Raw genomic sequence first — 115,343 nt, 5'->3', positions numbered from 1 at the left:
AATCCCGATATTCCAACGCCTGGGTCTTCCTGGCTGGCTGTTCGTCATTAAACAACGCCTTGACCAGAGAAGACTTGCCTGCTTCGATGGCGCCGATTATCATTACACGCCCGGTCATGATTTCGTCACCAAAGCCGGAGTAAAGCGTAATTTTTCACTCAAGACCGTGTTGACTGCCTCTACAGCCATCTCCACTGCGGACACGTCGCCTACAACAATCAGAGATCCTGTAAACCGGTCAAGAAAGCCGAGCTCGACACCTGCTGCCTTGGTCGCGATATCAGCCGCGATAATGGCTGTCTCTGTTGGGGTCAGGGTCAGAATTCCGATTGCCCCGGCTTCCTTGATTCCGAGCTTGGTGTAGAGCATTTGGTCAGGGTTGGCAATCACATGAGCCAATGTTACCTGTTTGCCCGGAACAAATTCCTGTATGACTCGTGAACGTTCCTGTTCCATCTTTATCCCTCTCCTCCTGCAGCTCCCGGCACCTCAAACGAATCCACAATTCCTACGATGATCGCGTCTATTGGTACGCTATTTCCGGTGAAAAGGATACGGGCAGGTGTTCCTCGGGAGACAATAACCTGCTCGCCAATTCCTGCCCCAATCCGGTCTGCTGCGATAACAGTTTGTCCGCCTTCCTCACCACGCCAGTCAATCGGCTGGACAACCATTAATTTCAGATTTTCCATGCCTGTTTCCTTTTGTGTAGCCCACACGCTGCCGATCACTTTTCCCAAAAACATGCGATCACCCTTTTCCCATATAGCTGACGGTAATGCGGCGTTCTCTCATGCTGTCAAAAGCCAGTGGAGAGACGATCGCTCCTTTTTTCACGTGCAGGATCGTATCTTTAAGCTCTGGCTGCGATTTAATCCAATCTGCAGTCAACAGCTTCCCGGAAAAGACTGCTTCCGCCTCATCAAGAGCGGTCAGAGCTGGCTGCTCTGGCTTGGTCTCATCCTTTTGCAGCTGTGCTTTCAGCTTGGAAACAACGCGATCTGCCAGACGTCTTTGTTCTGCGAACTCTACGCCCAGCTCTTTCATCGCTTCGACATGACGTTGGAACAGCTTTTCGTAAGCTGGTGGCAGCGTCAATGTTTGCAGCGTACGACGGTCTGCGCGCTTGATACCAGGAACATCGGAGCCTGCAATGACGAATTTGCCTGTCACCAGGGCAGCAAAAACGATCTCCGCTTTAATTGTTCCCTTTAGCCCAGCAGCGATTCGGCCTGCATTGTCCAGATCAATCTCTGGAATGACGATACCGACATAATCTTTCGGCACTTCAAGCGGAGCCGGAGCGTATTCATCAGCAGTGATGATTTTGCCTGCTCCTCCACATTCGATCTTGTGCATCCCCAGCCAGGAAGAGGTTTCCCCGTCCAGGAAGAGGATGTCGTGGCAGATGCCGTGATTTTTCAGTTGGATGAAATGATCGGTATACGCCTCATGTGCCTGGCTGTCGCAAAAGACATACAGGACACGAGGCGCGTCTTTTTTCTTCTCTGTATTCATCGATAGCAGAATCTCTTTTGTAATAGATGCCACCATTTCTCTGATGTCCATCAAGCTCTACCTCCGTTAGCCGGAGTAAAACTGGCCGTTTTTGCCGATCACTTTTACCCGGTCGCCCGTTTTCAAATTAGCGGCATTCCCTTCATCCAAATCCACATGGAAATCGAGCGCAAATCGCGGATGAACGCGAACGACCACATCCGGATAGATAATAGGGCGGTCGCTCTGTGTCGCGAGGATCAGCGTATCGCCATCATTTACTTGAAAGCTTTGTGCTTCCTCTGGGGACATATGAACGTGCCGCTTGGCTACAATTACGCCTTTGTCCAGCATGACTGTGCCTTTTGCCGTGACGAGTACCAGACCCGGTGTACCTTCGATATCTCCAGACATCCGTACAGGTGCATGAACACCCAGTGCAAAGCCGTCTGTGCGAGAGATTTCTACTTGTGTCGCTCCACGCGCCGGACCGAGGATACGAACCCCGTGGATGCTGCCTTTTGGTCCTACAATCGTAACGGTCTCCTGGCAAGCAAACTGACCTGGTTGGGACAGATCGCGCATAGGCGTCAGTTCATGTCCTGCTCCAAACAGTTTTTCCACATCTTCCGGTGACAAATGGACGTGACGATTGGATACGCCCAGGGGAATTTCACGTACTGCCTCGGCAGCTTGATTGGTGGAAGGCTGCTGATGTTCTTCAAACGATTTCACTTCAATCCCTCTTCCTTTCAAGAAATCTGCCGCTGCGGGTGTTATTTTATCCCCTTTCTCTAAGAGAAAGGGGTTTGGTATGCCTGTTTTGTGCATCGCTCTAAGGGATGCTTCTGTAATGACTGCCATCGAGGATTACCCTTCGAGCTTAGGCAAGATCAGTTCAATGTCGCCATGAGGGCGTGGGATGACGTGTACAGATACGAGTTCGCCCACTTTTTCGGCAGCAGCGGCACCTGCGTCCGTGGAAGCTTTTACTGCACCTACATCACCGCGAACCATTACTGTGACGAGACCGCCACCTACGTGTACTTTACCAATCAGTTTAACGTTTGCTGCTTTAACCATTGCGTCAGCAGCTTCTACTGCTCCTACCAAACCTTTTGTTTCTACCATTCCCAATGCGGACATTTCTCCAGCCATGATTCATTTCCTCCTTAAATGTATGGACATATTTTTAGTAGTTAATGCTGTTATTAAGAAAACCTCTATCGCTGCCTCCTCAAAGAGGAGCGACCGCGTTTAGCGGAAAGTTTCACCGAAATAATGCCGGGAGCGAACGCTGAGGTACCTTGCCATTCGCTCCGGAATTCATAAGCTTCACGCTTATAAATTCCTATACGTTCAAAAGTCCGCCATATTTCGCGGGCTTTTTGAAATCTGTTTGTTAAGACGTCATTTCAGTCAAAACAGATTTGATAATATTTTTGATCTCATCACGGCTCAGACCGACATTCATCGACGAGACAGCCTGCAGAACCGCTTCTTCCGCTGGGGAAGCCGCTTGTGTCTGTACTGGCTGGGACTCTGGCATCTCTCTTACGCCAAACGCAATGCGCTTGATGTTGAACAGGTGCTTAGGTCCGATGTTGTCTGAAGTGATGTTGCCTCCAAACGAACCGCAACCAAGTGTAAAGGATGGCTGAATGCCGGTTGTGGCGCCAATTCCTCCGAAGGTCGTACCGGTATTAACCGGGATGCGGGATGCTGGCATTGCTTGGCCATAGGACGCAATGACGTTTTCGTCTGTAGCGTGGATACCCGCTGTATGTCCCAGACCACCATGCTCCAATAGCTCGCGGCAACGTGCAAATGCCTCTGTCCCATCCTGAACGGTATACAATGCGAGGATCGGAGCCAGCTTTTCTACGGACAGCGGATACGCCTTTCCAACGCAGCTTTCCTCAGCGATCAGCACGCGTGTATCAGCCGGGATGGAAATGCCAGCCATCTGCGCAATCACATGCGGAGAGCGACCTACAATTTTTGCATTAAGCGAGCCGTTGACCATGATAATAGCAGCTACGCGCTCTTTTTCATGCTCATCGAGGAAATATGCTCCTTCTCGCTTCAATGCTGCGATCATTTGGTGCTTGATCGTTTCTTCAATCACCAGCGCCTGTTCCGAAGCACAAATCGTACCGTAGTCAAACGTTTTGCTCCGTACGATTCGTTTGGCAGCTGCCGCCAAGTCTGCACTGTGGTGGATGTAAACCGGTACGTTGCCCGGTCCCACGCCATAAGCTGGCTTACCGGAGCTGTAAGCAGCCCGTACCATTGCTGATCCACCTGTAGCCAGGATGACGTTCGTCAGCTTGTGCTTTATCAGCTCGTTGGTAGCCGGGAGCGTTGGCTTGCTCACGCAATGGATCAAGCCTTCTGGTGCTCCAGCCTGCACGGCTGCCTTCGCCATCAGCTGCGCTGCTTCCAGCGTACATTTGGCTGCGGACGGGTGTGGACTGAAGACGATCGCATTGCGTGCCTTGAGGGCAATCATCGATTTGAAAATAACAGTGGACGTAGGGTTCGTGGATGGTACGATACCCGCGACAACCCCGAACGGCTGTGCCACTTCCCATACTTTGTTTTCCTCGTCCTTGCCTACGATGCCGACCGTTTTTTGATCTTTGATCCAAGCGTAAACGTCCTGGGAAGCAAACAGGTTTTTCATCCGTTTGTCGGGGATGTTACCAAAGCCTGTCTCTTCCACTGCCATTGCGGCCAGTCGTTCTGCTGCCTCGACGCCCGCTTTGGACATCGCCGCTACGATCGCATCGATTTGTTCCTGCGTGTAAGAAGCGAGCTTGGCTTGTGCCTCCTTGGCCTGAGCCAAATAGGTGCGCACTTCCTGTATGGAGTATAAATCAGCATCCAGTGTCATTAGACTTGCTCACCTCCGCCTTGTTGCTTTTCCTCGAGCAGGCGAACGAGATCTTCTTTTTTCGCTGTATTGATTTCATTTGTGGTAAGAGGGAAATCTGCATACGAACGCGCCAGCTTGCGCAGATCGTTGATCGATTGTTCAGCAAGAGCGGATGCAGATTGTGCTTGTGCCGGCTCTGGCTTTACCTCTTCCTGTACGGGTGGTTTCAACAGGTTCTTGATCATTTTCGGTACACTTTCATCCGGGCGCGGGATGACGTGAGAGTGGAGCAATCGTCCGACACGTCTCGCTGCGTCCGCTCCGGCATCGACAGCCGCTTGTACCGAGGATACATCACCGATTACATACACGGTGACGATTCCGCCATCCGCTCCTTCATATGTCGCTACCTTGACATCTGCGGCCTTGGCGGCAGCATCTGCGGCAGCGATAAGAGCGGGCAGGCCCAATGTTTCAATCATGCCAAGTGAGTATGCATGAGCGCGCATTTATATGTCCTCCCCTTTTAGAAAACCTCTATCGAGGCCTGATCACGGAGGAACGACCGCGTTTTAGAGGTAGGTTGTTCTTGCAATATCGGGAAGAACAGCATGACGTCTATCCTCTCCGATACTGTTGGAAAAACTTAGCTTATCGCCAACTCCAATAGCGAAAGCCTTCGTTTTACTATACTTGCATCCTTTATCGCGTTAGCGAAAGTAAACTACCCGAAAGTACACGAGGGAAGATCCCTTTAAAGTTTTACAGGTTGCTCCGCGACACTTCTAACGGCAGTGGCAAATGCATCTGCCGCTGCTGTGCAAGCAGACTGGCTACCTGTTAAAAGCGCTCCCCCGAAGTTGGTTTCCGTAGGCGGTCCAAAAAACTGCACCATTTGCACGTCTGCTGCCTTGAGAGCTGCATCAATGCCGTACATGGCTTCCAATGGTGGAGCGATCAAATAGGCGAGCGGCTCCCCTTCTGGAATTCCCGCCAACTGGGATAAATAGCTTCCAGTCCGCGACACGACATGGGCGTAATACGCATGTGTTCCTTCTTCATTTAGAGAATAAAAGCATGCTCCGCTTTCCATGAATGCAACGGCTGCATCCAGACCGCTCTGTACCTCCGATGGCGTCGCTCCTCCAATCATCCCGATGAACTCGCCGGATAACGGACCAGAAGCGTGACCGGAGCCCGCATAAAACGACTTGGCATAAACAACTTCCACAGCTGCCTTTTTCGTCGCCTCATCGATCGCTGTATATCCCACATCATCAATCGTAGAAGTCAAAAGACCCAGGCTTCGAATATGCGAAGGCAGGTTCAGCTTCTCCGCGAATTGAGGATCGACATTGGGAATCAGCCGGATCGCAAGCGGCGTCGCTCGAATTGGTTTTTCCATGCGTGTCACTCCTTTCAAACAACTACTTCCCTTTTCAAAACACAAAAAAAGGTGTCAAGAACATAGGAAAAACTCCTCATGTTCATGGCACCTTCGCCTTTTGTTTGTTCACTTGTTGAATAAGAAACAAAACAAAATGTTGTATTCTTATCCGTGTCTCTAATGTAAGACAATGGCGGGAAAATTGCAAGCGTTTTCGCTTACCTGTCACTTTCCAAATTCCGCATCTTTTGATTTTACCAAATGAATCGACAACTATAAAATGGACCTATTCTAACGATAAAACACAGGGAGGAATGTTCACGATGAATGACTGGATGATGCTCGTTTCGATCGTCCTGTTTGCGGCATTGTTACAAACAAGTACAGGCTATGGCTTTTCCATTATTGGGACTCCTTTTTTATTTCTGCTCTACCCGGCCCATAGTGCCATCCAAATCAATATTATCCTGTCTCTTTGCATTTCTGTTTTCATGATTTACAAGATCAGGCATGAGATAGACACGATCCTGCTCGGCAGATTGATTCGCGGTAGCCTGATCGGGCTGATTCCCGGGATCATGATCTATTTGTACGTCGATGTCGCTTTACTCAAAATGGTTGTCGGTGCCCTTATTTGCATCTCCACGATTCTTTTAATCCTTAAGATGACAATCGCTCAAACGAAAAAGAAAGATTACGCTACAGGAGCAATCTCGGGTTTACTCACAACAAGCATCGGGATACCAGGACCACCACTGCTGCTTTATTTTGCAGGAGTTGGTACCAAAAAGGAAACACTTCGCAGTACGACACTTGCCTACTATTTGTTTATTTATTTGATCAGCCTGATCATGCAAGTCTGTTTTGCCGGTACAAATAAAGAGATTTGGCTTTCTTCCCTCATCGCGCTGCCTGCCCTTTTTGCCGGAATTCTCCTTGGACAGCTTCTATTTAAAAAGATCAGCCAGCGAATATTCCAAATTCTCACCTACGTTATTCTGCTGTTTACAGGCTTGTATTTACTAACGACGAGTCTGTAATTTCCTTTTTGTCTGTCATTTGGCCAGAATCAATCCGTTCCATCACTTTTTCTAAACTCGGCCATTTAACGGACACATGCGCGGATTATCTTTGTTGTGTAGCCGGGACGGGCAAGACCGAAAGCTGGCTCAACACCATACAGGATGGAATCCCAAGGAGGAAACTCACATGAAAAAGAAAATCGCAATGACAGTAATGGCTCTCGCAGTATCCGCAATGGCAGGCTCCGCATTCGCTGCTGAAAAAGCACCTGAAAAAATCGAAGGCACTGCCCAAATGAAGATGCTAAACCTTACAACAGCGGCACCTGCCATCAGCCTGGAGCAAATGGCGAAAGAAAAGGGCATCACGGTAGAGGAACTGATTGCTCAGCTTGAAAAAGAAGGAAAAATCGTTAAAGGATTAGCTGTAGTTGACGCAAAAATCGATCCAGCTAATGGTGAAAACAATGTAGCGATGACCGCAATCTTCAATATGAATGATGAGCAAGGAAATGCTTCCTTCTCTCTCACAAAAGCGATTAGTTTGGAAGAAATGGCAAAAGAAAAAGGGATCACTGTGGAAGAGCTGATCACGGAGCTCGAAAAAGAAGGAAAGATCATAAAGGCTCTCCCAACGACAGAAGCTGCGCAGAATACGGAGGGCGACTCTTCTAAAGCAGTAATGATGGAAAGAATCGAACTGAATGGTGAGGCCGGTGACCTCTCAACTGCTGTCCCATTTGCAACAGTTATCGATTTGAATCAACTCGCAAAGGAAAAAGGCATCACGGTTGAAGAACTAATTGCTCAGCTCGAAAAGGAAGGCAAAATCACCAAAATGGTACCAACAACTCCTGCAACCAAGAAATAATCAACCAGAGAAAACCAGCGCCGCCCCTGGCGATACGGGCTTTGTATAAATAACAAAATGCCTTTGACACAAAAACTTGTCAAAGGCATTTTGCTTGCAAGCGGTAGAATTACAGGGTAAGACCGCCATCAATCGTCACAATGGAACCAGTCATATAGCTGGAGCCAGGCGAAGCCAGGAAGGCTACTACATTCGCTACTTCATCCGCTTCGGCCATGCGACCAATGCGTGGGAATTGGATGTCAGGCACATTGCCTGTTTCTTTGATCGTTTGTTCCAGACCTGCTACGAGGCTGGTTGTTACACCACCAGGGCAGACGGCGTTGATGCGCACGCCCGTTTTGGCATACTCCAATGCAGCTCCCTTGGTAATGCCGACAACCGCATGCTTGCTAGCAGAGTAAACAGACATGCTGTGCTCGCTTTTCAAGCCTGCTGTGGACGCCGTATTGATAATCGAACCAGAGCCCTGCTTCACCATTACCGGAATGACGTATTTCAAGCCCATGAACACTCCTTTAAGATTCACCGCCAAGATGCGGTCAAACTCGGATTCCGGGATATCCGCGAGCAAATATGGCTTTTGAATAATTCCCGCATTATTAAAAAATACGTCGATCTGGCCGTATGCTTCCAACGCCTTGTTTACATAGTTTTGTACGTCAGCGGATTCTGCTACATTTGCTTGAACAAAAATGCCTTCTCCGCCTTTTTCCTTAATCAAAGCGAGTGTTTCTTCACCAGTTTGCTGATTGAAATCGACCAGCACCAGCTTCATACCCATTTCAGACAGCTTCAGGCTTGTAGCACGTCCCATTCCGCTTCCTGCACCTGTTACTACAGCAACTTGTCCTTGTTGATTGGTCATGTCATGTCACTCCTTATGTTTTTGATGTTCCTCGAGGTTTGCTACCATCTTCTTATAGGATTGGAGCAGCTCACCTAGCTCTTCATCGGAAAAATTGGCCCATAGTGCATCTGTCAACGTTGCATAACGATTGTTGATCATGTCGAGAATTTCCTGGCCCAAGGGAGTTATGGCAAGTAGCGTAACACGTCGATCTGTTTCTGGAATTTGTCGTTCGATATATCCTTTTTTCACTAGTTTATTAGCTAGATTTGTGACGGCAGGCAAGCTGATGAACAGTCTTTCAGCGAGCTCCGAGCTTTTCACAGCACCTTCCTCTGCCAAAATTTCCAGGATATACACCTGAGAACCCGACATGTCACTGTCCAAAATCTTTCCATACGAAATGATAAACTTGTGAACCATGCTTGATAGTAATTTGGATAGTTCGTCCCGCTCTCTCATCTTGGCTGGGTCGACACCTCTTTTCACAAATAACTTAAGACTACTAATAGTTAAAAGCATTAACTATTAGCCATCTATAGTCTACCTCTTCCTTCTTAATCTTGTCAACGAACCACACAATCGAACAGCTTCGCCATATTTCAGACACACAGACCACGTACAATAGAACATCCATGTTTGTATGGTTGATAAATTCACTCCTTAACAAATGATGGTAGACCCAATTCCTCCATTGCCTTGCTATGATGATATCAATCCAATATGGTCCGGTTAGAAAAGAGGTCGTGAACGCGTGAAACGAATTTATATCATTGAAGATGAAATGCCGATTGCTCGCTTGATGCAGGTCTATCTGCAACGAGCCGGCTATGAAGTTAATTGGAATGACGGAAATCAGGACCCTGTCCAGACCTTTCTTTCCTGGAGACCCGATCTGGTTTTGCTTGATCTCATGCTCCCGGACCACGACGGCTTGGACATTCTGGAGCAAATTCGTCAATACAACAGCTGCCCCGTGATCATTATAACGGCCCGCGGGACGGTGCCTGACAAGCTCCAAGGCTTGGCCCAAGGCGCAGATGACTATATTGCCAAGCCTTTTGATCCCGAAGAGGTTCTTGCCAGAGTACAAGCAGTGCTGCGGCGTTCCTCCTACCTCGCTGAAGCCGACACCATAAGACTTGGCACGCTGACCATTGACTTCTCTGCACAGAACGTACTCCTCGGAAAAGAACCTGTTTCCTTGATGCCACGTGACTGGCAGCTGCTTGCTTTTATGGCACGCCATCCCAACCAATGCTTCAGTCGGGATCAACTCTTGGACCAGGTATGGGGAATGGATTTTGATGGGGGAGATCGCGCTGTGGATACTGCTGTCAAACGCTTGCGCAAGAGCTTGCAGCAGTGGCCCGGCACCGAGGGTGAAATCACTACAATCAGAGGAATGGGGTACAGTCTACGTGTTTATTAAACGAGGCTCTAAGCCCAAGTCGCCAGTGCCTCTCTTGCGCTACTGGACCTGGCGCTATGCGATGATTTTGTCGATCATGCTGCTCGGGATTGGCTTTTTCGGCATTTACTGGATTAATAAAAATGCCACAGAGCAGCAGTTTGCTGTATTGGAAGCGAGAACGCAGCTATTAGCAGATTCCTATTCCAAGGTGGCTTTCGCAAAAACAATCACGATTTCACCTATAGCAACACTGCAACCCTCGATTTCGATGGTCCAATCAGGTCAAGCGGTTCCAACAACATCAACTGCTTTTGCTGCGACGGCCATGCCCGACATTCCAATGGATCATGTGGTTCAAATCTCTAATCGATTCAACTTGCTGACCACTCAACCGATAACTCAAAATATGACTGCAGTGACTCCTGCAGCAAAGGTTGTGCTGCCCACACCGATTACCCCAGCCAATAAAAAAATGGAAACACGCGAAATCATCCCTACAGATGACGCAACCTGGCTGCGTGTAGGTGTACCCTACTATCAGCGAAACGAAGTAGCCGGAACGTATTATGTAAGCACGCGGCTCAACAATGATCTCGTTCATACGTATATCACTATCATGATCTCCATCGGAATCATTACGTTGTGTGGCTGGGGCATCGTTTATGTGCTCTCGCGCTCACTGACCCATCCGCTACGACAACTGGCACTGGCTGCTGAGCAGATTTCTGCTGGCAACTATGAACCTGCTTTGCCTGATGCTTCGCGAATCAAGGAGTCAGAAATCAGTCAGTTGATCGTCTCGTTCGATGAGATGGCCAATCGCCTGGGACAGCTGGAACGGATGCGCACGGATTTGCTCGCAGGAGTCTCACATGAGCTGCGGACCCCGGTCACATCTATACGTGGCATGATACAGGCAGTGAAAGACGGCGTTGTAAGCGGACCAGATGCGGATGAATTCATGCAAATCAGCATGGACGAAGCCAAGCGCCTGCAAACGATGGTAAACGACCTGCTCGACTTCTCCTCGATGGAGGCAGGAGCCGTCCATGTCGAGCATAAGGAAATGAATGTATCCGAGCTATTGAATCAGATGATTTCTCAGATGAACACGCTGCCTGCCTTTGCAGAAATAGAAATCAACGCTTCGCTACAACCATCCAGTCTCACCTGGATCGGGGATGAATCACACTTTAAGCAAATCTTGCTCAATTTGGTTGGGAACAGCGCCGCCGCCAAAGCGTCGACAATTCAAATCCTCGGGGAACAGCAGGGGAATCAGCTTATTATCGATGTGATAGACAATGGCAAGGGTATCTCTGATTCAGAAGCGCCGTTCATTTTCGAACGGTATTATCGCGGGGATAGCAAACGAAAGAAGAAGCATGGGTTAGGTTTGGGACTGACGATTTCCAGACTGCTCGCTAAAGCCCATCACGGCAACGTGGAACTTTTGCAAAGCTCTCCAGACGGAACGACTTTCCGCCTTACTCTTGGGCGATCTACGCCAACTACATGACAGCACGAAAAGAAGCCGTATGCAACGACGCGTACGGCTTCTTTATTACATATAAGTCCCTTCCGGCAAATGAGTGCGTATGAGATCCATAAAAATGTCTAATGCTTTTGTATGAAACTCTTTCGTTTTCGTCACCAAGGAAAAATCCCGCGTGACTGGTGTACCCGCTACCTTTAGTGTGCAAAGCGTACCCAGCTTGCGTTCTTTGCGGATCGCCCAATACGATAGCAAGCTAATGCCGAGACCAGCTTCTACAGCTTCTTTAATGACTTGGGTACTCCCGAATTCCATCTGTTTTTTGGGCTGAATCTGCAGCATGCGAAACATTTTTTCCGCAGCTTCTCTCGTTCCTGACCCTTCTTCGCGAACAATCCATGTTTCATCCAGCAACTCAGAGACGTTAACCTCTTCTTTTTTTGCCAAAGGGTGCGCCGGAGAAACAATCAGGTACATGCGATCATCGGCAAATGGCTCGACACACATTTTTTCTTGTAAAAACTCTCCCTCTACAATACCTACATCCAATTGCCGGTTCGCGACCAGCTCGGTGATCACAGTGGAATTGTGGATCGTTATCGTAGGCGTGATCAGTGGATAGTGCTGCCGCATACGCGCAATGACATGAGGCAGCACGTATTCGCCATAGGTGTAACTGGCACCAATAGTCAAATGACCGCTTGGCGTGTTCATCAGATCGTCCACCAGACTCTGCATGCGTGTGTACAGCCCGAGAATCTCCCGTGCGTGATGGTAGACGATCTCTCCTGCCTTATTCAGCCGAACATACTTGTTGCTGCGCTCCAAAAGCTTCGTTCCCACCGCGCGCTCCAAAGAAAGTATGTACTGGCTGACAGCAGGCTGGGTCATATGCAGTTCTTCTGCTGCTCGTGAAAAGTTTTGTCTGTCTGCCACTGTCACAAAAACGAGTAACTGCTGATCCATACTGCATCACCCCGTTCATTTTTATAATAGGCAATTACTTATCGTGATTATTGTAATGATTTATTTTTCTTATTATAACAATTGTTTTATTCTGAGGTTGTAAATCTTTTCAAGGAGTGATGACAGTGGCCACCCAGTTCAAAGACAGCGTGCCATTGAACAGCAGCAATGCAGCTGCACAGCCCGAAAAACCCCAGGGAAGCAAAGCCTCTCCCCTCTCCTTATGGATCGGCGGCATCGCCTTTACTTTTGTAGTTGCCCTGCTTGGTTATGGTTTATCGCGTGTTCCTGGCTTTGACCGTGTCGGTCCTTTGGCTTGTGCGATCCTGATTGCGGTCGCCTACCGGCAGTTTTGGGGATATCCCGAGGCATTGCGATCAGGGATTCAATTCTCCGCCAAACGTTTATTGCGTCTCGCCATTATTCTGTACGGTCTTAAGCTGAATATTGACGTCGTGCTTCATCAAGGTCTCGGTTTACTCGTCTATGACGTAGGTGTGATTGTTTTCGCCATCGCTCTGACAATGCTGCTCGCGAAATGGCTGAAGGCCGAGCCATCCCTCTCCCTCATGCTCGGAGTGGGTACCGGAGTGTGCGGGGCAGCAGCTATCGCCGCCGTTTCCCCTATCATTCAGGCAAAGGACGAGGACACCGCAATCGGCGTTGGGATCATCGCTTTAGTCGGAACGGTGTTTGCAGTCGGCTATACCATCCTGCGCCCGTTTTTACCCATCTCTGCGCTAGATTACGGGATGTGGTCCGGAATTAGTCTGCATGAGATTGCTCATGTCGCTCTTGCTGCTGCACCTGCTGGACAGGATGGCCTGGCAATCGGGCTTTTGGCAAAATTGGGCCGCGTCCTGCTGCTGGTTCCACTCTGCTTTATCTTGATGTTCTGGATGAAACGAACCGGAAAAATTCAAAGCGGTACCAAAATTGAATTTCCTTGGTTTTTGATCGGGTTTCTTGTGATGAGTCTTTTCGGCAGCTATGTTCTCGGCAAACAGATTCCGGTTTCCGAAGCATTTAATACGGGCGTAGCCAATGTAACGACTTTTGTTTTGACGATGGCTATGGTTGGACTTGGTCTGAACGTGAATTTACGTGCACTTCGCACAAAAGCGGCACGTCCACTGATTGCCATGTCAATCACGTCAGTTCTGCTCTCCATCTTGTCGTATATTTTAATCTAGAAAATTTCTCCAGCTCTTCGCCTGATATTTGCTTGGGCGAAGATTTTTTCTGTGAAAAACGTCTCGACGTTCTGTTTTGTGGATAAGGACAAAGGTTATCCCCATATGTTGATAAAGATGTGATTATCTTTTCACGGGGGCATCCACATGTTGAAAAAACCGTTTTTTTCGCGACCCAATATTTTGTTCATCATGGTGGATGAGGAACGTTATCCACCTGTGTATGAAGAACCGGAGATTACCGCATGGAGACAGGAAACGCTCCACGCCCATTCCTTTTTACGCAAGCACGGACTTGAATTCACCAATCATTACGTCGGAGCTACTGCCTGCTCCCCAAGCAGAGCGACATTATTCACAGGGCAATACCCTTCCTTGCACGGGGTTTCCCAGACCACTGGAGCGGCCAAGCGCTCGGCAGACAGTGATATGTTCTGGTTAGACAGAAATACCGTTCCTACCATGGGTGACTATTTCCGGGCAGCAGGCTACCGAACGTACTACAAAGGGAAGTGGCATTTTTCTGATCCCGACATTTGGATACCCGGCACCCATACATCTGTTCTCAGCTATACACCCGGCACCGGAGTGCCTGACCCGGAAAAAGAGCGCCTGTATTTGCTGGCTAACCGGCTGGACGGGTATGGGTTTTCCGGCTGGATCGGTCCGGAGCCACACGGAAGGGCACCTCACAACTCAGGATCATCCGCAGGGATTGGAGTCAACGGCAGAGATATCATTTATCGCATGGAGGTCGTTCGACTCATCCAGCAGCTTGATCAGGAAAAACAAATGCTGGATCGTTCTGACTCGTACCAGCCCTGGCTGCTTGTTGCCTCTTTTGTCAATCCACACGACATTGTCTTGTATGGCGATGTAACTGCTCATCTCCCCTTTTTTCGGTTTCACGTTGATGATTCCATACCAGATATCCCTCCACCGCCTACTCATTATGAGTCACTTGTCACGAAGCCTCGCTGTCAGGCAAGCTATCGCGATGTTTTTCCACAGGCTTTTCAGCCGATCTCTGACAACGAGTTTTATCGCCGCCTGTATTTTCAGCTTCAACAAAACGCCGATCAAGAAATGATGCATGTGCTTGAGGCGATTTCCCGCTCTTCCTTGTACAACGAAACGATCATTATTTTTACATCCGATCACGGTGATCTTTTGGGAGCGCACGGCAATCTCCATCAAAAATTTTATTGCGCGTACGAGGAGAGCATCCATGTTCCGTTTATTATCCACAGTCCCATGCTTTTTCCACAGCACTTTTACACAGACCAACTGACAAGCCATATAGATATCCTCCCCACCCTATTAGGTCTGATTGGCGCAAATACTCCCGCAATCACCGAACAGCTCAAGCAAACCCATAGCGAATCCCGACCTCTCGTTGGCCGCGATCTTGCCCCCCTGGTTCTCGGTGAAGACTCCGCTAGTCCACCCGAGCCGGAGTGTCTCTATTACATGACCGATGACGATGTGACCAAAGGCCAGCATCAGGTCAGCATATTTTTACAGCCGTATCACGCTGTTATACCGCCAAACCGTATAGAAACGGTGATCGCCCGGCTCTATCACGACGGAAGAGAAGGCTTGTGGAAATATTCCCGGTATTACGCATGTGAAAATGCACTCGGGCAAACAAACGAAGACATCCCCGACGAATATGAATTGTACGATCTGACAACTGACCCTTTGGAAGCACGTAATTTGGTATATCCAGCCTACGTGACACCCTATACCAAACAAGTCCGCAAGCAAATGGCAGCATTGTTGGAAGAGCAGCGCAACCTGAAACGAATTACACCGGGCTAAGTGTTTGTGGATAACCTCAACTGTGGACAACGCAAAAAAGCAGCCCCTTCCTCTTGAAGGCGGCTGCCTGAATCATTTTGTCTTATTCTTGCTCCAAAAGCACCTTTTCAAGTGCGCTGATGGCTTCCTGCTCGTCTGCTCCATCGGCAATCAGTGTAATTTCTTCACCTTTTGCAATTGCGGAGGCCATGATGCCCATGATGCTCTTTCCATTGACGGTCTTTTCTTTTTTCACGATTTTGATTTCACTTGAAAACGAAGCAGCCACTTTTACAAACGTAGCAGCAGGTCGTGCATGCAGACCATGCGATAACTGAACTACAATTTTCTTTTCAACCATCGTGGTGTACCTCCTTAGATGTCTTTCTTATCGAGCACACTCTTAACGAACGCTTCCACTTGCTCTGACGTGCTCATGGATAAAATCGCTTCCGTATGCTTCGTCACTTCCTCTAGGGAAAGACGGCTTACTTGCTGACGTGCTGGCAAAATACTTCCCGCACTCATGCTGAATTCATCAAGTCCAAAGCCCAGCAGGATCGGTATTGCAATCGAATCTCCTGCCATCTCTCCGCACATTCCCACCCACTTGCCGTTGGCGTGTGCTGCCTTGATGACGTTGTAAATCAAGCGCAGAACAGCAGGGTGGTACGGCTGATAGAGATAGGAGACGCGCTCATTCATGCGATCCGCAGCCATCGTATATTGAATCAAATCATTGGTGCCGATGCTGAAAAAGTCTACTTCCCGCGCAAACTGATCTGCCATCATTGCTGCCGCAGGGATCTCAATCATAATACCCGCTTCATAGCGATCAGATACAGCGACACCTTTCTCTTGCAAACCTTTTTTCTCTTCCTCAAGAATTTGCTTGGCCTGTCGGAATTCCTCCAGCGTCGCAATCATTGGGAACATGATCTTCAGGTTGCCATAAACACTGGCGCGCAATAACGCCCGTAGCTGGGTACGGAATAACTCCTGATTGTCCAGACACAGACGGATCGCACGGAATCCGAGGAACGGGTTCATTTCCTCTGGCATCGGTAAATAGGAGAGCTGCTTATCTCCACCGATATCGAGTGTACGAATGACGACCGGCTTTTCGCCCATTTGCTCCAGCACTTGTTTATAAGCAAGAAACTGCTCTTCTTCTGTTGGGAAGTTCTCGCGACCCATATAGAGAAATTCGGTACGGAAAAGTCCGACCCCTTCTGCACCGTTGGCAAGTACACCAGCCAAATCATTTGGACTTCCGATATTCGCTGCCAGCTCAACGTGATGGTTGTCAGCTGTCACCGTCTTCTCATGCACCAGCTTTGCCAGCTCTGTCCTTTGCCCAGCATGCTCGGCTTGCTTGCATTTATAGGCAGCCAATTCTTCCGCGGTTGGATCGATGATGGCAATCCCTTCATCTCCGTCCAAAATCATCATCACGCCCGATTCGACTGTGCTTGTAATGACACGCGTGCCTACAACTGCAGGAATCTCCAGCGAACGCGCCATAATCGCGGAATGCGACGTACGTCCGCCAATATCTGTCACAAAGCCTTTGGCAAATCGACGATCGAGCTGCGCCGTATCAGAGGGAGTCAAATCCTCCGCTACCACAATGACTTCTTCTGTAAGCTCTCCCGGACCAGAAAATGCAATTCCGAGCAAATGGGACACGATACGCTTGGTCACATCACGAATATCGGCTGCTCGCTCACGCATGTATTCATCATCCATTTGTTCGAACAGACCGATAAAGACCTGGGCTACGTCGCTTACAGCACTCTCAGCGTTGACCTTTTCCTGTTCAATCTTGCCCTTCACCGTATCGAGCAGCTCTGGGTCTTCGAGTACGAGGAGATGAGCCTTGAAAATATCCGCATGGTCAGCACCCATTTCTCGCTCAACACGTTCTACGATGCCTTCCAAATCATGTTTTGCCTTCTCCAATGCCTCTTCGAAACGTTTGATCTCACGAGCAGTGTCGGAGGTGGCAACCATTTTGATGTGAAAATCAGGAGCCGCCAGCAAAAATGCCTTGCCGATTGCGATTCCAGCAGAAGCCTTTACCCCTATGATTTTTTGCGACATACCATCACTCACCTCTCCTAAGGTGCGTACTCGTCCATTCCTGTAACAGACGAGCCTGCTTACGTACCACTTCTTCTAGCGAATGACCTGCCGGAATACCTGTACAATTGTGTAATGCTTGTTCCCAGCCAAACTCATTCTTGTCTGATTGTATACGCACCGCTTCTGCATCTTCTGGATAGTCGAACTCAAGTGCGGCTGCGATAGCCAAGCCTAAATAATCGGGAGTAATCCCATGCCTGGTACATTGAAGCGCTGGACCGACCAGACGATCTTGCGCAGAAAGCTTGCGGATTGGTGAGCGCCCCACGCGGGTAACCTCATCGGACAGCATTGGATTCGTAAACCGCTCGAGTATTTTTTCTACGTAGCGCTGATGCTCTTGTTCGTCAAAGCCGTGCTTGATTACTAGCAAGGCACTCGTCTCGCCCAATGCTCCTCGTGTCGCTTTAGCAATCTCAGCATTTTGGATAGCTGCGTCGATTGTTGCATAGCCCATTTGATAGCCCAAATAAGCAATGACTGCATGCCCGGTATTTACCGTGAACAGTTTTCGTTCAATATAAGGTGCCAGATCATCGACATACGTGAGTCCCGCTACCTGCGGCTTTTCCCCGACAACCTGCGATTGATCTACCGCCCATTCAAAAAACGGCTCCACCATAACCAACAGTTTGTCATCGTGCTGCTGCAAAGGTACAATCCTGTCTACAGCGGCATTGGGAAAACCGATTTTCGCTGCGGCCAACGCCCGATCTGCCTCTGGTAAAAATCCGTAAACATGCTCCCGCAGCGCTGCACTGCCCCCGATCATATTCTCGCAGGCAATGACATTCAGTGGTCGCTCAGAAGTTGCTAGCCTTTTCGAAATTCCTGCTGCGATCGCACTCGCGATATGAGGGAGAATATGCGGACCTACTGCAGTCGTAACGAGATCCGCGTTAGCGATTGCCTGGGCAACAGCTTCCACATCAGCACCTTGGAGTGCACTGACATTTTCTACTACTGACTCAGGTTTTCCTGCAGCAGCCAGCTGTACCCGATACGCTTTTCGCTGATTCAGCTCATCGACCAGAGCTGTGTTAACGTCGACGAACACGACCTCATAGCCAGCCTGATACAGCAATTGACCAATAAAACCTCGACCGATGTTTCCTGCTCCAAAATGGACAGCTAGCATACGCGATCACACCTCCTCGGAGAACAGGTCGATAATCTCGGCAGCAGACGTCGCTTGCACAACTCGTTTGACGTTTTCCTCCTCGGAGCAAATGATCGCGATATTGGAGAGTACCTCCAAATGCTCATCCCCAACTGCCGCAATTCCCACCAGCAAGTAAGCGATATTTCCTTCTCCGAAATCAACCCCTTCAGGAACCTGGACAATCGAAATTCCTGTAGATTGGATTTCCTGCTTCGACTCGTTCGTGCCGTGCGGAATGGCAACGCCGCTTCCAATATAGGTTGTAGCGAGCTGCTCGCGCTCCTGCATTTTCTCTACATAAGCGGAAGTCACATGACCAGCCTTCACGAGCAAATCGCCCGCCAGTCGGATCGCCTCTTCTTTGGTTGCTACCTTTGCATTCAACATGATTTTCTCAGCTGTCAGTATGTTTTTCATTTTGTTCTCTCCCATCCTATCTTTTTCAAGCAAAACGAATACAATTGATCTGCTATATAATCAGCAATTTGCTGTGTTTCTCCTATCTCCAATACGCTTTGCAATTCTTCTTCAATGAGTAGCGAGCTGAGCTCACTCAATACTTCAAGGCCCTCTTGTGGTACATCCCGCGGGCCGAGCATCAGCAGCAGCAAATGAATGGACATTTCTTCGTCATCCATCGATTTGAGCAGCAGTGGTTCCTGTAGCCTGTGAATGGTAAACGATACTTTTTTGACGTGGTCATTTCTACCGTGAAACAATGCCATCGAAGTACCCGGGATACCTAATCCCCCGAGCTTTTGCCGATCAAGCAGCTGCTGCACGACTGGATCAACTGCCTGTATTGCTTGGCTCTCCAGTAAATCCTGAGTCATTTTTCCTAAAAGCGTACGTAAATCCAGCTCGCGGTTATCCCATTCTCTCACCCACAAGCCCTCCACGATATCGCTTGCGTAGCGGGAGTAATTTTGCATCTCCAGCAGCAGTCCAACCGGATTTTTCCTGGCGGATGCTACGGTCATTTCCTTTGATACAGGCTGTCTCTCTCCCGTGCTATGAAGATGAAATTTGATTTTCTGAATGTCATCCGGCGGCAGCAACGGGCTGACCACCACATATTCCATCGGCGTGAGTGGCAACGGGATGGTCGAGATGATGAGATCGTACTCACTTGCCGGGATGTCCCCCAAATCAAACATGGAAAGATTTTGGAGGCTGACAATCTCGGGAATTTCCTTTTTGATGCGAGTGGCTAAAATCTTGGAGGACCCAATCCCACTCGAGCAAACGACGAGTGCCCGGTAACGCTGCTGTTCTTGCCGCGTTCTTTCCAGAGCCGCTCCCAAATGCATTACGAGATAACCGATTTCCTCCTCAGGAACCTCAAACTGCGGGAAGACTACTGCCACAGCCTCTTGTACGACCATAAACAGCTCATCGTAATTGCTCTTGATTTGATCCAGAATCGGATTGCGTATCTCCATCTTTCGCTTCAGTCTGTACAAGGCAGGCTCCAGATGTGTCAGCAGTCCATGAAACAGCGATGAGTCCTCTTTCAAGGGTACTCCCAAACGCTCTTCGCATAGCTGGATCAAACGGTAGGTCGTAGTCATCAGCTCTGTATTTTCCGGCCAAAAAGACTCCTCTTGCGAATGGCGCAGCTTGGCTCCACGTAAATGCATCGTGATATAGCCGATCTCGGCAGTAGGAATCTCCATCTGAAACATGAGCTGGAGCCTTTCGATAATGCGCTCTGCTGCCTTGTACTCTGCTGTGTCAGTCAACTCGCTCAAGGTTTTTTCGTCAAAGTGGATATTCTCTCCCTTTTCTACCCGCTCGACAGCCAGTGCCAAATGGGTAACGAGGCCAATGTAGGCACTGTCCGCCAAATGATAGGGGAGATCGTCTTCCAAATTGTTTAAAGCATTTTCGACTTTGATCAGTTTTTCCCGGTCAATAAGACCGAGCAAACGCTCCGAGATTGAGTCAATGTTGCGAAGCGCCTTGTTCTGAATGTTTTCTTTGATTACGCCAATCATTTCATGGTCGTCCAAATGCTCGGAGATCAACCGGCTGATCATTCTCCGCTTCGAGGACTCGGTGCCGAGCAGCTCTACACCGTAGCCTCGTTTTCGCAAGAGGGATAGCTCATACCGGGCAAGCAAGACCTCCAGATCGTCCAGATCATGGCTGATGGTGGCTGTCGTTACCTTCAAATCAATTGCCAGGGATATGAGCTTGACAGGCTCAGATGCCTCCAGCAACGAGCAGAGAATGATGACCTTTCGCTCCTGGGCAGGAAACTGGGTCGTCGTCTGATGCAGGACAGAAGTCCGCAAGCTCTGCTTCTGCTCCTCTGTCCCTACGATTTCTACACCGGCTCCTGCTTTTCGCTTCAGCTTCATTCCATATTCCGCGAGCAGCTCTTCTACTGCTTCGAGCTCCCTGTGGATCGTTCGGGCACTCACGCCGATATGCTCGGCAATGTACCCAACCGTTGCTCCTTTTTGTTCCTGCATCAAAACTTCTACGATGGATCGTTGTCGCGAGGATATCTGCATGCTCTGTCCCCCTCCTAACGCAAAGAGGGAAGACGCTAGCTCTCACTAGCGTTGATTCCCTTAACCGAGGCGTTTGACCAACTTGTCATACTCCGGACTATTCAAGAAGTTATCAATTGAAATATGCTCAGCATCAGGAGCTTTTACTTGTGCTCGTTCGGTCAAAGATTTGTGCGTAATAACGATGTCAGCATCAAGTGGAATATCGTTGATCGCGGTGTTGATCACCGTAATATGCTCCAGCCCTGCACTTTTGAATTTCTTGCGCAAGGATGCAGCTCCCATCGCACTTGATCCCATCCCTGCATCGCACGAGAATACGACCTTTTTCACGTCTGTGGCAAGCACAGCTTCCGTTGCTGCTATTGCTGTAGGCGCTGCTGTTGCTGCAATTTCTTCCTCTTCTACTTTTTCCTGCTTTTTCCCTTTCAGCTCCTGCATTTTTTCCGTTGCTTTCTCGATATCATCTTCCTCATTCTTGCTGCTCATTTTCAGGAACGCAGAGGCAATGATGAACGAAACGACAGTCGCTGCTACGACGCCAGCCAGTACGGGCAGCAATCCCCCGCGTGGTGCCATCGCACTCAAGGCAAAAATACTGCCTGGAGAAGGTGGCGCTACCAAGCCCGCACCCAGTAAAGTGAAGGTGAATACACCAGCCATTCCACCGCCGATTACCGCAAGAATCAAGCGTGGATTCATCAGGATGTACGGGAAGTAAATCTCGTGGATACCGCCAAAGAAGTGAATAATGATGGCACCTGGAGCAGATTGTTTCGCATTTCCTCTGCCAGCCAGCCAGTATGCCAATAAGATTCCCAAACCTGGGCCAGGATTTGTCTCCAACAGGAAGAAAATCGACTGACCAATTTTTGAAGCTTCATCCAGACCAATCGGGCTCAGGATGCCATGATTAATGGCGTTATTTAAGAACAAGATCTTCGCCGGTTCAATCAAAATACTTGCGAGCGGCAAGAGTCCAGCATTTACGATCACCTGTACACCAGCTGCAAGTGCCTTGCTTAAACCGACTACAACCGGTCCGATTGCATTGAAAGCAAGTAATGTGAGCAAACCTCCGAAAATCCCTGCTGAAAAGTTGTTTACGAGCATTTCAAACCCGGCAGGTATTTTTCCTTCCAGCATCTGGTCCACCTTTTTGATGACCCATCCGCCGAGTGGTCCCATAATCATTGCACCCAAGAACATCGGGATATCGGCACCAACCACTACCCCCATCGTGGCAACAGCACCCACGACACCGCCTCGAACGTCATGAACCATTTTACCGCCCGTATAACCAATCAGAAGCGGCAATAAAAACGTAATCATTGGCCCAACCAGCTTGGCCATGTCCTCATTAGGCAACCAGCCTGTCGGAATGAACAGTGCAGTAATCAATCCCCATGCAATGAACGCCCCGATATTTGGCATCACCATCGCACTTAAGAATCGACCAAACTTTTGTACCGAGACGCGCAATCCTCCCGAGGCTTGGTCCTTTGTAGCCACGTTAGCCATACGTTGACCCTCCTTTTACAAAATGATCATATGTTGACAGGATTCAATAGAAGTAGTTCATGCCTCAAATATAAAGCGTTTACATACGTGTCACAACAAAATCAAAAGGCGAATTTGTCGGTTTCGCTGTTGCCAAAACTTAATAACCCACTGGCATATACCTGTAATCCCTTGTCATAAGTAGCTTCTCCAACACTGCCTAGATCATCTATGAGCTAGGAGAAAAGAGCAGTTACCAGGCTTCGGAAAACATCCGAGTGATAATCACAAAAAAAAGACCGATGCGTTTGAGATCGCATCGGCCTTGTCTTTTTCGATTAGCGTTGTTTGTTATATGGTCTGCTGCCAGATTCGGAGCTACGCGGACGAGAGTCACCGCTGCGTGGACGAGAATCGCCACTGCGAGGGCGGGATTCTCCACTGCGCGGACGGGATTCACCGCTACGTGGGCGAGACGGACGCTTGCCGCCAAAGCCGGAACCAAATCCGCCTCTGCCTTTTGGTGGCAGCTTTTTCTTGCCAACACGAAGAGGTGCTTCTTCTGTCAGACGAATTGGTGTCATATCTGGCTCTTTGGTTAACAGCTTGAGTGCTGCAGATACGAGTGTAACGGAATCCACATCCTCAAGCAATTGCTCTGCAAGAGTTTTGTAAGCGGACAGATTGTCTAGTCCAGAAGCCTCCAAAATCTTGTCCACAGCCATGCGCTGTTGCCCTTCCAATGCTTCCGCCATGCTTGGCACAGTGCGGCGCTCCATGCGGCGATTGGTCGCACGCTCGATCAGGCGCAGATGGTCAATTTCGCGAGAGGTCACAAAAGTGATGGCCAAACCAGTTTTACCCGCACGTCCTGTACGACCGATACGGTGTACGTAGCTCTCGGAGTCTTGTGGAATATCAAAGTTAAATACGTGGGTAACCCCGCTGATATCCAGTCCGCGTGCAGCTACGTCTGTTGCGACGAGTACTTCGATAGTACCCTCTTTAAACTTGCGCAGGACGCTGTCGCGCTTTGCCTGATTCAAATCACCATGAATACCTTCCGCACCATAGCCGCGCTTAGTCAGCGCTTCAGACAGCTCATCTACACGACGTTTGGTTCTACCGAAGATGATAGCCAGCTCAGGGGAGTGAATGTCCAGCAAACGGCACAGCACATCAAACTTTTGCTTTTCTGCTACTTCCATATATTGCTGCTCGATGTTAGGAACAGTTACTTCTTTTGCTTTCACCGAGATCAGTGTAGGTTCCGTCATAAATTGCTGAGCAATCTCTTGAATGGCTCTTGGCATTGTTGCTGAGAACAACAAGGTCTGACGGTTATCCGGCACTTCCTGCAAAATTTCTTTAATGTCGTCAATAAAGCCCATGTTCAGCATTTCGTCGGCTTCATCCAAAACCACAATCTCAATGGAATCGAGTCGAATGGTCTTTCTTCTCATATGGTCCATGAAGCGACCCGGTGTCGCAACGATGATTTGAGGACGTTTTTTCAAGGCCTTGATTTGCCGAGTAATGTCTTGACCACCGTAAATAGGCAGAGCAGAGATGTTTTTAAATTGGGCAATCTTATTGATCTCTTCTGCTACCTGAACTGCCAACTCGCGGGTTGGAGTCAATACAACACCCTGGATATTTCCGCTTTTCTCATCCAATCTTTCGATGAGGGGAATACCAAATGCTGCTGTCTTACCCGTCCCCGTTTGTGCCTGACCAATCAAGTCCCGGCCTTGCAGGGCTACTGGAACGGTTTGAACTTGAATGGCAGTTGCCTCTTCAAATCCCATATTGCTTAATGCGCGAACAAGTGAGTCGCTTAATCCAAATTCATAAAAAGTTGCCAATGCACTTCAGTCTCCTTTTTCTATACCTTCTTCTATAAAATTCTCACTAAAAAAGGGCACTATTCCTTACGATCCGGAACATGCCCCTTTATCCCCGATTGTACAAATGCACCCCACAAAGAACATAGCTGTAATCGTACCATGCATTTCTTCAAAATGCAAATGGCTGCGCACCTAAAAACGTTCGACAATGCTCGTTTTTCCGACCGGAAAAAAGCCCCAATTTTTGCACAAAATCGACCAGCTTCTCCCTATCTTAGCACATAGTCAGCCAGCACACTTTGCACCTCATAGATGTTGAGATTCTTGTTAAACTGCTTTTGGATCGGCATCTGGCTCCCGGAAATGTAAATTTTCAACTCGGCATCCCAGTCAAAATTTCCCGCTGTTTCAATGCTGAAATGCGTAATACTTTTATACGGAATGGAATGAAACTCCACCTTTTTTCCTGTAAGTCCCTGCTTATCAATCAAGATCAGGCGCTTATCTGTGAATACAAACATATCGCGAATCAGTTTGTATGCTTTTTCCAGCCTTTCATTTTTCGCCAAAATTGGCCCCAGCTCATTTTGGATTTCAACGATGTTGACCTCTGAAGCGTTGCCCATCAGACCATCAAATAGTCCCATTGCGCTCTCCTCCATTCTCTTTTCCCAATCCAATACTCTTACGTATGTATACGCGCTGATTCGAAAAAAAAAGCTGACACCCATTGCAAAAGGTGTCAGCTCTGATTCGTTTTTCATACTCTTAACTCAGTCCGTTAATTACGCCATCCTCATCGACATAGAGCAATTCCGCTGCCGGCTTTTTCGGTAGACCTGGCATCGTAACCAAGCTGCCTGTCAGAGCAACGATAAAGCCCGCTCCCGCAGAGACACGAATTTCACTCACTTGGATGGTAAAGTCAGTAGGGGCGCCCAGAATATCAGGACGATCCGTAAAGGAGTACGGTGTTTTCGCCATGCAGACTGGCAAATGGGACATGCCCATTTCTTCTACCTTCTGAATGGTTTTCAGTGCGCCTGGAGAAAAAACGACTCCCGATCCACGGTACACCTCTTTGACAATCGTTTCGATCTTCTCCTTCACCGTCAGCTCCTCTTCATAGAGGAGACGGAATTGCGATGGTCTTTCTGCGGCTCGCGATACTTTTTCAGCCAGCTCAGTTCCACCCGCTCCGCCCTCTGCCCATACGTTTGAGAGTGCTGCCTCTGCCCCGGCCTCTTGGCAAAGCGCGATTACTTTTTCTACCTCTGCTTGGGTATCGGTCGCAAAATGATTAATAGCAACCACTGCCGGCACCCCGAACTTTTCGAGGTTTTCCAAATGCCGCTTCACGTTAGCGAAGCCTTTTTCCAAAGCATCAAGGTTCTCTGCTGCCAGATCGGCAACCTTTACCCCTGCGTTGTATTTCAGTGAACGGACCGTGATGACGACAACTGCCGCCGCAGGAGTAAGACCCGCTTTTCGACATTTGATGTCAAAAAACTTCTCCGCGCCGAGATCAGCGCCAAATCCAGCCTCTGTCACAACGTAGTCAGCCAGCTTCAGCGCCGTTTTAGTTGCGATGACACTACTGCAACCATGGGCAATATTTGCAAACGGCCCGCCATGAATGATGACTGGCGTACCCTCGATCGTTTGTACGAGATTTGGTTTGATCGCTTCCTTCAGCAGCACCACCATAGCTTCGACAGCATTGACTTCCTCTGCCCGGACAGGCTGGTCGTCAAAGTCATAGCCGATGATGATATGTGCCAAGCGGTCTCGCAAATCCGCCAAGCTTTCACTCAGGCAAAGAATCGCCATGATTTCTGAAGCCGTAGTAATCATAAACCCATCTTCCCGCGTCATTCCGTTGCTGTCACCGAGCCCGATGACAATATTACGCAAAGCGCGGTCGTTCATATCCATCGCCCGTTTCCAAACGATTTTCTTTGGATTCAGGCCACGCGGGTTGCCTTGAAATATATGGTTGTCAATCATGGCTGCCAATAGATTATGAGCTGCCGTAATCGCATGAATGTCGCCTGTAAAATGAAGGTTGATCTCGTCGGCAGGAAGTATTTGCGCTTTTCCGCTGCCTGTAGCTCCTCCTTTAATGCCCATGCACGGTCCTAGCGAAGGCTCGCGAAGTGCGGCAATCGTCTTTTTCCCCAATAGATTGAGGGCTTGTGATAAACCAATCGTGGTGAGAGTCTTGCCTGCTCCTGCTGGATTGGGATTCATTGCTGTAACGAGGATTAGCTTGCCATCCTGACGGTCCTTCACCTTTTCCCACAGATCGTTAGATAGTTTCGCTTTAAACTTTCCGTAAAGCTCCAGATCATTTTCATCGATACCTGCTGTCTTGGCAATCTCAACAATCGGCTTCATGCTTGCCTCCCTACATTCCATGAATTTCTTGTTTATTTACCAATGATCTACATTCCACATTGTAGTCGTTTCTCCTTTCCTTGGATACGAAAATGCTTGCTGGAGTGGATGAGAGGAAAAAGGAGAAAAAGCTCCAGCTTCTTGGGTCAACTGGTGCGGGTCATGCCTGGCCGTCTCCATGAAAAAAGAAAAAACGCGTCCAAAGTAGCTTTTTCATGAAGCTTCTCAGAGATGGACGCTGAGATCGTGTTTCTCTTTTTTCATTGCGCCTGGGCTGTTGCCCCAAAGAGCTTCGCTTTTTCTCCTTTTTCCTCTCGACAACTTTTATCTTCGCTCGGCTTATTTGGGGATTCTCATGGAAGTCTTCATAAAAAACTGCACCCTGTTAATTAACAGAATGCAGTTCACCTCTACGCCCCAAAAATCTTGCCCGGATTGAGAATCCCCGTAGGGTCCAGTACATTTTTTAAAGACTGCATCACGTCCAGCGCTTCGCCGTGCTCGATGCGCTGGTATTTTGCCTTTCCTACACCGACTCCGTGTTCTCCGGTGCACGTGCCTCCGCGGCTGAGAGCGTATTCTACCAAATGTGCATTGAGCTGTTCTGCGCGAGCTACTTCATCTGAATCGTCCAAATCGATCATCAAAATGACATGGTAGTTCCCGTCTCCGACATGGCCAAGAATGGCGCCGTCCAAGCCCGATTGATCAATGGCTTGTCTGGCATCGACGACAGCCCCAGCCAGCTCGGAAAACGGCAAGCACACATCCGTCACCATCATCTTTTTACCAGGAGATTTGTGCAGGAACGCATAGGCCATGTTATGACGCACATCCCAGAGCTGGGCACGGGCCTTGGAATCTGTCTCAAACAAAAATTCCTGGCAACCATGTTCGGCAGCAATATTTTGAGCAAATTCGATATCGTGAGCCAGGCTCTGCTCGCTGCCATGAAATTCAATAAACAGCATAGGACTTTCCGGGTAGCTCGTTTCCTTATATAGATTGACCTGACGAATGGACCGCTCATCAATCAGCTCAATTCGCGCCACTTGTATCCCTGCTGACAATATATCGACTACTGTATCCACTGCATCCTGAACGGACGGGAAGCAAGCTCTGGCAGCTGTTGTTGCCTCGGGAATCCCGTACACACGCAGCGTCAATTCCGTGAAGACTCCAAGCGTACCCTCGGACCCGACGAACAAGCCTGTCAAATGGTAGCCAGACGATGATTTGGCAGTCATGCTGCCCGTATGAATGATTCGTCCGTCAGCCAGTACAACCTCCAAATCGCGCACTTGATCCCGCATGACTCCGTAACGGACGGAGGTAGTTCCACTTGCGTTCGTCGCTGCCATACCGCCAAGTGTTGCATCTGCTCCCGGATCTACCGAAAAGAACAGGCCGTGCTTTTTCAATTCCTTGTTCAGCTGTGTACGTGTTACCCCCGGCTGGACTCGAACGAGAAAATCATGGGGACGGACCTCCAAAACCTGATTCATCTGGGAAAAGTCCATGCTAATGCCACCTTCATAAGGAATGGCATGACCTTCCAGACTGGTTCCCAATCCAAAAGGCGTGACCGCAATATGGCGAGCATAGGCAAGCTTCATAATTTGGCTAACCTCTTCTACCGTTTGCGGAAATACAACAACATCCGGCAGCCTTGGCGTGTGGTAGGATTCATCATGACTATGGTGCTCCAAAACCGTTTGATTCGTCGTAACCCTCTCGTCTCCAAGCAGTTCAATCAGCTCTTGCATGTAGTCCATGTTCTCTTACCCTCCGTTATTCGCTCATATCCACCAGCAATCGACTGTTTTTTGCGAAAATTCAGGTGGTGAGGATCAAATCAAAGATCATGAGGAACGAAAATAGCAGACTTCTCTATTTCCGTATTCGAGAACGTGGCCCTTTTACCTGCCTACGAAAAAGGAAACACCGCCCGAAGCGGTGCTGAATGAGCCATCTCTTTTGACTAGATTCCTCTTCCACCGTCCACATTCATCACTTCTCCAGTGACAATTTTCGATAAATCAGAAGCCAAGTACAGGGCAGCCTCTGCAATATCTTCCGGCTGAATCAGAGCACCCAGTGGCACACTGCTAATGAAAATGTCTCTTTTTCCAGCTTCGACCTCCGCCTCATCCCCGTTGATAAACTTGCCCAGCATCGGGGTTTCGGCTGGCCCGGGATTGATCACATTGACCCGGATTTGAAAAGGAGCCAGCTCAATAGCCAAAGCCTTGCTCAGCATGATGGCCGCTCCTTTGGACGCGCAGTAAGCGTTCAAGCCTGGTCTTGCGCGAATGCCAGCAATTGATGCTATGTTAATCATGCTTCCTTTTCCACCCGCCTTCATATGAGGTACCGCATGTCGCGTGGTCAAGTAAATCGATTTCGTATTTACCGACATAATCTTATCCCACTGCTCAAGCGACAATTCTTCAATCGGTGTAAAGGCTTGCGGTACACCTGCACAATTAACCAGCACATCGATCGAACCAAACGTGGTGATCGTCTCATGAATCATAGCTGCAACACTTTGATCATCAGCTACATCGGTTTGTACGGCATGCCCCCTCCCTTCCGGAAGCTCCTGTACTGCTTGTTCTGCGGCTGCTTTGTTCAGGTCAGCCAATACGACCTTTGCCCCTTGATTAGCAAATAACCGAGCGATGGCTTTCCCCATGCCTGACGCTGCGCCCGTTACAATCGCTGTTTTTCCTTGCAACAGTTGTCCGTTCATAGATTAATCACCACCATCCGCTCTTCGGTCATCTCCTCGACTGCATAGCGTGGGCCTTCTTTGCCAAGTCCACTGTTTTTGACTCCGCCATACGGCATGACGTCGTTGCGATATGTCGATACATCATTGATCACGACACCTCCATATTCGAGTATGCGTGCTGCCTTCATGGCAACATTCAAATCCCGCGTAAAAATGCCCGCCTGCAAGCCATACTCAGAATCATTTGCCTGAGCAAACGCTTCATCAAGATCATCGTAGGGAATAATCGTTACTACCGGAGCAAAAACCTCTCGGCACACAACCTTCATATCAGGTGTTGTATTGACCAGCACAGCGGGATAAAACAGGGCTCCCTCACGTTTTACAGGCAGCAACGCTTTCGCTCCCTGACTGATCGCTTCATGGACCCACTCTTCGGTACGGATCGCTTCTTTTTCACTTATCATGGGCCCGACATCGGTATCCGGGTCTTCCGGGTTGCCTACCTTCAGATGATTGACGTGGGAAATGTACAGATCGCAGAACTCCTGCATAACCGCTTCATGAACGTAAATGCGTTGAACAGCGATGCATGCCTGCCCTGCATTATGAAAGCTGCGCGCTGCCGTCTGACGTGCAGCCAGCTCCAAATCTGCATCTACGTGAACGATATTGGGAGAGTTGTTCCCCAGCTCCAGGGCTACTGGACGCATGCCACTGCGCTCCTTTATATGACGACCTACCTCTCCTGACCCGGTAAAGGTAAACATGGCGATCCGCTCTTCATCCAACAACCATTCCCCTACCTCACTGCCCGCTCCTGTAACGATATTGATATAGCCCTTTGGCAAGCCCGCAGCTTCCAAAACCTCAAGCAGGAGAAATGTCGCGATCGGTGTAACGGTAGCCGGCTTGACCACCAACGTATTCCCCGCAGCAATAGCAGGCGCAATTTTGTGAGTGCTGAGCAAAAGCGGATAGTTAAATGGCGTGATCGCCCCAATCACCCCTTTTGGCACGCGAATGGTGAACCCAAGACGATTTTCTGAGCCCTCCGTTGACTGCAAAGGAACCATTTCACCGTGTATCTTTTTCGCTTCCTCCGCAGACAACAGCAGCGTATTGATCGTTCGATCCAGCTCGTTCATCGCATCCTTACGAGTTTTCCCCACCTCGCGAATGAGGGACAGCTCCATCTCATCTCTGCGTTCTTCCATTAATTGCGATGCTTTCAACAGGATTTTGTAGCGCTGAAAAGGCGTCAGCTTATCCTGCTTGAAGGTTTTCTGTGCCTCATCTACCGCTTTTGTCACATGCTGCTGCTGCGCGCGGGCGATGTACGCGATACATTCGCCATTGTATTTGTGGAAAACGGGAATGGAGCTCTCCGTTTTTACCCACTCACCACCGATGTACAGGTCGTACGATTTCGCTTCCATTCTCCTCATCCTCCTCGTTTTTTAGCGGGTAGCGGTGTAAATATGGCGCACGATTTCGTCTCCTACTTCTTTGGTCGATGCCACTCCACCCAGATCAGGGGTCAGTATTTTTCTATCAACCAATACCTGCTCGATTGCGTTCATAATTACTGCACTGATCTCTGGCAAATCGAGATGATCCATCATCATGGCTAGGCTCCATATCTGTGCAATCGGGTTGGCTATGCCCTTTCCTGCTATATCTGGTGCGGAACCGTGAATCGGCTCAAACATGGATGGATATTTTCGCTCCGGATTGATATTGGCAGAAGGGGCGAGTCCTAAGCCCCCAACAGTTGCAGCGCCCAAGTCTGTCAAAATGTCTCCGAACAAATTACTGGCGACGACCACATCAAATGTCTCCGGACGCGTAATAAAATAGGCGGCGAGTGCGTCGATATGGTAGAGATTCGTTTCGACTCCGGGGTGCTCACGGGCAATTTCCTTGACGATTTCATCCCAGAAAGGCATGGAGTGATTGATTCCATTCGATTTCGTAGCAGCAGTCAGTCTCTTTCCCGGCCGCTTTTCCGCCAGAGAGAATGCATATTTGAGGATGCGCTCCGTGCCAAATCGTGTAAAAACATTGTTCTGCACAGCCATTTCGTACGGTGTCCCCTGATGCATGCGCCCGCCCATGTTGGAATATTCGCCTTCTGTATTCTCCCTGACAACCACGAAGTCAAGATCAGCATGCCCCTTGTAGCGCAGCGGGCTCTCCAATCCCCGAAGCAGCTTTACCGGGCGCAGGTTGACATACTGCTGGAATTCGCGGCGAATGGGCAAAATCAATTCCCATACAGAAACATGATCAGGCACCTCGGGAGCACCCACAGCGCCAAGCAGGATCAAATCGTAATCCTTTAATGTATCCAATCCATTTTCCGGCATCATCCGGCCGTGTGTGAGGTAATAGTTACAGTTCCATTCCATCACATCACTGGCAAAACGAATTCCTCCATGGCTTTCTTCCAGTGCCTTTAATACTTTTAATCCCTCTTGCATTACCTCGGGACCGATTCCGTCTCCGGGAATCACGGCGATCGAATAATGAAGCAATCGACTCCCCCCTAAACAATCGAAATAATTTGACAATTTTATGTATTACACTTGCACATTCGATGCCAATCACTAGCGTAAGAAAAGAAGTCTGCTAGAATGCTTTCCCCTGCTCGATATGCTTGTGAATAACAACGAAGCGCTGCAACAAAACGTTGCAACACTTCTCTCATTCGATCTGATATTGTTTCATTTTTCTCCACAGCGTTGTGCGGTCCATCCCCAGCATTTTTGCAGCTAATGTTTTATTATGCTTCACCTGCCGCAATACCGCTTCAATTCGCTTTGCTTCGGGATCAAAACGGTCTGCTGTGGCAGCGGTTAGACTATGGACAGGACCTCGCTTTTTCTTGGCAAATAAAAAAGCAGCGTCTGATATACCGAGCTTGCCGCCCTTTGCCAGCAGTACCATACGCTCTACTACATTGCGCAGCTCTCTCACATTCCCTGGCCAATGATACGCTTGAAACAGGGAATAGAGCTCTTCGTCTACTTCCTCTACTTTCTGCTCGTGCTGCTCATTCATTTCCTGAATCATGCTCGCAACGAGAAGTGGTATATCTGACAAGCGATCGCGCAAGGGAGGAACCTCCAGATTGAGCATATGAATGCGGTAATACAAATCGGCGCGAAAATGCTCTTTTTCAATCTCTTCCTCCAGATCACGGTTCGTTGCCGCTACAATCCGCACATCAACAGGGATGATTCGTTCCCCGCCCACCCGGCGGACACGCCTCTCCTGCAACACCCTCAGCAAAAGAACCTGAATCCGCAGCGGCATTTCTCCGATTTCATCCAAAAACAGCGTTCCACCATGTGCCAGCTCGAACAACCCAGGCTTTCCGCCCTTTTTGGCACCCGTAAAGGCCCCATCCTCATAGCCAAACAATTCGCTTTCCAGCAGGCTTTCCGGCAATGCTGCACAGTTGACAGCCAGGAAAGGTCCCAAGGCTCGCGGGCTTTCTAAATGAATCCCTTGTGCAAACAGCTCCTTGCCTGTACCTGATTCTCCGGTAATGAGCACAGTCGCATTCGTTTTCGCGAACAACGCGGCTTGCTCTCTCGTCTCCACAAGCATGGCTGATGTCCCGATGATGCTGTCGAGCCGATACCTGGCTTCCAAACCATTGTCATGCAGCTTTTTTCGAAGCGACATCTCCATCTTTTGAATATCGCTGATCTCTTTAAAATTCGAAACCGCCCCTACGATCTGATCCTTGACGATGACCGGAATACGGTTAATCACAATGGAGCGATCCAAAACCGTTGCCACATCTCCCAGCTCCTGACGCCCCGTCTTCAGCACTCGCAGCATGTCTGAATGAGGAATATAGTCAGCGATGGGCTTCCCCAACACCTCACCAGTAAGTCCCAAAAGGATTTTGGCGTGTTCATTGACGAGTGTAATATTTCCCAGGCGATCAACGGCGATTACCGCATCATGCGCAGAATTGACGACGGCCTCCATGAGATGCTTTTCGCGCAGCCGATCCTTGGTGTAAGTGACCAGAGATGCGGCCTGCTGTACTGCCCTGCGTAGCATCGCAAGAGAAGGCTCGATGATGTACCGCTCTCCTCCTGCCAGTGCACCAGACCAAAAAGCAGCCTCCCAGGCGGGAATCAGGTATACCCTATGGGCGTGATCATGATTCGCGTGAATTTCGTCATCGCACCAGAATTGCCAATCCCGTTCCGCGGTATGATCCAGAGCGTGCTCCAGCTTTAGCCAGTCTCTTTCTTTTGCTGTTGCACATACAACGACAGGCTCTTGTCCCGATCGCTCTGCTCCCTGCTGCTTCTCCCATACTCTCTTCGCGTCACTGATATCGATGGAAATCGTGACTACGGGCAACGAGAGCGACTCCAGCTCTTCACAGTAGCGTTCGGTTGTGATCACGATAAAAGGATTCATCATCTGATCCAAAATCGATTTAATCGAGTAAAAATAACCTACACTCTGCCCGCTCTGCGCAAGCAAGGCAGCCATTCCCTTCTCCAGCTCTTTATCCAGCCTGTACAAGGCAATCATAGATCCCCCTGATTCATTGGCGATGTAATGTGATATTCCGCCATTTTGCGATACAAGGTGTTTCTCCCGATCTGAAGCAGCTTGGCCGCCTGACTTACATTTCCTCCGCTCATATACAACGCATTTTTAATCGCGTGCAGTTCGGTTTCACGCAGAGAAGGAACCACTTGCTCAGCCTCCTGATAGAGAGCGGCCTCCACAAGTCCTTCTAACTGTATATGCTCTGCTGCGATTTCGTAGGTCTCCGATAAAAAGCATGCCTGCATCAATACCCCTTGCAGCTCACGAACATTGCCCGGCCAAGAATGGGATTGCAGCTTGAGCTTCGCTTCATTCGATAGGAAAAGCGGCTCGCCGCCCGCAATCTTTTGAATGAGATGCTCTGCCAGCTGGATTAAATCAGTTCGCTTGTGCAATGGCGGAACCTGGATAGAAACTCCCTTCAGCCGATAGTACAAGTCCGCTCGAAAACGACCAGCCTTGATTTCTTCCGGTAAATTGCGATGAGTCGCTGCAATAACCCTGGCATGAATGGGACGGGACTGATTGCTTCCCACAGGCGTAACGACTTTTTCCTGCAAAACGCGCAGGAGTGCCGCTTGCGCCCGCAATGACATGTCCCCAATCTCATCTAAAAAAATCGTTCCGTGCTTCGCTGCCTCGAATTTACCGACTCTGCCCTCGCGATTCGCTCCCGTAAAAGCTCCGCCTTCATAGCCAAATAATTCACTCTCGATCAAATTTTCCGATATTGAACTGCAGTTCACTGCGATAAAGGGCTCCCCTGATCGCGGGCCTGTCTCATGAATCATTTGAGCGAACAGTTCTTTTCCTGTGCCGCTCTCTCCGTTCAACAGCACGGGAAAATCTACATGCGCTGCCTTTTGTCCGAGCTTTTTCGCCTGTAGAAAGATCGGGCAGGAGCCTGCAAGCCGCGGATAAGGCATTGCCTGGGAGCTGGCAGACATCGACCAGACCCGCTTCCTGCGATCCTGTATGTTGTTTGCTCCCGTACGCTCTACTTCTGGCTGCAAGGTAGTCCCCAGCGCCCCCATCACCAGCTGTTTCTTCGCCATTTCGTTGAGACTGACAATCCGATCATCCCGATCGAGCCCGACCAGTGGCAAGCTAAGCCCTGCACTACCTGGCGACAACGGCCTGGGAAGAGCAATCACACGCTCTGCTTCTGCCAGCATCAAACGATTTTGCACAGCTTCTGCAATCATGCAAGCGATGGTCAGCGCAAACGGATGCGAATATTCTTTTCGCGTACTAATATCGATAACACCCAGCAATTCTCCCGTCGGCGAGAAAATAGGTGCCGCTGAGCAAGTCAAAAAACGATTTTCCAAAAAGTAGTGCTGTTCACCTTGAATTTGGATCGGCTGCTGGGCAATCAGAGCCGTACCAATCGCATTCGTTCCTTTATTGTTCTCGGTCCAGTTGGCCCCAATCTGCAGCTGTACCTTCTGTGCCTGATTGGCAAACACGGGATCTCCTACTGTATGAATGATGTTGCCATCCTGGTCGGACAACAAGGCGATATGCTCTGTCGACAATAAAAACGGCGCCAATTTCGTAAAAAGGGGGAAGCTTTCACGGATCAGAGGATGATTTTCCTGAATGATTTCTTTGATCCTTCTGCTAGAAATGATTTGATCATTAGCTTTTTCCGTGGCTTTGAGGCTAGATTCCTGACAGCGTTTCCAAGATTGTTGAACAATCGTCGACAACACTCTTCCCCTCCCTCAAAATCATTCCCTTCCAGTATAGCATGAACTGGAATTTTTTCACTGCTCGCTGCTTGAAATCGTATTGATCGTTCTACTTCGGAACACTTTCTGTTCCATTTCAGAACACATTTCCTTTTCTCTATTCGAGGAAGCGTTGTCATTTCCCCCTTTTTCGACTTGGTACGATATTTGCTTTTAGAAAAGGACGTACAGAAACAAGTGATAATAGAGGAGGCGCTCGCATGATCTATGCTCAGCCCGGCCAGGCCGGTTCCAAGGTGACTTTCAAAAATCGCTACGAAAACTACATTGGGGGGAATTGGGTCCCACCAGTGAAGGGTGAATACTTTGAAAATGTCTCTCCCGTCACAGGTAAGGTGTTTTGCGAGGTAGCTCGCTCCACTGCCGATGACATTGAGCTGGCACTCGATGCCGCTCACGAAGCCAAAAACGCGTGGGGTCGCACTTCTGCTACGACGCGCTCCAACATCCTCTTAAAAATCGCGGACCGCATGGAAGCCAATCTCGAGCTTCTGGCTGTTGCGGAAACGTGGGAAAACGGCAAACCTGTACGTGAAACGCTAAATGCCGACATTCCTCTTGCGATTGATCACTTCCGTTATTTCGCTGGTGCCGTTCGCGCTCAGGACAGCTCCCTGGCTGAAATTGACAACGACACGGTTGCTTACCACTTCCATGAGCCGCTAGGTGTAGTGGGACAAATCATTCCGTGGAACTTCCCGCTACTGATGGCTACTTGGAAGCTGGCTCCTGCTCTCGCTGCCGGAAACTGCGTTGTTCTCAAGCCTGCCGAGCAAACTCCTGCATCGATCATGGTGCTCATGGAGCTGATTGGCGATCTGCTGCCTCCAGGCGTTGTGAACGTAGTCAACGGCTTTGGTCTGGAAGCAGGTAAGCCGCTCGCATCCAGCAACCGCATCGCTAAAATTGCCTTTACGGGTGAGACGACAACAGGTCGACTCATCATGCAATACGCTTCCCAAAACATCATTCCGGTTACATTGGAGCTGGGTGGTAAATCACCTAACATCTTCTTCCCTGATGTGTGTGCCCAAGACGATGCCTTCCTCAACAAAGCCATCGAAGGATTTGTCCTTTTCGCACTCAACCAGGGCGAGGTTTGCACATGCCCATCACGCGCGTTGATTCACGAGAGCATTTACGATCAATTCATGGAGCGTGCATTGAAACGGGTAGCAAGCATCAAGCAAGGAAACCCGCTCGATACAGAAACAATGATTGGCGCGCAGGCTTCTCTGGAGCAGGTAGAGAAAATTCTCTCCTACCTCGACATCGGCAAACAGGAAGGTGCAGATTGCTTGATCGGTGGCGCGCGTGCACAGCTCACAGGTGATCTTGAGGGCGGCTACTACATCCAGCCTACGGTCTTCAAAGGCCACAACAAAATGCGCATTTTCCAAGAAGAAATTTTCGGACCTGTCGTATCCGTTACTACCTTTAAGGATGCGGAGGAGGCTCTCTCCATTGCCAACGATACTTTGTACGGCTTGGGCTCCGGTGTATGGACTCGCGACGTGAACACAGCCTATCGCTTCGGACGTGAAATTCAGGCTGGTCGCGTATGGACCAACTGCTACCATGCCTACCCTGCTCACGCAGCATTTGGCGGATACAAAATGTCGGGTATCGGCCGTGAAAACCACAAAATGATGCTCGCTCACTACCAACAAACCAAAAACCTGCTGGTTAGCTACAGCGATCAGGCTCTCGGTTTCTTTTAATCATATGGAACAAACGGAAAAAGTGCTCGCAACAGATGCTGCGCTGCAACTGATTGAGCGGTTACGAGCGAAGCACGGTGATTTGATGTTTCACCAGTCGGGAGGCTGCTGCGACGGCAGCTCCCCGATGTGTTACCCGCTCGGTGAGTTTCTTGTAGGGGATCAGGATGTGCTGCTCGGCGAGATTGGCGGCTGTCCGTTTTATATGGGGAAAGCTCAGTACGAATACTGGAAGCATACCCAGCTCATCATTGATGTAGTCGAAGGACGCGGTGGCATGTTCTCGCTGGAGGGCCCCGAAGGACTCCGCTTCCTCACTCGTTCCCGCATGTTTCCTGACACTTAAATCAAACAGGACCGTCCCATCACCTATCTAGGTGGGAACGGTCCTGTGTTTCTTACTCCAAGTAGAGAACGTGGCCACGATGGTTTTATCGCTGCCTTGGCTTCTTTCTCGTTGTACGTTGGGCAGATGTTGTGCCTGCCCGCTTCGGTGCTTTTGCGTCAAAACGGTCAGCACTTTTCTGCGGTTTGGCAGGCCTGCTGCTCGCACTGTTTGGCTTCCCGGTGTTCCCCTTCGACTTGCGTCCGAATTCAGCCGGCTTGCGTGTCTCCTGTTTATTATGGCGCTTTTGCCCATCTGATCGGCGATCATTCTCTTTGCCTCTACGGTCATTTCCCCGTGTTTCACTGCTACGTGACTGATCACGACCGCCTCGCGCTTTATCGTTTGCCTTGCCCTCACCATTATTTCTACGGTCGTCACTCTGACGCTTCCGTCCAAATCCACGTTCATTGCGCTCCGATTCTGTTCCTTTGGAGCGATTTTTTGGTTCTCCTCTGCGCTCTCGTCCTCCGTCAGAATAGGTCGTCCCTGCCCTTTGCTGTCGTGCTCCAGCTTTTGGCTCGCGCGACTCCTTTTCCATCCCGATTCGTTCGAGAGGCAGCTTAATCCCTTTTTCGATCATCTCCAAAAGCATGCGGTCCTTTGCAGCTACCAAGGTATAAGCAATCCCTTGCTCTCCTGCACGCCCTGTCCTCCCGATCCGATGAATATAGCTGTCCACATCTTCAGGAATGTCATAGTTAAATACGTGGGTAATCCCCTCAACATCCAGACCACGCGCTGCTACGTCGGTTGCAACGAGGTATTGAATCCTAGCCTCACGGAATCGCTTCATCACATCTTCGCGTTTTGCCTGTGACAAATCTCCGTGTAATTCGTCTGAAACATAGCCATACCCTTGCAGGGCTGCATTCAAGGTACTCGCTCGGCGCTTCGTACGGCAGAAAATGACTGCCAGAAAAGGTCGCGCTTCATCCAGCAAGCCACGAAGAGTTGCTTGCTTCTGCCGATCAGTCGTTTCCACCACAATCTGCTTGATGTCATCCAGTGTAATCCGTTTACCCTGTACGTGGATATCCTCCGGCTGCCTCAGAAAGCGTTTGGCAAGGGAACGTACTTGTGCGGGCATCGTTGCGGAGAAAAGCAGAGTTTGGCGATCTGGTGAGGTCGTCGCGATGATTTCCTCCACCTCAGGCAAAAAGCCCATATGCAGCATCTGGTCTGCCTCGTCGAGTACAAACGTCGAAATGCTGGAGAGCTCAATCGTGCCGCGTCTCAAATGATCGAGCAGACGACCGGGAGTCGCAATCACAATCTGCTTCTTGCCTGCCAGCTTTCTCATTTGCTGGGCGACGTCTTGTCCTCCGTAAACAGCCAGCACATGGATATCGTCTAGCCTTGCTGTCAGCTTTTTCACTTCTGCCGTAATTTGCAGGGCGAGCTCTCGGGTCGGCGTCAAAATCAATGCCTGCACATGTGTTGCCTGTGGATCAGCCTGCTCCAAAATGGGCAGTACAAAGGCAAGGGTCTTTCCTGTACCCGTCTGTGCTTGAGAAATGACGTCTTTTCCTGCAAAAATGACAGGTATGGATTGTTCCTGAATCGGAGTAGGTTCGGTTATCCCGTTTTCTTGCAATGTATATACGAGTTCTTTGCGTATGCCCAATCTAAAAAAGTCAGCCAGTTTCGCCATCTCCATTCTATGTGTATCGGATACGCGCTTATTTCGTACAGACAGCGACTCCGATAAAATAACGTACGTCTTCGCGCGGCTTTTCAAAGGTAGGACCTCGCTGATAGTAAATCTCTACCTTGGAAAATCGGACAAACAGCTCTTCAAATTCCTCCGGGGTCAGCTGGTGGATATGAAACGGCTCACTCGTCTGCTTGCCTCTTCCTCTCCCAAACGGACTGGAGAGGACCAACGTTCCACCAGGCTTTAGCATCCGGTACAGATTGTCCATAAAGAGCAAGTCGTCCTCGACATGTTCAATCGTTTCAAAGCTGAGAATCGTATCGAATTGTCCAAGCTTTTCAGGTAGCTCAGGATCAATCGCATTTCCGGTTTGATACGTAATTTTTTGATGATTGTACTCCCGATTGGCGTAGTAGATCGTCTCAGCGTCGATATCCACGCCTACGAGATGGGTCAGCTCCCTCTTGCGTTCCTTGGAAACCATATGACAGCCATAACCGGTCCCACAAGCGATGTCCAGGACTCTTCCCCTGATATAAGGAGTAGCAAAATAGTATCTGGCAATATGCTCCAGAAGCATGCCATTCGTAGGTTTTAGCAGCTTGGGAATGATTCGCTCCCCAGTCCATTCTAGCAATCCAATCACCATTTTTCTTGTTTCTTCTTGATCACATCTTACCTCATTCCTATGATGGATCATACCTATTCTCCGATTATAGGAGAAGGGACTCATACCTTAATAAATTTGTAAGAGTTTTTTATGCTGTTTTGTTAAAGCTGACCGTTAAGATAGTAACATGAATGCATTCATAAGGTGGGAAAAAGTATGACGAATTATCATGTCCTCGTAGTCGACGACGAGGCTGAGATTAGAGACGCGATCGAAATTTATTTACAAAATGAATCCATGATCGTCCACAAAGCAGGCGATGGGCTAGAGGCGTTAGCCATTTTGGAAAAAGAAGAAATCCACCTCATCCTATTAGACATCATGATGCCCAAAATGGACGGAATCACGGCCACATTCAAGATTCGGCAGGAAAAAAACATTCCGATCATCATGCTATCAGCAAAATCTGAGGACACCGATAAAATCCTCGGACTGAATATCGGAGCAGATGACTATGTCACCAAGCCCTTTCATCCTCTCGAGCTGCTGGCACGGGTCAAATCCCAGCTCCGTCGTTATACCAATCTGGGCACCTACAAGGTCACGGAGGACGAAATCCAGGTACGTGGGCTGACCTTGAACAAGAACACCAAAACAGTCTCCGTAGACGGTAATGAGATCAGACTGACCGCGACTGAGTACAAAATTTTGGAGCTGTTGATGGACAACAAGGGTCGTGTCTTTTCTATCGAGGAAATTTACGAGCGCGTCTGGAAGGAGCCGTATTTAAATGCTGAAAATACGGTTGCGGTACACGTCAGACGCATACGCGAAAAGATCGAAATCAACCCGAAAGAACCGAAATACTTAAAGGTGGTATGGGGAATTGGATACAAAATCGAAAAATAGCCGCACACCGTTTCTGGCGATGATCGCCTTGGTTGTGAGCATTTCGCTCGCTTTATTGACTGCGGCTGATCTCTACCACAATCGTGAATACTTGCAAAAGGACAATTACTTTCAAAGCTCAAGCTTTCGTTGGGAGATGCAGAATTTTGTCGAACTGGTAAAAACCGTTCATGTGGATTATGCCGGTTATGAAACGAAGACTCCTCAAGAAAAGCTGGGGAAAGAAGGACTCCAGCAATATACCCAGCAACGGGAGGATACACTGCAACGAGTAGCGGAGAGTATTTCCCAAGAATACATGCCGCAAATCGAGGACGCCAAAAACGCTGGTAAGCCGGAAGAAGTGACAAGACTTTCGGCCGAAATGGAACAACGCAAAAAGGCCCAATACGACAAGGAGGTCGTTTTTTGGGATAAGCAGTTTAGCGATATGGTAACGAATAAGGATCAGGAGTACGAGGAAAGCAAAAACAGCTTGGCTCTCCGAAGCGGATCGATCAACTATTACGTAAATGACAAAAAAAATCACAAAGTATTTACTAATCTTGATCATGAGCCTACAGAAACCGAGATGAGAAATGCTCGTTTCTCGATCTCCTTCCCGCAGAACACTTATCAAAAGTACAGTGAATTCTCAGACATTAGTCGCACGTATCAGATCAACCAATGGAATGGCGTTTTCTTTATTCCGGTAAATTCCGTAGGATACAGCCAGATTCAAGCCGACGCTGTCTATTTTGATTCCATTCGAAATCGGCTGTTAAAGGAATTCGCACTACTTACCATCACACTCTTGATCGCAGCTATGCTTTGGTGGTATTTGAGCATGATGAACGCAATCAGACTTCCGGTCATCACAAAAAGCTTGGCGCTATTCAGACTCATTCCACTGGACATTCGCATGATTCTATTACTGCCGCTTGGCATTACGTATCTGCTCATGATATCAAATATGCGGTTTTTCTATTTCCCGATAGATATTGAGCATTTCTTTACCCTCGGCTTCATTTCCGTTTTTACTGCCTACTGGCTCCTGCAGCTATTGGAGGGCTGGCACATGTACAAACAACCTGAGCTTTTCAAAGAGCAATGGCAGCAAAGCTTGTTGACGAGACAACGCATCCTGTTCCAAGAGAGCTTCGCGAATAAAGGAGTATTCTTTAAAGTTGCCATGTTGTTCATCCTAACCATCGGTCTTGGAATGAGCATGGCAATAGGGCTCGTTTCCCTGATCAAAGGTGAGGGTGCCATCTTGATTCTCTGCTTTTTGTACGGAATGTTTTATATGGTTGTTGTGTTTCCATATGTCTTGCGGCGTATTGGATTAATGAATCGCATCCTGCTGGGAGCAGCCGAAATGGCATCCGGGAATATGAACGCCTCCATCGAGAAAATTCGAAAAGGCAAGCTTTCGGAGCTCGCTCACTCGCTCAACAACATACGTCAGGGCCTCAAGCACGCAATGGAGGAACAGGTGAAAAGCGAAAGACTCAAATCGGAGCTGATCACCAACGTTTCGCACGATTTAAAAACGCCGCTTACTTCTATCGTCAACTATGTGGACTTGCTTAAGCGCGAGAATCTGTCCCCAGAAGAAGTGAAAAGCTATGTAGAAATATTAGAGCGTAAAACAGACCGACTGCGCATCCTGATTGACGATTTGTTTGATGCTGCGAAAATGGCAAGCGGCTCGGTTGAACTGAACATCGAGCAGGTAAACGTAGCAGCCTTACTTAATCAGGCGATCGCTGAATTCAGCGACAAGATCGAACAATCACCTCTCACCTTCCGCGTCACTACGGAGCAGTCCAAAATCTACGCTCCGCTCGACGGCAAAAAAACATGGCGCGTCTTTGAGAATCTGATCGGCAATGCATTAAAGTATTCGATGCCGAAAACGCGAGTCTTGATTGATTTGTTTGAGCGTGACCACGAGGTTATTCTCACCATCAAAAACGTCTCTGCTTATGAAATTGACTTTGATGCAGAAGAGCTGTTTGAACGCTTCAAGCGAGCGGATCAATCGCGAAATACTGAGGGCTCTGGCCTCGGGCTCGCCATTGCAAAGAGCATCGTCGAGCTGCAAGGTGGGAAGCTATCTATTGAGATTGATGGTGATTACTTTAAGGTGACGGTTGTGTTTCGCAAGTGGGCTCGGGCGGGCAGTTAGTGGAAGAGAGAAAACAGGAGAAAAGGCTCCAGGTTCTTGGGACCCTTGCAGGGGGATTCACTGGCCGGTTCCTTTCCAAAAACGAAACCGCGTCCAAAGTAGCGGATTCACAAGTTGTTTCACAAAGGTGGACGCTTAAAACCGTGTTTCGTTTTTTCCACTCCTCCTTGGTAAGGGTCCCAAAGACCTTCGCTAATTTCTCCTGTTTCCTCTCACCAGCTGTATTCCTTTCTCGCTGGCATAAAAAACAAAAGATCTTTACTGAAAGCAAAGATGCTTGATTTTAAGTACAGAATTGCCCCTACATAAGAAAGTCGATGCCCCGTATACAAGGCATCGGCTTTGTTGCTGTATTTTCTCTCTCTAGATCGCGAAATTTCGTTCAAACAATGCTCGCACATCTGCAACGGCTTGCTTCTCGTCTTCCCCGTCTATCTCAAAGGTTAGCTCATCACCGGTCTTTACGCCCAGCGCCATGACGCTAAGGATGCTTTTGCCATTTGCCTGCTTGTTGTTGTAAATCATTTTGGCTGTAGAGCGGTATCCATTTAGCAAATTGACCAGGACCGAAGCAGGGCGGGCATGGAGACCACCGCTTACGGTTACTTCCACGGTAAATCGAATCATTTCACTCCTCCCTTCCTGTTTTAACCCTGATGGAAAAACCTTTGGATAACAGCAGCAACTCCGTGCTGATCGTTCGTATCGGTTACTTGACGCGCCAGTTTTTTGACCGCATCAGGTGCGTTTCCCATGGCTACTCCCATTCCCGCAAATTGGAGCATTTCCACGTCATTGTAATTGTCGCCTACTGCTACCATTTGCTCTGGTATGATGTCCAGCTTCTCGCCGAGTACAGCAAGGCCAGTCGCCTTGGAGATGCCCTCTGGCAAAATTTCCAAATTGCGATCTCCAGACGCGGTTACTCTGATCTCCTTGAATTTAGCCTTTGCCAACTCTCTTCTGGCAGCAGCTAAACGCTCTGGCTCTCCCATCACGAATATTTTTGGGACACTCACATTCTTTTCACGTACGTACTCTGCCACCCGGCAGGATGCCATAATTTTGAGGGGGTATAGATTTTTCCACAGCTGGCGCAGCGTCGATGGATTCAATAGTGGAAACAGGTCTCTCCACTTCCAGCTTCTATTCGTCACGGCGTAAGATTCATGCAACAGCATGACGTCCAATCCATACTCGACGAGTATCTCCGTAATCCTGGTGACGACCTCGGTCGGAATGCGTTTCACGAACAATACCTCGTCTGTAAGTGGATCAGCCACATACGCTCCGTCATGGGAGATGAGCGGTACACGAATCTGAAACTGTTTTGCCATCGTCTTTGCCGAAGGATAGGCCCTTCCTGTCGCAAGCGTGACGTATATCCCTCTTGTCGTAAGCTCTGTGATCGCTTGCAGTGTCACCTTGGACAACGTATGGTTGGACATCAAGATCGTCCCGTCCACATCGAGTGCAAGCAGCTTATAGTTCATGATACCGGTTTGAAAAACTGCGGGAGGTAATCCTTATGGGCCTCCAGCATTTCATCAAGAATTTTCTTGGCAACAACATCAGAGTGTACTAACGGATTGATGTTCATTGCCAGCAGCGCCTTATGATAATCCCCCGTCACAGCTGCCTCAGCTGCCACACGCTCGAATGACTTGATTTGCTGGACCAGCCCACGTACAGATACGGGCAGATCACCGACAGACAGTGGAATCGGGCCTTCTCGTGTGATGACGCAATTGACTTCAACTGCCGAATCGTCCGGAATGCTCGCGATTGCTCCGTTGTTTCGCACGTTTACAGGCTGGATGTCGCGCTTGTCGTTGTATATGGAGTGAATCAAGTTGCAGGCAGCCTCGCTGTAAAACGCACCTCCGCGCTTCTCCAGCTGAGGCGGCTTGATATTCAGGTCCGGATCTTCATAAAGCTTGAACAGCTCCGCTTCCACCTGCTTCACCACTTCGGCGCGCGTACCGTTCTTCTTCGCCTCTTCCTGTTCATGCGCCAGCATCGCACTGGTCTGATAATAGTACCGATGGTAGGGGCATGGCAAAAGCCCTAGGGCCTTGATAAAATCGGGGTCCCATCCCAGATCCAGAATGTTTTGCATGGTGATGCCGGACTGCTCGCCTGTCAGCTTGTCGATCACCTGGGAAATGACATTTTCCCCGTCCACATAAACAGCAAGACCAAATACCATGTGATTCAAGCCAGCAAAATCAATATGGACTCGTGATTGATCGACACCTAGGATCGTTGCCACACCCATTTGCATGCCAATCGGAACATTACACAGTCCGATTACCTTCTTCCTGGTGGTATAGCGCAGTACTGCTTCTGTCACCATGCCTGCGGGATTGGTAAAATTAATCAGCCACGCATCCGGGCACAACTCTTCCATGTCGCGGCAAATGTCCAGAATCACCGGAATGGTGCGCAGTCCTTTAAACAAGCCGCCTGGACCGTTCGTTTCCTGACCGATCACGTCGTACTTCAGAGGGATCGTTTCATCCTTGATCCGTGCGTCCAGCAAACCGACACGCATCTGTGTCGTAACGAAATCGGCACCCTCCAGCGCTTTACGCCGATCGAGCGTCAGATGAACCTCCATGGGCACACCCGCTTTTTCCACCATTCGCTTGGCCAAAGCTCCTACGATCTGCAGCTTTTTCTCACCTTCAGGGATATCCACCAGCCATAGCTCGCGTACAGGAAGCTCGTCATAGCGCTTAATAAAGCCCTCTACCAGCTCTGGCGTATAGCTAGACCCCCCACCTATTGTGACGATTTTGATTCCGCTCACACTCCAGCCTCCTTGCCTGCATGGATATGACCGTACAGCTCTACAAACTCTGTGGCCAAATCCTTAATAGTCATGGCATTCATCAAATGATCCTGCGCATGGATTAACAGCATGCTGATCTCTGTCTTTTCACCAGATACTTCTTTTTGGATCAAAGCCGTCTGGTTTTGGTGGGCGAGGCTCAGCTCCTCTCCTGCACGGTTTAAAGCATCTTGCGCGCCTTGCAAATCTTTGCTTTTCGCTTGGGCAATTGCCTCCATTGCCAGACTTCTGGCATTGCCTCCGTGCAGAATCAATTGAAAAATTACGTCTGTCTGGTCCAAATAGATCTCCACCTATCCGAGTTGGTTGAAATTCACCAGCTGTATCCCCTGTTTCTGGACATATTCTTTTATCTGTGGCGCAGTCAAAATCTTCAGCTCTCTGGTACGCTGATGGTTATAGGAGCTGCCTGTCAGCACTTCCTCATCGAGAAATGCAGGATGAGTCATGATTTCTGTCGTCAAATATCCGGCCTTTTCAATCTCTTTCAAAATGCTCATCAGCGTATCTACACTCAAATCATCACCGTAAAAGCGATGGGAAAAGCCCTCTGTTGTCCTGATTTGCGGCCAGTCTGCCTGTTCTCCCGGATTGAGCGTCCACGGACTACGTACAGGCAGTCGATACTCCTCTGCCAATTGAAGCACGATAGGCAAAACGGCTTTATGCGCGTGAACGTGATGGTGACTGTCAATATGGGTCAGCTTGAGCCCTGCCCCCAGGAAAGTCTCAAGCTGTGCTGTCAATTCACGCTGGAGCTCATCACTACTTGCCGAGGATAAATACTCCTGCCCTCGCCGAAAACGCCCCTGCTCGTCGGTTAACGATGGCACATCCTGGCTCACCGGGAAGCCGCAGTCGAGCACCAGATGAATGCCTACGCCAAGCTTCGGATTCTCTTTTGCCAGCTCTACAGCATGCGCAAATCCGCCCATATTGACCATCATAGTGGCAGACGTGACGATTCCTTCGCGATGCGCCTCAATAATCCCGAGGTTCACCCCTTTGGAATAACCAAAATCGTCTGCATTCACAATCAGTTTCATAAACAGCCCCATCTCCTACCCCTTTTTACATCGATACGGCTTTATCTGTACCTGCTGGCGAATTGCTGGCTTGTTCTTCGTTTAGCTTTTGTTTGTCCCACAGACGGAAGAATGGATAGTAGATCAACAGGGACACGATTAGGTTTACAAGTTGGAGGATGCTACCTGAAATTTTCCCGCCCGTCGCCAAATAACCACTAATAATTAACGGTGTGGTCCAAGGAACCGCGACCCCGCTAGGTTTTGCCACCCACCCGAAGGACATCGCCAAATAGCTGATAATGACCAGCACGACCGGGGCCAAAATAAACGGAATGATCAAAAGCGGGTTCATCACGATCGGCATACCGAATGTCACAGGCTCGTTAATGTTAAACAAACCGGGACCAATCGAGAGTCTGCCAATGTTTTTCATTTGCTCACTGCGCGCCCTAAGCAGCATCAGGATGACGAGAGCAAGTGTTGCCCCTGAGCCCCCGGCATAAATCCACAGGTCAAAAAACTGCGTAGTGACAACGTTTGGCAGCTCTGCATTCGGATTTGCCTGGAAGGCCGCCCTGTTTTGGTCCATGAGCGACAGCCAAATGGGGCTCATGACACCGCCAACAATCGCCGCTCCGTGCAGTCCCAGCGACCATAGCAATTGAACCAGCAGCACGCAGACAATCGCGCCAATCATACTGCTGCCAAGGGCATTCAGTGGTCCTACAAGCAGATCTTTAACAATGTTGTGGATGCTTTCAAAGGTGGTGTTTTCAATCACAATGCGGAGAAGCCAAACGACGATCAGTACAATTGATGCAGGAATCAAAGCAACAAACGAGCGGGAAACAGCGGGGGGGACACCATCTGGCATGGTGATCACAATCTTCTTCTGAATGATCTTACGGTAAATCTCTGTCGACAATACAGCCAGCAGCATCGCGACAAAGAGCCCTTGGCTACCCATCAGCGTGACCGGAATCACGCCGCCTACTTCTACTGCTGCACTGGCACCCTCTGGTGTAAACATGGTTTTATAGGGTGTAGCCAGCAGGAAGGACGCAACAGAAATAGCTCCTGCCGATAACGGGTCTACCTTGTATTTTTCTGCTAGCCTGTAGGCGACGCCAAAACTGACGATTAACGCCATGATGTCAAAGGTAGCATTTACGGGATACAATAGCTTCGTTAACCATTTATCACCAAAAATCCCGCTCATGAATTCGTTATAACCAGGTATGGGTATAAAGCCAATGATGAGGAACAATGAGCCGATAATTAACAAAGGCATGGTTAAAATGATCCCGTCACGAATCGCCTGCAAATGCTTTTGCTCAGCAATTCGACCGGCTACTGGCATGACGCGGTTTTCCAGGAATGAAATAAATCCCGCCATACGCACCCTCCTCTACTTTTTTAACCGCAGAGCAAACTCCAGTACATTTTTTCCATTCAGCGTTCCGTAATCGATCGTACTGATTACATCGACGGGAATCCCTCTTGCATCCCCTTCCTTTTTCATTTCTGCTAGCTTGTAACGAACCTGGGGACCTATCAGCAGCACATCAGCCTGATCAATGTTCTTCTTTACTTCATCTGCGGAAACGGCCCAGATCCGTGCGGCAATTCCTTTGTCTTTTGCAGCCTGCTCCATTTTCTGAACCAGCAGACTGGTGGACATCCCTGCAGCGCAGCAAAGCAAAATGTTCAATCCATCTCCCCCCTTTCACACGCTTGATGCCGTATAGATATAGCAAGCGGCGTGCCAAAACACCCATTTTGTATGCGCTTTCAAAACAAAGTGCATTACGCCGCGGTTTTCTGTTCAGGTATACAATAGCTCTGCTTTAGTGTTTCGCTGACAATCCGCCAGTGTATTGCGCTCACATTCCGTTTTCCAAAAAATAAAACACTATTTACGCTAGTGTTTTATTGTGTAGAAAGAAATTCATGATAAAGCACACATCGTCGTCCGTGATGGATATTGCGTACTTGTCTTGGAGCGGCTGCAGCTCATGGCGGAGCATACTGTAAAGCAGGCGGTTTTCCTTAAGAAAAGACTCTTTGTCCTGATACGTAACCATGTGGGCATTTGTTTTCAACCGATCTACGAGGCAGCAAATATGCAGGTATGTGCCAATTCTTGTATCGAATATCAGTGTCATGTTCAAGCGCTCCTCCATGCGGCTGACACATGTCCTGACATCGCGAAGAACCTCTTTTCCCTCTACCTGGCTCAAGTGCTCCTTCAGCGTATCCTCCATCTTCACATAAGCCTCTTCCAAATCGATGGTCTGCTGAATATCGTGCAGGGCTTCTCCGTTCAACACGTCATCCATGCCGTAGCAGCGCAGGTCCTTATCCAGCAAATAGTTGCTCACCACACAAAGCACTTCCCGCTCTGTCTTCATCACTTTCAACTGCTTGCGTGCCTGTGCTTTGTCAATGAGCTGCAAAGGAACAAACTCAAGAAGCTGTTCATCATAGCGCAAACGGGATTCCAGCAGCTTCTTCAAAAAAAGTGCGCTCCCCTCTCCCGTCAGGCAAGCCGCTACAATCGCCATTTTCGGTGCCACGGAACACGCTATTTCCTTTGGAGGCTCATCCCGCTGCTGTTGAAAGATAGACATACTCACTACATCGCGATACACATCCTCCAGGGGAGCACCAAGCATCGCCTTTCGCGTCGCCTCAATCACATGCGGGGTACTCACCATCGGAATAACTCTCACGGGGATGCCCAGCTCTTTCTCGATCAACTCGCCAAAGCCGAGCAGGGACCCCATATCAACCAGTAGAAGCAAACCTGCCGTTCCACTAATCTTCCTGGCAACCTTCACTGCTTGCTCCAGCACAGTCATGGAATCTACCTCAAGCGGCAAATCAAGCGCTTTGGCATAATCCGTAACCAGCAGTCGATTTGTCACATCGACCATCGCCGTCGCTCCGCCACTGCCGTGTGTAATAACCAGGACGCCAATTGTTTCCCGCTCCTCCTGCATACTCTCGTCATCCAGCACAAAAAACATGGTGAGGTAACCCGCTTCCGCAATCGGTAAATCCATAAGGATCGCTTCCTCGATCATCCGAACGCATTCGAGTGCCACAGCAAATTCCTTTTTGTACTTGAGCCGTACGCCATTGATATGCGGATTTACGATCTGCTTTCCCTGTGCCAGCCTCTCCTTTGAGGTTTGAATGTGCAGCGCCAGGCCAAAGATCACTTTTTGGCTCAAAATCTTCCCCAATTTCGCTTCCGCATACTCCACGATCTCTTCTACCAAATGAATGATAATCGGGTCAATAATCCGTGCCATATCATCCTTGTTAATCCGTTGATGGACGCCTTTAATGAACGGGGTAAAGTAATTTTCAATATCAAACTCCAGCTCTTCTTCGCTGATTCCCTGGTTTTGTAATTCGTAAATTTTTTGCTCAATCTTTTCATAGACGCTATTTGACGTCACTTCTGGCTCTCTGCCGACCATCAGCCCTTCCTCTGTCGGCAGGACCACAAAGCATTCGTTGTTCGATCCGATCAATTCGTCCAGAGCAGATTTTTGTTCTTTTGCCAACAGCAGACCCTGCTTCACATGATGGGGCATATCTTGAACAGTTACATGTAGCTGTTTTTTCTTCATGGAAATGAATTCTGCATACGCACTGGCACACGTCAGCTGAATATCCGTTTTTAACTGACCGATATTATTGGGGCAATGATAGGACAAGAACGCTTGAATGGCACTGGCTGAAATCGTAATTTCCCGTCCTAGCCGGAACGCCTCTTCCCGAAAAAGCTTGATGACCAGCCCAAATCTTTCTTCCACGCGCCATTCCCTCAGCGAGGGAAGCCTGATAATCATCGGAATCCGTCTAATAAACGTCTTAAGCAGACTCGATTCGGGATTTTCTGTCGTCGCCGAAATGATTTGTACTTGTGCCGTTCTCTCGATCTCCGTTTCGCCAACACGCCGGAACGTCCCCTTGTCCATGAAGGTGAAAAAAATCTCCTGCCCCTCTGCAGGAAGCCGGTGGACCTCATCGAGAAACAGAATACCGCCATCCGCTTTTTCCACGAGTCCCTTTCGATCATTTTCCGCTCCGGTATAGGCTCCTTTTTTCACACCGAACAGCTGACTGATCAATAATTGAGGGTTGTTCGCGTAATCCGCGCAATTAAACACAACGAATGGCGCATTTTTGTCCAAGCGTCCGATATCTACCGCGAACTCATGGATCAGGACGGCAAATCCCGACTTCCCTACGCCTGTCTCCCCCAAAATCAGGCAGTGCATGCCTCGCGGAGGATACAGAACCGCTGCCTTGGCCTGCTCGACCGGTGTCAAAAGGCTCTTGTTTGTTTTGGTCAGCCTGTCCAGACTCGTTTGCTCCAGCACCAAGGAGTTTTTGGCTTCTTTTGCGTAAAAAAGCGTCGGCCGTCCTTCTTCCTTCTCGACCTTGCCTTCCTTCCATAAACGGTTCAGATCGCTGCTGACGTTCGCCCGGCTGAGGTCCAGCAGCTCTGCCAGCTCTCCTGCACTTACCTTTTTATCCAAACCAACCTCTACTAATTTTTGGAAAACGAGATCCAAACGTTTCATCCTATCACCTGCCATTGATTAGATAGAAAGATCGTCGCATCATTTGGGTAGTTCGTTTTCAATTCAACAAGCCATTTGGAAAAACCTTCCTACTAAATCATATGACGAGAATTCATAGGTAATCACGAAAAGCATGGGAAGCTGCGAAGCATTTTGCACAGACAGATCAAAAAAGCCAGTACCCTTTTTGGAAAAGAGTCTGGCTTCTTGTGAGAAATGGAGCTGCTGCCCTATACGTTTACTTGCTGGATGGCCAGCCGCATATCAATGGTATTAGCACTTAAAACAGCAGAGGCCTCATGTACCTGCTTCATCATATCCAGCTGCTGGCTCGTCATGGTCCGTATCTGTTGCGTCTGCTCGGTAACACCGCTTGCTACCTGGGCGATACTGCCAAACTGAGCGACAACCTCTTCAGAGCCTGCAGAGAGCTGCTCAGTCGTAGCCGAAACCTCCAAGATTTGCTCACTGACCAGACGAAACGCTTTAACCGCGTGCAGGAAGGATTGCTCTGCCTCGTGGGACAGCTCAACACCTGCCATGATTTCCTTTGTAACAACTTCCATTTCCCCGCTGATTTTTCCCGATTCCGTTCCGATGTTTTCAAGCAGGGCCGTAATCTGCCCCACAGATATCGCTGAGGCGTCTGCCAGCTTGCTGACCTCCTTGGCGACCACCGTAAAGCCCAGACCATGCTCCCCTGCTCTTGCTGCTTCAATCGAAGCGTTCAGCGCGAGAATTTTGGTCTGTTCAGTGAAGCTGCGAATGGATGCGAGTACATTTTCAATCTCATCTGAATACGCCTTCAGCTGAGTCGCCATGCTCAAGGTATGCGCCGCAGAAGAGGAGATCTCACGCATTTGTTTATTCATTCGTTTCATCGCTGTGTCGCCCGTTTGCGCGATGTCTACAGCCTGGATAGCCGCATCCGATACCGTAGCCGAAGAGCCTGCGATTCGTGATATGCCTTGTGCAATTTCCTCCATGGCAGCGACACTGTCATCCGCACTCTTCTTTTGGGAGTTGGCACCTTCATAAATGACTTTTACTGTATCATTGATGTTCTGCCCCATCACCAGCATATGATCTGCATTTGTGGCGAACTCTTTGGACGATACAACCAGCTGATCTGAGGTCTTGTCCATATTGACGACCAAACCGCGCACGCGCGTATGCAAATTCTCAGACATCAGCAGCATCGCTTTGTATACCGTGCCAATCTCATCCTCCGAGCGAACAGGTTGAGCACGCAAAATCACGCCAGCCTCTGCCAAATCACCTTCAGCCAGCTTCTCTGCACTTGCTTGAACCGTACGCAACGGTCGCAATGCCCGCTGGACAAACCAAATAATGACGCCAATAGCCACGAGTGTGATCACGAGCAGCATCACGTAAAATGGAAGGCTCTTTTTGATAACATTGGCTGCAAGCTGCTCAAATACAGCGGCATCCGTATCAATTCCAAGTGCGCCCATGACTGTTCCACTCGCATCCTTCACGGGAACATAGGCTGACAAATAGGTTCCATACTCAGGATTTTCGATGATAGGGGAGCTTGCCTTATGTCCAGCCAATACAGATTGCACAGCGGCAGGTGGCATGTCTGTCACTTCATTGATCGGAGAAGCGTCAGGGTCCTTCGGCGGACGGCCATCAATCATGATTCTCGGTTCCTTACTCTCGTCAAATCGCACAAAATACACGTAGCGCGCTCCAATTTGTGTGCGGAAAACGTCCAGCTCTTGTCGTAGCGACCAGTACAGCTCCGTTTCCTGTGGCTCTTTCAAAAATTGAGCGTAGCGATCTGTCTGCATTCCAGCGGCGTAGCTCTCAGCAATACGCATATTATAGCTGTTGATTCCGTCCTCGACTGCTGACCGGGTCTGAATGACTTGTGTCGCGATATTACCGACAGCAATTAACACCAGCACGGCAATAATCACACATAAAATCCGAACAATCAGGTGTTTTTTCATGAATCCCTTCATTCACTCGCTTCTCCTTTACGCCTGTCCCAAATCAGTTCAATGAAATACCAATGATTTCTTCTAACCCAACTACAATCATAGGTGATTTTTGTCAGCGAGAATAGATATGACTATTCAGAATATACACTACTCAAACATATTTCTCGGCTTTCGTTCACATTTTGTTTTTTGTAAAGAATTGACGTTTTTCATTGGCAGTTGACGAAATATCCGTTTCTACCAGCCTGCGTACGGTATAATAGATCTATCATGTTCGACGGGAGAATAGACAGCCATGATGGTTTTTATACTGTTCACCATATGGGCACTGGGTCTTTTGGTCTTGTTTACTGATCCCAAACGAACCTCGATCCGCTGGGCATGTGCGACTGCCTTTGTGGGAGGTGGGGGCTTTCTCTCTGGAGTCATCGATGAGACGCTCATTCCTTTGTGGAAAGACACCCTTGCCCTGTATCCAGGCTCTGAGCAGTTTTTACTGTTTCTGAGCTATAGTGCATCATTTGTTTGCCAAACGGGACTGCCCTATACATTTTTCATGTTTGCTGTTCATTCATCAGAGTGGTTATCACGTAGAGTGAAACAAAGCATACAGTACGCAGCCTTGCTGCTGCCACTTTTGATGCTTGTAATTACGCCGATTTATCCCGTGCTTTCTTTTAACTACTGGATCATGGTCGCGTGGGTCATCCCCTTTTTTCTGGTCTCATGCACGCTGCTCATCGTCCAATATCGACGCGAAAAGGACCCTCTTGTTAAGAAGAACAGCTTTTTTACCAATGTTCTGATCATCATTCCTCTTTTTTTCGTGTTTATTTTTATTTACGTCATGCGCATCCAGAATGACTACGAAGCGTGGCGCTACAACATGCTTGTCGTTGCCATCCAGTTCATTCTGATTGTTGCCATTAGTTTGAAATACGGATTTCTCGGCGTACGTCTCCGCGTGGAAAAAAAGCGTCTCGACAGTACGCTGCGCGCGCTGACATCCGGGGCGCAAATCATCAATCATACGATCAAAAACGAAGCAGGTAAAATCTCGCTGTACGCAGATCGCATCGAATCGTTTGCCGAAGAAACGAATCAGCCTTCGCTCAAAGAAGATGCTCTTGTCCTCTCGCAATCGTCCCAGCACATGCTGGATATGATGAATCGTATTCAAGGACAGCTGCGCGAGGTAGAGCTGCGGGAGGCGGATTGCTTTCCGAGCCAAATCATCTCGCAGGTCATCTCGACGCTCACCCCGTACTCGGAAAAAAATCAGGTAAACGTGGAAAAAGAGCTGGACGAGACACTACAGCTGCATTGTGATCCGGTACAGCTGCGGGAGATCATCACCAATCTGTGCATGAACGCGATGGAGGCTATGAAAAACGGCGGCACTCTGCGCTTGCAGCTATTTCGCTCGAATAAACACCTTGTTATCGCTGCCGCAGATACGGGAACAGGAATTTCCAAAGAGAACCTGCCACATGTACTCGATCCTTTCTTTTCTACCAAAAGGACAGGGCAAAACTTTGGATTAGGACTCTCTTACTGTTACAATGTCATGCAAAAGCATCAAGGGCAGCTCGAGATCTACAGCGAGCCCGGGAAAGGGACTACCGTATTTCTGTTCTTCCCGAAAAAGCGTGTCGTACAAACGTAAATAAAGAATGGAAGAGGTGGCTATACTTATGGACACCATTACTGTTTTTCTCGTAGAAGACGATCCTGATTGGCGAAAGGGGCTCGTCGATTTTCTCAATAAGGAGCCCCATATTACGGTTGTTGGCGAAGCTGGCACGAAAGACGAAGCGATCGAACGGTTTGCTCCCGGCAAGGCCGATGTCGTGCTCATGGATATCAATCTGACGGAGAACAATTTGGACGGCATCGAAACCGCTGTTGCCTTCATGGAGCTACAAGCCGACTGTAAAATCATCATGCTCACCTCGCTGACCGCTGAGGACGTCATCGTGGAGTCCTTTTCAGCCGGAGCTGTCAATTACATCAGCAAAAGTAGCTTCAAGGAAATACCGGATGCGATCCGAGCCGCCTATAACCGCGTGTCTGCGATCCACCCCACCGCTGCCGCTGCCCTGCGCAACGAGTTTTTGCGGATGAAAAAAGAGGAGGACCAGAAGCTGTTGTCCCCTGCTGAAAAGGACATCCTGCAGCTCATCCACCAAGGGCAGACTCAGACACAGATTGAGCAATCGCTGCACATCACCAAGCGCACGATCAAGAACCATATCAATCGCATCCTGAAAAAAATGGGCGTCAAAACGAGCAAGGAAGCAGCCGCAAAAGCCAATCAAAAAAAGCTGTTCTAGGTCTTATTACAAGGTACCAATGAATGTTGGTACTTTTTTTACTTCCTGCACTCTTTACAATGAGAGCTATAGAGCAACACCATTATCTTTTGTAAAGGTGTGGTACACATGGTACTCATTCATACCTTCCTGAAAATGATCCTGATGCTTTGGTTCCGCCCCCGCATCAACGGATTGCACAAACTCGATCTTTCGCAGCCATCGCTGATTATCCCCAATCACGTCTCGCTCATGGATGCGGTTCTCTTGTCTTTTTGCTTGCCAAAAGGCGCGACGTTTGTAGTCAATACGACGATCGCCAAGCGGTTTGCCTTTTTCCTCCGCTTCCGCAAGCACATCGCTATTGACCCGATGAATCCGTATTCGATTCGCCACATGCTGCGTGTCATCAGAAGCGGTGAGACACTGGTGATTTTCCCAGAGGGACGCATCACCACTACTGGCAGCATGATGAAAATCTACAGCGGCGTCGGTTATTTGGCCCTGCGAACAGGCGTAAATGTATATCCGGTAGCCATCCAGGGCTTGGAGCGCTCCATCTTTTCGTACATGAAAGGAAAGCTCCTCCTCTCCTGGTTTCCCGATGTAACCATGACAATCGGTAATCCTTTTACAATGGAACGCGATCCAAACCTGTCGATGCGTGCTCAAAAGGCAACAGCCAATGATCAGATTCTGCAAACCTTGCAAAACGAGCTGTTCCAAAGCCGCATGAAGCAAAACGTCAATCTGTTCGATGAAGTACTGGAGGCTGCCCGTCTCAACGGCGCAAAGCTCGAAATCGCCAAGGATTTGACCAGCGCTATCAATTACCGGACGCTTTTGATTGGCAGCTACCTGCTCGGTAACAAATTGCAGTCCAGCCTTTTAGGTAAGCCTGTAGTCGGCGTATTTCTGCCTAACTCAGTCGGTCATCTCGTGACGTTATTATCCTTGTTCCGCATCGGCAAAACGCCAGCGATCCTCAACTTTTCGCTCGGAATTCGTTCCCTGCTGGATTGCTGTGAGACGGCCCAGATCGATACGATTCTGACATCACGGGTATTTATCGAAAAAGGAAAGCTGGAGCATATTATCGCTGGTCTAGAACCACATCTGAAAATCATCTATCTGGAAGATTTGAAAGCCTCCGCTACTGGCTTCGACAAGCTCGCGGCACTCACTCGCTACCTGCTCAAGCAAAAGGCTTCTCCTGCAAGCGACAACGAGCTGATTCTGTTTACATCAGGCAGTGAAAGCAAGCCAAAGGGTGTCGTTTTGACTCATACGAATCTGTACGCAAATATCCAACAGGTGACTACTGTCATCGATATTACGACACGCGACAAGTTTTTCAACGCTCTGCCGATGTTTCACAGCTTCGGCCTGACAGCGGGTACGCTTTTGCCAGTTGTAAAAGGTGTTCCTGTCTATCTCTACCCAAGCCCGCTGCACTACAAAGCGATTTCGGAGCTGGTATACGATCAAAACGCAACCATTCTTTTCGGTACCTCGACCTTCATGGCGGGCTACGGTCGGATGGCGCATCCTTACAATTTTTACTCCTTGCGCTATGTTTTCGCAGGTGCCGAAAAGCTCAAGGACGATGTACGCAAGCTGTGGATGGAAAAGTTCGGGGTACGGATTTTTGAAGGCTACGGAGCAACTGAAACGGCTCCGATCCTGTCACTGAACACCCCACTTGCCAATAAGCCAGGAACAGTCGGACGCCTGATGCCAGGTATGTCCTACAAGCTCGATGCAGTAAGCGGCATCGAGGAAGGTGGCGAGCTGCTCGTCAAAGGACCGAACGTCATGAAGGGCTACCTCATTCACGGCAAAGGATTTATCCCTGCTGAAGAGTGGTACCACACAGGAGACCTCGTTACGACTGACAAGGACGGCTTTATCAGCATCCAGTCTCGCTTGAAGCGCTTTGCCAAAATCGGAGGGGAAATGGTCTCGCTCAATCTGATTGAGGAGCTGGCGATGCAATGCTTTGGACACTCCGGCTTTGCAGCGATCACCGTAAATGATCCGCGTAAAGGCGAACGCGTCCTCCTGTTTACGACAGATGAGACAGTAGCACTGAGCCAGCTGCGCGCATACTTGACCGAAAAGCAATACTCACCGCTGCTCATTCCAGGCACGATGCAGGTCATCAAGACTCTGCCTCTCCTCGGTAGCGGAAAAACGGATTACGTCACCCTGAAACAACTAGCTGAAAGTGGAGGAAAATGATGTGAGCAGACAACTTAAGCCACTACAAGCCCTATATTTCACTCAGTTTCTATCAGCCTTTGCCGACAACATGATTTTGTTTGTGATCGCCAATTTGCTGCGGGAGAACGGTTTTTCTCCCGCCATGCTCGCACTCGTATCTATTTCATTCTTTCTTCCTTATATTTTTCTCGCTCCTTTGGTCGGTCCTTTTGCCGACAAACACCCGAAGTCACTTGTACTGGTGATCGGCAACCTGATCAAAGCGATTGGCGTCCTATTGTTGTTCGTCATTGACCACTCCAACATCCTCATGCTGATGCTGAGCTATTTTACGGTTGGAGTTGGAGCCGTTGTTTACTCGCCAGCCAAATACGGGATTTTGCCAGAGCTTACGCGTAATGAAGATGAGCTGTTTCACGCCAACGCTCGGATTGAAGCCTATACAATTTTTGCGATCCTGACCGGGATTGGCATCGGAGGGGCTGTCGCCTCTATGACATCTCCTGCGTTCTCCTCGTCGATCTGCCTGATCATCTATTTGCTTTCGCTCGCTATGACCTTTTTCATCCCACGGATGAGAGGCAATCTGTCCATTCGGTATGCTGCCGAGGCACGGCGCTTTTTTATCGACTTCCAGCAGCTGTTAAATCGTCCTGACACCTGCTTCGCCCTGATCGGTACAGGAGCGTTCTGGATGAGCTCTGCTGTCTTGCGAGTAGCTGTGCTCGCCTGGATTCCAATCGCACTGGACATTAACCCACAGAGCTTTTCTGTATCTCTCATTCTGGCTACGACCTCGATCGGGATTATCGTCGGGGCGTTCCTGGCTCCCAAGCTGATTCCACTGGCGCATTTTACTCGCTCGCTGACATTTGGTTTCGGAATGTTTCTAATCATCGTGCTGTTCCCGTGGATTCACGTCACATTCATCGCGATTTGCTTGCTGCTGCTGGTTGGTTTTATGGGGGGCGTATTCATTATCCCGATGAATACCGTATTGCAGGAGGAAGGCAAGAAAATGGTCGGCTCGGGGAAAACGATTGCGATTCAGAACTTTATCGAAAACTTCTTGATGATTGTTGGATCGGGCATCTACTACCTGATTGTGTATGTCGGGGTGTCCATTTCCGGAGCGATTGTTGGTCAGGGTCTGCTTCTCCTCGTGTTCCTCATGTATTTGGTGAAGTATCGCAAGCGAATTACCGGCTGAAAAAAAGCCGTGACTGCGAGAGTCACGGCTTTTCTATGTTTTAGTATGCAATTTAGCGTACGAATAGCTTACGGTTTAGGTGTAGCGGCTGCCGCGGCTTTTCTCGCTTGGTTCAGCTGCTTGTAGAATTCGCCTTTTGTTTTTACATTGGCAAATTTCGCTGCATCTACCTTCGCCTTTTCAGAGAGGGCTGCAATTTCTTCTTTGGTGACAGCATCTTTGATGTTGATCGATGCGATATTGCTGTATTTGCCATCTTCCGTTTTTGGCACGCTCAGGATGCCTGCATTGATCAGCTCTACTACATCATTACGTTCTGGTGCTGTCGTATCTACCCCGATGATTTTCCAGTTGTTCTGTACTTTCGGTTCGTAGACACCTTTTTTCACTTCTTTCAGGTATGCGATTGCACGGTTGCGGATTGTACCAGCAGTTTCACCAAACGTGGTATTGTCTTTGGAGGACCATAGCTGTTCAAACTTGCGTCCCTCCAGAGCGCCACCTTTTGCTTGCAGAGCTTCCATACGGTATGCGTTCATACCGAGCTTCAGCGTATCTTCTGCTTTGATCAAGGTTCCATCAAGCTTGCGCAGGTTGGTGATACGGCTACCATATGGCTTGGACAAATCAATTTCGTATTTCACGTTGCCGAAGAAATCGTTGGTGCTGTATTTGGAAGCACGGCGTTTGCTGTCAAAGCTTACCGTCACATCACCAGGGCGTGTCGTGTTGAAATAGCCTACCGCCCACTCCATATAATCCTTCAGGTCTTTTCCGGTTACTTTGTAAACAGTGATCTCGCCGCCCGCATATTGATAGTTATAGGCGATATCTTTTTTCTTGATCGGACCTACGTCGAGCTTTGCCTTGTCGTTGTCGATCTGGTGAGCAACGACATCAGCCTTGCTATAGTAGAGCATTACTTCATGGAAGAAATCAGATAAAGGCGTCTCCTGAATTTGGACCTGAGGAATTCCCTCAATCTCGTTTTTCGGCACGAGGTTCATGCCCTTCAGCTCTGCTACCACGATGTTGGCATCTGCACGTGCAAATTCGTGGAACGGCGTCAGCTTGGTTTCCAGCTCAGGATCGGATACAACTGGCGTGCCATCTGCACCTTTGACAGGGAGCGCAGTCGCTTCTTTGCTAGCCAGCACGACTTTGCCATTTTTCTTTTCAAACGTCAGGTCAATGCGGGAGAGATGGGTACCGTATTTGTCCGGTTCAGTGATCAGTACACCGTTGATCTCCTCTTTTTTCACCAGCTTGTGCATGTGTCCAGCGAAAATAGCGGTCAATTCTGGTACAGCGTTTGCGATGTCTGCTACGCCCGTGCCTGGAATTCCGTTTTCATTTTCGATGCCCATGTGCATGACGCCGATCATCACGTCTACTTTGCCTTGCAGCTCTTTTACAGCTTTCTTGGTTTCTTCTACCGGATTTTTGATCACGAGGCCATCCAGATGATCCGTTCCTTTTTCAAAGTCAGTGATCATTGGCGTGTTCATTCCGATCAGGCCGATTTTGACGCCAGCGCGTTCAACAATGGTATAGGCCGGGAAGTAACGCTCGCCGTTTTCTTTGTAAATGTTACCTGCGAGTACAGGCCCTTTATATTGACTGCTGATTTTGTCGAGTGTATCAAGTCCAAAATTGAACTCATGGTTACCAAACGCCCACGCATCATAGCCCATTTCGTTCATTGCAACCATCATCGGGGATTCCGGCTGGTCATTGAACAGCTCAGCAGAGTTGTCTTGAATGGAGTCTCCTGCATCCACCAGCACCGTGTTCGGGTTCTCTTTGCGAATCTCCTTGATCATCGTGAACAGCTGTGTCAAGCTTCCGCTCGGATTCGGACCGTCCAAAGCGTAGTCCCACGGCATGAAGCGTCCGTGAATATCAGATGTGCCCAAAAGTGTAATCTTGGTTGGTGCTTCTGCTGCTTTCGTCGGTGCTGGCGCCCCCATGACGCCGCTACCGAGTACCAACGCTGATAACGCGATGCTTGTCAGCGTTTTCCCCATACGTCCTCGTAGTTTTTTCATGTTTTCCCCTCTAATTCTCTCATTGTCAGTACCTTACGATTTGTTGCTTTTTTCTTTCTTTTTTTCCTAGAAATAACCCTCTCTTTCTACCAATATTACTCAACTATACCAGTCAATTTATCTCACCACCATTGAAAATTGACACATAGCTCTCTTGTGCTTGCAAAAAAGCCGTGACAAGGATTCATCACGGCTTTACTGCTGCATAGCTTTGCAAACACTCCAGGAAAAGGTGGCCATACTTATCGAATTTGGACTCCCCAACTCCTTTGATCTGGAGCATCGCTTGCTTGTCTGTCGGGCATAGACTGCTCATTTCCTTTAGCGTGCTGTCATGGAAAATCACATACGGCGGCAAGCCCTCGCGCTGCGAGATTTCTTTGCGCAGCGTACGCAATTTCTCAAAAAGCTCGTCATCCTCGGTCAGCTGTACCGGGCGAATCACGATCTTTTGCACGACTCGCTCCTCGCCTTTGAGGACTGGCAATGCCCGCTCTCCCAGCTTCAGGATCGGGTATTGGCTTTCCGTTACCTGCAGATAGCCTTCTGCGATCAACAGCTGGATCAGGTCGACGATTTCTTTTTCCTTGTATTCCTTCATCAAGCCGTACGTCGGCAATTCGTCAAAATGGAACTGCGTCACCTTTTTGTTTTTGGAGCCTTTGAGCACTTGCGCGACCAAAGCAGCGCCAAAACGCTCTCTCATCCTTTTGACGCAGGAAAAGATCTTCTGTGCCTCCAGTGTGATATCGGAGAGCTCGGTTTCATCCGTGCAGTTTCCGCATTGTCCACACGCTTGCGCATCCGTTTCGCCAAAGTACTGGACGATGTATTGCTGCAAGCAGCGCGGCGTCCGGCAATAGTCAATCATGGCGTACAGCTTTTTGTACTCGTGCTCCTTGCGCTCCTCCAGCAATTGATTTTGCTCAATGAAAAACGTCTGGGTCTGAATATCCTGCGGCTGGAACAGCAGGATGCACTCGCTCGGCTCTCCGTCGCGTCCGGCACGCCCAGCTTCCTGATAGTACGCCTCCAGATTTTTCGGCATGTTGTAATGAATGACATAACGAACGTTGGACTTGTCGATTCCCATCCCGAATGCATTCGTTGCGATCATCGTACGCACGTCATCGTACAAAAACGCCTCTTGGTTATGGGCACGCTCCTCTTCGGACAAGCCTGCGTGGTATTTGGTCACTTCGAATCCGCGTTTTTGCAGATCGGCATACAGAGCATCAACATCTTTTCGTGTAGCGGCATAAATGATTCCGGCCTGTTGTGCATTCGCACGCAAATACTGCTGAATAAACTCGCGTCTGTTTTCCCCTTTTCGCACGGACAAAAGCAGGTTGTCCCGGCCAAAACCGGTGATGAAAAGACGCTCATCCACTAGCTCCAGCTGTCTGCGAATATCTTCTGTGACCTCCGGAGTTGCCGTCGCTGTCAAAGCGGCGACAATCGGGCGCTCCGGCAATGAACGTAAAAAGCGTGCGATCTCCAGGTAGCTTGGGCGGAAATCATGGCCCCACTGGGAAACACAGTGCGCTTCATCAACGGCTACAAAGGAAATCGGAACGTCCTTAATCAGAGCTTGAAAAGCTTCGGATTCGAGCCGCTCCGGAGCAATGTACAGCAGCTTGTACTCACCACGCGCAGCCATCCGCAAGCGATCACGCACTTCGCCATAATCGAGTGAGCTGTTAATTTGCGTAGCGGGTATGCCCATGCTGATGAGGACGTCTACCTGGTCCTTCATCAACGAAATGAGCGGAGAAATGACAATCGTCACGCCATCGTATAGCATGGCCGGAACCTGATAGCAGATGGATTTACCGCCACCGGTTGGCATGATCCCAAGGGTGTCATGACCGTTTAAAAGGCTCTCCACAATCTTCTTTTGTCCTTCTCGAAACGATTGGTAGCCAAAATACTTTTGCAAGACTTCTACAGCTTTATTCAACAAAGAGAATTCACCTTCTCTTTCGAAATGTTTTTCAATGATCCTACTAGTTTACGCATAGGTGTTGAGACAAAACAAGGGGTCGTTCTTGGCTAAAGTGGAGAGGAAAAAGGAGAAAACGCTGGAGATTCTTGAAACACTTCGCTGAGGTTTAGGCTGTCCGGCTGCATGAAAAAAGAGAAACCGCGTCCAAAGTAGCCCACACTGAAAGTGTCTCAGAGGTGGACGCTTAAGAGCGTGTTTCTCTTTTTTCGTTCCGCCTTGGTTGGTGTTTCAAAGATCTCCTGCTTTTTTCTCCTTTTTCCTTGGCCAGCTTCTGCTTTTCACTCCTGGCGATTTGAAAGTAATTGCAGGGAGGCGTGAAGAATGATTTGGAAGATAAGAAAACCTCTATCGAGGCATTCTCAAGGAGGAGCGACCTCGTTTAGCGGAAAGTTACTTTGCGCTCCAGAATTTGATTAATGTGCTTCACCCACAAGTGTCCTTGATTTTCTCTCCTTCCACCAGAACATCAAGCGGTAGGACAAGTAGACGCTGTACCCGATGGCTCCTCCTGTCGTGTTGAGCAGGATGTCGTCTACATCAAAGATTCCGCAATTGGTGACGAGCTGGGTTGTTTCCAAGCCGAGGCTGAATAAAAAGGACAGCGCGACGACTTTGCTGAGTGATCGAGCCTTTTTAGAGAACAGAAGTGGCACCATAAAGCCAAAAGGCATGAAGGCAATGATGTTTCCAAAGAGATTGATTATGCTGTGGACACTGCCGCTTTCCCGAATCGCGACGAGGTATCTTTCGATCTCATGAAACGGCACCAAATTGCCCCGATATTGCAGTCTCTCCCAGATGGAGCTTGGATTGCTCACGCTTTGCTGCCATTGACCGTAGAAGAGCTCCAGCTCCATACTGCCGAATTTCAAAAGCAAAATTTTGAAGACCAGAAATAAATAAAGGGCAAATACGCCGTATTTCAGTAGAGCTACCATCACACCGGACGTAGGCTCCTTTCTCACGTTATTCACTGTCAAACCCCATTTCCAGCAGCTTTTTTGTATCGGTAAAGCGTGCTGCTTCGTCTTTTGTCCCCATGACAACAGAAATCAGGCGCTTATTCCCTCGTTGGGCTGTGCCGGTAAAGCAATAGCCTGCGTCATCGGTGAATCCTGTTTTCAGTCCATCTATCCCGTCTACCCGTACAGTCTCGTCATCGGCATGCAGCATCACGTTAGTATTTTGGACTGTTTCCTTGGTAGAAGATAGCTTTATTAACGGCTCGGAGGTGACCCGGATAATATCAGGAAAATCATTCATCAGACGGTAGGCGAGAATCCCTACATCTCTTGCACTCATTTCGTTTTGCCCGTAGTCATAGCCCAGTCCGGTTGCATTTACGAACTGAGACGATCGCAAATTCAATTCCACTGCCTTGAGATTCATTTGTTCTGCAAATGCAGATGTGCTTCCTGCCAGGTATTCCCCGATCGCTACAGCAGCGTTGTTTGCCGAGCCTACTGCCATCGCCTCATACAAATCTTTGAGTGGATAGGCTTTTCCTTCCACGAGGTTTACTCTGGCGCCCTCCGTTGTCGCTGCATTTTTGGAGATCGGGATCATATCGGTCCAAGCAGTCCGCTGCTCCTTGACTGCTTCGAGCAACAGATACTCTGTCATCATTTTCGACATGCTTGCTACTGGATAAAGCGTATCCGCATTTTTGGTATATAAAACTTCACCTGTATGGCTATCGAGCAGGATAGCTGCCCGGGCATCAAGGTTTACGTGATTGTTTTCAGTAGCTACTACTTGCTGTTCATTCTCTAGGTCCGCCCATGCCGATATTTCGTTATGAAAAAAGGCATATCCAATGACAGCAAACGTCAAAAGTACGAGCAATATTCCTCTGTTCAAAAAAAGCCCCTCCTTACCTCCATGAACCACATCTTTCGTTCATGCTGATAAGGATAGGCTTTTGGAATAAAAAAAATCGAAATGAAAGGTAAAGAAAAAGTAAAGGATTTATGAACTATGGGTGATTTTGATCGGAAGCCACACCGTAAAGGTCGTCCACTCTTTATTGCTGTCAACAATCATGCTGCCTTGGTGGAGGTCGATAATGCTTTTGGCAATGGCGAGTCCCAAGCCGGAGCCCCCTGTTTCCTGTGAACGTGAACCCTCCACCCGATAAAAGCGGTCGAACAGATTGGGCAAGGCTTCTGCTGGGATCTGCCTGCCGTTATTAGCGACAGAGATGACCACTCCCTCTTCATGAAGAAAGAGACGAATAACGATTTCGGTCCCGTCTCGCCCGTATTTCAACGCATTGGAAATGAGGTTTTCCAGCACGCGTACCAGCTTGTCTGTATCCCCGACCATTTCGATTTTGTGATCGGGTGTTTCCACGCGCATCACCAAGTCAACCTCATGCGCTGCTACCCGGAAGCCTACCGCGACTTGCTCCACCAGCTCGACCAGATCAAATTTGACTTTGTTTACATGTGCTCCTCGATTGCGCATCTTGGTGTATTCAAACAGATCATTGACTAGCACATTCATTTGCTTGGCTTTTTCATAGGCGATATGCGTGTACTGCTTCACCTGTTCTTCGTCCCGGTATTTCTTTTGCTCGATCAGTCCCAAATATCCGATGATCGAAGTCAAAGGCGTACGCAGGTCGTGCGAAACATTGGTGACCAGCTCATCCTTGGACTGCTCCAGACGCCGCTCTTCTTCCATCGCATCGAGCGTGCTTTGAACGAGCGCATGGATACTGTCTACCACATTCCCCAGACTGCCATTTGGTCTAATCGATATTTTGTGATGAAAATTCCCTTTGGCAATGTAATGAAGCTCGGAAATAATTTGCTCCATTTGCTTTTGCTCCATATATTTGCGAATCCGTACGATGGTCCACGCGATAAACAGACCCGTCGCCAGCAAAATAATCGGTATTTTAAAAGAGTCCGTACCAAAATTGCGCCGCATCATCCAAACATAGTTTCTGATTTCCGGAAAGTTGTACAAGTAATTATTGGCGAGGAAGGAGGCCGTTTGAAAGACTGCATAGAAAATCAGAAGACCTAGGACCAGATCTACTAAAATACGCAGAAAATCCTTTATGTTAAGCTTCAATTTTGTAGCCTACCCCCCAGACCGTTTGAATCACCTTTTCCCCACTGGTGGCCCTCTCCAGCTTTTCTCGGAGATTGCTGATGTGAACCATCACGGTCTTGTAGGAGACGTAATTTTCCATTTTCCAGCATCGATCAAAAATTTCTTCGGAGCTAAATACCCGGTTGGGATGACTGGCTAATAAAAACAGGACAGAAAACTCCAGTGCTGTCAGCTTGATCGGGGTTCCGTCTTTGGTTTGAACGACATGGCTCTGTTTATTGATGATGAGCGGACCTGCTTCGATCACGTCTTCCTGCTTGTTTTGTTGGCTGTAATTTGAGCGGCGCAGGAGTGATTTGACCCGCGCGATCACTTCTAGCGGGTTAAATGGCTTTGCTACATAATCGTCCGCACCCGTCATTAATCCCATGATTTTATCCATGTCATTCGTTTTGGCACTTGCCATCAGGATGGGAATCTGCGAGTTTTTGCGTACTCGCTTCGTTACCTCGATGCCATCGAGATTGGGCATCATGACGTCGAGTATGACGAGGTCAATCGACTTATGGGCTAGCCTCTCCATCGCTTCCAAGCCGTCAAAGGCTTTTTCGATTTCGTACCCTTCGTTCGTTAAATAGATGGCCAGAAGGTCCACAATTTCTTTGTCATCATCCACAATCAGAATCCTCATCGCTTTCACCTCCGAAACGTGCTGGTTGTAGACCCACTATAACAAAAAAACCTAAGGAGGGGGCATAAACAAAAACATCTCTTGTGGGGAGTGGTTGTCTAGCTATAGTGATGGGGAGGAAAAAGGAGAAAACGCTGCAGATTCTTGGGTCACTAGCTGGGGGTCATTCCTGTACGGCTGCATGGAAAAAGAGAAACCGCGTCCAAAGTCGTTCCTACAGGAGGCTGCTCAGGGGTGGACGCTTAAAGGCGTGTTTCTCTTTTTCCATTCCACCTGGGTAGGTGCCCCAAAGATTTGCCGCTTATTTCTCCTTTTTCCTCGATGCCAGCTTTGGTGGGAAACCCGCGCTGTTTTTGTTGGTATTTCTAGATGGACGAAAAGGAATGCCGGGGTCTTCCTTCGTAGTAGGTTAATGGTTTGTTCTTTCTAATAGGATAGACAAAACCGATGGCTGGGAGACCATCGGTTTGTGGAGGGACGGGCAGTAATCGGATACGTGGCGCTATTTTACTCTTTTGGATGAATCATTTGTTCGGGGCGGACTACTTCATCGAATTGTTCTTCGGTGAGCAGGTTGCTCTTGATTGCTGCTTCTTTGAGGGTGATGCCCTCTTTGTGTGCGAGTTTGGCAACTGCTGCTGCGTTTTCGTAACCGATGTGCGGGTTGAGTGCCGTCACGAGCATGAGAGAGTTGTTCAGGTTTTCTTTGATAACAGACAGGTTTGGCTCGATTCCGATCGCGCAATGGTCATTAAATGATTTCATCCCATCTGCAAGCAGTCTTGCCGATTGCAGGAAGTTGTAGATGATAACGGGCTTGAATACGTTCAATTCAAAGTTTCCTTGGCTCGCGGCAAAGCCGATTGCTGCATCATTGCCCATGACCTGGCAGGCAACCATCGTGATCGCTTCACTTTGGGTCGGGTTTACTTTTCCTGGCATGATCGAGCTGCCTGGTTCATTGGCTGGAATGACGATTTCACCAATTCCGCAGCGTGGACCGCTCGCCAGCCATCTCACGTCATTGGCAATCTTCATCAGATCGGCTGCCAGTGCCTTCAAGGCACCGTGAACATGCACAAGCTCATCGTGACTGGTCAGAGCATGGAACTTGTTTTGTGCGGTCACGAATTTTGTATTTGTTTCGTTGCTGATTTCTTCTGCGACCATTTCTCCGAAGCGAGGATGTGCATTAATTCCTGTTCCGACAGCAGTCCCGCCAATCGCCAGCTCACGCAGATACTCGCTGCTTTCCTTGATCATCTTTTCTGTTTTTTCGAGCATGCGAACCCAACCGCTGATTTCTTGCCCGAGGGTGAGTGGCGTTGCATCCTGAAGATGTGTACGTCCGATCTTAATAATCTCCATGTACGCTTCGCTCTTTTGCTTCAAGGTTTGGGCAAGCACCTGCAAAGTAGGCAGCACCTGTTCCTCGATGGCGACAAGTCCAGCCATGTGCATAGCCGTTGGGAATGTATCGTTGGAGCTTTGCGATTTATTGACGTCGTCATTGGCATGGATGCGAGCAGCGCTTCCTTTTTGCTCCAAGAGCTGGTTCGCACGATGGGAAATGACCTCGTTGACGTTCATGTTCGACTGTGTGCCGCTTCCTGTCTGCCAAACCACGAGCGGGAAATGCTCGTCCCACTTCCCAGCGATTACTTCGTCAGCAGCTGCAACGATGGCCTCTGCCTTGTCGTTATCCAGCTTGCCCAGCTTTTGATTTGCACGAGCCGCGCTTTTCTTCAAAATCGCAAACATGCGGATGACCATCAGCGGCATTTTTTCATCGCCAATCTCAAAGTTTTGGAAGCTGCGCTGTGTTTGCGCCCCCCACAATTTATCTGCCGGGACCTTTATTTCCCCCAGGGTGTCCTTTTCTATGCGAAATTCCATGACTGCTCCTCCTTTTTCGTCGTGTAGCTGCCTCTCTTATTCTTATGTAACCAGCTACATCCATTATCTACCTGTACACTTCATCGATTCTTTCTTTATCTTATCCATTTTTTCCTGGTCAAGCGGAAAACGTTTGGAATTACTTGCTTACAATTATGATGATAATGATTTTCATTATTGTCATCAAGCACCAACATGCCTGAAAGTGTTCGAATATCTTAAGCCGTAGCAACGACATACTCCATCGACACAGCAAAAAGACCGAAACGCCTTTTTCCAAGGCTCGTCTCGGTCTTTTCTATCTGCGATTTATCTGCTCTCCACTTCTACAGAAACGACGTGATCTACTTCCTTTAACAGGCTGTAAATCTCAGTCGTATACGTATCCTCGGAGGCGGTAATCATCATCTCCAGCTTCTGCTGGTCACTTTCTACATCCTTTACTTTTACACGCTTCACTTGCATATTGAGGTGCTTGATCTGTTTGAACACATCATCGAGGTTGCCCTCACCCTGCACCACGATCTTGATCGACAAGTCGCGTTGTCGCAATGAACGGGGACCAAGCCATCTCAAAATGAGCGGAAACAAATTAATGGCTAAAATGATCAGAATCGTTGCAGTGAGCGCTTCAAAATAAAAGCCCGCTCCTACCGCAATACCTAGACCAGATGCCGCCCAAACCATCGAAGCAGTCGTCAACCCTGAGATCACATCGTTGCTTCGACGCAAAATCACACCAGCTCCGAGAAAACCGACCCCGCTGACGATTTGTGCCGCTAACCGCAACGGGTCCATATTGGTATGTCCGGGCAAGGAGAAGCGGTTCACCGATTCTATCGATACGATCGTAATCAGACAGCTGGCTACTGATATAACCATGCTTGTCTTTACACCTAACGGCTTATGCTTCAGCTGTCTGTCAACACCGATCAGCAGGCCGAGAAACATAGCTACCCCCAGCTTCATCAAAAATACATATGACAATTATTTCTCCCCCCTTCCGCCAACCAATGTCAGCTTTTCTTCCATCACCTTTTATTGAAAGTATATACGCTCTCCTCGAAAAATAGGAGAGAAATTTTTACATAGAGGCAAAAAGATCATTGCTTCGCAGTCGCATCGGCATCTTCCTTTATTGTAAGCTCGCCATTCCCTCTTCATGCAAAAAGCGGAAAATCCCTCCAACAAGGGATTTCCCGCATAGCCTTGGCTTTTTGTATTATCCTTGCGAATGAGCTTTGATCATTCGCTTTTGCAAGGAGAGCAAGCGACCAAACAAGAAGATCGCACCTGCTGCCAAGCCCGTAATCAATCCAATCCAGTAACCAAACGCGCCAAAGGACGAGAATTTCGCAAACAGATACCCCAGTGGCAGCCCGATAACCCAGTAGGAAACGAGTGCCACAATAAAGGTGACGGTAACGTCCTTATAGCCGCGCAGTACCCCTTGGATCGGTGCCGCCACCGCATCGGAGATCAGGAACAAAATCGAGTACATCAAGAAATGCTGGGCCAGCTCCAAAACCTCGATATCCGTCGTATAGAATCCCGCCACCTGCTTGTTAAAGAGGAGCAATCCGAGACCGAACAGCAGCGCGAGCACGACTGCAATTCCAATGCCCATATAGCTATATTGACGCGCATCACGGAAGCGCTTGGCTCCGACCTCGAACCCTACCACGATCGTCAATGCCATCGAAATACTGAGCGGCACCATATAGATGAAGGAGGCAAAGTTCATCGCTGCCTGGTGAGCTGCAATCGTGATCGTGCTGTACTCACTCATGAAGAGCGTTACCGCAGCAAAAATGCTGACCTCGAAAAAGATCGAGAAGCCGATGGGCAGCCCGAGCTTGAGCAGTTCTTTCCAGGCTGCAAAAGAAATGCGGTACAGCTTCGTAAACACACCGAATTCCGCAAATGGGTGCACACGCTTTACTACGAACAGACTGATTACAAATATGCACCAGTACGTGATCGCTGAGGCGTAGCCAGCTCCAACCCCTCCGAGACGAGGCAAGCCCAAATTCCCAAAGATCAACGCGTAGTTCAGCAGTACATTGATCGGCAAGGAAAACAGGGTGATGATCATCGTTACCCGGGTCTGTCCCAATGCATCGATAAAACAGCGAATGACCGTGTAGAGAAACAGTGGAATAATCCCGATCGCAATCGCGTGCAAAAAGCCAATCGCAATCTCTCGTACATCCGGTTCCAGCTGCATCATGTTCATTACCGGGTTTAGTGCCATGCCACCAAAGATAATGACAGCAACTGCAATGGCAATTGCTACATACAATGCCTGAATGATTGTAAAAGGAACCTGATCCCTGCGGCCTGCCCCAAGCATTTGGGCTACCATCGGCATAACCGCCATCAATATCCCTGTCAGTCCTGACTGCACAGGCACCCATAAGCTTGCTCCAATCGCTACCCCAGCCAAATCTGTCGGGCTTGCGTGTCCGGACATGATTGTATCGAAAAAGGTCATAGAGAAAAGCGCCAGCTGCGATATAAGGATCGGCAGCAGGACAATCAGAAACTGCCGCCACTTTTCTTTTAATGAATAGGTCTCTAGCATGATTGCTCTTCCTCATTTACATAAGAATATCGTTGAAACGATTTGAAAAAAACTGCCAAATGACTCTCTTAGGAACTGTAGCACAAAAACATAGTATAGCAAAATGAATATCAGTGAACAAAGGCAAGCAAAGTGCTTTTTTCTTCCAACTGCAAGAAGAACAAAGTCCCTGTTAAAATTTTTTATATATATTGACAACAAAGTAAGAAAAGGCGTATATTTTAAAACTATAAAAACCGACTATTTAAATTGGAATTATAAGCTTTAATTCCAACTCAACCACTAAAGGAGCGTAGAAGGTCATGGCACAGGCCCCCAAGCATTTGAAAATCGGCGTATTCCTCGCCGGAACCGGTCATCATGTCGCATCCTGGCGTCACCCTCATGCGCAAACAAATGGCAGCATGAATCTCGCCTATTTCCAGCAATTAGCCAAAACAGCGGAACGCGGAAAGCTGGATATGCTGTTTCTCGCGGACAGCCTGTCCATCAGTCCCGATTCCCATCCAAACGTGTTGGCACGCTTTGAGCCATTTACCCTTTTGACTGCACTGGCTGCCGTCACATCGAAAATCGGCCTGGCTGCCACCGCTTCCACAACTTATAGCGAGCCTTTTCATATCGCACGCCAGTTCGCTTCGCTCGATCACCTCAGCAATGGCCGAGCAGCGTGGAATGTGGTCACTTCCTCCATCGAATCCACAGCCTTGAACTTCAGCGGGGAAAAGCATCCTGAGCATAGCCTTCGCTATCAGCGCGCTGAGGAATTTGTCGAGGTCGTGAAAGGACTCTGGGATTCGTGGGAGGATGATGCTCTCATACGCCATCAGGAATCAGGCGTTTTTTTCGATCCGGCAAAGCTGCATGAATTGCAGCATCACGGCGAGTTTTTCTCCGTTCGCGGACCGTTAAACGTAGCGAGACCACCTCAGGGACATCCTGTGATCATTCAGGCTGGTTCCTCCGAGCCCGGCCAGCATCTGGCAGCCCGAACGGCTGAGGTCATTTTCACAGCGCAAAACAACCTTCCTGATGCACAAGCCTTTTACCAAAGCGTGAAGACAAAGGTCGTCTCCTATGGCCGCTCTCCAGATGAAGTGAGCATCATGCCAGGAATTTTTCCTATCCTAGGTGACACCGAGGAAGCTGCGGAGGCCAAATTCCAGGAGCTGCAGGAGCTGATCTTGCCTTCTGTCGGATTGAAAATTCTCTCCAGCTATTTGGGAGGCTTCGATCTGACGCCGTATCCGCTCGATGGTCCGCTGCCAGACATCGACATACCTGAGACCAACGCCGTGAAAAGCCGCTTTGAGCTCGTTCTGAATCTGGCACGGCGAGAAAAGCTGACCATCCGCCAGCTTTATCAGTACATCGCAGGTTCACGCGGTCATCACATCTTTGTCGGTACACCAGCGCAGCTTGCAAGCAAGATGGAGGAATGGGTTTTACAGGGTGGTTGTGACGGCTTCAATCTGATGCCTCCGCTTTTGCCCGAAGGCTTGGACGTGTTTGTTGATCAGGTCGTACCACTCCTCCAGCAGCACGGGCTATTCCGCACCGAATACGAGGGCAATACCTTGCGAGAGCATCTGGGATTACAACGCCCCGCCAATCGTTATATGAGTCAGCAAAACGTATCCATCTAAAATCCTGCAATCAGCGATTGGATGCCAACATGCGCATCGCCTAAACCGGTTGCAGTAAGAAGTGCGAGGGAGACAACATGACAAGAACGTTCCGTCTGGCTACTGCAGACGATGCCGAGGAGCTGCTTGCGCTGACGCTGCGGGCCTATGCTCCCATACGCGAGCTGGGCATCCATTTTGCTGCAGCCACAGCCGATCTGGCACTCGTCCAGAAAAACATTCACAACCACGCCTGTTACGTCCTGGAGGAAGATGGCCAGATTCAGGCAACGGTCTCGCTACGCATGCCCTGGGGGCCTCAGCCTGGACCATTCGGCCTTCCCCACATCTGGTGGTTTGCCGTCGATCCTGTCATTGGAAAAAAAGGCGTTGGCTCCGTTCTGTTGACGTGGGTAGAGGAGGTCATCGTCCGGGATACGTTGAAAGCTCCTGCCGTTTCGCTCGGGACTGCCGACGAGCATCCGTGGCTGTCAGCCATGTACGAACGCAGAGGCTATGTGCGTGCCGGTGAAGCCAATCTGGGTCGCGGTCACACGACGATCTATTTCCGCAAAGAGCTGCAAGCACCACTGTCGTAGCTCGTATGGCACATCAATGAAAAAACAAACGAGTACACAAGGAGACAATCAGATGAAAAAACATAAAGGAATTCTCGCTTTTACACTTGGCCTCTCACTCCTCCTCGCTGCATGCGGCAATGGCGGCGATCAGGCTGCTTCGGGAGCTTCAGAAGAAAAGGTTTTACGCGTAGGCGCAACCGGACAGAGCTACCCATTCGCCTATAAAGAAGGGGAAAAATTGCAGGGCTTTGACGTCGATGTAGCTGAAGCAATCGCCGCGAAGCTCGGCTATAAAATCGAATGGCATCTGGCCGAATTCAGCGGTGTGATGGGTCAACTGGAAACCGGTCGGATCGATACTGTTGCCAATCAGGTGGCTATGACCAACGAGCGTAAGGAGAAATTCGACTTTTCTCAAACCTACGCATACGCAGGAACGCAAATCATCGTAAAAAACGACAACAACGATATTCATTCCGTTACGGATTTGAAAGGAAAAACAGTCGGAGCGGTACTCGGTTCGAATCATACGAAAAATCTGCAGAAGCAGGACCCGAACAATGAAATCAACATCCGCACCTACGAAACACAGGAAGGGACCCTCAACGATGTCGCCTACGGACGCATTGATGCTTACATCAACGGACGCAGTGTCCTGCTGGCCCAGATCGAAAAAACAGGACTGCCGCTGAAGCTGGCCGGAGACCCGATCACTTATGAGGAAGTAGCCTTCCCCTTCCAAAAAGACGAGAAGCACGATCAGCTGCGCGCGGAGTTTGACAAAGTGCTGACAGAGCTGCGCGACAATGGCACCTTGAAACAGCTTTCGGAAAAATATTTCAAGGCTGATGTTACGGCGCCAATTCAGAAATAGGCGGTGCGTACGCGATGAATTTTGATGGGCAATACATGCTAGAAGTCTTCCCTACCTTGCTCAAATACTTGCCGCTCACTTTGGTGATGGCAGTCGTCGCGATGATATTTGCCATCGCCATTGGGCTGGTGCTCGCCCTCATCACAAAGAACCGGGTTCCTGTGCTGCATCAGCTCGCCAATGTGTACATTTCCTTTTTTCGCGCAACACCTACGCTCGTGCAGCTGTTTCTGATCTATTACGGCTTGCCGCAGTTGTTCCCGTCGTTCAGCGCATTGAATGCCCTGACGGCAGCCATTATCGGCCTGAGCATCAAAAACTCGGCCTATCTGGCAGAGATTTTCCGCGCTGCACTGGGCTCTGTCGACAACGGACAGCTAGAGGCGTGTCTGGCTGTCGGCATGACCAAAGCCCAGGCGTACCGCCGCATCATTCTCCCGCAGGCGACACGCAACGCGATTCCTGCTTCGGGTAATACGTTTATCGGGCTTGTGAAGGAAACCTCACTGGCCTTTACGCTCGGGGTCGCCGAGCTGTTCGCCCAAGGGAAAATGATGGCCTCTGCGTCATTGAAGTTTTTTGAAATTTACCTTGCTGTCGCAATTGTGTACTGGGCATTGACCATCGTCTACAGCCTGTTGCAGGAATGGCTGGAAAAACGACTGAGCAAGCCATATAAAAACTAACGAGGGATCGCCATGATACACGTAACGAATCTGCGAAAGCAGTTTAAGGATCTGGTCGTACTTGACGGGATTGATATCGATGTAAAGCAAGGTGAGGTCGTGGCCATCATCGGCCCGTCCGGCTCAGGAAAATCAACGCTGCTGCGCTGCCTCAATCTGCTAGAGAGCCCTGACACAGGACGGATTGAAATCGGGCAAGCAGCACTGGACGCGCAAAAATACTCACGCAAGGAAGCACACCATCTTCGCCAGCAGACCGCAATGGTTTTTCAAAACTACAACCTGTTCAAAAATAGGACGGCGCTGCAAAACGTCACGGAATCGTTGATCATCACGAAAAAAATGAAGCAAAGCGAGGCAGACAAAATCGGTCTTGCACTTCTGGAGCAGGTCGGTCTTGCTCACAAGGCAGACAGTTACCCTATCACCTTGTCTGGGGGTCAACAGCAGCGGGTTGCCATCGCTCGTGCACTCGCTGTTGACCCGCACGCGATTTTGCTCGATGAACCAACCTCCGCTCTCGATCCCGAGCTTGTTGCAGAGGTGCTGCAGGTCATCAAGGCCATTGTCGAAAAGCGCACAACCATGCTGATCGTCACGCATGAAATGGCTTTCGCACGCCAGGTAGCTGACCGCATCATTTTCATGGCCGATGGGAAAATCGTCGAACAAGGAACGCCTGAGGAAATCTTTGACCGTCCGCAAAACCAGCGTACGCAGCGCTTCTTGCAGCAAATAACCGCTCCAGCTGCCTTTATCTCGTAGGCTAGGGAAGGGGAGATCACCTACCGTGACCAATACAAATACGCACGCAGGACGAGACAGACGGCTAACAGAGGAGCTGGCTGATCTTGTCGTTTCTTCTCATCCAGAAAATGACGATGCGGCCATGGCAGCTGCCCGTTTGGGAATCATAGACTACCTTGCTGCCAGTTTTGCTGCCCGAGAGGATTTAGGAACGCGAAAGCTGTGGAAAATCGTCGATGCAGAAGGCGGCCTTGCCGAAGTACCTGTAATCGGACAGCGGCGCAAGACCAGCTTTCTTCAGGCGGCCTTGCTGAACGGCTACATCGGGCACGCCCTTGATTTTGACGACGTCCATTCCGATGTACGCGGTCATCCCAGTACGGTGCTTTTGCCCGCGCTGATTTCTGTTGCCGCCACCTACCCGTTGAGCGGCCAGCGATTTCTCTCCGCCTATATCATTGGCGTTGAGGTCATGGCGCGGTTGGGACGTGCAGTCGGGGACGCTCATTACATCAAGGGCTGGCACAATACCTCTACACTGGGGGTTATCGCCGCAGCGGTCGCGGCAGGCTATGCAAAAGGATTTTCCGCAGAAAAACTGCAAAAAGCGATCGGCTTTGCCGCCACCCAGGCTAGTGGCCTTCGCACGCAATTCGGCACAGAAGCTAAGCCCCTGCACGCCGGACTCGCTGCCCAGTCCGCTTTGCTGGCAGTCAAGCTCGCGGAAGCAGACTTCGGAGGCAGCTTGCAAGCATTGGATGGCGAAAACGGCTTTTTTGCGGTCTACGGAGACTTATCGTTGGCGACAGCTGTTTTGCTCAAAGATTGGAGCGCTTCCTGGAGAATCACTGCTCCTGGGCTATGGTTCAAAATCTATCCGTTTTGCTCTGCCGCCCATCACGCAGCAGATGCCGCAGTCCGCTTGGCTGAACGCCATTCCTTTGCTCCCACAGAGGTGGCATCTGTCCGTATCGTGTTTCCTCCGGGCGGCGATGCTGCGCTCATCGAAAGGCAACCGCGCACAGGCGAACAGGGCCGCTTCAGTGTCGAGTATGTGGTCAGCCTCGCCCTGCACAGACGATCACTATCTTTGGACAGCTTCACAGCAGCGCCGATACAGGAAGACATTCTCTCCTTTTTGCCGCGTGCCCGGCGCACCTACGACAGCCAAATTGAGCCTACCCCGGAAGCAGTTCCAAAAGGCCGATTTACGATCGTCGAAATTATTACAAAAGACGGACAGGTGTATCAGGAACGGGTAGATCGTCCACGTGGCGCACCAGGAAATACCCTCTCGACAGCAGACGTGCAGCAAAAGCTCACCGATGTGCTGACAGACGCTCCGGCGCTTGCCGAGCAGCTTGTGGATACGACCGCTTCCCTCACAACAGAGGCAGATTTGACACGACTCCTGTCGTTATTGGCATAAATGGATTCATGCAAAAAACCCGGGAACAGCGAAATGTGCTCCCGGGTTTTGCTCTATCATCATTATGCTTCTACATCAACAGCAGCGGCACGACTTTCCCTGCATTCACATCAATCAGACCCAAATCCGTCAGCTTCAATGCCGGGCTGACCGGCAACGAATGTGTGCTGATCGACATGATCGGGTTGTAGTGATTATAGCCAAGGGATTCCATGGCTCTGCGCAGTTGTTCTACTTCTTTTGCCGTTTTTTCAAGCGGCTCCTCCGTCAGGATACCACCTACTGGCAAGTGCAGGCTGGCGATTACTTTTCCGTCGCAGACAACGTAGAAGCCGCCCTGGTTGCGGATAACCTCGTTGGCTGCGATCATCATGTCGTGTGGATTGTGACCGACAACGAGCAGATTGTGGTTGTCATGCGAATAGCTGGTTGCCACTGCACCACGCTTGATCGTATCTCCACTGATCAGTCCATAGCCGCGGTTGCCATTTTTGCCATAGCGCTCGATGACCGCGATGAGTCCATACGGGCTTTCCTCCCAGCACAGCTGTCCGTCCCGCACCTCGACAATGCCACGGTGATCCTCGGTGAAAGTCGAGCCGTTCTGTACCAGCATCACCCGGCAAGGATAACGATTGTCAGGAGCATCAGCAGCTACCTGGAAATCGGCTTCGGTGAGTGGTGACAGCTGAATGCTTTGATAAAAATGCGCTGGGAACTGCTTAGGCTTCACCGTTTGGCTGTAGTCTTCGCTGGCGTCAAAAGCTTTCTTCCCGTTTTTGTACACCTGCTCAATCGTCAACTCATGCAGATCGGAAACCAGCATGAAATCGGCGATTTTCCCAGGGGCGATCGCTCCGCGGTCTGTCATTTGCATCCGTCTTGCAGGTGTAAATGTTCCGGCATAGATCGCACGCTCCGGCGTCATGCCCATTTGGATCGCCTTTTTCACGATATGGTTGAGATGCCCTCGATTATAGAGAGAATCCGTCATGACGTCATCCGTTATAAAGCAAAAATGCTCAGAAACATCCTCGTTGATCAAATAGTTCATGACTTCCTCAGTCATCGACTTTTCCTGTATCTCCAGGAACATGCCTGCAGCGATTCTCGCTTCCATCCCTTCCAGCGTTTGATGGGTATGGTCAGAATCGACACCGGCATAAATCACACGGTGCAAATCAAGGTCGAGCAGCTTCGGAACGTGCCCTTCAATGACGAGCTTCGGATACTCTTTGCGAATATGCTCCAGGATTTGATTTGTTTTACAGGCAGGGTCCTTGATGATATCGACATAGTTCATGATCTCGCCTAGACAGATGATCTCTTCCGAACGCAAAAGCTCGTCCATATCAGCAATCTCCACAGAACCCCCGGTTGTTTCCATTGACGTCGCCGGCACAGAGCTAGGAATCGCGTACTTCATATCCACGACACAATCCCGGCTCGCATGAATCATCTCTTTGATCCCTTCGATGCCAAATACATTTGCCATCTCGTGCGGCTCTGGTACAATGGTCGTCACTCCATTTTGAATCAAGCCATAGGAAAAGGTCTCTGGCGTCACCATCGTGCTCTCGATGTGCAGATGGATATCTACCAGACCTGGAATCATGTAGCGACCGCGACCCGCGAGAACCTCATTTGCCTCAAAGCTCTCCGTATCGCGCTCTCCAATATATAGAAATCTTCCGTCCAGCACAGCTACATTTCCCTTGATGAACTTTTTAAAAAAGCTGTTGTATACCTGAACGTCTTGAATCAGCAAATCGACTTTCACGAAAAACCCTCCTGTCTTTAGTCCACCAGCACCACTTTGTCTTTTGGAAATAGCAGATTGACCTTTTGGCCGCTCTTGTAGGGGGTCTCCATTTCCTGATTAACGGTGAAATCGCCAAGCGCAGTTTCCACTACGTATTGATAGCTGCGTCCGAGGAACGTGCTGACCTTTACGCTGCCCTTGAGCTGGTTCATGTTTTGATCGACAACCTCTTCTGTCGTTACCAGCAAATCGTCTGGACGCATTGCGCATTTTTTCCCTGACGGATTCGCTGTTCCCGGATTTTTGGCCGCAACAAAGTGATGATCGCCGACACATAGTCCAATCTCACCGTTTTGCTCTGTACGCTCAGCGAATTCGATGAAATTCGTGAAGCCGATAAAGCGTGCGATGAATTCTGTTTTTGGATATTTAAAGATCGTTGCAGGATCATCGAGCTGTTCAATGATTCCTTTGTTCATGATGGCTACTTGATCGGAAATAGAGAAGCACTCCTCCTGATCGTGGGAAACGTAAACTGTCGTAATGCCGAGCTCCTGCTGAATACGGCGAATTTCTACGCGCATGTTGATCCGCAGGTTGGCATCCAGATTACTTAGCGGCTCGTCGAACAGCAAGAGGTCAGGCTGAATGACCAAAGCACGAGCAATTGCCACGCGCTGTCTTTGCCCACCGGAAAGCTCTTTTGGAAATCTTTTTTCAAAGCCGCCCAGGCTCACAACATCCAAAATTTGTTGCACGCGCTTCTTTACCTCTGTCTCGTCTACCTTGCGCAGACGCAGACCAAACGCTACGTTGTCAAACACAGAAAGATGCGGGAACAAAGCATAGCTTTGGAATACGAATCCGAAGTTTCGTTTGTTGACGGGTACGCGCGTGTAATCCTTGCCGTCAAACAGGAAGCGTCCGTCCTTTGCTTCCAGAAAGCCTGCGATCAGGCGCAGTGTCGTCGTTTTCCCGCAACCACTTGGTCCGAGCAGGGAAATAAGCTGGCCTTTTTCGATATTTAAATGGAAGTTTTTCAAAATGTACTGATTGTCATAGGCAACCGATACGTTATCCAGCGTGAGCAATGCCATGGTTTGATGCCTCCGTTATCGTTTAGTAAAGTAGGAAAGCCCCATCAGACGTTCAATGATGAACATGAGTATTGCCGTGATGATCATGAGCAACACCGAAAGAGCAGCGATTGTAGGATCGAAGTTGTTTTCCACATACGTCAGCATCTGGATCGGCAGCGTGCTTACCCCCGGTCCAGTCATGAATACGGAGATATCTACGTTATTGAACGACTCCAGAAAAGCAATCAGAATAGCCGCGATAATGCCGGATCGAATGTTTGGCAAGACCACCTTGAAAAATGTTGCGAAACGCCCTGCCCCCAGGCTGAGTGCCGCTTCTTCAATTGCGAAGTCAAAGTTGGACAAGCTCGATGCTACAACCCGAATAATAAATGGAAGCATCAAAACGGTATGACCAACTAACAGACCAGCGTAAATCGGCAAGTGATACACGATGATGACGTACTTGAGCATCGCAAAGCCCATAACAATTCCCGGGATCAATACGGGTGAAATGAACACCGCGTTTAGCGCTCCCTTGCCTTTGAAGGAAAATCTGCTCAATGCATAGGCAGCCGGGATACCCAGTACAAGCGCCAACAGATTGCCGAGCAGCGACACAAACATGGAGGTTTTAAATGTCGTTAAAAACATCTCGACTTTGAAAATATTTTCATACCACCGCCACGAAAAGCCCTCCGGAGGGAATTTCAGAACCGTACCTGGCTCGAACGATGTAAACGATATAATAATGAGCGGCCCTAACAAAAACAGAAACACGAGAAGCGTAAACAGGGCCAACCCGCGATTTTTCTCCTGCATAGCTTCTACCCCTTCGGATTTAATTTCGTAGCCAATTTGTTCATCACATAGATCACGACAAAGGTAATGACAATCATAATCGTCGCGATAACGGATGCCATGTACCAGTCATTGAGCGTGATCGCATTCTGATAGAGGAATGTCGAAATCACTCGTTGCTTTCCTCCCAAAAGAGCAGGTGTCGTATACGCAGTCAAGCTTCCAACAAATACGAGAATGCTACCGATGATCAAGCCTGGAACACTCAGCGGCACAATCACCTTGCGGAACGCAGTAAATTTGGAGGCACCCAAGCTCTCGGCAGCCTTGATCAAATCTGGATCAATGTTTTCCATAACGCCTACCAGCGTAATAATGATCAACGGCAGGAACAAATGAATCAAACCGATCATCATCGCGGTCGGGGTGTACAATATTTCCAAAGGCTTATCAATCAATCCCAATGAGAGCAGGGAGCTGTTTAAAAGCCCTTTTTTTCCGAGAATAATCATCCAACTGAATGAACGTACAACAGAGCTCGTCAACAGTGGAAAGATGGCAAGTGCAAGCAAAATGCCTTTTTTACGAGGCCCGAGCTTGGAAATGTAATAAGCTGCGGGGAACCCTAACAGGATGCAAGCGATGGTCGTTACAATACTCACTTGCAGAGTCGTCAGTAAAATCTTCATAAAGTACTTGTCAGTCAGAAACTGGAGATATCCTTGCAGTGTAAAGCTGCCTTCTTGATAAAAAGTAGACGCAATGGTGAGCACGATCGGAATGACCATGAACAGCGTCAAAAACAACACGCCTGGCAACAGCAATAAATAAAGACCCTTTTTTTTCATTCCATTAACTCCTGTTCACGGTATCGTCAGGCTTTCAGCGCGCGGATAAAACGTACAAAGAATGCATCGGCATCCACGTCAAGACAGACATTCATGTTTGGCTCTTTTTTCAAGCGGTTTTGGAAATCACACACGGTCTGCCCGTCACACAATTCGCTTCTCGTCTCGATATCGACATACAGCTTTTTCGTCGTCACCAAATCCTTGAACAAGGCAACTCCAACAGCTAGTGGATCATGCATCGCGCATGCCCGTACACCATTTCGTTCAAAATAGCGCTGTAAATAATCAGAAGTGCTTTGCTTCACATAGCGCCCAATCGACGTATCACCCAGCCCCTGTATATGCTCTTCGTTCAGCAGTACTTTTCGGGTAACATCCAAGCCAACCAGCGTCAACTCAGGAAAGCCTGCATGAAAAACGGCCTTGGCTGCTTCCGGGTCCACATACATGTTGTACTCGGCGACAGGAGTCACATTGCCATGTTCCTTGACTACCCCGCCCATAAAGATCACTTCTTTTACAAGCTCCACCAGCTCGGGGCATTTTTTCACAGCCAGCGCCAGATTGGTCAGCGGACCTGTCATAACCAGCGTCACTTCACCTGGCCGCTTTTTCACCTGTTCAATGATGAAATCCGGTCCGAAGCCTTCTGAGGGCTGCTTCGTGACAGCAACACCACGCAATGCGCCTCCTAGTCCGTCCTCACCATGTACACTGTGCTCGAAAAAGACAGGGCGCAGCAATGGCTGGGACGCACCCTTCACGACCGGGATCTGCTCCCCTACTTGCAACAAGTCGAGGATCTTGCATGTATTTTCTGTCGCTTTCCCCAGAGAGACATTTCCGTTTACGGTCGTAATTCCGATGAGCTCACATTCGCCACTCTTCACTGCAAGCATGATCCCGAGAGCATCATCGATACCTGTATCGACATCAAGAATGATTTTTCGATTCATGGGTGGGCCTCCTCACGCATCTGTTTTGAAAAAACAAGGGTATAAGCACATGGTTTATACCCTCGTTCATTTTTACTCGTTATTGAGTGATTTCACGGTTCCAACGGTCAATCCACGCTTTGGAATTTTCGTTTACGAATTTCATATCTAGCTTTTGCAGCTTGTTGATCGTTTCTTCGCCGTACGTCACGCCTTTTGCTTCTTCATCTGTAAGCTTAACAGACGTGTTAACCGGCGAATCTACTTTAGCTTTCGCCGCTTTTTCTTGAACGTCCTTGCTCAATTGATAGTTGATGAAGTCTTCAGCCAGCTCTTTGTTTTTGCTGCCTTTTACGATATTTACCGTATTCATTACTGCGTAGCCACCGCTAGCAGGTGCTACAAATTTTGCTTCTGGAACTGCTGCCTGGATATCCTTGAAGTACATTTCCATGATCGGTCCAACCGAAATTTCTTCTTGGCTGAACATGTTTACGTACTCAGATGTTTTGTCGTAGTACTTCACTACGCCTTTGTTTGCTTCTTTCATTTTGGCAAATGCTTGGTCTTCATTAAATTCCTTGCTGCCTGCCACTTTCGAAGCGCTGTCGAGGATCATCGGCCCTGTCGTGGAGGTGATGCTTGGCAGTGTCAGTTTGCCTGCCAGCTCTGGGTTCCACAGGTCTTTCCAATCTTTGATTTCAGTTTTTACGACGTTTGGATTGTAGGCAATCCCGAATTGTCCAATCGTGTAGGCAGGACCGTAGTCTTCACCCAGTGGAGCTTTGGCAATATCATAAATTTCGTTCAGGTTAGGGATGCGCGTACGGTCGATTTTCTCGAATGCACCACTATCGATACCTTGTTGTGCATAATAGTCGGAAAGATAAATCAGATCGACGTCAGAGCTGCCTTGACGGACTTTGTTGAGACGCTCTGCGTTGTTCCCGATTTCCATAACGATTTTGACGTTATGCTCTTTTTCGAACGGCTCATATACTTCTTTGCGGAAAAAGTCTTCGGAGAAACCCCATGTAGAAATAACCAGCTTGGTTGGCTCACCCTTTGCTGCTCCACCAGCAGCGCCTTGTTGTGGTTGTTCACTGCTGCCACAGCCAGCCAGTGCCAACGAGAGTGCGGAAAAGGATAGGAATCCTGTCAGTAATTTTTTCATTTTAACTTCCTCCATTTCAGATATCGCCTGAGTCTTATTCTTCCATTGGCTTAGGATTCAACGCTTCTCTGTTTTTATTCAACCTTCAACCGTTGATAAACCCCCTACTGTTCCACCGTTCGCGTCTATTTATGCATCAACCACACCCTTAAAAAGGAAAATTCAGGAAAAAAACAAAAAGAAAAGTACCCTTGATTAGAACATTTCATTCTAAACAAGAGCACTTTTCCTCGTAAACAAAGAGAAGCGACACCCGTTTCGCCAAAGCTTATGGTCTTCTCTTGAGATAGATCAAAAGAGAAAATCCAAATCACTCTGTCAGGTATTCAGTTCTGATTCTGCAAGAATAACATTCGTAATCGCCAGCTGTGTAGCAGCGTCGTAATCTCGTAGTACAGCCTCTATGTCCAGACCCATTTCCTCTCCCAATCGTTCTCGAAGCTTCTTCTTATACAGAAGAGACATTCGGAAATCGACTTCGAGCTTCAGTGATGGGGCTTCACCCTCCAACGCATCAGAGCGTGGAGAACGGCGATGTTTGGCATAGAAGGTAATCATTTGGTTCTCAACCGTTACCCTCAGCAGAGTCGTTCCAAATCCGAACAACTCTTTTGCAATCTCGTTATAGATCGCAGACAGCTTTTTTCTGATTTCATTCGTATCCAATAGTGTCATAGCCATCACCTGTGAGAACATATATCAGGTATGTTTTTTTCTCATTATACATATGTTCTCGTCCTCTAGCAAGTAATCATTCGTATTTTGACGAATTTAATGGTTTTTGTCTGAGGCTTATCAGGGTGCCCGTTCGGGGTGAAACCTTCGACATACTTCAATTCGTTCCCTGCACGACAAATTCGGTTGCAATCGCATGAAAGATATTTGCGTACAATTCTTTGCGATTATCATCTGTGTCTTCATCATTATTAAAACCATACTCAACTATTTTGTATCGCCCATCTTGGTTGATCAATCCAGTTGCAAACATTCCTGAATTTGTTGTTGGTGTGGCTGCTCTATTGAAGGAGTAACGGATTCTTTATGATTTATACATCCGGTAGTTAAAAATAAGATAGTTAAGATGAGAGTCAAATTTAAATAGCGCATTTAATCAACCCCTACCATTTTCCATATAACACCACACAGCAAGGTCTAGTCTAATGGGACATGGCATACTGTTAAATTGGGACGTCTTCCTCGACTTTTATAACGAATGAGCTCATTACGGAGTATGACTAACAAAAGAAGAATAAAAAATAGTTATAGAATATGCCCACCAAAAAAGCGGTATCGGCACAGACGTAACATATAATCGGTATTGGGAAAAAGAAGTAGCTGCAAATAGAGAATCTAGACAAGCTGCCCTTTAATAAGGCCGATCAAACAGCATTTTGGTCCAAAAGGGATGCTAAATTGAGGTAAATAGTTTGAATATTTTTCCAGAAAACTCCCATTATAACATTGTTCACGGAATGTTTGGTGGAAAAACAACCGATATTCGTGTACACTTATATACAAGGACAAAAACAAGAGAGGGGCTACTCCATTTACATGAAAAAATTACTCATGATGCTGGTTGCCGTAATGCTCGTACTTGCTCCAACTGGATTCGCTGACCATGCCGATGCAAAAGGCTACAAATCCGGGAAAAAATCTTTCAACTCAAACACAGCTCCTACAAATACGCAAACACCTACCAAAGGCGATTCGAATGTGAATGCTTCTACAAATAAAGGTACTACCTCTACTCCTGCAACTACTGCTCCAACCAAAAGTGGTGGCTTCATGAGCGGTGGTTTCATGAAAGGTCTTCTGGTTGGTGGTCTGGCTGGTATGCTGTTCGGTGGATTGTTTGGGGACATGGGCGCCTTGGGAGCAATCTTTGGATTCTTGATCAACATGCTGGCGATTGTTGCTGTGATTGTATTGATCCGCAAAATTTTCGTATACTTTAAAACACAACGTGAGAAGAAGCAGGAACTGAACACATGGAAAAGATAACATTCTCTGAACAAGTTTTAACTAACGCGATCTGCTATCATGTTGCGAGCAAGAAGCAAATTCAGCCACAGGATGTTTCCGTCGAACTCATGTGGGACGAAGAATACGGCTTCTCGGCTGAAGTATACGCGATGGATCGCAAGCAAGTTTTTATCGAGATCAATCTGATCGAGGCGATTCGCTTCTATCTGGAAACGCAGATGCAGCTCAACCCTTATTCTGCTGGAATTGAGCTGGTGCTGGATGACGAAGAAGGCATCATCGCGCATGTGACGTATCAAGGCTAATAGAACCCGTACACCAATAGCCAATGTGCTTACTTCGTGAGCATGTTGGCTATTTTTTAACGTACAGAAATTTATAAGCGAGACGCTTGTGAATTCCGGAACGCATGACTAGGTACTATACTCTGAAAAAGGGTGATCCTGTGAACCAGCAAGAATTCGATTCCGTTTTAAAGCAGCCCTCTGCAATTAGATATGAGTATTTCATCAAGAAAGTCGCTGATTATGAAGAAGTATGGGGATTATTCGATGCCGGTTGGGCAACCGCTGATGATGGACAAGGAAATCTGTGCATCCCCTTTTTTCCACGGGAAGAGTTTGCCAAACACTGCGCCGTCGCTGAATGGTCGCGCTACAAACCCAAGAGCATCGACTTGTATTCCTTTATTGAAACTTGGCTAGCAGGAATGAAAAAAGACAACCTGAAAGCTTCCATATTTCCTACGAACACGAATACAGCCATTGTCGAGATCGATATTTTAGTAACCGATTTACACACAGAGCTGGAGAAGTATGAGTAAGGCCTGTGCCTTGATTTAAATCCCTTACCAGTCAATCCCTCCTAATTAGAATGAGCCTATGCCCTATGGTATTTTATAATGGTTTGGTGGAACGGACTAACTGATTTTGCTGATCCAAGCTTCTTAAAGCAACATCAACTACTTCATCCGAAAAGTTTTGTACTATTATTTTATTCTCGATTAGGAACACACAGCCTTCCATATTTCTCTCTATGTAGTCGAACAGCCCATTCTTTGTACATAATGAGCACCATCTCATCTCTCCATCGCTAAACGTTATCGTAACCTCAATATGCTCCAAGGATTTTTCACTTTTATCTTTGATTTCGTCGTCATATTGCCAGGAAACCATAGTAGTCACATGACTTCCAGCAGGTAAAAAAAGGCTTTTGCAAAACCATCTTGACCGGCCGTTGTCACCAACGATTTTAATCTGTTGTTTTACCTCATCGTTGACTACTATTGCGTATTCCTTCACTCGGGTCAAAGCATTCACATATGTCCCTGCACTTTGACAGATGACCCTTTCCTTTTTTTCATTGTTCATAACCATCCCTCCCTCATGTTTCTTTTGAAATAAGCATATCAAAAAGCTCCCAGCTGATTACATGAAACCGCCTGTTGGTTAGATTCTGCGCCAAAAAATTTCACTCTGCATCCTTGCGAGTATTGAATAAATTACCCTTTTCGTTATATACTTAATTGAAAATGATTATCATTTTCTAACATTACTTTTTCACCATACATACCTTTCTATAAAGGAGTTGACCTGTTGTGGAACGCTTATATACGCAAAAGCTGGACATTGGTTATGGCGAGCTTTCCATCGTAAAGGATTTGAACATCAGCATTCCATCTGGAAAGATTACGGCACTTGTCGGTGCGAACGGATCTGGGAAATCAACGATTCTCAAGACTCTTGCTCGCATCATGAAGCCTACTGGGGGGCAAGTATTTTTGGATGGAAAATCGATTCATCAGCAATCGACCAAGGACGTTGCCAAACAGCTGGCGATTCTCCCGCAAAACCCTACTGCGCCTGATGGACTCACCGTATCTGAGCTGGTAACGTATGGCCGCTTTCCGCATCAAAAAGGCTTCGGCTCTTTGACGAAGGAAGATAAAGAAATCGTGCAGTGGGCGATTGCCATGACTGGTATGATCGACTTCTATGATCGTCCTGTTGATCAACTGTCCGGTGGACAGCGTCAGCGCGCATGGATTGCGATGGCACTTGCCCAAGGCACTGATATTTTATTTTTGGATGAACCGACTACGTTCCTCGATATGGCGCATCAGCTCGAGGTTCTGAAATTGCTGCAAAAGCTGAATGAAGAAGAGAACCGCACCATCGTCATGGTCGTTCATGACCTCAATCATGCCACCCGCTATGCCCAGCACATGGTCGCCATCTCTCGTGGAACTGTCGTAGCAGAAGGCAGTCCTACAGAGGTCATGACTCCTGATATGCTGCGCAAAGTGTTCAATATCGAAGCAGACATTTTGCATGACCCTCGTACAGGTGTACCGCTTTGCCTCCCCTTCGAATTAACTAGCTCCATCGAACAAGAGCAGCCAAGCACGAGCCCTGCCAGTGCTCCTGCCGAAGCCGTACAAGTAGAAGAACGTAGACTGGTCGGCACACGCTAATCTGCATTTTACTCAAACCTCACCTGAACAACACAAAACCATTCCCAAGCAAATCACCGAGGGAATGGTTTTTGCGTACTTCTGATCCTTTTTACTGACTTGAAAAAACAAACAGCCCAAGGCAAATGCTCTCGCCCTGAGCTGCTTGATACACCTATCTCTCTTTTGCTGAATGGCTTACTACTTGATGTCTTTCAATACTTCGTCTGCCATGTTAGCAGTGGAAACCAATCCGCCGCCAGACAGGTACCAGTAATTTGAATCAAGGTAAATGATATTACCATTTTTGAACGCTTTTGTGTTTTTAATCAGGTCGTTTTCAATCACTTTTTTAGCAGGAGAAACGGCATCTTTGTTTGTAGCAATTGCTCCATCACGGTCTACCACAAAGAGGTAATCCGGATCTTTTTCAGCTACGTATTCGAACGATACGCTTTGACCATGAGTGGATACTTCGATGTTTTTATCTACAGGAGTAAAGCCAAATACGTCATGCAGAATACCAAAACGGGAGCCAGCACTGTAAGCGCTGATTTTACCTTCGTTTGCCAGGATGATCAGAGCATTTTTACCACTTGCTGTCGCTTTTTCGTTCAGTTGTTTGATGGAATCATTGATTTTCGCCAATTCTTCGTCCACTTGTGCTTCTTTTCCGAAGATGGTACCAAGCGTTTTCATGTTTTCAGTGAAGGACTCCATGTACTTGGAAGTGTCTACACCCAAGAAGATCGTTGGAGCAATTTTGTTCAGCTCTTCATAAGCGTCTTGCTGTCTGCCAGAAATGAAGATAACATCCGGTTTCATTGCATTGATTTTTTCAAAATCTGGCTCTTTCAAGCTACCAATGTTTTTATATTTTGCATCCTTGAATTTTTCCAGGTAAGGAGGAACGCTTGATTGTGCTACACCTGTGACTTCGATACCCAATTTATCCAAAGAATCCAGGACACCATAGTCGAAAGCTACAACGGTTTGTGGGTTCTTTTTCAGTTTTGCTTCGCCCAATTTATGCTTGATTGTAATTTCTTCAGATTCCTTCGCTGCTTCTGGTGCCTTTGTAGCATCTGTGGAAGCTCCCGCTCCTGAAGTTTGGGTAGCAGGTGCCGCGCTATTTGATCCGCAAGCTGCAGTAAATACTGCCAGCAGCACTGCCATGAACAGCATGATAAATTTCTTGTTCACTTCTATCACCTCTATATATATTTTGAAATATATAAAATTATTGATAGCACGCTTGTAGATGATTTCCCCCTGCTTGCCATCAAAATAATTTTAACGAATGAAAGTTGGAGCTTATGCGTAGTACACGCAAATTCTATTTTCATCAATGTCTTCAATCTGAATGTCCATATCGTAGACGTCTTTGAGAATCGAGGAGTTGATAATTTCCTCTGTAGGACCTTCCTTCACGACCTTGCCGTCTTTCAGCGCTACGATAAAATCCGAATAACAGGAAGCAAAATTAATATCGTGAATAACGATCACCACTGTCTTGCCCATCTCGTCTACCAGTCTTCTCAGTACCTTCATGATCTGAACAGAATGCTTCATATCAAGGTTATTGAGCGGTTCATCCAACAGAACGTATTCGGTGTTTTGGGCGACAACCATGGCGATATATGCGCGTTGTCTTTGCCCACCACTCAGCTGATCCAAATATTTGTGCTGAATGTCCTCCAGCTCCAGATAGCGGATTGCCTCGTCAACGTACTGCCAATCTTCTTTAGACAAGTTCCCTTGGGAATAAGGGAATCGCCCAAAGCTGACCAGCTCACGAATCGTCAACCGAACCGTAATATGGTTGGATTGCTTCAGGATCGAGATTTTTTTAGCCAGCTCGTTGCTCTTGCACTGACTAATCTCCTGCCCCTCAAGAAAAATCTCTCCCTGATCCTTTGCCAAAAGGCGACTGATCATGGACAGCAGGGTACTCTTCCCGGCCCCATTGGGTCCGATGAAGGACGTGATTTTTCCCTTGGTGATTTTCACAGAGACATTTTCCACGACGTATTTGCTACCATACTGTTTTGAGACATTCCGGACTTCTACCACGATTTATTCTCCTTTAACAGAAGATAGATGAAGTAAACTCCACCGATAAAGTTGACGATGACACTGAGTGTTGTGGAGAACGTGAACACACGCTCTACAACCAACAGGCCACCTACCAAAGCAACAATACTGATTAAGGATGACCCTGCCAGCAAGTATTTATGCTGATACGTCTTCATAAATTGATGCGCCAGGTTCGCGACCAGAAGCCCCAGAAACGTAATAGGCCCTACCAGTGCAGTGGCAATTGATACGAGTAGTGCAATCACAATCAGGAAACGCTTGACGACGAAATCGTAATCAATCCCGAGGTTGACCGCTTGATCACGTCCTAGCGACAGCACATCCAGGTATTTCATGTAACGCCAGAAGTAGATCGCGATCGCAATGACCAGAACAAAGCTGATGACTAGAAGATCGGTATTTACATTGTTAAAGCTGGCAAACATTCGATCTTGAACGACCTGGAATTCATTCGGATCAATCAACACCTGCATGAATGTAGCAAGACTGTTAAACAGTGTGCCAAAAATGATCCCGATTAAAAGCAGAAAGTATATATTTTGTCCTTCCCTCTTGAACAGGAACTTGTATAGCAACATGGCAAAGAGCACCATTACACCCGCAGAGATCAGGAAGTTGATATTTTTGTTCAACAGCGTAATGTGGGTGGAGCCAAAAGCAAAGATAACAAAGGTTTGGATGAACATGTACAGAGAATCCAAGCCAATGATGCTGGGCGTTAAAATCCGGTTGTTGGTAATCGTTTGGAATACCATCGTTGAGAATGCGATGATCGTGCCGGTCAAGACAATGGCGAGAATTTTCTTCAAACGCCGTGGCAGTACATAATCCCAGTTGCCACCAGCATCAATCAGCATAAATACAGCTATCAAAGCAATGGCGACTATCGCCAGGATACCAAGCTTAGCTTTCATCGTTCATATGCCTTTCTTCTCATGAGTAAGAACACGAATATTCCGCTGCCAACTACCCCTACCATCAAGCCAATCGAGATTTCGTATGGATAAATGATGAGGCGCCCCAGAATATCACAACACAATACAAAGACTGCACCCAGCAAAGCAGTATGGGACAAGCTCTTTTTCAGGTTGTCACCCAAATACAGGGTCACGATGTTCGGAATGATCAGGCCGAGAAACGGAATCGTCCCAACCGTGAGAATGACAACGGAAGAAACCATGGCAACGATGATCAATCCAATATTGACTACCTGCTTGTAGTTCAGCCCCAGATTGATTGCGAATTCCTCACCCATTCCTGCAATCGTAAACTTGTTTGCGAACAGATACGCAATGATTACCAGCGGAATGCTTATGTATAAAAGCTCATAGCTGCCTTTCATGATTGAGGAAAAATCTCCGTGAAGCCAGGCAGACATGTTCTGGATGAGATCGTACTTATAGGCAAAAAACGTCGTAATGGAGCCTACGATATTACCAAACATCAAGCCTACCAGCGGAATAAAAATGGAATCCTTAAATTTAATCCTGTCGAGGATCTTCATAAAAATGAAGGTTCCCAGTAGTGCGAATACAAACGCCACAAGCAGCTTGACCAGTGGACTGGCATCGAAAAACACCATCAGGGAAATCAGTATCCCAAAGCGGACGGAGTCTTCCGTACCTGCTGTGGTAGGTGAAACGAATTTATTTCGCGTCAGCTGCTGCATGATCAACCCAACGACACTCATGCTGATCCCGGCAATGATGATACTGATCAAGCGCGGAACCCTGCTGATCCACATCACCTGTACCTTGTCGTCTGACAGATTGAACAGCTCCCAAGGCGAGATGTCCTTCACACCGATAAACAATGACGCTATTGATAGCAAAATAAGTGCTACAACCAAATATCTTTTTTTCATCGCTTCCCTACTCTTCCTTTGACCCCGAGGAATACTGTCTTCGTTACATCTTAGTTAGTAATAAGGAGATTCATTCTCAGTAATAAAGAGATTCATTCTCAATTACGCTTACAGATGTTATATTAGCACTTCTTTATTAGAGATTAAAGACTTTTTTTATTAGTCGGCTAAATTTCTTTCGATTGCAAAAAGTAAGACAGTGTATTGACAACAATACGATATATCGTTTACATTGAATTCGATATATCGTATTGAAAGGTGGAAGGCTATGCGTAATCATTTTCGGTCTCCTTTTTCGAGTTCAAGTCGACGTTCCAATGATCCGTTTCACGGTGGATTATGGGACGAAAAAGGGGACAGCTACTATCGTCACGGCGGTCACGGTGGTCGTGGGAAACGCTTTTTTGGCAGAGGCGATGTGAAGTATGCGTTACTGGAACTGTTATCAACCGAGCCTATGCACGGCTATCAGATGATGAAGGGGTTGGAGGAAAAAACGGGTGGACTGTATTCACCAAGCCCGGGATCGATTTATCCCACTCTGCAAATGTTAGAGGATCGTGAGCTCGTTACCTCAGAGGATGTCGGTGGCAAGAAGACGTATTCCATTACCGAGGCTGGCCTTGTCTTTTTACAGGAAAGACAAACCGAAGAAAAACGCGAGATCTCCAAGGAACAGGTCCCTGCTGACCTTCGCGAGCGCAACCTCGAGCTTCAACAGGAGCTGCATGAATTGGTGGAAACCATGAAGGTGTTGCAAAAGAAAGCTGAGAATGACCCGGTGCAGCTCTCCCGACTAATCTTTTTTGTGAAAAAGGTTCGCCACAAGCTGGAGGGCCACTTCGGAGAGGATGCTCACCGATGAGAAGCTATAAGCAGCCCGGCTCTAAGCGTATTTTGACGGATGAGCGCGCTTCTGCCCGTTCCGTCTGGAGCATGTACCAGCGATTGTTTACTCATGCACGAGAGCAATGGAGAAAAATGCTCCTCGCGCTCGTCGCGATTATTGTCATTTCACTGATGGAATTCGCAATTCCCCAGCTGACAGCTTATACGATTGACCATGTTATTCCCGATAAGCGTTACAGTGAGCTTCTCTGGATTGGAGCAGGTATTTTAGGAGCAGCCCTCTTTCTTGGCCTGTTCACCTATCTTAGCAGCTATTTGCTCTCCTATATCGGTCAGCATACGATCAATCGGTTGCGCAATGAGCTGTACCAGCATCTTCAGAAGCAGGACATGGCTTTTTTTGATAAAAACCGGACAGGAGATTTGATGTCGCGGATCACAGGCGATGTCAGCATCCTGCAACAGCTCGTTTCCTCTGGCATGCTGCAAATGGTCACGGAGCTGGTTACCTTTTTCGCCATTGCCATCTATATGCTGTACGTGAATCCGCAATTAACCTTTTTGATGCTATGTACGTTTCCGATTCTGTTTTTCTTCACCCGCAAAGTCGGCAAACGAATGCGCTCCTCCTTTCGGGCCGTCCAGGAATCATCAGCGGATGTTAACAATCACCTGGTCGAAAACTTGTCCAGTGTAAGGCTCATGAAGGCATACGCTACCGAGCCATACGAAGCACAGCAGTTCCAGCAGCGCAGTATCCGAAATATGCAGGCGAGTCTGGCAGCTACCCGCATTAGCGCTATGTTCAGTCCTGCGATTGATTTGTTGAATTACATCGGGATGGCTGTCGTACTTCTGTTTGGTGCCTGGCAGGCCATGTCTGGAGCGATCTCGATTGGTGCTATCGTTGCTTTTCTCGCCTATCTGCGGTTGTTGCAAACTCCTGTGCGTCAGCTTAGTCGAATGATTAACATGATTCAGCAATCAGCAGCAGCATATGATCGCATATCCGAAATACTGGATACTCAGCCTAGCGTCACGGAAAAGGCTGATGCAATCACACTGCCTCCCCTGCGTGGTGAAATTGAGTTCTCACATGCAACCTTTGGCTATCAGCCGGACCTTCCTGTCTTGCACGATTTTACACTGCGAATTGCCCCAGGTACGGTCACTGCTCTCGTCGGTTCATCGGGTGCCGGGAAGTCGACAGTCGCCCATTTGATCTCGCGCTTTTATGATGTGCAGGATGGCTATGTAAGGGTGGACGGCTTCGACGTTACCGATCTCAAGCTCGCCTCCCTTCGCGGACAGCTCGGGATCGTATCACAGGACATTATTTTGTTGAACGGGACAATTCGTGACAATATCGCCTACGGCAGACCGGATGCGTCTGATCAGGAGATCGAGAATGCTGCCCGCGCTGCAAACGCCCACGACTTTATCGTCTCCTTTCCTGATGGCTATCAATCTGCTGTAGGAGAACGTGGCGTAAAGCTTTCTGGCGGACAAAAACAGCGTCTCTCTATCGCTCGCGCCATTTTGATAAATCCGCAGCTTATTATTCTGGATGAAGCGACTGCTGCCCTGGATACAGAATCAGAGAACCTGATCCAACAGGCTCTGTCTTCCCTGTTAACTGGACGTACATGTCTTGTTATTGCCCATCGACTATCGACGATTCAACAAGCCGATCAGATTGTTGTCATGGAAAAGGGACGAATTGTTGAAACAGGCACACATGCCGAGCTCCTTCAAGCGGAAGGGCGTTACCACCAGTTGTATGCATTGCAATTTCCCCAAGCAGCAGCTGCGAAAGAGCCCCTTATCTACTAAAAAACCGCTACCTGAACAGGTAACGGCTTTTTGTCGTATTCAGTTGGCTATAAAAGATCCGCTTACATTTTTCACCATTCGATCACCAGAACCGTCCTCGGTGATTGTTACATTTCCCTGGATCGTATCAATGACCATATCTCCGCTTCCATCCGAAATCGTAATATCACCGGTATGATTTCGAATCACAATATCTCCAGAATCATCCTGTATATCTACATTCCCGCCTGTATTCTCCAAGAAAATATCTCCAGACTCATCATTGATCTGCTTGAGTGCGGAAGCGTTTTTGATTTTGATGTCACCGGACCCGTCGTTAATGACTACCTCGCCCGAAACATCGTTAATCTTTATGTCACCTGAGTCATCCTCAATCGTGAGCACCCCGGCAAGATTCGAAATATCCAGGTCACCGGAACCGTCGTTTACATCCACATTAAGCTTGGCTGGGATCGTGACGTTCAGTGTAATATCCGTAATCCGAACTCCAAAGCCACCTTTTGTCTTCGAAACCAGCTTGGCTGTATTTCCATCCTTCTCTAAAGTAACGGTGATGTCCTCATCAGGGACACTCTTTGATTTTTTAATGGTCGCTTCTACTTTGATGGAGGTCGCCTTTTCATCGCCTTTTACAATCAAGTCGCCCGATTCAGTCTGAATATCCAGCGCTTCGATGGAATCCATAGGCAGCTCCAATTGTCTCTTGCTCTCCTCCATCTCCAGGCTGCTGCATCCAGCCAGGCTCAGTGCCGCTATTAGTAAACCTACTCCTATCCAGCGTTTCATCTCTATCTCCCTTACCAGTCCATATTCTTCTTAGGTAAAGTGTAGCACGAACACGCGGGAAAACCATCGGACCCTAGAGTTGTTTTCCATTCGGTCTGTAGACGGAGGGTGACCCGTTTTTGTATCACGCTCACGGATCGATAAGTGTTTTTCGTTCCCATGCTTTGCTTCGCCAGCGGAAAAACATCACGATCCCGCGAATCCACTCGTCCGCTGCCACAGCGAGCCACACCCCAGACAGCCCCATATTGGCGTGGAAAGCGAGTACGTAGCCAAGCGGCAAACTGATGCCAACCATCGAGATCAAGCCCATGTAGACCGGAAACTGTGCATCACCAGCTGCGCGCAAGGAATTGATCAAGACGATGTTAAAGACTCGCCCCGTCTCGAGCAATATGCTCAGCAGGATAATCTGTGTACTGATGCGAAGTATGTCAGGGTCTTCCGTAAACAAACGCATAATCGGCTCGCGGAAAATAATAATGACTGTATTGATGACGACCGTATAAACGAGTCCCCACCGCAGGCTTTTCCATACGCGTCCATATGCTTCATCACGCCTGCCTGCTCCAACCAAGCGACCGGTAATGATCGCTGTCCCCATTCCAATCGCAACACTAAACAAATAAATAAACATGGAAACATTCTGGACATACTGTCGCGAAGCAAGCGATGCTGCACCCAGAAAGGTCACGTAATACAAAAAGACAGACTGGCAGGCATGATATGTGATCTGCTCGAATGCTGAGGGGATTCCCACTCGACAAATTTTACTGACATATGACTTGGTGAGGGTAAAGTAGTCCCTCAGTGAAACCTTCACCTCGATCAGACGATAGAACGCCCAGAAAAAGATGAGCAAGCCAAGCCCTCTGCTCAGCACGGTTGAAATCGCTGCCCCTTCTACGCCTAGTGTCGGAAAGCCAAAATGTCCGAAGATAAGCAGGTAATTTCCAATCACGTGAATAATGTTGATGCCCAGTGAAATATACATACTTTCTCTTGTAAACCCGTACGTACGAATGATGCTTGCCAATGTATTAATAATGGCTTGCAGAAACAGACCTCCACCGACAATCGCTGTATACGACTGAGCCATGGTCAAAATCTTACCTTGGAGATTTACACTTTGCAAAAGTGCATTTCCATACAAGACAAAGCCTACGCTGATCAAAATTCCGATCATCAGATTGAGGGTGACCGCTATTGCCCCTACCTTTGCCGCGTCATGCATTTTTTTGGAGCCAATGTACTGGGCAACTACAATCGATGCACCGTTCCCCACTACCTCCAGCACAAGAATGGCGATAAACAGAAACTGATTGGCTGCCCCAACGGCAGAAACAGCCTGATCAGAAACGCCACTCAGCATGAATGTATCTGTAATACCAATAAGTGTAAAAAGAAAAAGCTCCAAAAAGATGGGCCACGTCAAAGCGAACAGATTAAACTGCTTGGCTTCCTGCCGTTTCTTTGGCTGCTTTGCGAGTGTCGCTTCCATGATGTCACCTTTCTTGGCGATACGCCCCGATTTGCTTAGCGTCATCATTTTACACCCATTTTTCCTGGGTTAGTAGGGAGTAAATCTTTTCTTTACATGATTTTCATGAATGAATGGATCACGTTATATGACAATTCTACATGGAGGAACCGATGGAACAGAAACAAATTGCAGATATCACGAACGCCTTTCCGAGCTTTGCCACCATTCCCGCAGACGAATGGCTGCGCAGCGGCGTTAGTGTGGAACGATTTTTTCCACAGCTCGCCATGCAGGAGGGACATCTTTTTTCGCATGCTGCTTTTGTCTTGAGGGGTACCGTCCGAATCCATAAGATCAGCGAGTCAGGACGCGAGGTGACATTATATCGTGTCAAACGTGGAGGTGTTTGTGTGATCATGATGGCCAGCATCCTTGGAGAAACGGGTTACCAGGCATCGGCGGAAATTGAGGAGAACACCGAAATATTGCTGCTGTCGGTTGAGCGATTCAAGGAATGGATGGATCTATACAAGCCCCTTCGCCAATTTGTTTACCAGACTATGATGAAGCGCATGATTTCCGTTACTACCTTGGTTGAGGACATCGCCTTTAAGCCGATCAATGCCCGGATCGCACAATTTCTTCTTAGTCGTACCAGCCATTCCTGCACCACGCTTGTCATGACACATGATGCCATAGCGATTGAGCTCGGAACCGCCAGAGAGGTTGTCAGCCGAACCCTCAAGGAATTCGAAGCAGTCGGATGGCTACAGCTGGGGCGGGGACGAATTACTGCCATTCAACGAGCTGATATCGAACAAAAATTCGGGCTGTAAACGGTAAGAAAACCTCTATCGAGGCCATCTCAAGGAGGAGCAACCGCGTTTTAGCTGAAGGTTTTCATGCGCTCCAGAATTTATAAGCGTTCGCGCTTATAAATTCTTATACGGTGAGAAAGTCACGGATGCTCTGCTGTCTGCTTCGCTACAATGAGTGCGTAATCACAATTTACTCAGAACGGAGCGATGAACCCATGAGCAAAGAGCATTCGTATTATGAAAAATCAAATCTGGCGCACATTCCGGAATTGATGAAATTGGCTCCCGAGGCCGCCTCTTCTTATCTCGCCCTCGAACGGAAGGTCTACCACGAATCACAGCATTTGCCTACGAAAACAAAGGAGCTCCTCGCAATCTGTGTGGCGCATGTGACAGGCTGCCCGTACTGCATTGATGTCCATGTAAAGAAATACAAGGAGCTGGGCGGCACGATGGAGGAAGTGATGGAGGCGTTGTTGGTGACAGCCATGACGCGATCGGGCGCAATTCTCAGCCACGGTGTGAACGCCCTGCTTGCTTATCAGGAAGGACCATCGACCCCGCAGTGCTTTTGTTAGACGATGGTGGTGGAAACAAAAACACCGGGCAAAAAGTCTCCCGGTGTTTCTCCATTTAAAATTGAGTTGCTTCCGCAGCTTGCTTGAGCATCTCTTTCGATACCGCCATTGAGTCTGTTGCCATGTGGTACATAATTGTCTGTTCTCCTTCTTTGCTTATCCATGACAACTCTTTGTATTGACCCGAATCACTGAACAGGAATTGGTCGTTGCTTGTATAGTGAGCTTTTTTGCCATTCACTTCTACCGGCTCGTATTGGGTCGTCTCTGGTGTGCTCACCTGGATATCCACCTGATCTTTTGAAAGTATCTCCACTGTGAAATAGATGTTTGCCTTTTGCTCATTTTGATAGAGTGTTGTATACGTATTGATTGGGGAAGCAGTATTCGGGACTACTTTCCATACAACGCTTTTCCCTGTCGCTTTGCTTTCCTGTTGCAGCTCATGCAACCATGTCTCCCCTCCCTGGCCGATCATCGCTCCGTAGGGGGTTCCCAGCTTGCCTTCGAGGAAAGTGAAGTCATCTGCGACCTGCTTGGGCAGGGAGTGAGAGAGCGAAGCCTTTTGACTGATCTCATCCCACTGCTTCCAATCTGCAACGACCTCGGGTTTTTCTACCCCGATGACCGGGTTTTGCTGAAAGAGAGGATGCTTTTCTTTTTCCAGCTCCGCAAAATAAACGATTGCTGTCTCGCCTGTTGTCAGCTTGTTCTCTACACTTGCCAGCTCGCGGCGAATCTCCTCTGGGGCAATCTGCGTCAATTCAAAGCCTTTTGCCGCTTGTACCTCGATTTGTACAGAGCCTGTATTCTCCTTGTAAAGCAAGCTATGTGTAGCAAAACCAAATCCGGTGAGCAAAACGAAGGAAGCTGCTACATGCGTCAATTTTGGACGTAAGAACAGTCCTTTTTTCTTATGTGCTCTGCCTGCCAGCTCTTTTCTTGCCGCAAAAAGGATTCGATTATCCAGCGCCGGATCACTGCCAAGCTCGTTTGCTGCCCATTTATACTCTTTTTTCAGCTTATCCTCAATGAACATGATAAGATGCCTCCCCGCTATTGGTTCGTTCTTCAAAATGTGCTCTCAGCCTTTTCATAGCCAGATGATGTCTCGATTTTACAGTCCCGAGTGGAATTTGCAGCATGTGGGCAATTTCCTCCAGAGAACAATTTTGGTAGTAACGCAGCACAACAATTTCCTTTAGCTTCTGAGACAATTGCTCGACGGCAGGGATAACCTCCAGTTGATCACTGATGGCTCCTAGCCTATCCTCCATCCCTGCCACAGGTGCCTCATAGCCTTTTTCCTTCACTCGTTCCATCAGCCGAAATCTCCTCCATATGCTTCGGTTCCAATTTCGCACCTGCCTGACAATCAAGCCGTTGAACCACGAAGTAAAAGGCTGCTCTACATCGTACCTGTCCAAGCTGCGAATCAGCTCCACATATACTTCACTCATGATGTCTTCTACATCTTGCTTGTGCGGTGCCAGGAAATAAATCAGGTTGTAGACATAGGTTCGAGTGGCTCGGTAAACCTCTTGAAATGCTTCTTCCTCCCCTTGGTGCATCCGGATGAGCCAAGGTCTTACTTCTATCTCTTTCATAGGCCGGCCTCCAATCAGGTCTTACATGATATATTGGCTCCCACCCGCTCATTAGGTTCACTTGGTTTTCAAGAAAAAAGACACCCTAGCTGCTTTTCACAGTGGGTGCCTTGCCAGACTTTTTCACGCTTGTGCGATTATGCTTGGATCAAAGCTTGCAATTGCTCCTCGGCATTATCCTCACAGAGACCGCCATGATAACAAATTACAGCCTGAATATTTGTATCCTGCAGCTTTTTCAAGGACTGGAGCGCTGTCTCCATATCGAGCGTAGATTGCGGAACTGGCCCTCGGAGCGCACCGCCCGTATAAACCATAGCATCCCCAGCAATCAAGGTCTTGCTGTCTTGCAGGTACAAGCTAATATGTCCGGGGGTATGACCAGGAGTATGGATGACACGTATTCCCCCAAGAATCGGCAGCACTTCACCATCTGCCACTATCTTGTCCACCTTTGCCTTTGGTGAATTCGCGAATACCGCTTGCAGCTTCTGACGCTCTTCCTCTGGCAGTGAAGCGAGCATCGCGGCCATGCGCTCCGGGTTTGTTTTGAACAGCGGCAGCTTTCCTTCGATATACGGCTGGTCCAGCTCGTGAGCGTATACCTCGATTTGTCCGTCTAAAGCTCGAACGATTTCGGGCAAACTGCCAATATGATCGATATCCTGATGCGTGATAATGACAGCTTTCAATTTTTCTGGCGATACACCTGCCTCTATCATAGCAGCGCGTATCAACTCCCATGACCCAGGCATTCCGGTATCCACTAAAACAGCCATCTGCTCATTCCATAGTAGTGTCGGATGAATAGCGATTTTGCCGCCAAAGGCTTCTGCCTCTAACGTAATCATTTCTACTCCAGTTGCAACCTTCATACCTTTCTCCTCCTTGTACAATAAGGTCATGCTGAACTACATCCTTATATGTACCACGAACGGAAAGAGTATTCAACAATTAAATAAATTATTATACCATAAAAATAAATATTCGTCAATATACGAAATAGGTATTTCTTTTGAACAATTCAGGTTGCCTGTCTGTACGTTTTTCAGTCTACCTGTCAGTTGCAAAAGAAATACCTATTCTTTTACGGAGTCGTACTCTTCGTTGTTTCAAGCACAACATACTCGACTGGCTCGATTTGCGGGTCCATCATGAGACGATATGCAGGGATCCAGCCAGAAGTAGATGGTACTCTCACTCTATGAGCTGTGTCCGTAGACGGGTCTTTTCCCTGCGCCCCCTCTTGTCCCTGCTGCCAAAATGCGTAGCCGCCCCACACACCTGCTGCCACAAGTACAAGCAAGCCAGATATTACGAACGCTTTGTTGCGAAAAAGCTTCACCAGCGGGTTTGCTGTTTCTCTGCGCACTTCCTCCAACAGCTTGCGGAAATCTGCATTGCGAACGGCATACCAGCGCTTACGCCATTCCTTACTACGCAGCCTGCGTCCTTTTCCTTCCAAAAACAACTGCTTCAATGCTTGGCGATAAGCAGGCAGCAGCTCTTTGTCTTCAAAAAACATACGCTGTGTCATCGTCCACTGGATAAATGCATGCAAGACAGGCTCACCCCCATTTTGCTCAACGAAGTTCAGCATTTCTGTGCAGTGAAAGCCTTCCTGGCCGAATTGATCGTCTCGGTAAAAAATGAGAGCCACCATCGGAAAGCTGTCTTTATCGAAAGGAGCGTTCAGCATATTTTGAATGATACGCTGCTGTGCTTTTGTCTCTTCACGATCCCATTTGCGGAAAAACTCTGCCGGGTGCGGTGCCCGTTTTTGTTCCAATAGCTCCGCAAGATTCAGGAGCAGCTCCTGCTTTTGACGGCTTTCCACATCCAGCGTTCCTAAAAAGCTTTGAGCCTTTTCCTCCAGAAGTGCTACGATTTTAAGAAAATCCTCTTTTGAGAGAGTATCCAAAGCGAGATGCTTCAGGAGGGACTTGTCCAGCTCATCCAAAAGCTCCTCCGCATATCCGCGGGTGCCGTCCAGATTTTCAAAAAACTGATGAATCGATATTGCCGCATCCAGCTTCTGGCGCTCACGAGCAAACAATTCGAGCAGCCGTTCGATGTACGTCGTCATAAAAAATGGATTTCGCAGCGCTTGTGGAGCTGTTTCTGTCCAAAACTGAATTTCCTTCAGAACCTGACTGATTTGGGAGGCAGCCCGCAGACGTTCACCCAAATAGTCTTCAAAAAGAGGCTTTGTCAGCTGTTTATGTCCCAAAACCGATCTCATCATAAAGCCGAATAGCTCCGGGTTAGCGGACAAATGCTTGTACACCTCAGCTACATAGCTGTGCTGCCTCATGGCTTTTGCCTTCATCAGGACATCCATCACAAACCGGATCATGTCCATTTGCAGGCTATCCTGCTTGCTCACACTGTACGACTCCAGCATCTGCTTGACCGTCACACTTTCAGGCAGCTTTGTGGCTGTCACTGACTCCTGCTCGTTACGAAACAGCATGCTTTGCAAATCAATCAAGCGTTTTTTGTGAGACAAGCCTTGCTGTCCCAAATAGCTGTTCAGCGCCTGCCAAACACCGGCCCGATTGCGTTCGTAGACAGACATCCTGCCTTTTTCGATCAAATAGAAGGCACAGAGCTCATAATAAGTACTCACGCGCAGCGAAATAGAGGTATCGGCGCCCGTAAGCACCTCCTCGCAAAAAGCATGGAACGACGTCAGGATTCGTGAATCATTCAGGAATTCCCAGGCGAAGTTCAGATATTCGTGCACACCCTCTTGCAAATCAACATTGTGAATTCGACCGAGACCAAAATCGAACAAGAAATCCTTGTCGCTATGTCCGCCGCCAGGTCGAATGCTCCCTTTTTCTACAAAGACAACATGGATATGCTTTTTGCTCTCTGGCTCATTGCTGTAGGTCAAAAAGCCGAAGTGCCTGCGCAGCTCATAAGGCAGGCAGCTATACAGAATGGCAAGCAGCTCTGTAGCAACAGATGATAATGTACTTACCTCTACGTTTAAGCTGATAAATACTTTCTTTTTCGCCGAGAGCGACGTCATCACAGCATACAGCAATTGCTTGAAAACAAGCTCGTCAATCCCGTGCTGCATGAGCCACTTTTTCCGATCACCAGTCGAAGCTGTCTGATAGGACAGATCCTCCAGTGCAGGAAGCTCTTTCCCCTTGGCATCGTCATGTGCAGTGGCAAAACCACGTATGCCAAACAGCTTGCTCGGGTCTTTTATGAATTCATCACGCCGCTGCGCAGGAATGATGTAGTTGTGGCTAAAGAACGTATTGCGCTGCCCGGTGAAATCGGCCCCGACAAACACGCTTTTTCCGATCACCATCTCTCCAGACTCTGCCTGGAAACAGACGAGGGCTTCCGGATACTTGGACAAATCTCCCTCTGCACGCTCTTGCAGTTCACGAGGAGCGTGGTAGACACAAAACGGATGGAGCGTCTTTTTAATAAACGTATTGTCCAGCCCTGACGATTTGGCGACAGTATCATATCCTTCGTTCGAACGGAAAATCCCCTGTCGCCCGCGGGTGTAGTACTGCTGCAAAATGGGCTGACGGCTCACTACCGTTCCCTCCCCTCGATGTAATCCAGTTGATGCATTAACCAAATAAACGGCTCATCAACCCGAATCGGTGTTACGACGCCACTTACCTTTTGGTTAACCGGATTGCTTCCCAACGCGGATACAGCGAAATAGGCCGTATTGGTAAAGTAAACCTCCAGCGCATCTTTAAATGGACGATCCACTTTTTCAATGAAGCGACTGATCTCGCCATTGATGTTCTCAAATTCGGTCGTATTGAGGTACTGCTCATGCACGAAATTGCGGAAGACGTTGCTGTTGGACTTGATGTACTCGCCATCATCTTCCTTGATCAGATGGAGCATATCACTCTTGGTCAGAACGACAGCCGTCGGGATATTCGTCTTGCTCTGCTCCTGATAGCCGATGAAGTTCTCAAACAGCGTGATGACGACCTCGCGCGGCTCATCGTACCTGGCAGTAAACTCCCCTGGCTCATCTCCAGCCTGAAGCATCACCCGATCGCGAATCGTCTTGATTTGCAGCGGGTCGACGAGGAACAAAATACCGGACGAGTTTTTCACGTGCGCAGCATACAGCTCCAAATACTCGCGATCCACCATTCCCTCACCAGCTACGTCGAAAAAGACGAGAATCAACGGTGCCTTTTCGCTGTCTTTGAAAATGAACTGGAAAATAAATGGCTCCTGTCGCTTTTCCTTTTGTGTGGAATCAAGCAGCTGTCCGCGCTCAAACAGCGGCGCCTCATAGTTCTCCCGGAACTTTCGGCTGATTTGTGCATTGAGTGGCATGCACGCCGCATCGAAGTGGTTCGCAGTTGTATTTTGCAGCGTATGGATCAAGGATGTCATGTAGACAGACTTCCCTACCTGAGAAGCACCTACAATCGAAATGATATTGCTCGGTGCTTTCCCTGCCGTGATCGGCAGCTCGTTATGACACTTCGGGCACAGCCTGCGCTTGGACACCAAACCATAGCGATCCGTCACGCCTGCCAGTACATTGTCTACGTACAGATGATTCTCCTCAGGAATAGACTCCGGGTCGATGATAGCCTCAAGCTCATCGATGGCGTCCAATCCAAATTTATCTCTGTAGTGGTTGAGGATCTCATCTTCCTGCAAGGCGTAGTCTTCGTCGTCCTGCCGATGATGTGTCGCCCGGAAAACAACCTGATCTGGTTCAAACTTGGCAAAGCAGTATGGGCAAACAATATCGTAAAAGGGAAGTCGCTCCTTGACTGGCGGCTTCTTTTCAAACATGTTTTTCAAAAAAGACAGCATGCGCTTGCTCGCCTCCTATTCGGGTATCAGTTCGTACAGTTCCCCGTACTTTTTGCCATCCGTAAAAAAGAGCCGAATAACATCCTTTTTCTTTATTTCTATCTCCGGCATCAGGTTGACACCAGGCTCCAGATCGCGAATAAAGGCGTAACTCGTTCCGTCGTCCTTGTGTGCAGGCGCCGAGCCTTCCTTTTTTACGTAGCAAAGCACATCCTTGGGGATCGGGATTTCAGAAAAAATGCGAATCTGCAAGGATTGATACGAGCTGAACCAATTTCGTCCTCTTTTAAAAGAGTAATAGATCTTGGCTTTCCCCGTGCTCACGTGGACGATATGTGCATCGCCCTCTGGAATGAGCAGGACAGGCTTGCCATTTTGCAAACGGCAGGGAAAAATCCGATACGTGTATCGCCCGATGCCCTCCGTTTTTTCGCGCAGCCCTTTGTGTACCTTGTATTCCTCGCGGGTGTAGAGCTTTAACTGCCCCTCGCTAATCTGGGACGGATCAAACGGAGTGTCATATGGGGACTTATGAACATAAACACAGGGCACGTCCGCAGACCAGTACCAGTTGAGCACATACTCGCTCCCCTGGTACTGGCACGTGACATCCTTGATTAGCTGCTCTTGTGTTTCTTCGCTAATGATCATGACTCATCATGCTCCCTTACAATTCGGTTCAATAAGGAGGATCAACAAAAGCCATCCCCTTACAATTCGAACCGCTTGCTGCTTCGATTACCAGCTTCCAAAGCACCTGCGCTTCTTCGCCCGGATAACATCCGCTTTTGCATCGAAGTCGCTCCTCCGCTCGCAGAAGCAGGAAAGAACACCGTGAAAATGGTCAAGACGACAGCAAGCAGAGCCAAAGCGATCAGGCGAATGACCATATCGAGCAGGTCAATCGACATCAGTCCCATCTCCAATACCAGTCCGGCAAGCAGACCAGCCACCGCTCCGCCAATCGTAAAGCTTTTTGCCAAATGTCGATTGTCAAAAATAAGTCCGAGTGCCAAGCCTAAGAGTCCGCCAATAATGAGCAGGCTAACGACTCGCAAAATCGTGTAGAAGAGGCTTTCTTCTGTCGCCCCTGTGCGCTCTGTTACCAGATTGCGATCTTGTCGGCTCATATCGTAGATTTGACCAAAAATACCGGTCATTTCATCCGCATGATCGACGTTGAAATAACGTCCACCTGTTTCAGCAGCAATCTGTTCCAGCAGACTGGTTCCAGCTGCATCGATTTTGCTCATGCCTACCGTGTGGATCAGGACATGATTTTGCTTGAACGGAGCCAGAGTACTTGGAATATCCAAATCGCTGTAACCATCCGACATCAGCACGACTGTGCTGTTTTCAAGCTGATTGGATGCCTGCAACTGCGCAAGCCCCTCTTGCAGGGCGAGCCCAATACGGGTTCCTCCATCTGTTCCCGTTTGATTGAGCAGCTTTTGGATCACTTCATCTCTGGTTGCTTTACTGCTTAAAGCAACCAATGGCTGCAATACTTCTGTACGGTCATTAAAGGTAACAACCGCAACCTTCATATCGCTGTCCATTTTCTGGACCATGTCAGCAGCAGCCTTGAATAATTGATTGTCCGGGTCTGACTGACTCATGCTGCCCGAAGTATCAAGCACCAGCACAATGTTGTTGGCACCACTCGATTGCTGGAACGACGAGCCGTACAGAAGCTGTAGCAGCATGGCAGCGACGCCTACCATCACAAACGTACTGGGCACAAGCATTTTCCAGGAGAATCCCAGATAGCGCTGCTTCCATCCGAATCCGTTTAGCCTTGGTGAAATGATTTCCGCAATCAGGCACATCAATCCTACAAAAAAGGCATACTGCCCAAAATAAAGTCCCATTACAGCCCATTGCGGAAACTCACCAGACAATCGATCCAAAATGACTTCCCCTACCAAAAACCCAATGACGCCACCCACCAGGCTACATAAAACCATGAGCAGACTGAGCTTTCTTTGACTCATGACGATTCATCTCCTCCCCGGCGGTGAAAGACAAACCCGCTTTCCTCGTAGGAAGCATGGTATTTCTTGTTGTTGCGGTAAAACATCAGGTCTTCCATGCCAAATCCGCCCATCAGATTCATTTTTTCTATTCCGCTTTTTTGTTCCTCGTGGATACACCCTTGCTTGTAGGTGCGGGTTCTATCTGCTGAACGGAGAACATACTGGACAAAATCATTACGGATATCCGCGAACAAATATTTTTCCTCGTAGCGGTGCTTTTGCAAGAAATGAAAGACCTCGATGTGTACCGCAGCCCGTTCCTCGAGCACAAGGGATAGATCCTGGAACAAATCTTCTTTGGTCAATACCGTCCTGTTTTCATAGGCAGCAACAACATTGGCACGAGCGAGCAGCTCTGCTTCAAAAGACAAGGCAAACGGTGAGCGCGTGAGTATTTCTGTCGCACAAAACTGGCATAATCGCTCTACCAAACCCGCAATGCCATTTTGGAAGAGGAGCGAGCCGTTGCCGATATATCGGGATTCGAGATAAAACCCACTTCCCCGCTGCGCCTCCAACGAACGAATCGTCTCTGTGACTACCGTTTCGTAGTATTCATCCATATTTTTTCCGAGATAATCAGATGCCTCGCGGACACTCTTTTGAGCAATCTCTCGAAGCTGCCTTTGCAGACCCTCAAGCTCTTCTACCTTTGCACCAATCTCTCGATGAATCTTCTCTACCTGTTTTTCCAATTGCAAGAGAAGCTCCAGCGTCAACTCCCACTCCAACAGGTCGAACTTTTTGCTGTAGATCGCTTGCAGCAGATGGCGGATAAAGGTTCTGACCCGTTCCTTATCCCGTGTAAAAAAGCCGCCCACTCTGATCTCTTGCCGATCGACTCGCTGCTGATACAGCTCCTCCAGCTCCGCTTTTGCATATTCCAGCTGGCGCGTGGTTTCTCTGATTCCTGTGCGCAGCTCCTCCAGAAGATTCGCTCCGTTCGCCTGCTCTGCTGTCAGCTGGTAAGCCGCATACAGTCCCAGGCGCTCCTCGTCAATCCATTCACGCTGGATCAAGCCTGCGAGTGATTCCTGCAAAGCCAGGCTTTCCACCCGATTTCTTGCCCCACGAGCCACATTTGTTTCAAAAAAGGTCTGGCTGCTACCGTCAAACAAGGCCAGCTCTGCTTCCCGCAAATTCATGGAAGAAAGCTCACTATAGCTGACACCTGAGGTCATCAGCCCAGTCATTTCGTTCAGCTTGTGATCCTCGGGCATCACAGCTCTGACTTTTCGCTCCAAATCATGCGCTGTCAGCCCCAGCTTTTCTCTGGCCTTTGTCTTCGGCAAATTCTCTCCAGCCTTCAGTCGTTCCAAATAACGGTCAAAGACTGCCGAAAGCACAGTTACCGCAATCGCATGTGTTGGCCGCTTCACCTTGGACAAGCCTGCGCTGGCAAACGTGGTTTGACCCGTATCTACTGTAATGCTGCGGATGAATTGCAGCTTGTTGTAGCCCTCACTGTTCTCAATAAATTCGCTCTCTGCCTTTTTATTGTTCAAAAGCACCAGCTTGCTGATCAGCTCGCAGTTTTCCTGCATACCAGCTTCGAGAAACAATCCGTGCTCGGTCTTGTCACTGAGCAAATAAACCAGTGAAAATAACGGCGCATTTCGGTGCTCGACGGGCAGCTTGACGAGATCCTCCGTCACCAGGAGATTTTCCGAAAAGCTGAAATCATTGCGCTGGTAACGTTTGATCTCTTCTAAAAAGCTGACTGACAGTGCCGCCGAAAACCCGAATGCTTCTCCATTGTTTTTTTCTTGCAGCAGAACATACAGATCGACCGACACATTTTTAAACAGTTCAGTGAGATAGCTCTTGAGCAGCAGGGTTAGCTCAGGCAACAGGATAGCAGCCGGATCGTCGGCACGAGTCACGACAGCGATATTTACCTGCTGAAAGGTCGTGAACAGCTTGCCCATTTCCGCTACGCGTACACTTGCCAGCTTCAGCGCCTTGTTCAATTCCATTTTGTACGATTCACCCTGTACAAAACGCTCGTAGATAGAGGCGCGCATCGTCTGCTTGCTTGCCTCCGGACGCGGCAACCGGCAACCGAGCACTTGCGGATGCTCCCATGTCTCCTCTTGATAAGCATGCACGTAGAGGACGCCGTTGCCATTTTTCCAGCTTTGCTTGTTCATGGCACAAACAGCTTGCAGCGCCTCCACGCATTTATCCCCGAGAAAGAGGAAAAGCACAGGGTTTTGAATGCTTGGCTGTCCATTTCCGCTATCCAGTTGTTTCTCCAAATCCGTAACGTAATGGGTCGCGAACTCTCCAATCAAATCCCTCATGCTTCCTCCTGTCTTATTGCAGCGTCTTGCGCATATCGTTTACTTTTGACCACACTTTTTTGTAGAACTGATACATCTCTTCTCCATTGACGTACTCATCGCGGTCGTACTCCAGATCACTCTTCACCGCTTGGAAAGCAGCCGCTATCTCATCGAGCTTGGCAATCAGCTTTTCCGTATCCTCGGCAGAAGTCATGGCGTCACTGCGACGCGAAGCCTTGCGCTGGAGCGTAGCCATGCTCTTGTGATCCAGCCCGCGGAACTTCTCATAGATCGCAAATTCCACTTGCTTGCTCGCCTTCATCAAGTTGATAAACGGCTCCCAAGCCTCTTCTTCCTCGTCCTTGTCATAGACGTACAGAGCACCGCGTTTTACGATCGTGCCTGTATAGAGCGCCTCGATGAATCGGGTAACGAGCTCTTCCTCACCCTGGATGGCATTTACAATCTGCTCCAGTTCCGCGATTTTGTCCTCGATTTCTTTGTATTTGCGTACTTCCTCTTCCATCAAACGGATTTGCTGCGGATAGCGAATCAGGTTTTCCTTTGCCATCTCTTCATTAATACTGCCAAATACATCGCGAGCGTACTCTTGCTCCAAGCCATCCCGCATGAAGCCTTTCAGCTCCGCCAACGCCCGTTTGATTTCGCCCGGGCTCAGCTTGGACAGATCGGACAGATCACCTTGTGCCTGATATCTCGCCATGAACGAAGCAATCGAAAACGGCTTGGTGACGACACACTCATAACGGCTGCTCGTTTTGCTGTCGCTGCCTTTTTCCCGGATGCTGCCGTATCCAAGCGCTGTTTCGAACAAGCGACGAACCTTGGCGTTGTATGCCTTGATCCGGTCATTTTGGTACGTATCGCCCCATGATTTTTCAGGGATTGGCGACGGCAGGTACGCCCAGTTGTTCTTTTCGGTTTGAACGAGGTGGCGTCCAATACCTTCGCGCTCCAGAATTGTGCGCTCATAGCTTTCCTCATATACCTTCAGCGGCGTGTAAACGAACAACGGAATCCCGTTTTTCGTATTCAGCCAGAAAATACGGTTTTTCACTTCACTTTCTTTTACAGTGAAGCGCGATCCACTGATAGCTGTATCCTGATAGTTTTTAATTCCTTTTAAAATCCCTGGTGCTTTGAGTGGTACGGATACGAAGCCCCAAGAAGGAAAGTGCATATTGCCAAGATTGTTGCTCAGATGGAAAACCGGAATGGCTTCCTCGTCCAGCTTGTTCGCAATCTTGCGCTCGACGATGCGATCGAGTGTCTCATCCTGACCGTATTTAATAACCAGGAATTCTTCCATCGATTTAGTGATCAGCTCACCGAATTTTTCCGACAGGAATTCCGAAATCGAACTGACAATATCCAGCTCCTGCTCTTTTACCCACTGATCAGAATGGCGGAGCAGCTCGCTTGTAAAGTCGCGGATCAAATCATCCGATTCCTTTTGCTCCAAAATGTTTCCGACGACCTTCGCGATATCAGGAACGCTAACGATGTTCCAGTAGTACGTCTTGTTGCCGGTACGATCGCTCTCTTCCCCGCCGTTGATCAAAATGTCTCCGTTTTTCTCGAAAATCTGGTTCAGCGTATTCAAAATTTCCGTAAATACGTTATAAATGCGATTGTTCTCCGCATTGAGCAAACGGTGCAGCTCTTCGTAGAATTCAATCATTTGCTCCAGCTTTTCCTGATCGGCGAGAAGCTGGTACTCATTGATTTTCGCTTCAATATACAGGTTCTTCTTTTTCTCCTTGGAGATAAAAGCGCTGCGGGCATCGCCCAGCTTTTCACCCGCTACTTCACGCGCACCTTCAATCTCACGTGGGAAGCTCTCCAGATTCGCCTTGAGACTTTCCACGTAGGACAAAATCATTTTCATCAGGCAGTAGCCTTTATCCGAATGAATCAGACGGGACGCGTAAAAGGGTCCTTGCTCCGGGTGCAGGAAGACACGAGTAATCATTTCTCCAAATGCAGAGATCATGTCGCCTGGGGTCTGCTTCTTGCACTTGATGTACGCCTCACGCGCTTTGGCGAGATAGCCTTGCTCAAGCTCATGATCGATGCTTACAACCTGCTGGGAAATCACATTGCCGTAGTTCAGACGCTCGCTATTTTCATAGCCAGGAAGTGGCTCAGGAACGCGCTCTTCAAACTTGCGCGAGATGGAGTCGATATCAATTCCCAGCTTGCGAGCGAACTTCTCTGCGTCCTCCTGGGTCGGAGCTACCGTAAACATTTTTTCCATTTTCTTAAACAGGCGATAAGCCAAATAAGTAGTCATCTCTTCGATCGGCAGGACAGCAGACGAAGCACCGATGACGTTGTATTGATAGTTTGCCGCGTACGCTTTTGGCATCTGGTTAATATTCGTGCGGATATTGCTGATATAGTCATGGATCGCGAATTCTTCGCCGGAGCGCTTTTCCTCACTCGCCATGAAGTTGGTAATATTCTCGGCTGTTACGTTCATGCAGTAGTCGTAGGCGTTTTCCAGTGCTTTGCCTTCGAGATTCGTCGCCGAGATCAAATGGCACAGGTTGAACGGAGGCATCGGTGATTGTACAGTAAGCACGTTGCCGTATTGCTGACGGAAGCGCTCCATGCGCTCGTCCGTGTTCATCCAGTAGTCGAGCTCCTTCAGTGCTGCATAGCCATTTTTCATGATGTAATCGCGCGTATGGGAGCTGAGGCTCTTGTTCGAGAGATTCACGTCAGGCGTAAACAGGTAACCTAGTGTATTCACCTTGTCTACCCCGCCGCTACCGAAGTCGCGCTCCAAAATACCGCGAACGATATACGCGATATCAAGGAAGCAGCCACTTCCCGTTCCCCCGGAAAGACCGCTCAGCAGGAACACCGTCAGCTTTTTATTCGTGCCCTCGCAGAGCATTTTGATCTTTTTCTCAATCGTTTGGACAACCTGCGTTATTTTTGTAAACAAGAGCAGACGTCCTGCCTGACGAACCCCGGATGCACCGCTGATTCCGTCTGTGATCGTCAGCTCAGGGGAAAGCCAATCCGTAATGTACGGCTCCAGAATGCTTCGGTTTTGCAATACGCCACCGATTTCCGGATTGGACAACAGAACAAACTCAGTTACTGGGTCGAGTCCGATGCCCTTGTACTTTTTATTGCGATCATGCTCATTGGTTTCAAATGCGATATATTCGATATTGTCCGGCTTTTCTTTGCGCTTTTTCGAGAGCGCGTCTACCGGCAGCTTGAAGCGTCTGTTCACCTGGTATTTCAAGCGGAGCAAGGCATCAATCCCTGTCCCGCCCAATCCGATCACGAGCATCGGGTTATCAATGGTATCTACACGAATTTTGTCGCTGACGATTCCTCCGCCAAGCGAAACATCCAATTGTTGAATATGCTCTCTTACTACTGCTTTCATAATGGATCCACTCCTAGACGATATAGTCTACAAAAACGGACTTGTTTACATTGGTTAAAGAAACCTTGATGCGGTCGTTTTTCTTGAGTTCCTTGCCGCGGCTGACATCCAGCACGCGCCCTGCCTTTTCAATCCGGCAGCTCGAACGATTCTCGATGATTAGAGTATCGTTTTTCCCCGGGAAAAAGACCACTTTATCGGTTTCTGCAAATTCTGGTGCCAGCTGCAGGAGCTGATGCAGCTTGACCTTTCCTTTAAATGCGTTCAGCTTTTTGTACTGCGGATTTGATTTTTCGCCTGTATCCTCGTCTACAATCTCGATTGCAATCTGACCGGCGAAGCCTTTGTTGGCTTTGCGCCAGAGCGACAGTGCATACAAGCCTCCCCCAATTAATAGAATGAGAAGTGCGGTACCTCCTACTACGGTTGTCCACGGAAATGGTTTCGATTCTGTGGACGGATCGGTCGTAGCTGGCGGCTGTGGCTTGGTTGTGCCCGCACCTGCTCCTTGGGTCGCATCTACGATCAGAGCTTGCGTCTCGCGATAAAAGCTCGTATCCTCCGCTTTTACTTTCAATTCGTATTGATGGTCAGCAGGAATCGTGAAGCTTCCCTCGAACCCGCTACCTGTATTGTTCAGGGCAATCTCATTTGTTTGATTGTCAGTTTTGTCATGGACGAGCAGCGTTGCTTTCATCTGCTTGTAGATATCAGGGCTCGCTACCTTTTGTCCGTTTGAAACCAGCGCCGCTTTTACAGGAACGACATCTCCTGTCTTAAAGCTTTTCGCAGCTACCGGTTCCATCTCCAATTGAAGATCGTAGTTAAAGATCATATTGATATCGATTTTTTCTTTTGGCACACCTTTTACTTGCAGCTTCCAATCGCCTTGCTGCGGTTTGACCAGCTTGAGCATAGTGTAGGCATTTGAGCGTGAAAGACGTATTTCATTAGAGGGCAATTTCACTTCCTGACCGCTTGGGTCGAATAGCTTCACGTCTACCGCTTTTTGCGACATGATCGAAATATTTGCCTCCAAGACGCTCGCGTTCGGTATCGAAATCGCCACTTCCTGCGTCTGACCATTGGAGACAAAGCTTTTCACCGGAACAACCTTTAGCTTGAGATGATTGGCAAAAATTTCACTCAATATTTGCGGGAGCTTATCCGCGGTGCTTGTTTCAAAAAATTTACCATTCGTATCTGCCGCGATTTGCTGAAGTGGCGTACGGTTTAGCTGTCCGTCTGCATTCAGTCCAATTGTATAGATCGGGTATCCTTTTGACCCCGCGACCTTGACCGCTTCCGCCAGATCACGATCTGAATCGGCTTGAGTGCGACTAGACGCCTTGTTCAAAAAGTTGTTTCCGTCAGCGAGGAGTACGATGATCGGCGCATTTGCTGGGTCACGTCCAGCATCCAGAATCTTCACTGCTTCCTTTACTCCTACCGAAATATCGGTGTACGCGCCCTTTTGCAGGCTATCAATAAATGCTTTGATATCATTTTTGTCCTGCTCGGAATTGACCTGGATCAACGCCTTTTCCCGCTCGATCTTGTCGGTATAGGAGATAACGCCAATCTTGTTCGCTTGTATTGAGGTCATATCGACAAACATTTTCATCGCTTCGTTGCTGACTTTGTTTTTATCACTCTGGGTCATGGAATTGCTGACGTCCACCACCAGTACGGCATCCATATTACTTCCGCTGGTTTGCGCAAAACCAAGTTGGGTGCCTGAGATGACAAAAACCATCAGCAGTGCAAGACACACTACGTATCGACACAGCACTTGGAATCGTAACATTCTACTAAAACCCCTTACTCACCGTATTTGAGATATTGCAAAGAAAGTAAGACTATGCCACTATTACCACTAGATTCAAGGGTAATAATAGCGAAAAATGAGTGAAATA

At 48.5% G+C, this 115,343-nt stretch carries 99 protein-coding genes (1 of these 99 cut by a window edge); 28 read left to right on the top strand and 71 right to left on the bottom strand.

Features of this window, described 5'->3' with window-relative positions:
- The 9 genes from ADS79_RS23305 to eutL form a co-directional block, all read right to left on the bottom strand.
- Positions 1-118 carry the 5' portion of a EutP/PduV family microcompartment system protein gene (locus ADS79_RS23305; RefSeq protein ID WP_049740733.1) on the bottom strand. It extends 326 nt beyond the left edge of the window, so 118 of the gene's 444 nt are visible here — the first part of the coding sequence; its start codon is at positions 116-118; its stop codon lies beyond the left edge, outside the window.
- Positions 115-456, bottom strand: coding sequence for an ethanolamine utilization microcompartment protein EutS (eutS, locus tag ADS79_RS23300; protein ID WP_049740732.1), 342 nt, complete (start codon positions 454-456; stop codon positions 115-117). The genes ADS79_RS23305 and eutS overlap by 4 nt, the downstream gene beginning before the upstream one ends.
- Before the next feature lie 2 nt (positions 457-458).
- Positions 459-746 (bottom strand): EutN/CcmL family microcompartment protein, encoded by a 288-nt coding sequence (locus ADS79_RS23295; protein WP_049740731.1) that lies wholly within the window; start codon positions 744-746, stop codon positions 459-461.
- A gap of 4 nt (positions 747-750) precedes the next feature.
- Positions 751-1,569 carry a hypothetical protein gene (locus ADS79_RS23290; protein ID WP_049740730.1) on the bottom strand — a complete coding sequence of 273 codons (819 nt, stop codon included), beginning with the start codon at positions 1,567-1,569 and terminating at the stop codon, positions 751-753.
- 15 nt (positions 1,570-1,584) lie between these two features.
- Positions 1,585-2,361 carry a phosphate propanoyltransferase gene (pduL, locus tag ADS79_RS23285; RefSeq protein ID WP_049740729.1) on the bottom strand — a complete coding sequence of 259 codons (777 nt, stop codon included), beginning with the start codon at positions 2,359-2,361 and terminating at the stop codon, positions 1,585-1,587.
- A gap of 6 nt (positions 2,362-2,367) precedes the next feature.
- Entirely contained in the window at positions 2,368-2,655 is a 288-nt protein-coding gene (gene eutM / locus ADS79_RS23280) for an ethanolamine utilization microcompartment protein EutM (RefSeq protein WP_005827515.1), read from the bottom strand.
- A 244-nt stretch (positions 2,656-2,899) separates the two neighbouring features.
- Positions 2,900-4,393: an acetaldehyde dehydrogenase (acetylating) gene (locus tag ADS79_RS23275; protein ID WP_084766034.1), complete on the bottom strand. Its 1,494-nt coding sequence runs from the start codon at positions 4,391-4,393 to the stop codon at positions 2,900-2,902.
- Positions 4,393-4,884: a BMC domain-containing protein gene (locus ADS79_RS36505; protein WP_049740728.1), complete on the bottom strand. Its 492-nt coding sequence runs from the start codon at positions 4,882-4,884 to the stop codon at positions 4,393-4,395. Before ADS79_RS36505 ends, ADS79_RS23275 begins: the two co-directional genes overlap by 1 nt.
- 245 nt (positions 4,885-5,129) lie before the next feature.
- Positions 5,130-5,780 (bottom strand): ethanolamine utilization microcompartment protein EutL, encoded by a 651-nt coding sequence (gene eutL, locus ADS79_RS23265; RefSeq protein WP_049740727.1) that lies wholly within the window; start codon positions 5,778-5,780, stop codon positions 5,130-5,132.
- 305 nt (positions 5,781-6,085) lie between these two features.
- Here eutL and ADS79_RS23260 point away from each other — a divergent pair, with 305 nt between their 5' ends.
- Entirely contained in the window at positions 6,086-6,802 is a 717-nt protein-coding gene (locus tag ADS79_RS23260) for a sulfite exporter TauE/SafE family protein (protein ID WP_049740726.1), read from the top strand.
- A gap of 169 nt (positions 6,803-6,971) precedes the next feature.
- Positions 6,972-7,655, top strand: a complete 684-nt coding sequence (locus tag ADS79_RS23255; protein WP_049740725.1) for a hypothetical protein — start codon at positions 6,972-6,974, stop codon at positions 7,653-7,655.
- A 109-nt stretch (positions 7,656-7,764) separates the two neighbouring features.
- Here ADS79_RS23255 and ADS79_RS23250 read toward each other — a convergent pair whose 3' ends face one another.
- Together ADS79_RS23250 and ADS79_RS23245 are read right to left on the bottom strand one after the other, a co-directional pair.
- A complete protein-coding gene (locus ADS79_RS23250) occupies positions 7,765-8,523 on the bottom strand; it encodes an SDR family NAD(P)-dependent oxidoreductase (protein ID WP_049740724.1) in 759 nt (252 codons plus the stop codon).
- Positions 8,524-8,529: 6 nt separating this feature from the next.
- Complete coding sequence (locus tag ADS79_RS23245; protein WP_049740723.1) at positions 8,530-8,967, bottom strand: MarR family winged helix-turn-helix transcriptional regulator; 438 nt, start codon at positions 8,965-8,967, stop codon at positions 8,530-8,532.
- A 292-nt stretch (positions 8,968-9,259) separates the two neighbouring features.
- Between ADS79_RS23245 and ADS79_RS23240 the strand changes: the two genes are divergently transcribed.
- Both ADS79_RS23240 and ADS79_RS23235 read left to right on the top strand, forming a co-directional pair.
- Complete coding sequence (locus ADS79_RS23240; protein WP_049740722.1) at positions 9,260-9,937, top strand: response regulator transcription factor; 678 nt, start codon at positions 9,260-9,262, stop codon at positions 9,935-9,937.
- Complete coding sequence (locus tag ADS79_RS23235) at positions 9,927-11,438, top strand: sensor histidine kinase (RefSeq protein ID WP_049740721.1); 1,512 nt, start codon at positions 9,927-9,929, stop codon at positions 11,436-11,438. The genes ADS79_RS23240 and ADS79_RS23235 overlap by 11 nt, the downstream gene beginning before the upstream one ends.
- A 45-nt stretch (positions 11,439-11,483) precedes the next feature.
- Here ADS79_RS23235 and ADS79_RS23230 read toward each other — a convergent pair whose 3' ends face one another.
- Entirely contained in the window at positions 11,484-12,380 is an 897-nt protein-coding gene (locus tag ADS79_RS23230; protein ID WP_049740720.1) for a LysR family transcriptional regulator, read from the bottom strand.
- 125 nt (positions 12,381-12,505) lie between these two features.
- On the opposite strand from ADS79_RS23230, the gene ADS79_RS23225 reads away from it, so the two are divergent.
- Positions 12,506-13,573, top strand: coding sequence for a YeiH family protein (locus ADS79_RS23225; protein ID WP_049740719.1), 1,068 nt, complete (start codon positions 12,506-12,508; stop codon positions 13,571-13,573).
- Between the two features lie 147 nt (positions 13,574-13,720).
- Positions 13,721-15,394, top strand: a complete 1,674-nt coding sequence (locus ADS79_RS23220; RefSeq protein WP_049740718.1) for a sulfatase family protein — start codon at positions 13,721-13,723, stop codon at positions 15,392-15,394.
- An 82-nt stretch (positions 15,395-15,476) separates the two neighbouring features.
- Here ADS79_RS23220 and ADS79_RS23215 read toward each other — a convergent pair whose 3' ends face one another.
- The 15 genes from ADS79_RS23215 to ADS79_RS23145 form a co-directional block, all read right to left on the bottom strand.
- The gene (locus ADS79_RS23215; RefSeq protein WP_049740717.1) at positions 15,477-15,734 is read right to left on the bottom strand and encodes an HPr family phosphocarrier protein; all 258 of its coding nucleotides are present in this window, start codon (positions 15,732-15,734) and stop codon (positions 15,477-15,479) included.
- Between the two features lie 14 nt (positions 15,735-15,748).
- Positions 15,749-17,476: a phosphoenolpyruvate--protein phosphotransferase gene (gene ptsP, locus ADS79_RS23210; RefSeq protein WP_049740716.1), complete on the bottom strand. Its 1,728-nt coding sequence runs from the start codon at positions 17,474-17,476 to the stop codon at positions 15,749-15,751.
- A 4-nt stretch (positions 17,477-17,480) separates the two neighbouring features.
- Positions 17,481-18,656 (bottom strand): mannitol-1-phosphate 5-dehydrogenase, encoded by a 1,176-nt coding sequence (locus ADS79_RS23205; RefSeq protein ID WP_049740715.1) that lies wholly within the window; start codon positions 18,654-18,656, stop codon positions 17,481-17,483.
- Between the two features lie 6 nt (positions 18,657-18,662).
- Positions 18,663-19,097, bottom strand: coding sequence for a PTS mannitol transporter subunit IIA (locus tag ADS79_RS23200; protein ID WP_049740714.1), 435 nt, complete (start codon positions 19,095-19,097; stop codon positions 18,663-18,665).
- Positions 19,094-21,199, bottom strand: a complete 2,106-nt coding sequence (locus tag ADS79_RS23195; protein ID WP_049740713.1) for a BglG family transcription antiterminator — start codon at positions 21,197-21,199, stop codon at positions 19,094-19,096. Before ADS79_RS23195 ends, ADS79_RS23200 begins: the two co-directional genes overlap by 4 nt.
- Before the next feature lie 60 nt (positions 21,200-21,259).
- The gene (locus tag ADS79_RS23190; RefSeq protein ID WP_049740712.1) at positions 21,260-22,720 is read right to left on the bottom strand and encodes a PTS mannitol transporter subunit IIBC; all 1,461 of its coding nucleotides are present in this window, start codon (positions 22,718-22,720) and stop codon (positions 21,260-21,262) included.
- A gap of 317 nt (positions 22,721-23,037) precedes the next feature.
- Positions 23,038-24,564: a degradosome RNA helicase CshA gene (gene cshA, locus ADS79_RS23185; protein WP_049740711.1), complete on the bottom strand. Its 1,527-nt coding sequence runs from the start codon at positions 24,562-24,564 to the stop codon at positions 23,038-23,040.
- Positions 24,565-24,815: 251 nt separating this feature from the next.
- Positions 24,816-25,193 carry a PH domain-containing protein gene (locus tag ADS79_RS23180; protein ID WP_049741119.1) on the bottom strand — a complete coding sequence of 126 codons (378 nt, stop codon included), beginning with the start codon at positions 25,191-25,193 and terminating at the stop codon, positions 24,816-24,818.
- A 121-nt stretch (positions 25,194-25,314) separates the two neighbouring features.
- Positions 25,315-26,964, bottom strand: a complete 1,650-nt coding sequence (locus ADS79_RS23175; protein WP_255323324.1) for a formate--tetrahydrofolate ligase — start codon at positions 26,962-26,964, stop codon at positions 25,315-25,317.
- 389 nt (positions 26,965-27,353) lie between these two features.
- Entirely contained in the window at positions 27,354-28,718 is a 1,365-nt protein-coding gene (locus ADS79_RS23170; protein WP_049740709.1) for an FAD-binding oxidoreductase, read from the bottom strand.
- A gap of 206 nt (positions 28,719-28,924) precedes the next feature.
- The gene (locus tag ADS79_RS23165) at positions 28,925-29,695 is read right to left on the bottom strand and encodes an SDR family oxidoreductase (RefSeq protein ID WP_049740708.1); all 771 of its coding nucleotides are present in this window, start codon (positions 29,693-29,695) and stop codon (positions 28,925-28,927) included.
- On the bottom strand, positions 29,692-31,116 hold the full coding sequence (locus tag ADS79_RS23160) for an aldehyde dehydrogenase family protein (RefSeq protein ID WP_084766032.1): 1,425 nt from the start codon (positions 31,114-31,116) through the stop codon (positions 29,692-29,694). Before ADS79_RS23160 ends, ADS79_RS23165 begins: the two co-directional genes overlap by 4 nt.
- Before the next feature lie 21 nt (positions 31,117-31,137).
- Positions 31,138-32,214: a tartrate dehydrogenase gene (locus ADS79_RS23155; protein ID WP_049740706.1), complete on the bottom strand. Its 1,077-nt coding sequence runs from the start codon at positions 32,212-32,214 to the stop codon at positions 31,138-31,140.
- Positions 32,215-32,383: 169 nt separating this feature from the next.
- Positions 32,384-34,243, bottom strand: coding sequence for a sigma-54 interaction domain-containing protein (locus ADS79_RS23150; RefSeq protein ID WP_049740705.1), 1,860 nt, complete (start codon positions 34,241-34,243; stop codon positions 32,384-32,386).
- Positions 34,240-35,976 carry a sigma-54-dependent Fis family transcriptional regulator gene (locus tag ADS79_RS23145; RefSeq protein WP_049741118.1) on the bottom strand — a complete coding sequence of 579 codons (1,737 nt, stop codon included), beginning with the start codon at positions 35,974-35,976 and terminating at the stop codon, positions 34,240-34,242. The genes ADS79_RS23150 and ADS79_RS23145 overlap by 4 nt, the downstream gene beginning before the upstream one ends.
- 242 nt (positions 35,977-36,218) lie before the next feature.
- On the opposite strand from ADS79_RS23145, the gene adh reads away from it, so the two are divergent.
- Both adh and ADS79_RS23135 read left to right on the top strand, forming a co-directional pair.
- Positions 36,219-37,739 (top strand): aldehyde dehydrogenase, encoded by a 1,521-nt coding sequence (adh, locus tag ADS79_RS23140; protein WP_049740704.1) that lies wholly within the window; start codon positions 36,219-36,221, stop codon positions 37,737-37,739.
- Between the two features lie 4 nt (positions 37,740-37,743).
- Positions 37,744-38,085, top strand: a complete 342-nt coding sequence (locus ADS79_RS23135; protein WP_049740703.1) for a DUF779 domain-containing protein — start codon at positions 37,744-37,746, stop codon at positions 38,083-38,085.
- Between the two features lie 85 nt (positions 38,086-38,170).
- Here the strand turns inward: ADS79_RS23135 and ADS79_RS23130 are convergent, their stop codons facing one another.
- Together ADS79_RS23130 and ADS79_RS23125 are read right to left on the bottom strand one after the other, a co-directional pair.
- Positions 38,171-39,784 carry a DEAD/DEAH box helicase gene (locus tag ADS79_RS23130; RefSeq protein ID WP_049740702.1) on the bottom strand — a complete coding sequence of 538 codons (1,614 nt, stop codon included), beginning with the start codon at positions 39,782-39,784 and terminating at the stop codon, positions 38,171-38,173.
- Between the two features lie 22 nt (positions 39,785-39,806).
- Positions 39,807-40,430, bottom strand: a complete 624-nt coding sequence (locus ADS79_RS23125; protein WP_049741117.1) for a class I SAM-dependent methyltransferase — start codon at positions 40,428-40,430, stop codon at positions 39,807-39,809.
- A gap of 177 nt (positions 40,431-40,607) precedes the next feature.
- Between ADS79_RS23125 and ADS79_RS23120 the strand changes: the two genes are divergently transcribed.
- Together ADS79_RS23120 and ADS79_RS23115 are read left to right on the top strand one after the other, a co-directional pair.
- Complete coding sequence (locus ADS79_RS23120; RefSeq protein WP_049740701.1) at positions 40,608-41,300, top strand: response regulator transcription factor; 693 nt, start codon at positions 40,608-40,610, stop codon at positions 41,298-41,300.
- The gene (locus ADS79_RS23115) at positions 41,278-43,470 is read left to right on the top strand and encodes a sensor histidine kinase (protein ID WP_049740700.1); all 2,193 of its coding nucleotides are present in this window, start codon (positions 41,278-41,280) and stop codon (positions 43,468-43,470) included. Before ADS79_RS23120 ends, ADS79_RS23115 begins: the two co-directional genes overlap by 23 nt.
- Before the next feature lie 363 nt (positions 43,471-43,833).
- On the opposite strand, the gene ADS79_RS23105 is transcribed toward ADS79_RS23115, so the two are convergent.
- The 9 genes from ADS79_RS23105 to ADS79_RS23065 form a co-directional block, all read right to left on the bottom strand.
- A complete protein-coding gene (locus ADS79_RS23105; RefSeq protein ID WP_049740698.1) occupies positions 43,834-44,097 on the bottom strand; it encodes an HPr family phosphocarrier protein in 264 nt (87 codons plus the stop codon).
- 20 nt (positions 44,098-44,117) lie between these two features.
- On the bottom strand, positions 44,118-44,963 hold the full coding sequence (locus tag ADS79_RS23100) for a Cof-type HAD-IIB family hydrolase (RefSeq protein WP_049740697.1): 846 nt from the start codon (positions 44,961-44,963) through the stop codon (positions 44,118-44,120).
- The gene (locus tag ADS79_RS23095; protein ID WP_049740696.1) at positions 44,960-46,282 is read right to left on the bottom strand and encodes a 6-phospho-beta-glucosidase; all 1,323 of its coding nucleotides are present in this window, start codon (positions 46,280-46,282) and stop codon (positions 44,960-44,962) included. Before ADS79_RS23095 ends, ADS79_RS23100 begins: the two co-directional genes overlap by 4 nt.
- Positions 46,279-46,605: a PTS sugar transporter subunit IIA gene (locus ADS79_RS23090; RefSeq protein ID WP_049741116.1), complete on the bottom strand. Its 327-nt coding sequence runs from the start codon at positions 46,603-46,605 to the stop codon at positions 46,279-46,281. The genes ADS79_RS23095 and ADS79_RS23090 overlap by 4 nt, the downstream gene beginning before the upstream one ends.
- A 12-nt stretch (positions 46,606-46,617) precedes the next feature.
- The gene (gene chbG / locus ADS79_RS23085) at positions 46,618-47,370 is read right to left on the bottom strand and encodes a chitin disaccharide deacetylase (RefSeq protein WP_049740695.1); all 753 of its coding nucleotides are present in this window, start codon (positions 47,368-47,370) and stop codon (positions 46,618-46,620) included.
- Positions 47,371-47,395: 25 nt separating this feature from the next.
- Positions 47,396-48,748, bottom strand: a complete 1,353-nt coding sequence (gene celB / locus ADS79_RS23080) for a PTS cellobiose transporter subunit IIC (protein ID WP_049740694.1) — start codon at positions 48,746-48,748, stop codon at positions 47,396-47,398.
- Between the two features lie 12 nt (positions 48,749-48,760).
- Positions 48,761-49,063 (bottom strand): PTS sugar transporter subunit IIB, encoded by a 303-nt coding sequence (locus ADS79_RS23075; RefSeq protein ID WP_049740693.1) that lies wholly within the window; start codon positions 49,061-49,063, stop codon positions 48,761-48,763.
- A gap of 205 nt (positions 49,064-49,268) precedes the next feature.
- Positions 49,269-51,953, bottom strand: a complete 2,685-nt coding sequence (locus ADS79_RS23070; protein WP_049740692.1) for a sigma-54-dependent transcriptional regulator — start codon at positions 51,951-51,953, stop codon at positions 49,269-49,271.
- Positions 51,954-52,183: 230 nt separating this feature from the next.
- Complete coding sequence (locus ADS79_RS23065; RefSeq protein WP_049740691.1) at positions 52,184-53,941, bottom strand: methyl-accepting chemotaxis protein; 1,758 nt, start codon at positions 53,939-53,941, stop codon at positions 52,184-52,186.
- A gap of 274 nt (positions 53,942-54,215) precedes the next feature.
- On the opposite strand from ADS79_RS23065, the gene ADS79_RS23060 reads away from it, so the two are divergent.
- The 4 genes from ADS79_RS23060 (at position 54,216) to lplT (ending at position 59,665) form a co-directional block, all read left to right on the top strand.
- A complete protein-coding gene (locus ADS79_RS23060; RefSeq protein ID WP_049740690.1) occupies positions 54,216-55,586 on the top strand; it encodes a sensor histidine kinase in 1,371 nt (456 codons plus the stop codon).
- Positions 55,587-55,614: 28 nt separating this feature from the next.
- The gene (locus tag ADS79_RS23055) at positions 55,615-56,253 is read left to right on the top strand and encodes a response regulator (protein WP_049740689.1); all 639 of its coding nucleotides are present in this window, start codon (positions 55,615-55,617) and stop codon (positions 56,251-56,253) included.
- A 108-nt stretch (positions 56,254-56,361) separates the two neighbouring features.
- Positions 56,362-58,473: an AMP-binding protein gene (locus ADS79_RS23050; protein WP_049740688.1), complete on the top strand. Its 2,112-nt coding sequence runs from the start codon at positions 56,362-56,364 to the stop codon at positions 58,471-58,473.
- Position 58,474: 1 nt separating this feature from the next.
- Entirely contained in the window at positions 58,475-59,665 is a 1,191-nt protein-coding gene (gene lplT, locus ADS79_RS23045) for a lysophospholipid transporter LplT (protein WP_049740687.1), read from the top strand.
- Between the two features lie 68 nt (positions 59,666-59,733).
- On the opposite strand, the gene ADS79_RS23040 is transcribed toward lplT, so the two are convergent.
- The 9 genes from ADS79_RS23040 to ADS79_RS22995 all read right to left on the bottom strand — a co-directional run bounded on the left by ADS79_RS23040 (position 59,734) and on the right by ADS79_RS22995 (position 71,952).
- The gene (locus ADS79_RS23040; RefSeq protein WP_049740686.1) at positions 59,734-61,713 is read right to left on the bottom strand and encodes a bifunctional metallophosphatase/5'-nucleotidase; all 1,980 of its coding nucleotides are present in this window, start codon (positions 61,711-61,713) and stop codon (positions 59,734-59,736) included.
- Positions 61,714-61,900: 187 nt separating this feature from the next.
- On the bottom strand, positions 61,901-63,676 hold the full coding sequence (gene recQ / locus ADS79_RS23035) for a DNA helicase RecQ (RefSeq protein ID WP_049740685.1): 1,776 nt from the start codon (positions 63,674-63,676) through the stop codon (positions 61,901-61,903).
- Between the two features lie 455 nt (positions 63,677-64,131).
- Positions 64,132-64,692: a VanZ family protein gene (locus tag ADS79_RS23030; protein ID WP_049740684.1), complete on the bottom strand. Its 561-nt coding sequence runs from the start codon at positions 64,690-64,692 to the stop codon at positions 64,132-64,134.
- The gene (locus tag ADS79_RS23025; RefSeq protein WP_049740683.1) at positions 64,685-65,578 is read right to left on the bottom strand and encodes a D-alanyl-D-alanine carboxypeptidase family protein; all 894 of its coding nucleotides are present in this window, start codon (positions 65,576-65,578) and stop codon (positions 64,685-64,687) included. Before ADS79_RS23025 ends, ADS79_RS23030 begins: the two co-directional genes overlap by 8 nt.
- A gap of 108 nt (positions 65,579-65,686) precedes the next feature.
- Positions 65,687-66,799, bottom strand: a complete 1,113-nt coding sequence (locus ADS79_RS23020; RefSeq protein ID WP_049740682.1) for a sensor histidine kinase — start codon at positions 66,797-66,799, stop codon at positions 65,687-65,689.
- The gene (locus ADS79_RS23015; RefSeq protein WP_409362407.1) at positions 66,789-67,481 is read right to left on the bottom strand and encodes a response regulator transcription factor; all 693 of its coding nucleotides are present in this window, start codon (positions 67,479-67,481) and stop codon (positions 66,789-66,791) included. Before ADS79_RS23015 ends, ADS79_RS23020 begins: the two co-directional genes overlap by 11 nt.
- A 498-nt stretch (positions 67,482-67,979) precedes the next feature.
- Complete coding sequence (gene fumC, locus ADS79_RS23005; protein WP_049740679.1) at positions 67,980-69,368, bottom strand: class II fumarate hydratase; 1,389 nt, start codon at positions 69,366-69,368, stop codon at positions 67,980-67,982.
- Positions 69,369-69,677: 309 nt separating this feature from the next.
- Positions 69,678-70,355 (bottom strand): MgtC/SapB family protein, encoded by a 678-nt coding sequence (locus ADS79_RS23000; RefSeq protein ID WP_049740678.1) that lies wholly within the window; start codon positions 70,353-70,355, stop codon positions 69,678-69,680.
- Between the two features lie 235 nt (positions 70,356-70,590).
- Positions 70,591-71,952: an MATE family efflux transporter gene (locus tag ADS79_RS22995; protein WP_049740677.1), complete on the bottom strand. Its 1,362-nt coding sequence runs from the start codon at positions 71,950-71,952 to the stop codon at positions 70,591-70,593.
- Between the two features lie 302 nt (positions 71,953-72,254).
- Here ADS79_RS22995 and ADS79_RS22990 point away from each other — a divergent pair, with 302 nt between their 5' ends.
- The 6 genes from ADS79_RS22990 to ADS79_RS22965 all read left to right on the top strand — a co-directional run bounded on the left by ADS79_RS22990 (position 72,255) and on the right by ADS79_RS22965 (position 77,894).
- Positions 72,255-73,598, top strand: a complete 1,344-nt coding sequence (locus tag ADS79_RS22990) for an LLM class flavin-dependent oxidoreductase (RefSeq protein WP_049740676.1) — start codon at positions 72,255-72,257, stop codon at positions 73,596-73,598.
- A gap of 77 nt (positions 73,599-73,675) precedes the next feature.
- Positions 73,676-74,176 (top strand): GNAT family N-acetyltransferase, encoded by a 501-nt coding sequence (locus tag ADS79_RS22985; RefSeq protein ID WP_049740675.1) that lies wholly within the window; start codon positions 73,676-73,678, stop codon positions 74,174-74,176.
- 52 nt (positions 74,177-74,228) lie between these two features.
- Positions 74,229-75,032 (top strand): amino acid ABC transporter substrate-binding protein, encoded by an 804-nt coding sequence (locus tag ADS79_RS22980; protein WP_049740674.1) that lies wholly within the window; start codon positions 74,229-74,231, stop codon positions 75,030-75,032.
- A gap of 14 nt (positions 75,033-75,046) precedes the next feature.
- Positions 75,047-75,718 (top strand): amino acid ABC transporter permease, encoded by a 672-nt coding sequence (locus tag ADS79_RS22975; protein ID WP_049740673.1) that lies wholly within the window; start codon positions 75,047-75,049, stop codon positions 75,716-75,718.
- A gap of 12 nt (positions 75,719-75,730) precedes the next feature.
- Positions 75,731-76,483 (top strand): amino acid ABC transporter ATP-binding protein, encoded by a 753-nt coding sequence (locus tag ADS79_RS22970; RefSeq protein WP_049740672.1) that lies wholly within the window; start codon positions 75,731-75,733, stop codon positions 76,481-76,483.
- A 25-nt stretch (positions 76,484-76,508) separates the two neighbouring features.
- A complete protein-coding gene (locus ADS79_RS22965; protein ID WP_049740671.1) occupies positions 76,509-77,894 on the top strand; it encodes an MmgE/PrpD family protein in 1,386 nt (461 codons plus the stop codon).
- Positions 77,895-77,964: 70 nt separating this feature from the next.
- Here the strand turns inward: ADS79_RS22965 and ADS79_RS22960 are convergent, their stop codons facing one another.
- The 7 genes from ADS79_RS22960 to ADS79_RS22930 all read right to left on the bottom strand — a co-directional run bounded on the left by ADS79_RS22960 (position 77,965) and on the right by ADS79_RS22930 (position 85,171).
- On the bottom strand, positions 77,965-79,674 hold the full coding sequence (locus ADS79_RS22960) for an adenine deaminase C-terminal domain-containing protein (protein ID WP_049740670.1): 1,710 nt from the start codon (positions 79,672-79,674) through the stop codon (positions 77,965-77,967).
- A gap of 17 nt (positions 79,675-79,691) precedes the next feature.
- Positions 79,692-80,753, bottom strand: coding sequence for an ABC transporter ATP-binding protein (locus tag ADS79_RS22955; RefSeq protein ID WP_049740669.1), 1,062 nt, complete (start codon positions 80,751-80,753; stop codon positions 79,692-79,694).
- A gap of 15 nt (positions 80,754-80,768) precedes the next feature.
- Complete coding sequence (locus tag ADS79_RS22950) at positions 80,769-81,557, bottom strand: ABC transporter permease (protein WP_049740668.1); 789 nt, start codon at positions 81,555-81,557, stop codon at positions 80,769-80,771.
- A 5-nt stretch (positions 81,558-81,562) separates the two neighbouring features.
- A complete protein-coding gene (locus tag ADS79_RS22945) occupies positions 81,563-82,384 on the bottom strand; it encodes an ABC transporter permease (protein WP_049740667.1) in 822 nt (273 codons plus the stop codon).
- 26 nt (positions 82,385-82,410) lie between these two features.
- Positions 82,411-83,343, bottom strand: a complete 933-nt coding sequence (locus tag ADS79_RS22940) for a nucleoside hydrolase (RefSeq protein WP_049740666.1) — start codon at positions 83,341-83,343, stop codon at positions 82,411-82,413.
- A gap of 79 nt (positions 83,344-83,422) precedes the next feature.
- A complete protein-coding gene (locus tag ADS79_RS22935; protein ID WP_049740665.1) occupies positions 83,423-84,496 on the bottom strand; it encodes an ABC transporter substrate-binding protein in 1,074 nt (357 codons plus the stop codon).
- A gap of 318 nt (positions 84,497-84,814) precedes the next feature.
- On the bottom strand, positions 84,815-85,171 hold the full coding sequence (locus ADS79_RS22930) for a hypothetical protein (protein WP_049740664.1): 357 nt from the start codon (positions 85,169-85,171) through the stop codon (positions 84,815-84,817).
- An 876-nt stretch (positions 85,172-86,047) separates the two neighbouring features.
- Between ADS79_RS22930 and ADS79_RS22925 the strand changes: the two genes are divergently transcribed.
- From ADS79_RS22925 to ADS79_RS22915, 3 genes are all read left to right on the top strand, one after another.
- Positions 86,048-86,497, top strand: a complete 450-nt coding sequence (locus ADS79_RS22925) for a hypothetical protein (protein WP_049740663.1) — start codon at positions 86,048-86,050, stop codon at positions 86,495-86,497.
- A complete protein-coding gene (locus ADS79_RS22920) occupies positions 86,485-86,784 on the top strand; it encodes a YxcD family protein (protein ID WP_049740662.1) in 300 nt (99 codons plus the stop codon). Before ADS79_RS22925 ends, ADS79_RS22920 begins: the two co-directional genes overlap by 13 nt.
- 140 nt (positions 86,785-86,924) lie before the next feature.
- Positions 86,925-87,302: a DUF2750 domain-containing protein gene (locus tag ADS79_RS22915; protein WP_049740661.1), complete on the top strand. Its 378-nt coding sequence runs from the start codon at positions 86,925-86,927 to the stop codon at positions 87,300-87,302.
- A gap of 73 nt (positions 87,303-87,375) precedes the next feature.
- On the opposite strand, the gene ADS79_RS22910 is transcribed toward ADS79_RS22915, so the two are convergent.
- A complete protein-coding gene (locus ADS79_RS22910; protein WP_049740660.1) occupies positions 87,376-87,849 on the bottom strand; it encodes a hypothetical protein in 474 nt (157 codons plus the stop codon).
- Between the two features lie 227 nt (positions 87,850-88,076).
- Here ADS79_RS22910 and ADS79_RS22905 point away from each other — a divergent pair, with 227 nt between their 5' ends.
- Positions 88,077-88,952 (top strand): ABC transporter ATP-binding protein, encoded by an 876-nt coding sequence (locus tag ADS79_RS22905; RefSeq protein ID WP_049740659.1) that lies wholly within the window; start codon positions 88,077-88,079, stop codon positions 88,950-88,952.
- A gap of 180 nt (positions 88,953-89,132) precedes the next feature.
- On the opposite strand, the gene ADS79_RS22900 is transcribed toward ADS79_RS22905, so the two are convergent.
- The 4 genes from ADS79_RS22900 to ADS79_RS22885 form a co-directional block, all read right to left on the bottom strand.
- Complete coding sequence (locus ADS79_RS22900) at positions 89,133-90,134, bottom strand: siderophore ABC transporter substrate-binding protein (protein ID WP_049740658.1); 1,002 nt, start codon at positions 90,132-90,134, stop codon at positions 89,133-89,135.
- Between the two features lie 111 nt (positions 90,135-90,245).
- Positions 90,246-91,004 carry an iron ABC transporter ATP-binding protein gene (locus ADS79_RS22895; protein WP_049740657.1) on the bottom strand — a complete coding sequence of 253 codons (759 nt, stop codon included), beginning with the start codon at positions 91,002-91,004 and terminating at the stop codon, positions 90,246-90,248.
- On the bottom strand, positions 90,998-91,942 hold the full coding sequence (locus tag ADS79_RS22890; protein WP_049740656.1) for an iron chelate uptake ABC transporter family permease subunit: 945 nt from the start codon (positions 91,940-91,942) through the stop codon (positions 90,998-91,000). The genes ADS79_RS22895 and ADS79_RS22890 overlap by 7 nt, the downstream gene beginning before the upstream one ends.
- The gene (locus ADS79_RS22885) at positions 91,939-92,892 is read right to left on the bottom strand and encodes an ABC transporter permease (RefSeq protein ID WP_049740655.1); all 954 of its coding nucleotides are present in this window, start codon (positions 92,890-92,892) and stop codon (positions 91,939-91,941) included. Before ADS79_RS22885 ends, ADS79_RS22890 begins: the two co-directional genes overlap by 4 nt.
- A 268-nt stretch (positions 92,893-93,160) precedes the next feature.
- Here ADS79_RS22885 and ADS79_RS22880 point away from each other — a divergent pair, with 268 nt between their 5' ends.
- On the top strand, positions 93,161-93,757 hold the full coding sequence (locus ADS79_RS22880) for a PadR family transcriptional regulator (protein ID WP_049740654.1): 597 nt from the start codon (positions 93,161-93,163) through the stop codon (positions 93,755-93,757).
- Entirely contained in the window at positions 93,754-95,574 is a 1,821-nt protein-coding gene (locus ADS79_RS22875; protein WP_049740653.1) for an ABC transporter ATP-binding protein, read from the top strand. Before ADS79_RS22880 ends, ADS79_RS22875 begins: the two co-directional genes overlap by 4 nt.
- 39 nt (positions 95,575-95,613) lie before the next feature.
- Here the strand turns inward: ADS79_RS22875 and ADS79_RS22870 are convergent, their stop codons facing one another.
- Entirely contained in the window at positions 95,614-96,360 is a 747-nt protein-coding gene (locus tag ADS79_RS22870) for a DUF4097 family beta strand repeat-containing protein (RefSeq protein ID WP_049740652.1), read from the bottom strand.
- A 130-nt stretch (positions 96,361-96,490) separates the two neighbouring features.
- On the bottom strand, positions 96,491-97,861 hold the full coding sequence (locus tag ADS79_RS22865; protein ID WP_049741115.1) for an MATE family efflux transporter: 1,371 nt from the start codon (positions 97,859-97,861) through the stop codon (positions 96,491-96,493).
- Between the two features lie 152 nt (positions 97,862-98,013).
- Here ADS79_RS22865 and ADS79_RS22860 point away from each other — a divergent pair, with 152 nt between their 5' ends.
- Positions 98,014-98,679 (top strand): Crp/Fnr family transcriptional regulator, encoded by a 666-nt coding sequence (locus tag ADS79_RS22860; RefSeq protein ID WP_049740651.1) that lies wholly within the window; start codon positions 98,014-98,016, stop codon positions 98,677-98,679.
- A gap of 197 nt (positions 98,680-98,876) precedes the next feature.
- Positions 98,877-99,239: a carboxymuconolactone decarboxylase family protein gene (locus tag ADS79_RS22855; protein ID WP_049740650.1), complete on the top strand. Its 363-nt coding sequence runs from the start codon at positions 98,877-98,879 to the stop codon at positions 99,237-99,239.
- 55 nt (positions 99,240-99,294) lie between these two features.
- Here ADS79_RS22855 and ADS79_RS22850 read toward each other — a convergent pair whose 3' ends face one another.
- The 10 genes from ADS79_RS22850 to ADS79_RS22805 form a co-directional block, all read right to left on the bottom strand.
- Positions 99,295-100,278, bottom strand: coding sequence for a hypothetical protein (locus ADS79_RS22850; protein ID WP_049740649.1), 984 nt, complete (start codon positions 100,276-100,278; stop codon positions 99,295-99,297).
- Entirely contained in the window at positions 100,268-100,846 is a 579-nt protein-coding gene (locus ADS79_RS22845) for a sigma-70 family RNA polymerase sigma factor (protein ID WP_049740648.1), read from the bottom strand. The genes ADS79_RS22850 and ADS79_RS22845 overlap by 11 nt, the downstream gene beginning before the upstream one ends.
- Before the next feature lie 137 nt (positions 100,847-100,983).
- Positions 100,984-101,721: an MBL fold metallo-hydrolase gene (locus tag ADS79_RS22840; RefSeq protein ID WP_049740647.1), complete on the bottom strand. Its 738-nt coding sequence runs from the start codon at positions 101,719-101,721 to the stop codon at positions 100,984-100,986.
- 212 nt (positions 101,722-101,933) lie between these two features.
- Complete coding sequence (locus tag ADS79_RS22835) at positions 101,934-104,411, bottom strand: GAP1-N2 domain-containing protein (protein ID WP_236700061.1); 2,478 nt, start codon at positions 104,409-104,411, stop codon at positions 101,934-101,936.
- Positions 104,411-105,676 (bottom strand): TRAFAC clade GTPase domain-containing protein, encoded by a 1,266-nt coding sequence (locus ADS79_RS22830; RefSeq protein ID WP_049740645.1) that lies wholly within the window; start codon positions 105,674-105,676, stop codon positions 104,411-104,413. The genes ADS79_RS22835 and ADS79_RS22830 overlap by 1 nt, the downstream gene beginning before the upstream one ends.
- A 15-nt stretch (positions 105,677-105,691) precedes the next feature.
- Complete coding sequence (locus ADS79_RS22825; protein ID WP_049740644.1) at positions 105,692-106,327, bottom strand: hypothetical protein; 636 nt, start codon at positions 106,325-106,327, stop codon at positions 105,692-105,694.
- 59 nt (positions 106,328-106,386) lie between these two features.
- Positions 106,387-107,670 carry a vWA domain-containing protein gene (locus tag ADS79_RS22820; protein WP_049740643.1) on the bottom strand — a complete coding sequence of 428 codons (1,284 nt, stop codon included), beginning with the start codon at positions 107,668-107,670 and terminating at the stop codon, positions 106,387-106,389.
- On the bottom strand, positions 107,667-110,015 hold the full coding sequence (locus tag ADS79_RS22815) for a hypothetical protein (RefSeq protein ID WP_049740642.1): 2,349 nt from the start codon (positions 110,013-110,015) through the stop codon (positions 107,667-107,669). Before ADS79_RS22815 ends, ADS79_RS22820 begins: the two co-directional genes overlap by 4 nt.
- 13 nt (positions 110,016-110,028) lie before the next feature.
- Positions 110,029-113,427 (bottom strand): tubulin-like doman-containing protein, encoded by a 3,399-nt coding sequence (locus tag ADS79_RS22810; RefSeq protein WP_049740641.1) that lies wholly within the window; start codon positions 113,425-113,427, stop codon positions 110,029-110,031.
- 13 nt (positions 113,428-113,440) lie between these two features.
- A complete protein-coding gene (locus ADS79_RS22805) occupies positions 113,441-115,234 on the bottom strand; it encodes a vWA domain-containing protein (RefSeq protein ID WP_049740640.1) in 1,794 nt (597 codons plus the stop codon).
- Positions 115,235-115,343: the final 109 nt, after the last annotated feature.

It is taken from the genome of Brevibacillus reuszeri, assembly GCF_001187725.1.
Lineage (GTDB): Bacteria > Bacillota > Bacilli > Brevibacillales > Brevibacillaceae > Brevibacillus > Brevibacillus reuszeri.
Note: the sequence above shows the minus strand (reverse complement) of the source record. Positions and strands in the feature narration are given on the sequence as shown.

What these genes read in the sequence shown, in the direction of transcription:
- eutS (WP_049740732.1), bottom strand. Translation starts at nt 456, where the DNA reads ATGGAACAGGAACGTTCACGAGTCATACAGGAATTTGTTCCGGGCAAA.
- ADS79_RS23295 (WP_049740731.1), bottom strand. Translation starts at nt 746, where the DNA reads ATGTTTTTGGGAAAAGTGATCGGCAGCGTGTGGGCTACACAAAAGGAA.
- ADS79_RS23290 (WP_049740730.1), bottom strand. Translation starts at nt 1,569, where the DNA reads ATGGACATCAGAGAAATGGTGGCATCTATTACAAAAGAGATTCTGCTA.
- pduL (WP_049740729.1), bottom strand. Translation starts at nt 2,361, where the DNA reads ATGGCAGTCATTACAGAAGCATCCCTTAGAGCGATGCACAAAACAGGC.
- eutM (WP_005827515.1), bottom strand. Translation starts at nt 2,655, where the DNA reads ATGGCTGGAGAAATGTCCGCATTGGGAATGGTAGAAACAAAAGGTTTG.
- ADS79_RS23275 (WP_084766034.1), bottom strand. Translation starts at nt 4,393, where the DNA reads ATGACACTGGATGCTGATTTATACTCCATACAGGAAGTGCGCACCTAT.
- ADS79_RS36505 (WP_049740728.1), bottom strand. Translation starts at nt 4,884, where the DNA reads ATGCGCGCTCATGCATACTCACTTGGCATGATTGAAACATTGGGCCTG.
- eutL (WP_049740727.1), bottom strand. Translation starts at nt 5,780, where the DNA reads ATGGAAAAACCAATTCGAGCGACGCCGCTTGCGATCCGGCTGATTCCC.
- ADS79_RS23260 (WP_049740726.1), top strand. Translation starts at nt 6,086, where the DNA reads ATGAATGACTGGATGATGCTCGTTTCGATCGTCCTGTTTGCGGCATTG.
- ADS79_RS23255 (WP_049740725.1), top strand. Translation starts at nt 6,972, where the DNA reads ATGAAAAAGAAAATCGCAATGACAGTAATGGCTCTCGCAGTATCCGCA.
- ADS79_RS23250 (WP_049740724.1), bottom strand. Translation starts at nt 8,523, where the DNA reads ATGACCAATCAACAAGGACAAGTTGCTGTAGTAACAGGTGCAGGAAGC.
- ADS79_RS23245 (WP_049740723.1), bottom strand. Translation starts at nt 8,967, where the DNA reads ATGAGAGAGCGGGACGAACTATCCAAATTACTATCAAGCATGGTTCAC.
- ADS79_RS23230 (WP_049740720.1), bottom strand. Translation starts at nt 12,380, where the DNA reads ATGGATCAGCAGTTACTCGTTTTTGTGACAGTGGCAGACAGACAAAAC.
- ADS79_RS23220 (WP_049740718.1), top strand. Translation starts at nt 13,721, where the DNA reads ATGTTGAAAAAACCGTTTTTTTCGCGACCCAATATTTTGTTCATCATG.
- ADS79_RS23215 (WP_049740717.1), bottom strand. Translation starts at nt 15,734, where the DNA reads ATGGTTGAAAAGAAAATTGTAGTTCAGTTATCGCATGGTCTGCATGCA.
- ptsP (WP_049740716.1), bottom strand. Translation starts at nt 17,476, where the DNA reads ATGTCGCAAAAAATCATAGGGGTAAAGGCTTCTGCTGGAATCGCAATC.
- ADS79_RS23205 (WP_049740715.1), bottom strand. Translation starts at nt 18,656, where the DNA reads ATGCTAGCTGTCCATTTTGGAGCAGGAAACATCGGTCGAGGTTTTATT.
- ADS79_RS23200 (WP_049740714.1), bottom strand. Translation starts at nt 19,097, where the DNA reads ATGAAAAACATACTGACAGCTGAGAAAATCATGTTGAATGCAAAGGTA.
- ADS79_RS23195 (WP_049740713.1), bottom strand. Translation starts at nt 21,199, where the DNA reads ATGCAGATATCCTCGCGACAACGATCCATCGTAGAAGTTTTGATGCAG.
- ADS79_RS23190 (WP_049740712.1), bottom strand. Translation starts at nt 22,720, where the DNA reads ATGGCTAACGTGGCTACAAAGGACCAAGCCTCGGGAGGATTGCGCGTC.
- ADS79_RS23180 (WP_049741119.1), bottom strand. Translation starts at nt 25,193, where the DNA reads ATGGGACTATTTGATGGTCTGATGGGCAACGCTTCAGAGGTCAACATC.
- ADS79_RS23175 (WP_255323324.1), bottom strand. Translation starts at nt 26,964, where the DNA reads ATGGAATGTAGGGAGGCAAGCATGAAGCCGATTGTTGAGATTGCCAAG.
- ADS79_RS23170 (WP_049740709.1), bottom strand. Translation starts at nt 28,718, where the DNA reads ATGGACTACATGCAAGAGCTGATTGAACTGCTTGGAGACGAGAGGGTT.
- ADS79_RS23165 (WP_049740708.1), bottom strand. Translation starts at nt 29,695, where the DNA reads ATGAACGGACAACTGTTGCAAGGAAAAACAGCGATTGTAACGGGCGCA.
- ADS79_RS23160 (WP_084766032.1), bottom strand. Translation starts at nt 31,116, where the DNA reads ATGGAAGCGAAATCGTACGACCTGTACATCGGTGGTGAGTGGGTAAAA.
- ADS79_RS23150 (WP_049740705.1), bottom strand. Translation starts at nt 34,243, where the DNA reads ATGATTGCCTTGTACAGGCTGGATAAAGAGCTGGAGAAGGGAATGGCT.
- adh (WP_049740704.1), top strand. Translation starts at nt 36,219, where the DNA reads ATGATCTATGCTCAGCCCGGCCAGGCCGGTTCCAAGGTGACTTTCAAA.
- ADS79_RS23135 (WP_049740703.1), top strand. Translation starts at nt 37,744, where the DNA reads ATGGAACAAACGGAAAAAGTGCTCGCAACAGATGCTGCGCTGCAACTG.
- ADS79_RS23130 (WP_049740702.1), bottom strand. Translation starts at nt 39,784, where the DNA reads ATGGAGATGGCGAAACTGGCTGACTTTTTTAGATTGGGCATACGCAAA.
- ADS79_RS23125 (WP_049741117.1), bottom strand. Translation starts at nt 40,430, where the DNA reads ATGGTGATTGGATTGCTAGAATGGACTGGGGAGCGAATCATTCCCAAG.
- ADS79_RS23120 (WP_049740701.1), top strand. Translation starts at nt 40,608, where the DNA reads ATGACGAATTATCATGTCCTCGTAGTCGACGACGAGGCTGAGATTAGA.
- ADS79_RS23105 (WP_049740698.1), bottom strand. Translation starts at nt 44,097, where the DNA reads ATGATTCGATTTACCGTGGAAGTAACCGTAAGCGGTGGTCTCCATGCC.
- ADS79_RS23100 (WP_049740697.1), bottom strand. Translation starts at nt 44,963, where the DNA reads ATGAACTATAAGCTGCTTGCACTCGATGTGGACGGGACGATCTTGATG.
- chbG (WP_049740695.1), bottom strand. Translation starts at nt 47,370, where the DNA reads ATGAAACTGATTGTGAATGCAGACGATTTTGGTTATTCCAAAGGGGTG.
- celB (WP_049740694.1), bottom strand. Translation starts at nt 48,748, where the DNA reads ATGGCGGGATTTATTTCATTCCTGGAAAACCGCGTCATGCCAGTAGCC.
- ADS79_RS23070 (WP_049740692.1), bottom strand. Translation starts at nt 51,953, where the DNA reads ATGAAACGTTTGGATCTCGTTTTCCAAAAATTAGTAGAGGTTGGTTTG.
- ADS79_RS23065 (WP_049740691.1), bottom strand. Translation starts at nt 53,941, where the DNA reads ATGAAGGGATTCATGAAAAAACACCTGATTGTTCGGATTTTATGTGTG.
- ADS79_RS23060 (WP_049740690.1), top strand. Translation starts at nt 54,216, where the DNA reads ATGATGGTTTTTATACTGTTCACCATATGGGCACTGGGTCTTTTGGTC.
- ADS79_RS23055 (WP_049740689.1), top strand. Translation starts at nt 55,615, where the DNA reads ATGGACACCATTACTGTTTTTCTCGTAGAAGACGATCCTGATTGGCGA.
- ADS79_RS23050 (WP_049740688.1), top strand. Translation starts at nt 56,362, where the DNA reads ATGGTACTCATTCATACCTTCCTGAAAATGATCCTGATGCTTTGGTTC.
- ADS79_RS23040 (WP_049740686.1), bottom strand. Translation starts at nt 61,713, where the DNA reads ATGAAAAAACTACGAGGACGTATGGGGAAAACGCTGACAAGCATCGCG.
- fumC (WP_049740679.1), bottom strand. Translation starts at nt 69,368, where the DNA reads ATGGAATTTCGCATAGAAAAGGACACCCTGGGGGAAATAAAGGTCCCG.
- ADS79_RS22995 (WP_049740677.1), bottom strand. Translation starts at nt 71,952, where the DNA reads ATGCTAGAGACCTATTCATTAAAAGAAAAGTGGCGGCAGTTTCTGATT.
- ADS79_RS22990 (WP_049740676.1), top strand. Translation starts at nt 72,255, where the DNA reads ATGGCACAGGCCCCCAAGCATTTGAAAATCGGCGTATTCCTCGCCGGA.
- ADS79_RS22985 (WP_049740675.1), top strand. Translation starts at nt 73,676, where the DNA reads ATGACAAGAACGTTCCGTCTGGCTACTGCAGACGATGCCGAGGAGCTG.
- ADS79_RS22980 (WP_049740674.1), top strand. Translation starts at nt 74,229, where the DNA reads ATGAAAAAACATAAAGGAATTCTCGCTTTTACACTTGGCCTCTCACTC.
- ADS79_RS22975 (WP_049740673.1), top strand. Translation starts at nt 75,047, where the DNA reads ATGAATTTTGATGGGCAATACATGCTAGAAGTCTTCCCTACCTTGCTC.
- ADS79_RS22970 (WP_049740672.1), top strand. Translation starts at nt 75,731, where the DNA reads ATGATACACGTAACGAATCTGCGAAAGCAGTTTAAGGATCTGGTCGTA.
- ADS79_RS22955 (WP_049740669.1), bottom strand. Translation starts at nt 80,753, where the DNA reads ATGGCATTGCTCACGCTGGATAACGTATCGGTTGCCTATGACAATCAG.
- ADS79_RS22950 (WP_049740668.1), bottom strand. Translation starts at nt 81,557, where the DNA reads ATGCAGGAGAAAAATCGCGGGTTGGCCCTGTTTACGCTTCTCGTGTTT.
- ADS79_RS22945 (WP_049740667.1), bottom strand. Translation starts at nt 82,384, where the DNA reads ATGAAAAAAAAGGGTCTTTATTTATTGCTGTTGCCAGGCGTGTTGTTT.
- ADS79_RS22940 (WP_049740666.1), bottom strand. Translation starts at nt 83,343, where the DNA reads ATGAATCGAAAAATCATTCTTGATGTCGATACAGGTATCGATGATGCT.
- ADS79_RS22935 (WP_049740665.1), bottom strand. Translation starts at nt 84,496, where the DNA reads ATGAAAAAATTACTGACAGGATTCCTATCCTTTTCCGCACTCTCGTTG.
- ADS79_RS22930 (WP_049740664.1), bottom strand. Translation starts at nt 85,171, where the DNA reads ATGACACTATTGGATACGAATGAAATCAGAAAAAAGCTGTCTGCGATC.
- ADS79_RS22925 (WP_049740663.1), top strand. Translation starts at nt 86,048, where the DNA reads ATGAAAAAATTACTCATGATGCTGGTTGCCGTAATGCTCGTACTTGCT.
- ADS79_RS22920 (WP_049740662.1), top strand. Translation starts at nt 86,485, where the DNA reads ATGGAAAAGATAACATTCTCTGAACAAGTTTTAACTAACGCGATCTGC.
- ADS79_RS22910 (WP_049740660.1), bottom strand. Translation starts at nt 87,849, where the DNA reads ATGAACAATGAAAAAAAGGAAAGGGTCATCTGTCAAAGTGCAGGGACA.
- ADS79_RS22890 (WP_049740656.1), bottom strand. Translation starts at nt 91,942, where the DNA reads ATGAAAGCTAAGCTTGGTATCCTGGCGATAGTCGCCATTGCTTTGATA.
- ADS79_RS22885 (WP_049740655.1), bottom strand. Translation starts at nt 92,892, where the DNA reads ATGAAAAAAAGATATTTGGTTGTAGCACTTATTTTGCTATCAATAGCG.
- ADS79_RS22880 (WP_049740654.1), top strand. Translation starts at nt 93,161, where the DNA reads ATGCGTAATCATTTTCGGTCTCCTTTTTCGAGTTCAAGTCGACGTTCC.
- ADS79_RS22875 (WP_049740653.1), top strand. Translation starts at nt 93,754, where the DNA reads ATGAGAAGCTATAAGCAGCCCGGCTCTAAGCGTATTTTGACGGATGAG.
- ADS79_RS22870 (WP_049740652.1), bottom strand. Translation starts at nt 96,360, where the DNA reads ATGAAACGCTGGATAGGAGTAGGTTTACTAATAGCGGCACTGAGCCTG.
- ADS79_RS22865 (WP_049741115.1), bottom strand. Translation starts at nt 97,861, where the DNA reads ATGGAAGCGACACTCGCAAAGCAGCCAAAGAAACGGCAGGAAGCCAAG.
- ADS79_RS22860 (WP_049740651.1), top strand. Translation starts at nt 98,014, where the DNA reads ATGGAACAGAAACAAATTGCAGATATCACGAACGCCTTTCCGAGCTTT.
- ADS79_RS22855 (WP_049740650.1), top strand. Translation starts at nt 98,877, where the DNA reads ATGAGCAAAGAGCATTCGTATTATGAAAAATCAAATCTGGCGCACATT.
- ADS79_RS22850 (WP_049740649.1), bottom strand. Translation starts at nt 100,278, where the DNA reads ATGTTCATTGAGGATAAGCTGAAAAAAGAGTATAAATGGGCAGCAAAC.
- ADS79_RS22845 (WP_049740648.1), bottom strand. Translation starts at nt 100,846, where the DNA reads ATGAAAGAGATAGAAGTAAGACCTTGGCTCATCCGGATGCACCAAGGG.
- ADS79_RS22840 (WP_049740647.1), bottom strand. Translation starts at nt 101,721, where the DNA reads ATGAAGGTTGCAACTGGAGTAGAAATGATTACGTTAGAGGCAGAAGCC.
- ADS79_RS22830 (WP_049740645.1), bottom strand. Translation starts at nt 105,676, where the DNA reads ATGCTGTCTTTTTTGAAAAACATGTTTGAAAAGAAGCCGCCAGTCAAG.
- ADS79_RS22825 (WP_049740644.1), bottom strand. Translation starts at nt 106,327, where the DNA reads ATGATCATTAGCGAAGAAACACAAGAGCAGCTAATCAAGGATGTCACG.
- ADS79_RS22820 (WP_049740643.1), bottom strand. Translation starts at nt 107,670, where the DNA reads ATGAGTCAAAGAAAGCTCAGTCTGCTCATGGTTTTATGTAGCCTGGTG.
- ADS79_RS22815 (WP_049740642.1), bottom strand. Translation starts at nt 110,015, where the DNA reads ATGAGGGATTTGATTGGAGAGTTCGCGACCCATTACGTTACGGATTTG.
- ADS79_RS22810 (WP_049740641.1), bottom strand. Translation starts at nt 113,427, where the DNA reads ATGAAAGCAGTAGTAAGAGAGCATATTCAACAATTGGATGTTTCGCTT.
- ADS79_RS22805 (WP_049740640.1), bottom strand. Translation starts at nt 115,234, where the DNA reads ATGTTACGATTCCAAGTGCTGTGTCGATACGTAGTGTGTCTTGCACTG.